The organism is Salinivibrio sp. IB574 (genome assembly GCF_001996205.1).
GTDB classification, from domain to species: Bacteria; Pseudomonadota; Gammaproteobacteria; order Enterobacterales; family Vibrionaceae; genus Salinivibrio; species Salinivibrio proteolyticus.
Window position 1 is genome coordinate 60879 of record NZ_MUFN01000003.1, and the last position, 83757, is coordinate 144635.

At 50.8% G+C, this 83757-nt stretch carries 86 protein-coding genes, 1 tRNA gene and 2 pseudogenes (1 of these 89 cut by a window edge); 75 read left to right on the forward strand and 14 right to left on the reverse strand.

The annotated features are described in order from the left end of the window. The 3 genes from guaA to tadA all read left to right on the forward strand — a co-directional run. Window positions 1-333, forward strand: partial view of a glutamine-hydrolyzing GMP synthase gene (gene guaA, locus BZJ17_RS02310; protein ID WP_077639636.1) — the 3' end only. Its footprint begins 1245 nt before the window's first position; 333 of the gene's 1578 nt are visible here — the last part of the coding sequence; the start codon falls outside the window, past its left edge; its stop codon occupies window positions 331-333. A 271-nt stretch (window positions 334-604) separates the two neighbouring features. Next, complete coding sequence (locus BZJ17_RS02315) at window positions 605-2167, forward strand: AbgT family transporter (RefSeq protein WP_077478915.1); 1563 nt, start codon at window positions 605-607, stop codon at window positions 2165-2167. Window positions 2168-2265: 98 nt separating this feature from the next. Next, window positions 2266-2784 carry a tRNA adenosine(34) deaminase TadA gene (gene tadA, locus BZJ17_RS02320; RefSeq protein ID WP_077455538.1) on the forward strand — a complete coding sequence of 173 codons (519 nt, stop codon included), beginning with the start codon at window positions 2266-2268 and terminating at the stop codon, window positions 2782-2784. Here tadA and BZJ17_RS17270 read toward each other — a convergent pair. Further along, complete coding sequence (locus BZJ17_RS17270; RefSeq protein WP_167314748.1) at window positions 2781-2942, reverse strand: hypothetical protein; 162 nt, start codon at window positions 2940-2942, stop codon at window positions 2781-2783. The genes tadA and BZJ17_RS17270 overlap by 4 nt on opposite strands. A 7-nt stretch (window positions 2943-2949) precedes the next feature. Further along, window positions 2950-4431 (reverse strand): membrane-bound lytic murein transglycosylase MltF, encoded by a 1482-nt coding sequence (mltF, locus tag BZJ17_RS02325; RefSeq protein WP_277868773.1) that lies wholly within the window; start codon window positions 4429-4431, stop codon window positions 2950-2952. A gap of 351 nt (window positions 4432-4782) precedes the next feature. Here mltF and purL point away from each other — a divergent pair, with 351 nt between their 5' ends. Next, window positions 4783-8673, forward strand: coding sequence for a phosphoribosylformylglycinamidine synthase (gene purL, locus BZJ17_RS02330; protein ID WP_077639637.1), 3891 nt, complete (start codon window positions 4783-4785; stop codon window positions 8671-8673). A gap of 148 nt (window positions 8674-8821) precedes the next feature. After that, window positions 8822-9160 (forward strand): nitrogen regulatory protein P-II, encoded by a 339-nt coding sequence (gene glnB / locus BZJ17_RS02335; protein ID WP_069590688.1) that lies wholly within the window; start codon window positions 8822-8824, stop codon window positions 9158-9160. 83 nt (window positions 9161-9243) lie between these two features. Here glnB and BZJ17_RS02340 read toward each other — a convergent pair. Further along, window positions 9244-9652, reverse strand: a pseudogene (locus tag BZJ17_RS02340) (YitT family protein). Window positions 9653-10170: 518 nt separating this feature from the next. On the opposite strand from BZJ17_RS02340, the gene glyA reads away from it, so the two are divergent. The 9 genes from glyA to BZJ17_RS02385 all read left to right on the forward strand — a co-directional run bounded on the left by glyA (window position 10171) and on the right by BZJ17_RS02385 (window position 17551). After that, window positions 10171-11421 (forward strand): serine hydroxymethyltransferase, encoded by a 1251-nt coding sequence (glyA, locus tag BZJ17_RS02345; RefSeq protein WP_077639638.1) that lies wholly within the window; start codon window positions 10171-10173, stop codon window positions 11419-11421. 183 nt (window positions 11422-11604) lie between these two features. Continuing rightward, the gene (gene nrdR / locus BZJ17_RS02350; protein WP_069589271.1) at window positions 11605-12054 is read left to right on the forward strand and encodes a transcriptional regulator NrdR; all 450 of its coding nucleotides are present in this window, start codon (window positions 11605-11607) and stop codon (window positions 12052-12054) included. Next, window positions 12051-13184, forward strand: coding sequence for a bifunctional diaminohydroxyphosphoribosylaminopyrimidine deaminase/5-amino-6-(5-phosphoribosylamino)uracil reductase RibD (gene ribD / locus BZJ17_RS02355; protein ID WP_077639639.1), 1134 nt, complete (start codon window positions 12051-12053; stop codon window positions 13182-13184). The genes nrdR and ribD overlap by 4 nt, the downstream gene beginning before the upstream one ends. A 2-nt stretch (window positions 13185-13186) precedes the next feature. Next, window positions 13187-13849 (forward strand): riboflavin synthase, encoded by a 663-nt coding sequence (locus tag BZJ17_RS02360; protein WP_077639640.1) that lies wholly within the window; start codon window positions 13187-13189, stop codon window positions 13847-13849. A 10-nt stretch (window positions 13850-13859) separates the two neighbouring features. After that, complete coding sequence (ribBA, locus tag BZJ17_RS02365) at window positions 13860-14969, forward strand: bifunctional 3,4-dihydroxy-2-butanone-4-phosphate synthase/GTP cyclohydrolase II (RefSeq protein ID WP_069589276.1); 1110 nt, start codon at window positions 13860-13862, stop codon at window positions 14967-14969. A 123-nt stretch (window positions 14970-15092) separates the two neighbouring features. Continuing rightward, window positions 15093-15563, forward strand: coding sequence for a 6,7-dimethyl-8-ribityllumazine synthase (ribE, locus tag BZJ17_RS02370; RefSeq protein ID WP_069589277.1), 471 nt, complete (start codon window positions 15093-15095; stop codon window positions 15561-15563). A gap of 12 nt (window positions 15564-15575) precedes the next feature. Next, on the forward strand, window positions 15576-16025 hold the full coding sequence (nusB, locus tag BZJ17_RS02375) for a transcription antitermination factor NusB (RefSeq protein WP_069589278.1): 450 nt from the start codon (window positions 15576-15578) through the stop codon (window positions 16023-16025). Window positions 16026-16092: 67 nt separating this feature from the next. Next, complete coding sequence (thiL, locus tag BZJ17_RS02380; RefSeq protein ID WP_077639641.1) at window positions 16093-17082, forward strand: thiamine-phosphate kinase; 990 nt, start codon at window positions 16093-16095, stop codon at window positions 17080-17082. Continuing rightward, on the forward strand, window positions 17069-17551 hold the full coding sequence (locus tag BZJ17_RS02385) for a phosphatidylglycerophosphatase A (RefSeq protein ID WP_069589281.1): 483 nt from the start codon (window positions 17069-17071) through the stop codon (window positions 17549-17551). Before thiL ends, BZJ17_RS02385 begins: the two co-directional genes overlap by 14 nt. 74 nt (window positions 17552-17625) lie before the next feature. Here BZJ17_RS02385 and BZJ17_RS02390 read toward each other — a convergent pair whose 3' ends face one another. The 3 genes from BZJ17_RS02390 to BZJ17_RS02400 all read right to left on the reverse strand — a co-directional run bounded on the left by BZJ17_RS02390 (window position 17626) and on the right by BZJ17_RS02400 (window position 19498). Further along, window positions 17626-18069: a DoxX family protein gene (locus tag BZJ17_RS02390; protein ID WP_077639642.1), complete on the reverse strand. Its 444-nt coding sequence runs from the start codon at window positions 18067-18069 to the stop codon at window positions 17626-17628. 167 nt (window positions 18070-18236) lie between these two features. Next, a tRNA-Arg gene (locus BZJ17_RS02395) sits at window positions 18237-18312 on the reverse strand. Between the two features lie 52 nt (window positions 18313-18364). After that, the gene (locus tag BZJ17_RS02400) at window positions 18365-19498 is read right to left on the reverse strand and encodes a flagella assembly protein FlgT (protein WP_069589284.1); all 1134 of its coding nucleotides are present in this window, start codon (window positions 19496-19498) and stop codon (window positions 18365-18367) included. A 212-nt stretch (window positions 19499-19710) separates the two neighbouring features. On the opposite strand from BZJ17_RS02400, the gene BZJ17_RS02405 reads away from it, so the two are divergent. Together BZJ17_RS02405 and BZJ17_RS02410 are read left to right on the forward strand one after the other, a co-directional pair. Next, window positions 19711-20346: a FlgO family outer membrane protein gene (locus BZJ17_RS02405; protein WP_069589286.1), complete on the forward strand. Its 636-nt coding sequence runs from the start codon at window positions 19711-19713 to the stop codon at window positions 20344-20346. A gap of 17 nt (window positions 20347-20363) precedes the next feature. After that, on the forward strand, window positions 20364-20798 hold the full coding sequence (locus tag BZJ17_RS02410) for an LPP20 family lipoprotein (RefSeq protein WP_102136080.1): 435 nt from the start codon (window positions 20364-20366) through the stop codon (window positions 20796-20798). Window positions 20799-21010: 212 nt separating this feature from the next. Here the strand turns inward: BZJ17_RS02410 and flgN are convergent, their stop codons facing one another. From flgN to flgA, 3 genes are all read right to left on the reverse strand, one after another. Then, complete coding sequence (flgN, locus tag BZJ17_RS02415; protein WP_077455530.1) at window positions 21011-21445, reverse strand: flagellar export chaperone FlgN; 435 nt, start codon at window positions 21443-21445, stop codon at window positions 21011-21013. Window positions 21446-21461: 16 nt separating this feature from the next. Continuing rightward, window positions 21462-21785 carry a flagellar biosynthesis anti-sigma factor FlgM gene (gene flgM, locus BZJ17_RS02420; RefSeq protein WP_069589288.1) on the reverse strand — a complete coding sequence of 108 codons (324 nt, stop codon included), beginning with the start codon at window positions 21783-21785 and terminating at the stop codon, window positions 21462-21464. 89 nt (window positions 21786-21874) lie between these two features. Continuing rightward, window positions 21875-22567, reverse strand: coding sequence for a flagellar basal body P-ring formation chaperone FlgA (flgA, locus tag BZJ17_RS02425; protein WP_077639643.1), 693 nt, complete (start codon window positions 22565-22567; stop codon window positions 21875-21877). A gap of 124 nt (window positions 22568-22691) precedes the next feature. On the opposite strand from flgA, the gene BZJ17_RS02430 reads away from it, so the two are divergent. Both BZJ17_RS02430 and BZJ17_RS02435 read left to right on the forward strand, forming a co-directional pair. Next, window positions 22692-23615, forward strand: a complete 924-nt coding sequence (locus tag BZJ17_RS02430; RefSeq protein ID WP_077639644.1) for a chemotaxis protein CheV — start codon at window positions 22692-22694, stop codon at window positions 23613-23615. Window positions 23616-23641: 26 nt separating this feature from the next. Continuing rightward, on the forward strand, window positions 23642-24469 hold the full coding sequence (locus tag BZJ17_RS02435) for a protein-glutamate O-methyltransferase (protein WP_069589292.1): 828 nt from the start codon (window positions 23642-23644) through the stop codon (window positions 24467-24469). On the opposite strand, the gene BZJ17_RS02440 is transcribed toward BZJ17_RS02435, so the two are convergent. Next, on the reverse strand, window positions 24462-24668 hold the full coding sequence (locus BZJ17_RS02440) for a hypothetical protein (RefSeq protein ID WP_077639645.1): 207 nt from the start codon (window positions 24666-24668) through the stop codon (window positions 24462-24464). The genes BZJ17_RS02435 and BZJ17_RS02440 overlap by 8 nt on opposite strands. Here BZJ17_RS02440 and flgB point away from each other — a divergent pair. The 11 genes from flgB to flgL all read left to right on the forward strand — a co-directional run bounded on the left by flgB (window position 24667) and on the right by flgL (window position 35457). After that, window positions 24667-25062: a flagellar basal body rod protein FlgB gene (gene flgB, locus BZJ17_RS02445; RefSeq protein WP_077455526.1), complete on the forward strand. Its 396-nt coding sequence runs from the start codon at window positions 24667-24669 to the stop codon at window positions 25060-25062. The genes BZJ17_RS02440 and flgB overlap by 2 nt on opposite strands. 3 nt (window positions 25063-25065) lie before the next feature. Then, window positions 25066-25482 carry a flagellar basal body rod protein FlgC gene (flgC, locus tag BZJ17_RS02450; RefSeq protein ID WP_069589296.1) on the forward strand — a complete coding sequence of 139 codons (417 nt, stop codon included), beginning with the start codon at window positions 25066-25068 and terminating at the stop codon, window positions 25480-25482. 14 nt (window positions 25483-25496) lie between these two features. Beyond that, window positions 25497-26240: a flagellar hook assembly protein FlgD gene (locus BZJ17_RS02455; RefSeq protein WP_069589298.1), complete on the forward strand. Its 744-nt coding sequence runs from the start codon at window positions 25497-25499 to the stop codon at window positions 26238-26240. 24 nt (window positions 26241-26264) lie between these two features. Next, window positions 26265-27578 carry a flagellar hook protein FlgE gene (flgE, locus tag BZJ17_RS02460; RefSeq protein WP_077639646.1) on the forward strand — a complete coding sequence of 438 codons (1314 nt, stop codon included), beginning with the start codon at window positions 26265-26267 and terminating at the stop codon, window positions 27576-27578. 170 nt (window positions 27579-27748) lie between these two features. Then, window positions 27749-28498, forward strand: a complete 750-nt coding sequence (flgF, locus tag BZJ17_RS02465) for a flagellar basal-body rod protein FlgF (protein WP_069589300.1) — start codon at window positions 27749-27751, stop codon at window positions 28496-28498. Window positions 28499-28520: 22 nt separating this feature from the next. Further along, on the forward strand, window positions 28521-29309 hold the full coding sequence (flgG, locus tag BZJ17_RS02470) for a flagellar basal-body rod protein FlgG (protein WP_069589302.1): 789 nt from the start codon (window positions 28521-28523) through the stop codon (window positions 29307-29309). 68 nt (window positions 29310-29377) lie between these two features. Beyond that, complete coding sequence (locus BZJ17_RS02475) at window positions 29378-30133, forward strand: flagellar basal body L-ring protein FlgH (RefSeq protein WP_240531947.1); 756 nt, start codon at window positions 29378-29380, stop codon at window positions 30131-30133. 25 nt (window positions 30134-30158) lie between these two features. Next, window positions 30159-31247: a flagellar basal body P-ring protein FlgI gene (locus tag BZJ17_RS02480; RefSeq protein WP_069589303.1), complete on the forward strand. Its 1089-nt coding sequence runs from the start codon at window positions 30159-30161 to the stop codon at window positions 31245-31247. A gap of 9 nt (window positions 31248-31256) precedes the next feature. After that, complete coding sequence (gene flgJ / locus BZJ17_RS02485) at window positions 31257-32210, forward strand: flagellar assembly peptidoglycan hydrolase FlgJ (RefSeq protein WP_077639647.1); 954 nt, start codon at window positions 31257-31259, stop codon at window positions 32208-32210. Between the two features lie 164 nt (window positions 32211-32374). After that, window positions 32375-34252, forward strand: coding sequence for a flagellar hook-associated protein FlgK (flgK, locus tag BZJ17_RS02490; RefSeq protein WP_077639648.1), 1878 nt, complete (start codon window positions 32375-32377; stop codon window positions 34250-34252). 11 nt (window positions 34253-34263) lie between these two features. Then, entirely contained in the window at window positions 34264-35457 is a 1194-nt protein-coding gene (flgL, locus tag BZJ17_RS02495) for a flagellar hook-associated protein FlgL (RefSeq protein ID WP_077639649.1), read from the forward strand. 98 nt (window positions 35458-35555) lie between these two features. Here flgL and BZJ17_RS02500 read toward each other — a convergent pair whose 3' ends face one another. Further along, the gene (locus BZJ17_RS02500; protein WP_077639650.1) at window positions 35556-37658 is read right to left on the reverse strand and encodes a tetratricopeptide repeat protein; all 2103 of its coding nucleotides are present in this window, start codon (window positions 37656-37658) and stop codon (window positions 35556-35558) included. Window positions 37659-38105: 447 nt separating this feature from the next. On the opposite strand from BZJ17_RS02500, the gene BZJ17_RS02505 reads away from it, so the two are divergent. The 36 genes and pseudogenes from BZJ17_RS02505 to BZJ17_RS02680 all read left to right on the forward strand — a co-directional run bounded on the left by BZJ17_RS02505 (window position 38106) and on the right by BZJ17_RS02680 (window position 73280). Further along, window positions 38106-39248, forward strand: a complete 1143-nt coding sequence (locus BZJ17_RS02505; protein WP_077639651.1) for a flagellin — start codon at window positions 38106-38108, stop codon at window positions 39246-39248. A gap of 265 nt (window positions 39249-39513) precedes the next feature. Then, window positions 39514-40638, forward strand: coding sequence for a flagellin (locus BZJ17_RS02510; RefSeq protein WP_077639652.1), 1125 nt, complete (start codon window positions 39514-39516; stop codon window positions 40636-40638). A gap of 63 nt (window positions 40639-40701) precedes the next feature. After that, window positions 40702-41136 (forward strand): flagellar protein FlaG, encoded by a 435-nt coding sequence (locus BZJ17_RS02515; RefSeq protein ID WP_069589313.1) that lies wholly within the window; start codon window positions 40702-40704, stop codon window positions 41134-41136. Window positions 41137-41154: 18 nt separating this feature from the next. Continuing rightward, window positions 41155-42513: a flagellar filament capping protein FliD gene (fliD, locus tag BZJ17_RS02520; protein WP_077639653.1), complete on the forward strand. Its 1359-nt coding sequence runs from the start codon at window positions 41155-41157 to the stop codon at window positions 42511-42513. Between the two features lie 11 nt (window positions 42514-42524). Continuing rightward, window positions 42525-42818 carry a hypothetical protein gene (locus BZJ17_RS02525; RefSeq protein WP_131825260.1) on the forward strand — a complete coding sequence of 98 codons (294 nt, stop codon included), beginning with the start codon at window positions 42525-42527 and terminating at the stop codon, window positions 42816-42818. A 12-nt stretch (window positions 42819-42830) separates the two neighbouring features. Beyond that, on the forward strand, window positions 42831-43235 hold the full coding sequence (gene fliS, locus BZJ17_RS02530) for a flagellar export chaperone FliS (protein ID WP_069589317.1): 405 nt from the start codon (window positions 42831-42833) through the stop codon (window positions 43233-43235). A 166-nt stretch (window positions 43236-43401) separates the two neighbouring features. Beyond that, complete coding sequence (locus BZJ17_RS02535) at window positions 43402-44886, forward strand: sigma-54 dependent transcriptional regulator (RefSeq protein WP_077639654.1); 1485 nt, start codon at window positions 43402-43404, stop codon at window positions 44884-44886. 139 nt (window positions 44887-45025) lie between these two features. Continuing rightward, window positions 45026-46075, forward strand: a complete 1050-nt coding sequence (locus tag BZJ17_RS02540; RefSeq protein ID WP_077455547.1) for an ATP-binding protein — start codon at window positions 45026-45028, stop codon at window positions 46073-46075. Further along, a pseudogene (locus BZJ17_RS02545) lies at window positions 46072-47223 on the forward strand (sigma-54 dependent transcriptional regulator); the annotation flags it as partial. The gene BZJ17_RS02540 and the pseudogene BZJ17_RS02545, both read left to right, overlap by 4 nt. 157 nt (window positions 47224-47380) lie before the next feature. Next, complete coding sequence (gene fliE, locus BZJ17_RS02550; protein WP_069587134.1) at window positions 47381-47692, forward strand: flagellar hook-basal body complex protein FliE; 312 nt, start codon at window positions 47381-47383, stop codon at window positions 47690-47692. Window positions 47693-47707: 15 nt separating this feature from the next. Continuing rightward, a complete protein-coding gene (gene fliF / locus BZJ17_RS02555; RefSeq protein WP_077639655.1) occupies window positions 47708-49486 on the forward strand; it encodes a flagellar basal-body MS-ring/collar protein FliF in 1779 nt (592 codons plus the stop codon). Beyond that, the gene (gene fliG, locus BZJ17_RS02560) at window positions 49476-50531 is read left to right on the forward strand and encodes a flagellar motor switch protein FliG (protein ID WP_069587136.1); all 1056 of its coding nucleotides are present in this window, start codon (window positions 49476-49478) and stop codon (window positions 50529-50531) included. The genes fliF and fliG overlap by 11 nt, the downstream gene beginning before the upstream one ends. Window positions 50532-50556: 25 nt before the next feature. Next, window positions 50557-51546 (forward strand): flagellar assembly protein FliH, encoded by a 990-nt coding sequence (gene fliH / locus BZJ17_RS02565; RefSeq protein WP_077639656.1) that lies wholly within the window; start codon window positions 50557-50559, stop codon window positions 51544-51546. After that, entirely contained in the window at window positions 51543-52862 is a 1320-nt protein-coding gene (gene fliI / locus BZJ17_RS02570; RefSeq protein WP_077639657.1) for a flagellar protein export ATPase FliI, read from the forward strand. The genes fliH and fliI overlap by 4 nt, the downstream gene beginning before the upstream one ends. A 3-nt stretch (window positions 52863-52865) precedes the next feature. Continuing rightward, complete coding sequence (gene fliJ, locus BZJ17_RS02575) at window positions 52866-53315, forward strand: flagellar export protein FliJ (protein ID WP_069587140.1); 450 nt, start codon at window positions 52866-52868, stop codon at window positions 53313-53315. A gap of 94 nt (window positions 53316-53409) precedes the next feature. Next, window positions 53410-55059 (forward strand): flagellar hook-length control protein FliK, encoded by a 1650-nt coding sequence (locus tag BZJ17_RS02580; protein ID WP_077639658.1) that lies wholly within the window; start codon window positions 53410-53412, stop codon window positions 55057-55059. Window positions 55060-55091: 32 nt separating this feature from the next. After that, window positions 55092-55583 (forward strand): flagellar basal body-associated protein FliL, encoded by a 492-nt coding sequence (gene fliL / locus BZJ17_RS02585; protein WP_077639659.1) that lies wholly within the window; start codon window positions 55092-55094, stop codon window positions 55581-55583. 8 nt (window positions 55584-55591) lie between these two features. After that, on the forward strand, window positions 55592-56677 hold the full coding sequence (gene fliM, locus BZJ17_RS02590; RefSeq protein WP_077639660.1) for a flagellar motor switch protein FliM: 1086 nt from the start codon (window positions 55592-55594) through the stop codon (window positions 56675-56677). 16 nt (window positions 56678-56693) lie between these two features. Then, entirely contained in the window at window positions 56694-57092 is a 399-nt protein-coding gene (gene fliN / locus BZJ17_RS02595) for a flagellar motor switch protein FliN (RefSeq protein WP_069587145.1), read from the forward strand. A gap of 8 nt (window positions 57093-57100) precedes the next feature. Then, entirely contained in the window at window positions 57101-57484 is a 384-nt protein-coding gene (fliO, locus tag BZJ17_RS02600; protein WP_077639661.1) for a flagellar biosynthetic protein FliO, read from the forward strand. Beyond that, window positions 57481-58137 (forward strand): flagellar type III secretion system pore protein FliP, encoded by a 657-nt coding sequence (locus tag BZJ17_RS17575; RefSeq protein ID WP_077639662.1) that lies wholly within the window; start codon window positions 57481-57483, stop codon window positions 58135-58137. Before fliO ends, BZJ17_RS17575 begins: the two co-directional genes overlap by 4 nt. 11 nt (window positions 58138-58148) lie before the next feature. Beyond that, on the forward strand, window positions 58149-58418 hold the full coding sequence (gene fliQ / locus BZJ17_RS02610) for a flagellar biosynthesis protein FliQ (RefSeq protein WP_069587148.1): 270 nt from the start codon (window positions 58149-58151) through the stop codon (window positions 58416-58418). Between the two features lie 9 nt (window positions 58419-58427). After that, window positions 58428-59216 carry a flagellar biosynthetic protein FliR gene (fliR, locus tag BZJ17_RS02615; RefSeq protein WP_077639663.1) on the forward strand — a complete coding sequence of 263 codons (789 nt, stop codon included), beginning with the start codon at window positions 58428-58430 and terminating at the stop codon, window positions 59214-59216. Beyond that, window positions 59216-60352, forward strand: a complete 1137-nt coding sequence (gene flhB / locus BZJ17_RS02620) for a flagellar biosynthesis protein FlhB (protein WP_077639664.1) — start codon at window positions 59216-59218, stop codon at window positions 60350-60352. Before fliR ends, flhB begins: the two co-directional genes overlap by 1 nt. Window positions 60353-60517: 165 nt before the next feature. Beyond that, a complete protein-coding gene (gene flhA / locus BZJ17_RS02625) occupies window positions 60518-62623 on the forward strand; it encodes a flagellar biosynthesis protein FlhA (RefSeq protein ID WP_077639665.1) in 2106 nt (701 codons plus the stop codon). Window positions 62624-62649: 26 nt separating this feature from the next. Further along, window positions 62650-64197, forward strand: coding sequence for a flagellar biosynthesis protein FlhF (gene flhF / locus BZJ17_RS02630; protein ID WP_077639666.1), 1548 nt, complete (start codon window positions 62650-62652; stop codon window positions 64195-64197). Then, window positions 64190-65077: a MinD/ParA family protein gene (locus BZJ17_RS02635; RefSeq protein ID WP_069587159.1), complete on the forward strand. Its 888-nt coding sequence runs from the start codon at window positions 64190-64192 to the stop codon at window positions 65075-65077. Before flhF ends, BZJ17_RS02635 begins: the two co-directional genes overlap by 8 nt. Next, on the forward strand, window positions 65070-65795 hold the full coding sequence (locus tag BZJ17_RS02640) for an RNA polymerase sigma factor FliA (protein WP_077479269.1): 726 nt from the start codon (window positions 65070-65072) through the stop codon (window positions 65793-65795). Before BZJ17_RS02635 ends, BZJ17_RS02640 begins: the two co-directional genes overlap by 8 nt. 55 nt (window positions 65796-65850) lie before the next feature. After that, window positions 65851-66219 (forward strand): chemotaxis response regulator CheY, encoded by a 369-nt coding sequence (gene cheY / locus BZJ17_RS02645; RefSeq protein ID WP_069587163.1) that lies wholly within the window; start codon window positions 65851-65853, stop codon window positions 66217-66219. 30 nt (window positions 66220-66249) lie between these two features. Continuing rightward, window positions 66250-66984, forward strand: coding sequence for a protein phosphatase CheZ (locus tag BZJ17_RS02650; protein WP_077639667.1), 735 nt, complete (start codon window positions 66250-66252; stop codon window positions 66982-66984). Window positions 66985-66993: 9 nt separating this feature from the next. After that, the gene (locus BZJ17_RS02655; protein ID WP_077639668.1) at window positions 66994-69195 is read left to right on the forward strand and encodes a chemotaxis protein CheA; all 2202 of its coding nucleotides are present in this window, start codon (window positions 66994-66996) and stop codon (window positions 69193-69195) included. Window positions 69196-69213: 18 nt separating this feature from the next. After that, window positions 69214-70347 carry a chemotaxis response regulator protein-glutamate methylesterase gene (locus tag BZJ17_RS02660; RefSeq protein ID WP_069587169.1) on the forward strand — a complete coding sequence of 378 codons (1134 nt, stop codon included), beginning with the start codon at window positions 69214-69216 and terminating at the stop codon, window positions 70345-70347. Window positions 70348-70357: 10 nt separating this feature from the next. Beyond that, window positions 70358-71140, forward strand: coding sequence for a ParA family protein (locus BZJ17_RS02665; RefSeq protein WP_069587171.1), 783 nt, complete (start codon window positions 70358-70360; stop codon window positions 71138-71140). Then, window positions 71127-72323, forward strand: a complete 1197-nt coding sequence (locus BZJ17_RS02670) for a chemotaxis protein CheW (protein WP_077639669.1) — start codon at window positions 71127-71129, stop codon at window positions 72321-72323. Before BZJ17_RS02665 ends, BZJ17_RS02670 begins: the two co-directional genes overlap by 14 nt. Window positions 72324-72357: 34 nt before the next feature. Then, window positions 72358-72846: a chemotaxis protein CheW gene (locus BZJ17_RS02675; RefSeq protein WP_069587175.1), complete on the forward strand. Its 489-nt coding sequence runs from the start codon at window positions 72358-72360 to the stop codon at window positions 72844-72846. Then, complete coding sequence (locus tag BZJ17_RS02680) at window positions 72846-73280, forward strand: DUF2802 domain-containing protein (protein WP_069587178.1); 435 nt, start codon at window positions 72846-72848, stop codon at window positions 73278-73280. Before BZJ17_RS02675 ends, BZJ17_RS02680 begins: the two co-directional genes overlap by 1 nt. Here BZJ17_RS02680 and BZJ17_RS02685 read toward each other — a convergent pair whose 3' ends face one another. Next, window positions 73281-73577, reverse strand: a complete 297-nt coding sequence (locus BZJ17_RS02685; protein ID WP_069587179.1) for an EscU/YscU/HrcU family type III secretion system export apparatus switch protein — start codon at window positions 73575-73577, stop codon at window positions 73281-73283. It lies immediately after the preceding gene. 2 nt (window positions 73578-73579) lie between these two features. Continuing rightward, a complete protein-coding gene (locus BZJ17_RS02690; RefSeq protein ID WP_077639670.1) occupies window positions 73580-74380 on the reverse strand; it encodes a flagellar hook-length control protein FliK in 801 nt (266 codons plus the stop codon). Window positions 74381-74501: 121 nt separating this feature from the next. On the opposite strand from BZJ17_RS02690, the gene ccmA reads away from it, so the two are divergent. The 10 genes from ccmA to BZJ17_RS02740 all read left to right on the forward strand — a co-directional run bounded on the left by ccmA (window position 74502) and on the right by BZJ17_RS02740 (window position 82291). Further along, window positions 74502-75122: a cytochrome c biogenesis heme-transporting ATPase CcmA gene (ccmA, locus tag BZJ17_RS02695; RefSeq protein WP_077455493.1), complete on the forward strand. Its 621-nt coding sequence runs from the start codon at window positions 74502-74504 to the stop codon at window positions 75120-75122. Further along, window positions 75119-75787, forward strand: a complete 669-nt coding sequence (ccmB, locus tag BZJ17_RS02700; protein ID WP_077639671.1) for a heme exporter protein CcmB — start codon at window positions 75119-75121, stop codon at window positions 75785-75787. Before ccmA ends, ccmB begins: the two co-directional genes overlap by 4 nt. A gap of 28 nt (window positions 75788-75815) precedes the next feature. After that, complete coding sequence (locus BZJ17_RS02705; RefSeq protein WP_069587184.1) at window positions 75816-76553, forward strand: heme ABC transporter permease; 738 nt, start codon at window positions 75816-75818, stop codon at window positions 76551-76553. After that, entirely contained in the window at window positions 76553-76759 is a 207-nt protein-coding gene (ccmD, locus tag BZJ17_RS02710) for a heme exporter protein CcmD (RefSeq protein ID WP_069587186.1), read from the forward strand. Before BZJ17_RS02705 ends, ccmD begins: the two co-directional genes overlap by 1 nt. Beyond that, a complete protein-coding gene (gene ccmE, locus BZJ17_RS02715) occupies window positions 76756-77241 on the forward strand; it encodes a cytochrome c maturation protein CcmE (RefSeq protein ID WP_077639672.1) in 486 nt (161 codons plus the stop codon). Before ccmD ends, ccmE begins: the two co-directional genes overlap by 4 nt. Then, entirely contained in the window at window positions 77238-79208 is a 1971-nt protein-coding gene (locus BZJ17_RS02720; protein WP_077639673.1) for a heme lyase CcmF/NrfE family subunit, read from the forward strand. Before ccmE ends, BZJ17_RS02720 begins: the two co-directional genes overlap by 4 nt. Beyond that, complete coding sequence (locus BZJ17_RS02725) at window positions 79205-79756, forward strand: DsbE family thiol:disulfide interchange protein (RefSeq protein ID WP_077639674.1); 552 nt, start codon at window positions 79205-79207, stop codon at window positions 79754-79756. The genes BZJ17_RS02720 and BZJ17_RS02725 overlap by 4 nt, the downstream gene beginning before the upstream one ends. Then, a complete protein-coding gene (locus tag BZJ17_RS02730) occupies window positions 79753-80253 on the forward strand; it encodes a cytochrome c-type biogenesis protein (protein WP_069587192.1) in 501 nt (166 codons plus the stop codon). Before BZJ17_RS02725 ends, BZJ17_RS02730 begins: the two co-directional genes overlap by 4 nt. Next, complete coding sequence (ccmI, locus tag BZJ17_RS02735) at window positions 80250-81461, forward strand: c-type cytochrome biogenesis protein CcmI (RefSeq protein ID WP_077639675.1); 1212 nt, start codon at window positions 80250-80252, stop codon at window positions 81459-81461. The genes BZJ17_RS02730 and ccmI overlap by 4 nt, the downstream gene beginning before the upstream one ends. 71 nt (window positions 81462-81532) lie before the next feature. Beyond that, entirely contained in the window at window positions 81533-82291 is a 759-nt protein-coding gene (locus BZJ17_RS02740) for an MlaA family lipoprotein (RefSeq protein WP_077479254.1), read from the forward strand. 83 nt (window positions 82292-82374) lie between these two features. Here the strand turns inward: BZJ17_RS02740 and BZJ17_RS02745 are convergent, their stop codons facing one another. Beyond that, window positions 82375-83658 carry an outer membrane protein transport protein gene (locus BZJ17_RS02745; protein WP_077639676.1) on the reverse strand — a complete coding sequence of 428 codons (1284 nt, stop codon included), beginning with the start codon at window positions 83656-83658 and terminating at the stop codon, window positions 82375-82377. Window positions 83659-83757: the final 99 nt, after the last annotated feature.

Sequence of the window (83757 nt, forward strand, 5' to 3'; positions counted from 1 at the left end):
ATCCAAAAAGAATACTGTGACCTTTTACGTCGCGCGGATGCAATCTTTATCGAAGAACTGCGCAACGCCGATCTGTACGATAAAGTCTCACAAGCCTTTGCGGTTTTCTTACCGGTACGTTCCGTTGGCGTGATGGGCGATGGCCGTAAATACGATTGGATCATTGCCTTGCGTGCTGTCGAAACCATCGACTTTATGACCGCGCACTGGGCACACCTGCCATACGATTTCCTTGGCAAAGTGTCGAACCGCATTATCAACGAAGTCGACGGCATCTCCCGCGTGGTTTACGACGTCTCCGGCAAACCGCCAGCGACGATTGAGTGGGAATAATCGTTTGAGAAAGTAAAACGTCAGATTAACGACATAAAGCCCATGCCTAGCGTGGGCTTTTTTGTTTCTAAATGTTTCAGGGTTATCCCTTCACTGCGGTTTTTTGTCCTGAAAAGCAAATATATCTGACGGTTAACATTTTGCTAACAGGTTGATGTGTAGCTAACTATGCTGATTTTTGCTTTACTGGGGCCGATATTTCATTAATTTGTCATTAAAGGCAGCGTCAGGGCATGTGCTGTGGCGACATTGAAACAATATGGAGTGAGCTGTGAGCAGTCAACTTAGTCAGTCAGCGGATGCTGACGGCCCGCGAGGGTTAGACCGGTTTTTAAATATGATTGAGCGGGCAGGAAACCGTATTCCTGATCCGGCACTGTTGTTTTTCTGGGGCTTGATTACCGTTTGGGTACTGTCGGCCATTTTATCGCAAGTTGAGTTCGATGCCGTTCACCCGCTGACGGGGAATGCGGTGCAAGTGAACAACTTACTGACCGGCGATGCGCTCGCACACTTTCTAGCCAACATGGTTAGCACTTTTACTGGTTTTGCGCCGCTGGGCATTGTATTGGTTGCGATGTTAGGGGTGGGGGTGGCTGATCAGTCAGGCTTTATCACCACCGGCCTCAAGAAAATGTTGAGTGTGACACCGAAGCAAGCGCTTACACCAATGCTGATTTTGGTAGCGATTGTATCCCACACTGCCGCAGATGCAGGCTATGTGCTGGTGATCCCACTAGGCGGGATTATCTTCCATGCGGCGGGACGCCACCCATTGGCGGGGATTGCCGCCGCGTTTGCCGGTGTCTCGGGTGGGTTTTCAGCGAACTTTATTCCGTCTGGCATTGATCCTTTACTCGCTGGATTTACCGAATCAGCCGCTCACGTATTGGATGATACCTATCAGGTGAATCCACTCGCAAACCTCTACTTTACCGGCCTGTCATCGATTTTGATTGTGGCATTAGGCTGGTTTGTGACCGAGAAAATCATTGAACCGCGCCTTAGCCGCACGCCGATTGATGAGGATGCTGAAGACGCTCCTGACCTTGGTTCATTCACGGCGATTGAAGGTAAAGCGTTTAACCGCGCAGGCTTGGCCATGTTGGTGGGAATTGCTGCGCTTGTTGCTGCTGCTTGGCCGGAAACATCGCCACTTCGCTCTCCGTCAGGGGAACTGACCGCATTTGATGCGCCGATTATGCAATCAATCGTACCGCTGATTTTCGTGCTCTTTATTATTCCGGGCATTGTCTACGGCAAAACCGCAGGTACCTTTAAAACCAGCCAAGACGTAATCAAATCCATGTCGGATACCATGGCGACTATGGGGGCGTACATGGTGATGGCGTTCTTCTGTGCGCAATTTTTGGCTGCATTTACCCAATCCAACATTGGTACTTTGTTAGCACTCAACGGCGCTGAGTTGCTGCAATCGATGAAATTGCCGGGTGAAATGACGATTGTGGGTATGATCTTGCTCACCGCCATGGTCAACTTACTGATCGGGTCGGCATCGGCAAAATGGGGACTGATTGGTCCGATTCTCGTACCAATGCTCATGGTTGTCGGCATTTCGCCTGAGCTATCACAAGCGGCGTATCGTGTGGGTGACTCTGTCTCTAACATTATTTCGCCATTGATGGTGTTCTTCCCGCTAGTGGTGGTGTATTGCCAGCGCTATGTGAAATCGACCGGGATTGGCACTGTGGCTTCGTTAATGATCCCATACTCCATCACTATGCTGGTGGGCTGGACGCTTTTCCTTCTGGCTTATTGGGCGGTTGGGTTGCCGTTGGGCATTCAAGCAAGCTATCAATACTTGGTTCAATAACGCGTTCCTACGTGACGACAGACAAGCCGGCCTTCGAGCCGGCTTATTTGTGTCGTATACTTGGCGCCATCTCAATGGGTGAAGTTACAGGGTTTTGAATGAGCGAGTTGCAAACGCCATCAAACGAGCACGAAAAATACATGCGCCACGCCATGACGCTGGCGGAAAAAGCCGAGCAAGAGGGTGAAGTGCCGGTCGGGGCTGTGGTGGTGTACCAAGGGGAGATTATCGGGACCGGATGGAACCGTTCAATTACCCAACATGATGCCTCTGCGCATGCGGAAATCATGGCACTGCGCCAAGCAGGTCAAGTGCTGGGGAACTATCGCCTGATTGATGCTGACTTGTATGTCACTTTAGAGCCTTGTCCAATGTGTGCTGCGGCTATGGTACATAGCCGTATTCGCAACGTGTATTTTGGCGCCTCCGACCCTAAAACCGGTGCGGCAGGATCGGTGATGAACTTGCTCAGTTACGAGGGCGTGAATCATCACGTGGCATCGCAAGGGGGGGTGCTTGAGGATGCTTGCCGTGAGCAGCTTCAAGCGTTTTTTCGTCGTCGCCGAGCCGAAAAAAAAGCCGCTAAAAAAGCGGCTCGAGAGCAGGGCGAGGGTTAAAACGCATCGTCAAAGGCGGCGAACTCGCGGATGGCAAACGTACGTTGTCGCCAAAGCACTTTCTTGTGCATATTTTGACGCATGCGCTTACGCCGGTTAGCGGCGGAAATCGTGTTTTTACGGAAGTTACTTCTCACGAGCCGTTTTCTCGGAACCATACTGCCCTCATTGCTGTTGCTGGTTAGCGTCGCTTTGTGGTGACGTTTCGTCAGTGTCTGTGACGGTTTCAGACTCTTGCTCAGGCGCTGGCGCAACAATGGTTTGTAGGCCGCCTAAGTCTTCAACCTGCTCATTGTCGAGCGCTTCAATATGCGCTTTTTCATAGCCTAGAATACTTTGATAATAACGGCGGATATTTTCGACGTAGCTTAACGCCTCGTATCCACGCGCATAGCCGTAGCGTGTTTGGGTATAGTATTGGCGCTTGGCAAGCATGGGCAGACGCTTTTTCACATCACTCCACGAGTTAGGGTTGGCCCCTTGTGCCTCCGTGAGGCGGCGTGCATCCATCATGTGGCCAAAACCGATATTGTACGAGGCAAGCGCGAACCAAATACGTTCGTGCGGGTTCACGCTATCCGGTACGCGTTCCAATACCCGTTGCAGATAAAGGGCGCCGCCTTTAATGCTCTGCTCGGGATCAAGTCGGTTGCGTACGCCGACAGATTTTGCGGTCGGTAAGGTCAGCATCATCATGCCGCGCACACCAGTCGGTGAAATAGCGCGCGGGTTCCAATGTGATTCTTGATAAGACAGGGCGGCGAGTAAACGCCAGTCAAATTCATTGGCGTATTTTTTAAATAGCGGCTCCCACTTGGGCAGTTTGCTCTCAATCGCGCGCAAAAAGGCGCGGGTATCGACGTAATCAAACTGATCCACGTGACCAAAGTATTTCTCTTCCAAAATCGTCAGTTCACCGCTTTGAGCAAGGTCACCAAAAAATTCCACCATCAGGGCGTAAACGCTGCTATCGCCTTGCTTTTTCATAAACCAAGCGACTGGTTCGTCTTCGCTCAGTTCCATCGCGACGGTGATATCAGGGTGGGTGCGTTGGATCAGCGCAATGTCGACGGAGTCAGCAATGGTAAAGTCGATGTCACCATTCGCGACTTGTTTTAGGAGTTCGTCGTCATCGGCATCTTGGACGACTTGCCAAGACAGTGCAGGATGGGCTTGTTTCAGTGATTGCAATGTTAAGTCATGACTGGAGCCTTCAACCACTGCCATTACAGCATCATCTCGGTTGAAATCATCGACATCACGCGGTCGCCAGTGGCCATTTTTATACACTACTTGTTGGCTAACAAAATAGTACGCAGGACCGGGGCGAAAGGCGTCAAGGCGTTGCGGTGTGATGGTCAGGCCCGCGGCAATAATGTCGACATCGCCGCGCTCAAGGGCGGGAAAGAGCCCGGAGAGCGTGTAGGTAGGCGTCATTTCCAATTTTACGCCCAGCTTATCGGCAAAGCGCTTGGCTAAATCATAATCTAGGCCGGTTGGGCCATTAGGGCCGATGTAATAAGAAAGCTGATTATTGAGTGTGCCCACTCTTAGCACGCCGCGATCGCGGATTTTTTCGAGAGTCGTACGGTCATCAAAATGCCAATCACAGCCCGCCAAAGGCAGGGTTAGCAGCAAAAGGGCCACGCAGGCAATCCAAGATGGCAGAGTAAATCGACGCTGTCTCAAAGGCTGTTGCTCTTGTTGCGGGCCGGCGTGAAGACACAGGCCGTGATCAATGGACCCTCCATTCTACGTGAATAGGCGTCCGACCGATAGAGGGGAAATTTTTTGCGCAAACGGTTGCGTCAGGTGTGTTGCCCGTGAGGATTTTCCCCTATAATGGCCGCCGCTTGCTTAAAAGGCCAGCAAAAAATGGGCGTAAACCTGCAGAGAGCAAAGGCTGCCAGTGTGAGTTGTGATACCCAAGTTTACATGCCAACGCGTGTTAATTTGGGTATACCCCTTTCACTAACTGCTAACGAGAGACGTACGCACATGGATATTTTGCGTGGTTCCCCCGCACTGTCTGAGTTTCGTGTCAATAAACTGCTGGCTAGCTGTCAAGCGCATCAGTTGCCAGTTACGGCACTGTATGCTGAGTTTATTCACTTCGCTGATTTGCATCACCCCTTGGATAGCGCGAGTCGCGAAAAGCTCGAAAAGTTGCTGACTTACGGGCCCACTTTACCGCCGCATGCGCCTGAAGGGACGCTGTTTCTCGTTACGCCTCGTCCCGGCACCTTGTCGCCGTGGTCATCCAAAGCAACCGATATTGCCCATAACTGTGGCTTGGACGCGGTGAAACGCTTGGAGCGCGGTACGGCGTACTATATTCAGTTATCTGCTCCTTTGACCAGTGAGCAACACGCAACCTTAACCGGATTGTTGCACGATCGGATGATGGAAGCTGTGTTCAGTGAGCTTGAGGCTGCCGCGGTGCTATTCGAGCAAGCGGAACCTGCGCCGATGCATAGCGTAGACATTCTCTCAGGTGGCCGCGCCGCCTTAGTCGAGGCCAACCAAGCCTTAGGGTTGGCACTGGCAGAAGATGAAATTGACTATCTGGTCGAGAACTTCACCCAGCTGGGGCGTAATCCTAACGACATCGAACTGATGATGTTTGCGCAAGCCAACTCAGAGCATTGCCGACACAAAATTTTCAACGCCGACTGGACCATTGATGGTGAAAAACAGCCTAAATCGCTGTTTAAAATGATCAAAAACACCTATGAGCAAACCCCAGATAACGTGCTGTCGGCGTATAAAGACAACGCAGCCGTGATGACGGGCTCAAGCGTTGGGCGCTTTTTCCCCAGCCCTGATAGCCACACTTATCAATATCACCATGAGCCGGCTCATATTTTGATGAAGGTGGAAACCCACAACCATCCTACCGCGATTTCACCGTGGCCAGGCGCGGCAACAGGCTCTGGCGGTGAGATTCGTGATGAGGGGGCAACCGGTGTCGGAGGCAAACCCAAAGCAGGATTGGTCGGTTTTTCCGTCTCTAACCTCAAAATTCCGGGCTTTATTCAGCCGTGGGAGCGCGATTATGGTAAGCCTGAGCGCATTGCCACTGCGCTCGATATTATGCTGGAAGGCCCGCTAGGCGGCGCGGCGTTTAACAACGAATTTGGCCGACCTAACTTGCTGGGTTATTTCCGCACCTATGAGCAATTGGTGACCTCACATGCCGGTGAGGAAGTACGTGGCTATCACAAACCCATCATGATCGCCGGTGGGATGGGTAACATCCGTGACGGCCATGTGCAAAAAGGCGAGATTGACGTGGGCGCCAAACTGATTGTGTTAGGTGGTCCGGCGATGAACATCGGCCTTGGCGGCGGTGCAGCATCGTCGATGGCATCAGGCCAGTCGGCGGAAGACTTAGACTTTGCCTCGGTACAGCGTGAGAATCCAGAAATGGAGCGTCGCTGCCAAGAGGTGATTGATCGTTGCTGGCAGCTTGGCGACGATAATCCTATTGCCTTTATCCACGATGTGGGCGCAGGTGGCCTGTCCAATGCGATGCCAGAGCTGGTCGATGATGGCGGCCGCGGTGGACGCTTTAATTTGCGTGACATTCCTAATGATGAGCCGGGAATGAGTCCGCTCGCTATCTGGTGTAACGAGTCACAAGAGCGTTATGTCTTGGCGGTTAAACCGGAAAATATGGCGCTTTTTGAAGCCTTGTGCGAGCGTGAACGGGCGCCGTACGCGGTGATTGGTGAGGCCACCGATGCGCGTCATCTGTCGCTTGAAGACAGCCACTTCGACAATACTCCTATCGACATGCCGATGGATATCTTGCTGGGTAAAGCGCCCAAAATGCACCGAGATGTGACGCGTCAGCAAGTGACAGGTACAGTGCTTAACACCCAAGGCATTGAGCTAGCGGAAGCCTGTGAGCGTGTTTTACGCTTGCCGGCGGTGGCGGAGAAAACCTTCTTGATCACCATCGGTGACCGTTCGGTGACCGGACTGGTTGCGCGTGACCAAATGGTCGGCCCTTGGCAGGTACCCGTCGCTAACTGTGCGGTCACGGCGGCCAGCTATGACAGTTATCACGGCGAGGCGATGGCGATGGGTGAGCGTACCCCAGCTGCCTTGCTCGACTTTGCTGCTTCTGCCCGTATGGCGGTCGGCGAAGCACTTACCAATATTGCCTGTGCCGATATTGGTAGCCTGACTAACATTAAACTGTCTGCGAACTGGATGTCCGCGGCAGGTCATCCGGGCGAAGACGCCGGCTTGTACGAAGCGGTTAAAGCCGTGGGCGAGGAGCTGTGTCCTGAGCTGTCACTGACCATTCCGGTGGGTAAAGACTCGATGTCGATGAAAACCCAGTGGCAGCAAGACGGTGAAAACAAAACCGTCACCGCGCCGATGTCGCTGATTATCACCGCCTTTGGCCGCGTGGAAGATGTGCGTCGTACCGTGACCCCACAACTGCGTACCGATAAAGGTGATAGCCACTTGATTGCGATTGACCTCGGTGAGGGCGCGCAGCGTCTGGGCGCAACCGCGTTGGCTCAGGTTTACCACCAATTGGGCGATAAGCCTGCCGATGTCACCAGCAGCGCCCGCCTAAAAGGCTTTTTCAATGCGATGCAAACCTTGGTAGCAGAGCAAAAGCTACTGGCGTATCACGACCGAGCCGATGGCGGACTGTTCGTCACCTTGGCGGAAATGGCGTTTGCCGGTCACACCGGTATTGACGTGGATATCGCCCGTTTAGGCGACGATGCCTTGTCGGTGCTGTTTAACGAAGAACTGGGCGCGGTGATCCAAGTGGCAGCGCAAGATCTCGAGCGTGTTAATGCGGTGTTGGATGAACATCAATTAACCGCATGCAGCCACCTGATTGGCGGCTTAAGCGATAGCGATGAGATTATCTTGCGTCACAGTGAGGCGCCTATCTATCAAGCCAGTCGCCAGCACCTGCGTCAGATTTGGGCTGAAACCACGTATCAGATGCAAGCGCGTCGCGATAATCCGGACTGTGCCCGCCAAGAGTTTGACGCCAAGCAGGCGGCCGATCCTGGGTTGCACGCCAGCCTGAGCTTTGACGTGCATGAAGATATTGCTGCGCCATATATCGCTACCGGTCAACAACCGACGATGGCTATTTTGCGTGAGCAAGGCGTGAACTCGCATGTGGAAATGGCCGCCGCCTTCGATCGCGCTGGCTTTAACGCTGTGGACGTTCATATGAGTGATATTCTCTCAGGACGCGTCAGTTTGGACGGTTTCCAAGGGCTGGTGGCCTGTGGCGGTTTCTCTTACGGTGACGTGTTAGGCGCTGGTGAAGGTTGGGCGAAATCAATTCTGTTTAACAGCCGCGCGCGCGATCAATTCAGTGACTTCTTTACGCGTGAAGATACCTTGGCACTTGGCGTGTGTAATGGCTGCCAAATGCTATCGAACCTGCATGAACTGATCCCAGGCGCCGCACACTGGCCACGATTTGTTCGTAATGAGTCGGAGCGCTTTGAAGCGCGCTTTAGCCTGGTGGAAGTGCAATCAAGCCCATCCGCCTTCTTTGCTGGGATGGCGGGTTCACGGATGCCCATTGCGGTATCGCATGGTGAAGGACGCGTTGAGGTGCGTGATGCAGAGCATCTAGCGGCTATTGAGGCGTCAGGCACGGTGGCGTTGCGTTACACCGATAATCACGGCCAGCCAACACAAGCCTATCCTGCCAACCCGAATGGCTCACCCAATGGCATTACCGCGCTGACCACTGAGTCGGGTCGCGTCACCATTATGATGCCGCACCCTGAGCGGGTATTCCGTACGGTTGCTAACTCTTGGCACCCTGATGATTGGGGCGAAGACAGTGCGTGGATGCGCATGTTCCGCAACGCGCGGGTCACACTGGGATAAGCCTTATACCAATCAAAGCCGCCAATCTATGGCGGCTTTTTAGTGATAAGCGTGAATCGATGGATGATTTTTTATCCGGCTGCGATACAATTTCAGCTAAACAACTGATCCATCAGGACCGGCTGCGGCCAACGAGAAGGATAACGGAATGAAAAAAATTGAAGCCATCATCAAGCCATTTAAACTCGATGACGTACGCGAAGCACTTGCCGACGTGGGCATCACGGGGATGACTGTCTCAGAAGTAAAAGGTTTTGGTCGTCAGAAAGGTCATACTGAGCTTTACCGTGGCGCTGAATACATGGTCGACTTTCTGCCTAAGGTCAAGTTGGAAGTCGTGGTCGCGAATGATGTCGCAGAACAGTGTGTTGAAACCATCATTGATACCGCACAAACCGGTAAAATTGGTGATGGTAAAATCTTTGTCTTCGATGTTGAACGCGTGGTGCGTATCCGTACCGGTGAAGAAGACGAAGAAGCGATTTAATATCGCGAGTTGGACTAATACGGTAAGCAACAAAAAGCCAAGCGTGATGCTTGGCTTTGTTGTTTGTGTGGCGTGGTGATTGACTACGCGCTAGGGTTGGCCGGATGCGCTTGATAACGACCCGGCTTATGATTCATCGCCAAAACTAAGTTGAGCACAATCGCGCCAACCACCGACCACATCAAGAGATTGAGGTCGATGAGGAAGAAAGACAATGCCAAGATGGTACAGTCGATGCCCATCTGTAGTTTTCCTGCCGAGATCCCAAACTTGTCCTGACAATAAAGCACCAGTACGTTAAAACCAGTTACACAGAAAGTACAGGGTGCCGAAGGAAAGGTCAGTAAATTGGCTGACTAACAAAGCAAGGCCAGTCGTCCCGCCGGTTAACAGTCCGGCCTGTTGCAAGAAAAACACCCCTTGTGCGACGAGAAACGCCCCAGAGGCAATGGCGATCACATCTTCTTTTAAGCTGTGTTGATATCGGCTCACACGGCTTCTCCCTACATAAACAGCAACAAAAAGTCCGCCAAAACCCAACTGGGGCGGCGGTTAAATAAGGTTAATGGGAATTGCGGGCGCGGATTTTATCGCCAAATGAAAGTAATAAAAAGTCAGCCAAGTAAATCACTGGCTGATAGGATGTCAGCAATTTGATACTCGCGTGTAAATTGTTTACAGCGCACAATCTGCGTTTCTGTATGGCGGACTAATCTGGCACAACCGACGTATAAAAAAAACGGCCGATTGACACTACCTGTTACAGTGGTTTTTTTGTAGAATGACGAACGCAGTAATGGCGGTAGCGTAAACGTTTGCGTCGGGCTTTTAAAATGCCGACTTTTCCGCCTGTTTGCCTTGGTTTAGTCACTTTAAATGTGTAAGGCGACTAACCCAAGGTGTGGCGCACTATGCCATATCAAAACCATTCGAGCTATCGGGCCAACTTGGGTACGGATAGCATTCGCTTTAAGGGTAATAGCCCGCCACCATTGAGTCAGGAGAGACAAATGCTAAAGCGTGACATGAAGATTGCGGATTACGATCCGGCACTGTTCGCAGCCATTGAAGAAGAAACGGCTCGTCAGGAAGAACACATTGAGCTGATTGCGTCAGAAAACTATACCAGCCCACGCGTCATGGAAGCGCAAGGCTCTCAACTGACCAACAAATATGCCGAAGGCTACCCCGGCAAGCGTTATTACGGCGGCTGTGAGCATGTCGATAAAGTGGAAGCTCTTGCGATTGAGCGTGCGTGTGAATTGTTTGGTTGTGAATATGCTAACGTGCAACCTCACTCTGGCTCACAAGCTAACAGTGCTGTGTATATGGCGCTGCTAAACCCAGGCGATAAGGTTTTGGGCATGAGCTTGGCGCATGGTGGCCACTTAACGCACGGCTCTCCTGTCAACTTTTCAGGCAAACACTATGAAGTGGTTGCGTACGGCATTGATGAAGCGGGTAAGATTGATTACGAGCAAATGGAACAGCTCGCGCTGGAACATAAGCCGAAAATGATCATTGGTGGTTTCTCTGCCTATTCGCAAGTGGTGGATTGGAAGCGTATGCGTGAAATCGCCGACAAAGTGGGCGCTTGGTTCATGGTGGACATGGCACACGTTGCTGGTTTGATTGCAGCAGGCGTGTATCCAGATCCATTACCGCATGCACACGTGGTCACCACCACCACCCACAAAACCCTTGCAGGGCCGCGCGGCGGTTTGATCCTGTCTAATGCGGGTGAAGACCTCTACAAAAAGCTCAACTCTGCAGTGTTCCCAGGTGGCCAAGGTGGCCCACTGATGCACGTGATTGCGGGTAAAGCTGTCGCGTTTAAAGAGGCGATGGAACCTGAGTTTAAAGCCTATCAAGCGCGCGTGATTGATAACGCCCGTGCAATGGTGAAGGGGTTCCAAGCACGCGGTTATAACATCGTGTCAGGGTCAACCGACAACCACTTGTTCTTGGTTGATTTGATTGACAAAGAGATCACTGGTAAAGAAGCGGATGCTGCGCTCGGTGCCGCGAATATCACAGTGAACAAAAACAGTGTGCCGAACGATCCACGTAGCCCGTTTGTCACCTCAGGCATTCGTGTGGGGACACCAGCGATTACACGCCGTGGCTTTACCGAGCAAGACGCTGAACAGCTCGCGCATTGGATGTGTGATGTGTTAGACAACATCAACAATGAGCAAGTGATTGCTGAAACTAAAGAAAAAGTTCAAGCCATTTGCCGCCGCCTACCGGTTTATGCGTAACCGGTGAGCGTTGTAAGTGAAACAGCAAAGGCGCCTTCAGGCGCCTTTTTTGTGCGTGGTTAGCCACCGATTCTTAGCGAAATCAGCTTTGCGCACAGAATCGTTACAAACTCGCCGTTTGCAGGCTTTTTCATAATCGCAAATCGGTTACACTAACGGGATGATATTGAGGAGGCTAGCCCCATGCACTGTCCATTCTGTGGTGCAACCGACACCAAAGTGATCGATTCTCGACTCGTCGCCGATGGCCATCAAGTTCGTCGTCGTCGCCAGTGTTTGGCGTGCGCAGAACGTTATACCACGTTCGAAACGGCAGAGCTGGTGATGCCACGCATCATCAAAACCAATGGTAATCGTGAGCCTTTTGACGAAGAAAAGCTGCGCGGTGGCATTCAGCGCGCACTGGAAAAACGGCCTGTCAGTGCGGACGATATTGAAAAAGCGATCAACAGCATTAAATCACGCCTTCGCGCGACCGGTGAGCGAGAGATTAGCTCAGCCTCGGTTGGTAACTTAGTGATGGAAGCACTCAAAGAGCTCGATAAAGTGGCGTATATCCGTTTTGCCTCTGTCTATCACAGCTTTGAAGATATTCGTGAGTTCGGTGAAGAAATTGCACGGTTGCAAAAATGAGTAACAACCAACGCGATAACACCATGATGGCGCGCGCACTCGCGCTTGCCGCTCAAGGGCGCTTTACCACGACCCCGAATCCGAATGTGGGCTGTGTGATTGCGCATGGTGACGACATTGTTGGTGAAGGGTTTCATCTTGCTCCCGGCGGGCCACATGCCGAGGTACACGCTTTAAAGGCGGCGGGGGAACGTGCACAAGGGGCGACAGCTTATGTCACCTTAGAGCCTTGCTCTCACTATGGTCGCACGCCACCGTGTTGCGATGCCTTAATTGCCGCTAACGTCAGTCGCGTAGTGTGTGCCATGCAAGATCCCAATCCTCAAGTGGCAGGGAGAGGCATCGCGCGCTTACAAGAAGCAGGTATTGAGGTGGTCGTCGGTGTGATGGCAGAGCAGGCCAAGGCGCTAAACCCCGGTTTTATTAAGCGAATGCTCACCCAAATGCCGTATGTACAGCTTAAGCTGGCAGGAAGCCTCGATGGCCGGACCGCCTTAGCCAATGGCCAAAGTAAATGGATCACCGGTGAGTCTGCACGCGCCGATGTGCAAGCGTTTCGTGCTCAAGCTAGTGCCATTTTATCGACCAGCGCCACGGTATTGGCCGATAACCCCAGCCTCAATGTACGCCAAAGCCAACTTCCTCGAGCCACACTTGATGCTTATCCGCAATCGACTGTGCGCCAACCGACACGTGTTGTGCTAGATAGAGACAATAAAACTTCACCGGATGCAACCGTCTATCAGCTTGACGGTGATGTGATCCGTATTGTTGATTCACCGAGTAATCATGCGTGGCCGGATAACGTGCAAGAATGGGTGATGCCCGATGCGTCACTCACCGCTATCCTTCGCGCATTGGCGGAACATGACATTGACAAAGTGTGGGTCGAAGCGGGCGCAAGGCTAGCGGGTCAGCTTCTCACTGAATCGTTAGTCGATGAACTGATTGTTTACCAAGCCCCCGTCTTGTTAGGAGGCGATAGTCGCCCCTTGGTTGCTTTAGATGGGATGCAACGGATGGACGATGCACCGCGCTTTCACTTTAATCACGTGACGAGGATCGGTGACGATGTTCGCTTAACCGCCATGCTCTCTGAGCATGCCGTGATCACGCAAGAGTACGAATAACGATGTTTACTGGAATTATCGAAGCGGTAGGCCGAGTAGAACGCTTGACTCGCCGCGGGCAAGACATGACTTTGACTATCGACAGTGGTGAGCTTGATCTCTGTGATGTCAAACTGGGTGACAGTATCGCCACCAATGGGGTGTGCTTGACCGTGGTAGCATTGAGCGCAACGGGCTACAGCGCAGATGTGTCATCTGAAACCCTTGCGCGTTCATCACTAGGGCACTTGTCGGTCGGAGACAAGGTCAATCTTGAAAAGGCGATGCTACCCACCACGCGATTTGGCGGCCACATGGTGGCGGGCCATGTTGATGGCCTTGGTGAAGTGACATCAGTGAACCAAACCGGCCGCGCGTGGGAATACTGGATTAGATTACCGTCTGAGCTCGCCAAATATGTGGCATTGAAAGGCTCGATCACGGTAGATGGGATTAGCCTGACGGTGAACGATGTCAATGGCAGTGCATTTAAGCTCACCATCGTGCCGCATACCGCTGAACAAACCACGATTCAAACGTTTGCCCCTGGTCGCAAAGTGAACATCGAAGTTGATGTGATCGCCCGTTACCTTGAGCGATTAATGCTCGGTGACAAGGCGGCTGAACCCACACAACCAACGGGAGTCAGCCTTGATACGCTGGCCCGTTCCGGCTTTTTGAAATAAGGAATCCAAGATGGCAATAAGTAGTGCCCAAGAAATCATTGACGATATCCGCCAAGGTAAAATGGTGGTATTGATGGATGACGAAGATCGCGAAAATGAAGGCGATTTGATCATTGCGGCCGAAGCGATCACGCCAGAAGCTATCAATTTCATGGCCACCCATGGTCGGGGCTTGATTTGCTTAACGCTGACCCAACAGCGCTGTCAGCAGCTTGGATTACCTTTGATGGTGTCTGACAATAACGCGCAATTTTCCACTGCTTTCACGGTGTCGATTGAAGCGGCGGAAGGGGTGACCACCGGCATTTCTGCCGCCGATCGTGCACGTACCGTACAAGCTGCGGTCGCGCCTAATGCGAAAGCTGCCGATTTAGTTCAGCCGGGCCATGTGTTCCCCTTAATGGCACAAGAGGGTGGTGTTCTGACCCGTGCTGGCCACACCGAGGCAGGCTGTGATCTGGCCCGCTTAGGAGGCTTTAGTCCTGCGTCCGTGATTGTCGAAATCCTCAACGAAGATGGCACCATGGCGCGCCGTCCTGATTTGGAAGTGTTTTGTGAAAAGCACGGTATCAAGCTGGGCACCATTGCAGATTTGATTGAATACCGAAACCTTAACGAAACCACCATTGAGCGTGTCGCCTCTTGTAAGTTGCCCACCGAATTTGGTGAGTTTGATTTGGTCACCTACCGTGACACCATTGATAACCAAATCCACTATGCGATGTGTAAAGGCGAAGTGACCGCTGATCCGACCTTGGTTCGCGTGCACTTGCAAGATACCTTTACCGATGTGCTTCAATCTGACCGAACGGCTGAACGCAGCTGGAGCCTAACCCGTGCGATGCAACGGATCAGTCATGACGGTGGTGTGTTGGTGATTTTGGGGAAAGAAGAAACCAGCGATGCCATTATCAATAAGGTGAAAGCATTTGAAGCGCAAGATAAAGGCGAGCAGCCAGCTAGCGCCAAATGGCAAGGCACGTCACGCCGTGTTGGCATTGGCTCGCAAATCTTGGCAGACCTTGGCGTTAAGCAAATGCGTTTGCTTTCGTCATCAACGAAACGCTATCACGCACTATCAGGCTTTGGGTTGAACGTGGTGGAATACGTCACCGAATAACCTAACAAGCAAGGCTGCGCGAGGTGCGACAGGGTTGGCGGGCACGGAACATGGTGCCATTCGCTAAAAATGTGGTAGAATCGCGCGGTTTCTCATTCCGGAAAGCAAGTCACAGGAAGGCTCATGAACGTAATCGAAGGTGCATTTGCCGCGCCCAACGCGCAGGTTGCTATTGTTATCTCTCGCTTTAATAGCTTTATCAACGAGAGTTTACTATCAGGTGCGATCGACGCACTGAAGCGCCAAGGCCAAGTCAGCGAAGATAATATTACCGTGGTCCGCTGTCCCGGTGCCTACGAGTTGCCTTTGGTGACCCAGAAACTAGCCAAAAGCGGTCGCTACGATGCGATTGTAGCGCTAGGTTCGGTGATCCGCGGTGGCACGCCCCACTTTGACTATGTGGCCGGAGAATGTAATAAAGGGTTAGCACAGGTTGCACTGGAGTTTGAAACCCCAGTCGCCTTTGGCGTGCTGACTGTTGACACCATTGAGCAAGCCATCGAACGCGCAGGTACCAAGGCTGGTAATAAAGGGGCAGAGGCTGCACTGAGCGCGCTTGAAATGGTCAATGTCCTGTCCCAGATTGAATCCTAAACGGGGGTTAGAGTGAAACCAGCCGCACGACGTAATGCACGCCAATTTGCATTGCAAGCCATCTATTCATGGCAACTGGCGCAAGGCAATATCGCAGATATTGAGGCACAATTCCTTGCAGCCGAAAAGTATGAAGAAGACGACCACAAAGACGCAGAGCCACTTCTGCGTGAGCCTGAAACCGATGTGGAATATTTCCGCAATCTGTTTAGCGGCGTGGTACTGAGTCATCAAGAGCTAGACAGCAAAATGCGTCCTTACTTGTCTCGTCCATTGCAAGACTTGGACGATATGGAGCACGCACTGCTGCGTTTGGCGATGTACGAATTGGTGAAACGTGAAGATGTGCCGTATAAAGTCGTGATTAATGAAGCGGTGGAACTGGCGAAGCGTTTTGGCGCCGAAGACAGCCACAAGTTTGTGAATGGTGTGCTTGATAAAGCGGCCCCACGACTTCGTTAATTACCTCCCTTTCAAGGCCAGCCCCGCTGGCCTTTTTATTTTTAGATGCAATACCACGAAAGCCATTATGACGCGCAACGAATTTGATCTGATTCGCGATTATTTCGCTCGTCAGCCAGTGAGCCGCCGCGATGTGGCGCTAGGCATTGGTGACGACTGTGCCATTACCCAAGTCCCCGAGGGCTGTCAGCTCGCCATCACCACAGATACCATGGTAGAAGGTACCCACTTTCTTGCTACAGCCAGTGCTTCCGATATCGCGCATAAAGCGTTTGCATCGAATTTAAGCGATTTAGCAGCCATGGGAGCGATGCCTGCTTGGTGCTCGTTGGCGCTAACGTTACCTGAACCAGACGAAGCGTGGGTGGCGGGATTTTGCCAAGGTTTCTCTGCGCTTGCTGAATATTTTCAAGTTCAGCTGATTGGCGGTGATACCACGCGTGGACCCAAAAGTATTACCATGACTTTGCATGGCCATGTCCCTCATGGACAGGCATTAACGCGCGATGGTGCGAAGCCTGGGGATTGGTTATATGTCACCGGTACGTTGGGGGACAGTCAAGCAGGACTGAACTATGTCCTTGGTAAGCCGGTGACTGATGAGGCACGGGCGGCCACATTGATTAATCGGCATTATCGCGCGCAGCCTCGCGTAACAGCAGGCCAAGCTTTACGCGGTATCGCTTCGGCGGCGATTGATATTTCTGATGGGCTGGTGGCTGATATTCAGCATATTCTCAAAGCCAGTGGTGTGGGGGCATCCATTGATGTGACCCAACTGCCGCTGTCGGAGGCGTTACTGGCGGATGTGGACAGCCGTGAAACCGCGCAAAAGCTTGCCTTAACCAGTGGCGAAGAATATGAATTGTGCTTTACCGTACCGGAAATGTATCGCGGGACGTTAGAGACAACACTGAAACACACTGGGGTCACCGCCTCTTGTATTGGTCAAATTAATGGCAGTCAGTCTTTACAATTGATGGCCGATGGTAATCCCTTAGACTGGACGCTATCAGGATGGGATCACTTTAAGGAGTTGGACAGTGACAGATCCTAAGCAGCGTTTATCGCTTAAAAATCCGTTGCATTTGCTGGCCGTTGGGCTGGGGAGCGGGCTCTCTCCGGTGGTGCCGGGGACGGTTGGTACCTTGTTTGCGGTGCCTTTTTATTGGCTACTTGCTACCTACACAGCGCCAGTTGGTTTATGGATAGCCATTCTTGTCGGTAGCCTTGCAGGGATTGTGATTTGCGGTCGTACCTCTGCGGATATGAAAGTGCATGATCACGGCGCGATTGTGTGGGATGAATTTGTTGGCTTTTGGATCACCATGGCATTGGTGCCAAGCACCGACTGGCAGATTATCTTGGCGGGCTTCGTGATGTTTCGACTCTTCGATATGATTAAGCCTTGGCCTATCAGTTGGTTGGACAAGCATGTTCATGGTGGGCTGGGGATCATGCTCGATGATATCCTTGCCGGCGTGATGGCCATGTTGAGCCTTTGGGCGTGGGTGACTTACGTTTAATCAACCAACCTTTGGCCACGAAAAATGCCGCGTTGAACACGCGGCATTTTTGTATCTTGGGTCAGTCGCAGAGGTTAGCGCATTGTCTGGTTGAGCTTTTTATCGACAGAGAGATTGCCAGCCCCACTGAACAGCAATGAGACGGCGGCAGCGAGTAATGCCAATCCAAACTCATACCCGTTGTTGCTTAGAAATAGGCCGTTATCCCAGTGCACGGTAACAATCGCGACCAGCATGGTGATTGCAGTGACAGCCGCAGCAGGGCGCGTCAATAGACCAATCAACAGCAGCATACCGCCAAAAAACTCCGCACTACCTGCCATCAACGCCATTAGTACACCAGGCTCAAGGCCAATCGATGCCATCCATTGGCCCGTTCCTTCAAGGCCATAGCCGCCAAACCAACCAAACAGTTTTTGCGCGCCATGAGCGCTCAAAATCACTCCGACAGGAAGGCGCAAAGCTAAGGGGGCAAAGCTTGATTGAGTGGAAAGCAGAGTGTGTAAATGTTGACGCATAATGGGCCTCTTCGAAAAAATTGATAGATATTGGCGTTACTCGCCGGATTGAGAGCAATGATAAAGACGAGGCGTCCGAATAATAAGTAGTAGGGCTTGATGGATATGTTCGGATATTTTGAACAAACACCAAGTAGAAACCAAAGAAGGAGGGGATAAACGTTTACTGGCGCTCCCACAGGGACTCGAACCCCGATCGGTCGCTTAGGAGGCGACTGCTCTATCCTGTTGAGCTATGGGAGCGCGGGCAACTATTATACGTAAAAACAGGCGCGATTTAAGCGCCTGTTTCAATTTAGTTTATCCCTTTGGTGACAATATCACCGATCTGAATGCTGCCTATCAAGCTGTCGGGTTGGATAACCGCTTCGGCACTGCTTTCATAAACACGCGCAACGGTTAATGTCATTCCGCTTTTACGGCGCTGAGTGCGCACAATTCCTAAATCATCAGTGAAAGAAGCGAGATGCCACAGTTGTAACTGATCACCCTGTTTCACCCCATTGATTCGGCCGACGTTGATTTGTGCGATATTGTCTTTTAGCGCCACAATCTTAGGCTTGCTGGCGCGGCAGGATAAGGCCGACTCTAAATCCAGCAAGATGTTACGACTCATGCGTCGTGCCATTTGCCCGTAAGGCGATTGCCAAAAACGCGCTGTTTGGGTATCCACTTGGCTATGGCGCTCAAAAGGCCATTTGGCAACATCACGATAGCGGCGCTGGAAAATGACTTCACCGCTTTCAGCGTCCATCGCTTGTACATTGACTGCCAATTGCCGATTGTCTTGCGAGCGGCCGAAGCTGCCACTGTCTGTGGTCGCAGAGAGATCGGTAATGGCTCCAGTCACGACAAATTGTGCATCTTTATCTTCCGCCAGCATCGCGACAGCTTGCGGGGCGTTCGGCGAAACATCGACATTCGCAATACCACGGCCAACAAAACTTTGTCCGTGTTGAGTGACTTCTCGACTAAGCAGCACAGAAAAATCATCACCAAATTGGTAAATTCCTCCTAAGGCCGCTTGCTGAGGCGACACAATCGGAAAGCGTGTCATCACCATTCCTTTCTTATACTGTGTCTTGTGGCAAGCATTTGCCGATGGATAGATATCCACCCGCACATTGACCACATAATTGCCACCTTGAGTGCCTTCTTCCAGAATTAAGATCTCGCGGACTTCACTACCATTGAACTGGTAACCGGGCTTAACGGAGGTAAGAAATCGTTTGATTTGCTGCAAACTGCCTACATCGGCGCCGGAGAACTGCATGGCATCGAACGTGGCGGCTTCTAACGCGCGGACGCGTGCCGCTTGCTCGCTTTCAAGGATGGGCGAGCTGGCAGACACTTCATACCAAGCTGCCTGTGTGAGCGGCGTGATAAACAGAGAAAAAAGCAGGCCGAATCGCGCCAAACGGGTTTTCATAGTCAAGTTCTCACTTAGTAGGTATGGAAATTGCTTCGTTAACATAACAGGTAGGGTGGCAACCCTAACAAGAGCATGACGCATGAGAGATTGATGCAAGTTGTGTTCCGGAACACAAGGGTGACAATTCAAGGTAAAGGTTTGTGGTCCTTGTCCGATACTCTAAGAAGACACTTGTCTCACATCGATGACTGATCGCGGAGCATGATACGATGAAAAAGTGGATAGTGGCGGTATTAGCGCTGTTGACAGCAGGCTGTGCATATACGCCTATTTACAACGGGAAAGAGCCCTACTCGGGGAGTGAGTTCTTCCTCAAGCAGCGTCCTCGCCACACGCTGGACTATTTTTTAAATAGCATGGCCGACGAATTGCTGGCGACAAACGCTTACTTAACCGCACGTACCCCGTTGGCGGTCACGTCGTTTGTAGACTTGCAAGACATGTCTGAAACGAACTGGTTAGGCAATACAGTGACCGAAGGGCTGATCTATCAGATGCAAAGCCGTGGCTTTACCGTCATAGACTTCAAATCGACCGGCGCTATTCGTGTCACCGAAGAAGGGGACTTTGCCATCAGCCGTGATTGGAAAGAGTTAAACCCCGAGCAGCAAATTGATTATATATTGACAGGCACCATGCTACGACAAGGTGGAGGTGTACTGGTCAATGCGCGTATTATTGGCATGGAGTCGCGTGTTGTGGTCGCTTCTGCGCAAGGGTTTTTACCCGCAGACCGTATTGGTCGAGATATTGACACGCTTTATAAAGTGCGCATGCGTGATGGCGTCATTATTCGTGATGATCAAAACCGCATCAAGCGTGAAACAGTCGTTCTTAAGCCTTAACCAAGACAGGATGATTCATGAGCATAAAACATGGACTTTGCCTTTTAGCCCTGATGGCTTTAACCGCGTGTCAGCCTCTGACCAAGATGAAAGAGGAGAATGTTATTTCTGCGGTTGGTATGGCTTCAATCAGTGCTCAACAAGGGGCCACGCAAGAAGAGCGTGAAACACGTGCAATGCGAGCGTCAAAAGTCGAGGCATATAAAGAGCTCAGTGAGCAGGTGTATGGGCTTCGAGTCAGTGGTCGTACGCGTGTGGAGGATCAAAGTCTTGGCCGTGATAGCACACAAGGCGCTGTCGATGGGATTATCCGCGGTGCCGAAGTGGTGGCAAGCTATAAAGTTGGTGACAGCTACGTGACCGAATTGGAGCTTGATTTAGACTTGATGCAAAAAATGAAGCGTTATGGCGAGTCGCAAAACATCCCCCGTAACGAAAATATTATCTTTTAATCCACCGTTTCTACGCGCAATCAGCGAGCCAGATGGCTCGCTTTTTTATTAACTGTTATTGGCCAGCTAAGCTACGTTGTTTTGCAGATCGAGTTGTACCATTGGGAGGGGGCACGCGCAGTGGGCATACGCGCTACGACCAATTTAAAGCGGTTAAGTAAGGAGACGTCAGTGCGCAGTGTCAGGTGGCTCGGCGTATACTAAAGCGCGAGCTACGCTTTTACATTTGTGCCAAGGGTTTTCCGGCCTGACGCATTGCCGTCATGGTCATAAGTCAGCTCTGACTTGCCGCCGCTTTCTTGGAACAAATTACGTAACCGGTGGATGCTTAAACTTGCGCGTTGTAGCGCCATCCCATTGGTCTCGTTTTGTTGCTTACAGGCTTGAATGTGCTGTTGGATGGTGTTGACGTATTCAACGCATTGCGGATCGCCTTGAAGCTTTTCTCGCTCAGGGTGCTGCGCGAGTTGGCTATCAGCACGCTGTATTTCATTCACCAAGATTTGCTTTTGTTTGGCGGTGGCTTCGATGTCTTCCGACACCCGGCTGGCAATGGTTTTGGCTTCTTGCTCGAGCAGCGTTTTTAGCGACTGAACTCGCTCTAGCTGCTGCTCGAGAAGGACGGACAGGGGCGCATTTTGACTCATAAACTATCCCGCCAGATTAACTGTCGTTCAAATCGTTCTCAAAGCGCATCATATTGGCAGCGAGTTTGTCAGCATCGACTTTATACGAGCCATTGGCAATGGCTTGTTTAATTTCAGCGACTTTCGCACTGTCAAAATACGGCTCAGAGGCCATTTGCTGATTCATTTTTCCGATCTCTCGGCTTTGATGGCTCAGCGACACTGCATCATCTTGACTGGTCGTGCGTTGCTGTTCACGCACGGCGCTCCCTTGCGCCTCTTGTGTCTTATTCTGGTTCCCGCTATTGCGGGTTGTGGTCAGCGGTTGCTGGTTACCACGTAGTTGATCAATACTCGCCATAAACGTCGCCTTACTGTCAGTCGCTTTTGAGTCCGTTGCTCAGCGTATCGGCATTCCTTTTGCTAACTTTAGCATTCGGGCGTAAAAAATTAGAAATTTACCGTCACTTCGCCCACCGCCGAGATTGTAGCATCGACAATCCGATTGGATTTATCGTTCTTGACTTTTATTTGCTCTCCTAGAGCACCGTCACTTAATGCCGTACCTTTTGCAACAATATTGAGTCCGTTTCCACGTGCAGTGATAACAACGTCATCATTTCGACACACGGCACACACATCGTTACTGCTGATGGGCTGACCAATCCCGACCGTTCTCTTTACTTTCGAGCCTATTAGGCGCGCTGGACTGGTGTAGGTTTGGCCACGTTGAAACCGACTGTCAACCATTTGAATGGTCATATCACTCGCTGCAAGAGGCATGCCACGATCTAACGGACGCTTGGCAACGACCAGTGGGATCATTAAGCGAATTTGGACTGGGATATACACCTGCCAGTCATCTTGAGGACACGAGACCATGACCGTTACCGAGGTATTCATACGTTGTCGCCCTGGCACTTCGGTATCCAATGGCAGCGGGCAATCGGTCAGGCGTAATCTCGAGTCAAGGTTGCCGGCTGTGATGTCGAGCTCACCGTTTTTGGGCACCGAAATGATAGACTCGACATGTTGTTCTGCCGCTTCTCTGACCGCATCCATTTGACTTACCGTCGCAGCGGCTATACTTACGCTAAAGCTTGCTAATAAGCTGACGATAAATAAACGTAATATCTGATACATAGATCCAAACCATTGATGACGACCAAAGAAGAAATTTTCCCTTCTTTCTCGAGAGTAGTGCAATAACCCACTACTATTATCATGCTACTCTACATAAAAAACGGGGCAACATGGAGTTTATCTTATGACAGGTGGTGTTCTTGATTCGGTCAACCAGCGCACGCAGCTGGTAGGACAAAACCGGTTAGAGCTGTTGACTTTCCGCCTGATGAGAAACCAACGCTTTGGCATTAACGTCTTTAAAGTAAAGGAAGTTCTTCAGTGCCCTAAGTTAACCGCGATGGCAAATTTACATCCCTTAGTAAAAGGGGTCGCACACATTCGTGGTCAAACAGTCTCTGTCATTGATATGAGCCTAGCAACTGGCGGGCCAGCTATTCCGGATCCCGAAAATCGTTTCGTGATCATTTCTGAATTTAACCGCTCGATGCAGGGCTTTTTAGTTGGCTCGGTCGAGCGTATCGTGAACATGAATTGGGAAAAAATCCTCCCTCCGCCTCAAGGCACGGGCCGTTCTCACTACTTGACCGCTGTCACTGAAATTGACAATGAACTAGTGGAAGTGCTGGATGTTGAAAAAATCTTGAATGAAATTGCACCCGTGAATGAGGAAATCAGTGAGGAGGTGCTCTCTAAGCGTCAAGAACGCGAGGAAAGCGCTCCGAGCCAAGTACTGGTCGCGGATGATTCGAGCGTGGCGCGTCGCCAAGTGAAGCGCGCTGTAGAAAGTGTCGGTTATGATGTTATCTTGGTACAAGATGGCAAAGAGGCACTGGATAAACTGAAAGAAATGGCAGCAGAAGGCAATATATATAGCCAGCTGGCATTGGTGATTTCAGATATTGAGATGCCGGAAATGGACGGTTACACCCTCACCACTGAAATCCGAAAAGATGCGAGCTTAAAAGATCTTCATGTAGTATTGCATTCATCTTTAAGTGGGGTATTTAACGAGGCCATGGTGCAGCGCGTGGGCGCCAACTCGTTTATCGCGAAATTCGACCCTGATGAATTGGGCTCTGCCGTCATCGAAGCGGTTAAGTCGTAACCCAAACAGAGCGATTGAGTTGATTAATGACAAATGTAGCAATCAGTGACCAAGAATATCGAGACTTCTGCAAGCATCTCGAATCGAAATGCGGCATCGTGCTTGGGGATAGCAAACAATACCTAGTACGAAGCCGACTTAGCCCATTGGTCAATAAGTTTGGTTTGGCGTCACTCTCTGAATTGGTGAAATCGGTGATTACGGGCCGAAATCGAGAGCTGGCAGTGGCAGCAATCGATGCGATGACCACCAATGAAACCCTGTGGTTTCGTGACACCTACCCGTTTGAAGTGTTGGCCCATCGTCTACTTCCTGAATTAGGCAAAGCCCGCAAACCGATCAAAATTTGGTCGGCGGCGAGCTCATCCGGGCAAGAACCGTATTCTATTGCCATGACAGTGGCTGAAACGCAGCAACGTAAGCCAGGCATGCTAGGCAGTGTGAGCATTACTGCTACCGATATATCAACATCGATGTTGGAGGCTTGCCGTCAGGGAATTTACGATAATCTTGCCCTAGGACGCGGACTCTCACCTGAGCGTCGTCGTACCTTTTTTGAAGATGTCGGTGATGGCAAGATGCGGGTGAAAGAGAATATTAAGCGCATGGTGACATTCCGCCCGCAGAACCTGATGGAAAGCTATAGCTTATTGGGTAAGTTCGACATTATTTTTTGTCGTAACGTCTTGATTTACTTTTCGCCAGACATGAAGGCTCAGGTCTTAAATCAGATGGCGGGAGCGCTTAACCCGGGCGGACACTTAATTCTTGGGGCGTCTGAGTCGCTGACTGGGCTCACTGATAAATTTGAGATGATCCGGTGTAACCCCGGTATTATTTACAAACTCAAGTAATCCTTTTCAAAAGCGGCATCTTTCTTGCCGCTTTTTCTTTTCTGTTTGCCTCTTCTTTAGTGAGTATTGCCGCCGTCTCATCCAGATAATCCCGCGGCTTGGTTTCTATCTCATTGAAAATATAGCGTTTAGGTTGGAAATCAAAAATTGGCATCAAGATTGCTTTGATGTGATGAGAAGAGTTTTGGAGGTTGCCCATGGCGATTACATTTGACAATGCATTAGGCGTACACCAGCACACTGTCGGCGTACGCGCTACACGGGCAGAGACGCTGTCTAGCAACATTGCTAATGCCAACACGCCAGGCTACAAAGCACAAGATATCGACTTTAAACGTGCTTTGCAGGCGGCAACCTCAGGGGCAAGTATTGGCCTAAGCCGCACTAATGAGCGGCACATTGCTGCCACCACCCACGTGGCGGGCGAGAAGAAGTACCGCGTGCCTACGCAACCTGATACTGGGGATGGCAACACGGTTGATGCTCAGCTCGAAAAGAATTTGTTTATGCAGAATGCATTGGAATACCAAGCCTCACTGGATTTTCTTGGCTCAAAGTTCAAGAACATGAAAAAGGCATTGAAAGGGGAATAACCGATGAGCTTGTTTAATATCTTTAACGTATCTGGTTCGGCGATGAGCGCAGAGTCAGTGCGGTTGAACACCACATCAAGCAACCTAGCCAATGCCAATTCGGTAAGCAGTTCTGCGCAGGAAACCTACCGTGCACGGCATCCGATTTTTGCTGCAGAGCTTAATCGCTTCAAGCAGCAAAGCGGTGAGAGTGTGCCGGTGCATATTAAAGGTATCGTTGAGAGCCAAAAGCCTTTACGTGCCGAATATAACCCTGACCACCCGATGGCGAATGAAGAGGGTTATATTTTTAAACCCAACGTCAACGTGATGGAAGAAATGGCGAATATGATCTCCGCGTCGCGCGCCTACCAAACTAACGTGCAGGTTGCCGATGCGAGTAAACAAATGCTGATGCGTACGCTTCAGATGGGTCAGTAATGTAGGAGGCGATAATGGCCGGAATCGACGGTACAGGTTCGACTAGCGGACTGTCCTACATTGACCAGCTCAAGGCGCAGCAGGAGAAAAAACTGCAAGAGAGCCAGGAGAAAGTCACTGGACAGACTGAGCTCAAGCAGGAAGACTTTCTCTCACTGCTCACCAAGCAGCTGTCACAACAGGATCCGTTCAAGCCTGTCGACAATGACAAAATGATCTCCCAGATGGCGTCATTCGCGACGGTAGAAGGGATCGGCAAGATGAACAATCAATTTGATGCGTTCAATGAGTCGATTACTTCGAACCAAGCACTACAAGCGTCATCTTTGGTTGGCCGAGACGTACTGGTTCCTGGCTCGATGGGCGTCAAGCCTGAGGCGGGCGGTATCGCGGGCATGGTAAAACTGCCTCGCGCGCTCGATAACGTGAGTGTTCGGGTGGAGAACGAACAAGGCCAGCTATTGCGAACCTTCAGCATGGGGCCGAAGCCGCCCGGCGATCACCGGGTTGAGTGGGACGGCAACGATGACAACGGCAATCCGATGCCGGAAGGTCGCTATCGATTGAAAGTCAGCGGCATGGTTGATGGCAAAACTCAAGAGTTTGATTTATCAACCTATGCCAATGTGAACAGTGTCTTGCTGGGGAATGGCGACGGCAACGTGATGTTAAATCTTGCCGGCTTCTCCTCACCGTTCAAGCTCGCTGAAGTGCTAGAAGTCGGTAATGCCGACGTCGGTAATGTGACGAAAGGCTAACCGATTTATTAGGAGTGGAAAGCAATGGGTTTTAATATTGCGTTAAGTGGCCTTGGTGCGGCCCAGAAAGACATGAATACCACCAGTAACAACATTGCGAACGCCAATACCTATGGCTTTAAAGAGTCGCGTGCTGAGTTCGGGGATGTGTATTCAACGTCGATTTTTTCGAACTCGAAAACCACCAATGGTACGGGTGTGCAAACCTCAGTCGTTGCGCAGCAGTTCCATGAGGGCTCGAGTATCTACACCAACAACCCGTTGGATTTACGGATCAGTGGTAATGGGTTCTTTGGCGTCTCGAATGATAAGCTTCAAACCAACGACTATCACCTGACGCGTAACGGCGCCTTCCACCTTGATAAAAACAACGACATTATCAACTCGGAAGGTCAGTACCTAATGGGTTATAAAGTGGACCCTGACACTCAGCAAGTTGGTTCATATGAGCCCCAAGCACTGAATGTGCCTGACCAGTTTGGTCAGCCACGTGCCTCGCAGAATGTTGATATTGGCTTGAACTTACCAGCCGGCGGCGCAGATAAAGATCCGGCGCAGTTTAATTTTGAAGACCCAGAAACCTACAACAAGCAAACGTCTGCCACTGTGTATGATTCATTGGGTCAGCCGTATAAGCTTTCTACTTATTATGTGAAAGGGAATGATCCCGCCAACCCGAATAGTTGGTCGGTGTATTACACCATGACGGACCCCGAAGGGGAAAAACCGGTTAATATTCAAGGCGGTAATGCCACCAACGCCACAGGACACACGGGGCATACGGTCGATTTTAACTCAGATGGCTCCGTTAACAGCATCAACGGTGGCAACCCAATAGTAACCGATCCGCTCGGCCCTGCGGGAGCGGCGCTAGAGATGAACGGTGCAAATGGTGATCAGCAGTTGACGATTAACTTCGACAACCCAACCCAATATGCCGCACCGTTTGAAATGCGTAAGTTTAGCGACGATGGCGCGACGACCGGCTATTTGACCAAGGTCGATATTGATCCCAAAGGCACCATCATGGCCACCTATAGTAACGGTGAAAACATCGCACTAGGGCGTGTCGCCATGGTTCGTGTGGCCAACCAACAAGGCCTCGCGCAAGTGGGCAACACCCAATGGGATGTGACACAAGACTCTGGCGATCCTATTTTTGGTGAAGCGATGCAAGGTGCGTTTGGCCAAGTAAAAAGCGGAACGATCGAGCAATCGAATATCGATATGACTCAAGAGCTGGTGGACTTGATCACTGCACAGCGTAACTTCCAAGCCAACTCACGAGCCTTGGAAGTGAGCAACCAGATGCAACAAAACATCTTGCAAATTCGATAGCCGTACTTTCCTTGCCGTCCACCCCTTGGGCGGCAAGGCTTTTCCATTCTCTCCTTCTGCTTAGCGTCCTCTTGGCACCAAATCTTCATAATCAATTGATAAACATCAAGTTTTAATAATGGCATGCTCTTTGCTTTGTTCTGGTTAGAACGATTGTGGAGGCAACCAATATGGATCGCGCGTTATACCTTGCCATGAGTGGTGCGAAGCAGGACATGCAAGCGATGCAGCTGCGCGCAAATAACTTGGCAAACGTGAGCACAACAGGCTTTCGAGCCGATCTTGAGCAGTCTCGCTCCATGCAAGCGTATGGCGAAGGACTTCCCAGCCGTGTGTTCAACATGACAGAGCGTCCTGGCTATCGTTTTGAGCAGGGCTCAACGATTACCACCGGCCGTAATCTCGATGTTGCCGTACAGGGACAGGGTTGGTTAGCGGTACTCGATAGCCAAGGGCAAGAGGGATATACCCGCGCGGGCCACTTGAAAGTCGACCAGACAGGGCTGCTGCAAAACAGTAACGGCAACCTAATCTTAGGGGAAACCGGCGGTCCGATTTTTATTCCACTCCCGGCAGCAAAAATTGAAGTGGGCAAAGATGGCTCGGTGTCGGTGCTTCCGCAAGGGGCGCCTGCCGATGCGATGGAAGTGGTGGATAGGATTAAATTGGTTCGTCCCGACAATCAAGACTTATTCAAAGACAAAGACGGGGTTTTCAAAGCCAAGCAACCCGGCACTATCTTTCCTGCTGATGCGGGCGTGACGCTACTCACCGGTGCATTAGAAGGCAGCAACGTCAATGCTGTGGGCGAAATGACCGGCTTAATCGACTTGCAGCGTCACTTTGAAATGCAAGTGAAGCTGATGAAAACTGCGGAAAAAATGGACGAGTCGTCTGCATCACTGTTGCAGCTTGGCTAAGTCATCTTAAGAGGAACACACTATGCATCCAGCATTATGGGTCAGTAAAACCGGACTTGATGCGCAACAGACTAACATCTCGACCATCTCGAATAACTTAGCGAACGCATCCACCATTGGCTTTAAAAAGTCGCGTGCCGTGTTTGAAGATTTGTTTTATCAAAACATCAACCAACCGGGTGGCCAGTCTTCGCAAAACACAGAGTTGCCCAGTGGCCTGATGCTAGGCGCGGGTTCTAAAGTGGTTGCCACGCAGCGTGTTCATACCAATGGTAATGTGCAAACCACCAATAACGCGCTTGATATGATGATCCAAGGCGATGGTTTCTTCCAAGTATTGTTGCCGGACGGCAATATCGGTTACCAACGTAATGGTCAGTTCACCCTAAACGATGAAGGCACCATAGTGACATCGGGTTCTGGCTACGTGCTGCAACCTGAAATCACCGTACCGCAAGACGCGGTGCAGATTACGGTGGGTACTGACGGTGAAGTGTCAGCCCGTTTGCGTGGGCAGCAAGAAAACCAAGTGTTGGGTCAGATCACCACGGTCGATTTTATCAACCCAGGTGGGTTGGAGCCGATTGGGCAAAACATTTACTTACCGACAGGGGCCAGTGGCGATCCACAAGAAGGGGTGCCTGGTCTGGATGGCTTCGGTGAAGTGAAGCAGTCGATGCTAGAAACCTCGAACGTGAATGTCACCGAAGAGCTGGTCAACATGATTGAAGCGCAGCGTGTCTACGAGATGAACTCAAAAGTGATTTCGTCTGTTGACCAAATGCTGAGCTATGTGAATCAGCAGTTATAAACAAGGTTAAGGGTTACAAGGGGGCGCTGATGACTTTCCAACGTGTTTTAATGCCAAGCTTGTTGCTTATGGCCTTGTTCGGTCTGAGCGGCTGCTCTTTGCCGGGTCAGCAAGACACAGGTAGTGATCTTGACCAAGCAACCTCAACCACGGATGCGGTCGAGGGCGAGACAGCGCCAGACAGTGAGGGGCTGATTGGCTTACTCCGCCAACGCGAAGATCCCAAAGCAGGTGATCCGGCTTGGTCACCCATTCGTCCTCAGCAACCCCCAGAGCATTACGCGACGGCGACAGGCTCCTTGTTTGATAGTACTCGCCAGCGTGACCTTTATGACGGGTCTAAACCGCGCGGTTTGGGGGATATCGTCACCGTGATGCTCGAAGAGAACACGCAAGCACAAAAAAGTGCGAGCTCTGATTTGGCGAAATCCAATGACCTTAGCATGGATCCGCTCTCGTTGGGGGGGGAAGAGATCACTATCGGCGAGCGGACCCTTTCTTATGAAGTGAGTAACGATAACTCCTTCACAGGCTCTGCTTCAGCCGATCAGAGCAACAGCCTACAGGGATCAATCTCAGTCCAAGTAATTGATGTTCTTGCGAATGGTAACCTCATGGTTCGAGGTGAAAAGTGGCTGACATTAAACTCAGGGGATGAATACATACGCCTCAGCGGTACCATTCGTCCGGCCGACATTAGCCCAGATAACACGATTGCATCGACACGTATTTCTAACGCGCGTATTCAATATTCAGGAACGGGTGATCGCCAAGATACGCAAGAGCAAGGCTGGTTGGCACGATTCTTTAATGTCACTTTATAGCGCAATAACGTGCCGGAGAGTTGACGTGAAAAAGTGGTTGTTATCGATTGTATTGCTGGTGGTGGCGTTTCCGAGCCTCGCGGCACGCATAAAAGATGTGTCGGAAGTGGCAGGCGTGCGCAGCAACACCCTGACAGGCTATGGTCTGGTCGTGGGTTTGCCGGGCACCGGTGAGAGCACGCCGTTTACCGATCAAAGTTTTAAATCTATGCTGGAAAACTTTGGCATCCAGCTGCCACCCGACATCAACCCTCAGGCAGCCAACATTGCGGCGGTGGCTGTTACGGCAGATTTACCCGCTTTTGCGAAGCAGGGTCAAAAACTTGACGTTACGGTTTCCTCGATTGGTTCGGCTGAAAGCCTGCGCGGGGGAACGCTGTTGCAAACCTTCCTGAAAGGTTTGGATGGTAACGTCTATGCCATTGCACAAGGCAACTTGATTGTGGGTGGCTTTAGCGCCACGGGGGCGGATGGCTCACGATTAGTGGGGAATACACCAACGGTTGGCCGTATCACTAATGGCGCGTCTGTTGAGCGCGAAGTGCCCAATCCCTTTGGTCGCGGCGATTTCTTGACCTTCAACTTATTCCAAGCAGATTTCACCACTGCCCAACGTATGGCGGATGCCATTAATCGCTTCTTAGGCCCTTCAATGGCCTCAGCGATGGATGCGACGTCTATACGTGTTCGAGCGCCTCGTGATGTCAGCCAGCGCGTCGCGTTTTTATCGACGGTGGAAAACATTGAATTTGAGCCGGGCGATGCCGCCGCCAAGATCATTGTAAACTCCCGCACGGGGACGATCGTGGTGGGACAAAATGTTCGTTTGCGACCTGCGGCGATCACTCATGGTGGGATGACAGTATCCATTAATGAAGATTTCAATGTGAGTCAGCCTAATCCGCTCGGGGGCGGGGAAGCGATCGTTACGCCGGATACTGATATTGAAGTGCAAGAAGAAGAGGGGCGGATGTTCCACTTTAAGCCGGGCGTGACCTTGGACGACTTGGTACGTGCCGTTAATGGCGTGGGGGCAGCACCGTCAGATCTGATGGCAATACTGCAAGCGCTGAAACAAGCAGGTGCCATTGATGGCCAGTTGATCGTGATATAGGGCAGAACAATGAAATCACCGGTTGATAGCCAGTTTGTGCATGACATTAGCCAGCTCGATTCACTACGGCAAAAAGCCGTAAGTGGTAAAGATGGTGATGAAAAAGCGGCATTGCGGGCGGCGGCAGAACAGTTTGAGTCGTTGTTTACACAAATGCTGTTCAAATCGATGCGAGAAGCGAATGAAGCTTTTGAATCGGATTTGATTGATAACCGCACGTCGAAATTTTACGAGCAAATGGCCGATGAGCAACTTGCCAGTGAACTGAGCCGAGAGGGTTCCCTCGGCCTGGCAGATATGATTGTGCAACAGCTAGGCAGCGCGCAATCGGGTGAGCCCCAAACCAACTTAAAAGAGGCCGCTTTCGCATCCGCGAACGCACTGCCCGTGAATAAAGATCAAAGTCGGCAAGCGGCAGAACAAGCAATGGTTGAACTGGACAGACAATCTATTGCGCCGCCAAGTATTCCAGAGCGTCCTATACGTAAAGAATCGTTTGATTCGCCAGAATCATTTGTGCAAACCCTCACGCCTCACGCACGTCGAGCCGCTCGGGCGCTAGGTACCGATCCTGCGATTATTCTTGCGCAAGCGGCGCTAGAAACGGGATGGGGTAAAAAAGTGATCGCCAATGCGCGCGATAACAGCCATAACTTGTTTAATATTAAGGCCGATAAGCGCTGGCAAGGCGATAAAGTCGCGACGCAGACCTTAGAAGTCTATGATGGCATACCGGTTCAAGAAACCGCGAGTTTCCGTGCCTACCCATCGTATCAAGATAGCTTTGACGACTTCGTCTCTTTCCTCAATAGCAACCCTCGCTATCAGCAGGCACTGTCCCAGTCCGCACAACCAGAGCAATTTATTCGCGAGTTGCATCAGGCCGGTTATGCGACCGATCCGGATTATTCGAACAAGGTGCTCCGCGTGCTCGATCAAGTCCGCGGCATGATGGATCAATAACGGCAGGCAAGGGCTTGCCGTTGTCCTTTCCTTTCTTTGTCTCATGTTGAAGAGTTATATTAACTTACTGATTTTTATAAAATAAAAAGCCTATATTTCTATTGGCTCAATTCTTGCTTTGATTCCTGTATCTCGTTTCTATTGCCGGGTTTTCTGGAGGCACAATGGGCTTTGACCTGCTTTCCCTTGGGTCGCAAGGTGTACTCACCGCACAGCGACAACTTAATACCACAGGTCACAATATTTCCAATGTGAACACTGAGGGTTATAGCCGTCAGTCTGTTGAGCAACAAGTTAACGATCCTCATTATTGGGGAGGGAATAACTACGGTGACGGCGTACACGCCGCTGCAGTGCGCCGTAATTACGATAAGTTTGCCGTTAATGAGCTCAATATTGCTACCTCCAATTTAGAACATGCCGCCGCGCGCAATGATCAGCTTGGGCGCCTTGACGATATGATGGCGCACTCAGCGCGGAAAATTCCTGACAATATGAATGAGTTCTTTGGTGCAGTAAAAGGCCTCACCGATAGCCCGAGTGATATGGGAGCGCGTAAGGTGGTGCTAGAGAAAGCGCGCATGGTGTCTGCTGGATTAAACGACGTATATGGCGTACTTCAGCAGCAGTCGATTGATACCTCCTCGCAAATCGATGCCACGGTCAAGCGTATGAACGATATTGGCCGCGAAATTGTTGATATTCATAAAGCTATTCTGAAAACACCGGGCGAGCCGAACGATCTACTTGACCGTCATGACAAGCTCATTCGTGAGTTAGCTGAATACACCCAAGTCAGTGTTAATGCGCGTGAAGATGGCTTATTTAACGTCATCATCGGCAGTGGTCATATGTTAGTGTCGGGGATGAACAGCAGTGAACTCACTACTTTACCGGGAAAGCCTGATCACCAAGAACGTCAGCTGGCCTTGGTTGAAGGGAAAAGCGTGAAGGCGATTTCTAATCGCGATATTCGCGGTAAGCTCGGCGCGTTATTTGAATATCGCGACCAGACACTGGGTCAGGCGCGCGACGAACTTGGCCGTATGGCGATTGGATTTTCTCAAGCGTTAAACGATTTGCAAGGACAAGGCTTCGATCTAAATGGTGAGATTGGCAAGAATATCCTGACCGACTTTAATGACGACCGTATTGCGGCATCTCGGGTGATCAAAAATGGTGATTCGACCGCCGATCTTAAAGTGTACATCGATGATCTTCAGAAGCTTAAAATTGGTGATTATCAATTAAAATTTGATGGTGCGCAATACACACTCACGTCACCTGATGGTCAGCAATCAACGGTAACGCCAAGCGGAACACCGCCAAGTTTTAATGTAGATGGCATGCGCGTTCAAATCGACGCTAACCTTGCGCCTAACGAACGGGTCTTTTTGCGGCCCGCGCGTGCAGCTGCAGGGCAAATCCATATGGTGATGGATGATCCTGCTGGCATTGCCGCTCAAAGTTATGTCAGCGCCAGCTCAATTAGCCATGGTGAGGGGGATGTGCGCGTACTACAGTCTGGGGCTCAGAAAGAATTCCAAGTTCGCATATCACCCGATGGGAGTCAGTTTGCGGTCACGGATACAGACGGACAAGTACTGCTTGCCCCCCAAGCGTATCCGCCAACTGGGCCGATTAACGTCAATGGCACTTTGATTGAGATTAACGATAAAGCGGCGCCTGACGACATTCTTGCCATTAGTCTGATCCCAGCAGATGGCGACAACAGTAACCTGATCCGAATGCAAGAATTGCAAACGCAAAAGCTGATGGATAACGGACGTTCTACCTTGTTGGATGTGTATGAAGGGTTGAATACCGACCTTGGCGTACAAAAAGCGTCGTATGAACGACTGCAAGATGTCAGCTTGGTGGAGCATGATGCGGCCGAAGGACGCGTTGCTGAAATCGCCGGGGTCAATTTGGACGAAGAAGCCGCGAATATGATGAAGTTTCAACGTGCCTATATGGCGGCGTCGCGCATTATGACAGCGGCAAATGAGACGTTTGATTCACTGCTCAATGCGACACGATAAGGATAGCTATCATGATTAGCCGTATTGCCAGCTTTCACAACTACCAGTCAGTGTCTAACGATATCATGCGCCAGAATATTAAGGTGCAAGATAATCAAGAACAAATGGCGACCGGTAAGCGGGTGATCACTGCAGGTGATGATCCTGTGTCGTCAATTTATATTCAGAATTTCCGCCAGCAAGACGAACAAATTGATCAGTTCATTGACTCGATAACGTTAGCGAGAAACCGCCAAACGCGTGAAGAGATCGCGATTGATGAGTCTGAGCAATTGATGGACAGTGCGAAACGCAAAGTGATGGCGATGATCAACGGGTCGCTATCCGATGACGATCGCACCGCGCACCGTCAAGACTTGCAAGGTATGTTTGATAATTTTATGGACTTGGTGAATACCAAGGATGAATCAGGCAACTTCTTGTTCTCAGGGACCCAAACCAGCACGCAACCTTTTTATCGCGACAGTCAAGGCAATGTCCGTTATGCCGGTGATAGCTATTTTCGTACTGCGCAAGTTGCCCCCGCGGTAGAAGTGCCCACATCGGATCCGGGCGATAAAATGTTTATGGAAATTGATAACCCCTATGGGGATTATCAGCCCGAGTACGATTTGCAAGATGGCTCCTTGTTGCTACTTGCTCGCGCAGAAAACAGCAATAATGCAGACAACGCCGCGTATGCAGTGACCTTTGATGTAAATGCCAGTGGGGATACAACCTATTCATTGACCCAAAACGGGACCGAAGTGAGCACTGGGCTCTACGATCCTCAAAATGGGATTGAGTGGAACACGCTTAAAATGACCTTTGAAGGTGAGATGAAGCCCGGCGATACCATTGCACTCGAGCGTCAAGACACCTTCACCATCTTTGATGCGTTTAAAAATGGTGCCGCGTTGTCGTATGCTGACATCGATGATGCGTCTGCAACCGCAGAGCTGCATCAAGTCACCGATCAGTTTGCAGCGGCCTTCAAACACTTAAACAAGGCCCGTTCTGAGGTCGGGACACGTTTGACTACGCTAGATCGGCAAGAGAGCATGCACAAAGATTTCAAATTGGTGCTAAATCGCTCATTGGGCACTATGGAGGACTTGGACTATACCCAAGCCGCGATAGATATGAATGAAGACATGTTAGCCCTACAGGCATCGCAACAAGCATTTGCTAAAACGAAAGACTTATCGCTGTTCAACTATATCTAATCCGCATCGTCAACGTGCTTTAACGGTGAGACGTTTCTATGAAAAGGGCAGTATTGACTGCCCTTTTGCTGTTAGTGGTATTGAGACAACGTCAGTTATCAGGTCAATAAATCGCGATACATGGCCTGTGCCATGGCGTCCAATAGCGGCTTTTTATCGTTCATTAAGGGTGGATAGCAGAACGCATACTCTTGATGGCCAGACATTGCGACCGCTTGCATAGGATCACTGTCTTTGTGACCGGCAAAAAAGACATAACAAGGTGCCCCTACCGCAACGGCGGTCCGGTGAACAGCGGTACCTGCGGTAAACACGCCGTCAATGGATGCCATAACATTCGCACTCCCGACAAAATCATCCTTGAGATCCAAGCTTGGCAATTGCACAACCTCGACCCCAGTTTGCTTTTTAACTTTGGCCAGCTCTTTTGAGCAGTCGCCATACTGTAGGTTCACAAACTGAACCTTAGGATGAAGGGAGCGCATTTCCGTTAACCATTGCCCCAGTTCATCGGCAATCAAATAATGGATATTCCGTGTTGCCTCCGCCAAGCCACTTCGCCAGCAAACGCCAATAACTGGCCCTTGTGCTTTCAGTTCATCTAGCACCGATTGCCAAGGTGTCTCTTGAGTCGCCGACGCATGAATATAGGTTTGCTGGTAAAGGTGGCGTTCGAAGTGCTGATAACAAATTCCCGCCAGTGAGCCGCCCGCGACCCAGCTATTGATATCGGCCAACACGTGATCAGGAATATGGATATCTTTCCCATCAGTACGTGAAATAGGCACGATCTCTGTGGTGGGAAAGGCAGCTTTGAGCACGGGCTCAAGACGAGGATCACAGCCAACGTAGACCTTTCGGGCACGTTCCACCACCATAGGCACATTATGAAAATAGGCGAGCTCATCCCCGACACCTTGTTCAGGCATAATGAGTACAGCATCGCTTTCGGGACGAGAAAGGTCCCAACGTGGTAACTCACCGTGATATTTCAGTCGACGCCCACATTCAATGCCAGCTTCGTTGGCCTCATAAAATGCGGGCCATGCCATCTGAGTGCGATAGACAAACGCTAAGTTAAAGCGCAGCGCGTGATCATCCGGGCTGTCAGCCAATAGCGATTCGAGACGCTTTTGCGCGCTATCAATGTTGCCTAAATACCAATCTAATTCGCCTAATTGCGCTTGCAAGGTATTCGCATGCTTACCCACGACGTATTGGCAGGCTTTTTCGTGAATATGGTAGCAATGGGTCAGTTTTTCGTGGGTAAATTGGTGATGCTGTTTCAAATGCTCAAATGTGGCACGCGCCAGCGCATAATGTAACTCTCCGCGCTCAGGGTCTTCCCGCAAGCACTGCTTAGCAAGTTTACTGGCTTCTAACCAGTTTCGCTCATTGAGGTAAATAACCAATAATTGTCGGAGAAACGCTGGATCTTGGCTTTGTTTATACACGCTCAGGCAGCGTCGTCTCGCGTGGGCATAGTGGCCTAATCCCGATTCGGCTTTGATCAGAAGCAGTTGCCAAACTGGATGAGCTTGCGCTTTATCACTGCCTCGGAGTAACAACTGATGAGCTTTTCCGAAGGCTTCATCATCCAGCGCATACTGCGCCAGTGCCATCAGTGCCGGCGGGTAATCCGGCTCAAGCGTTAAGATCGTTTGATAGAGCTGTTCGCCTTGCTCCACATGTCCATCAGCCATGAAGTTCGCCGCTAATGTCATGGTTTTCTCAATTTCTTCGGCGAGCCCTTGATTTTTGAGTTGGTGTAACTCGTCACGTAATGCATGGGTACGACGGCTTTCGCCTTTATGGCCGAGTTTGTCAGTCAGTTGGGCACGTAGGTTCAGAATGTCAGGGTTGGTTGGCGCGGCAACAAATAGACGTTCGACGATCTCCATCGCTGCCGTGTTCTTTCCTTGTTGAACCAGCAGCTGCGCTTTATCAAACAGTAATGATAAATCGTCGGGAGTGAGTGCCAGTGCATGGTTGATATGCGCCATCGCCTGCTCGAGATTGCCTTCCTCCGCATCTAATACGGCGAGGACTTGCCGCACTTGTGCCGCATCGGGCGCATGAGACAAAATTTGCTCGAACACGTCGCGGGCGTCCGCTTTATTTCCTTCCTGATAAAGGTTTATGCCGAGTTTAAATGCCTCATCCAACGTCATATTGGTATGGCCATCGTTATCTTGGGTCATAGATTGCGTCGTCCTATTCTAGCTGTGGTGAGCACGGCCGTTGGCGCTGCCTGTCAAGGCAATGGCGCTGTATGGCAAGCCAAGGTTAATGCAAAAAATGTTCCTTTGATCTGTGGGTTAGCGTGCTTGGCAACTTACTTGCAAGGTAACAAGGCAAATAAAGTTGGATAGGCATTGCCGCTCGTTTGCCGCTTTCGCCGCATTTTATGGTTTAGGCGTTGCCTCTTAAGACGATTGGTTGAGTAATAAAAGACTATAAATCATTGATTAAAATGAACTTTATAAAGTTGGCACACATATTGTATTAAATTCATCAAGCGGCCAGTTTTTGAACGGGCTGATCTTGAAACTGATTAACAAGCTGTTCCCGCAGCACCGCAAACAAACAGTGCAACACGTCGCGGGTAGGCTGTTTCGCAAAGCAAGCGAAAGTCAAAGGAGAGCAAAATGGGTGTAACAGTTAACACCAACGTGTCTGCGATGACTGCGCAGCGTTACCTGAATAAAGCGACTGATGAGTTGAATAATTCAATGGAACGTCTGTCGTCAGGTAGCCGAATCAACAGTGCTAAAGACGACGCGGCGGGTTTGCAGATTTCTAACCGTTTGGTTGCTCAGACGCGTGGTCTGGATGTGGCAATGCGAAACGCCAACGATGGTATTTCGATTGCGCAGACCGCTGAAGGCGCCATGCAAGAATCCACTAACATCTTGCAACGTATGCGAGATCTCTCATTGCAGTCAGCGAATGGCGCGAACGGTAAATCCGAGCGTATCGCGATTCAAGAAGAGGTTGCAGCCTTGCAGGATGAGCTAAACCGTATTGCAGAAACTACGGCTTTCGGTGGGCGACGCCTACTCAACGGCTCTTTCGGGGATGCGTCTTTCCAAATCGGTGCCGATGCTGGTGAAGCAATCATCATGGGTTTAACCAGCATTCGCGCGGATGATTTCCGCATGGGTGGGGTTGAATTCGTTGGCACGGAGTCAAAATCGGCTGACTGGCAAGTTGACCCGACCGCATCAACACTACAGCTGCAATTTACCACCAAAGACGGTGAAAATGTCAGCTTAACGATCGGTGCCAAGCCAGGTGATGATGTTGAAGAATTGGCCAGTTACATTAATGGTCAATCCGATGAAATGCTCACTGCGTCTGTCGATGAAGAGGGGCAATTGCAAATCTTTATCGAAGAGCCCAAAGTCGAAGGCACAGTTACCTTCGGAGGCGGACTTGCGACATCGTTAGGACTGGTTGCCGGTAACGGTGACTTGATCACTACCAAAGACATCGACGTCTCGGATGTGGGCGGTGCACAAATGGCCGTTGGTGTGATTGACTCCGCGATGCGTTATATCGACAGTCAGCGTGCTGACCTAGGTGCGAAGCAAAACCGCTTGAGCCACACCATCAGCAACTTGTCGAACATTCAAGAGAATGTGTCTGCGTCCAATAGCCGGATTCGCGATACTGACTTCGCGCGCGAAACCACGGCCATGACGAAAGGACAGATCCTCCAACAAGCGGGGACGTCGATGTTGGCTCAGGCCAAACAGATGCCTCAAGCTGCACTGAACTTGCTTCAGTAACACTGACAAATCAAGCAACTAAAAAGCGGCAAGTGATTGCCGCTTTTTTTATGTCATTTTTTTCGCGAATCACGCTAAAGATATTTCTCCTGTGGACGTTAACTTCCATAGCACCATGAAGCGACGGTGGTTTAGCCATCGTCAGCACGCAAAAAATACTAAAGCTTTTTGACTGTGCGCCGCTAAATGGGTTGTGAAAGATTTTCGAACTGGTTTTCCCTGGTCAGCTGGGCGAAGCCGGACCTAGAACCAAAGGAGAATAGTTATGGCTATTACAGTTAACACTAACGTCCCTGCAATGACTGCTCAGCGTTACTTGAATAATTCAACCGACGCGCTGAACAACTCAATGGAACGTTTGTCATCCGGTTATCGTATCAACAGCGCCAAGGATGACGCAGCGGGTCTACAAATTTCTAACCGCTTGATGTCTCAAAGCAGCGGTCTGGATGTTGCCGTACGTAATGCCAACGACGGTATCTCTATGGCGCAAACTGCCGAAGGGGCGATGGAAGAGTCAAGTAACATCTTGCAGCGTATGCGTGACCTATCCTTGCAGTCCGCTAACGGTGCAAACGGTGATTCTGAGCGTGCAGCTATCCAAGAAGAAGTGGTGGCCTTGCAAGACGAATTAAACCGTATTGCAGAAACCACATCATTCGGTGGTGCGAAACTACTCAACGGCACATTCGGTACGCGTTCATTCCAGGTGGGTGCGGATGCCGGTGAAGCCGTGATGATGGAATTCAAAAACATCCGTGCTGACCATGCTGAAATGGGTGGTGCTAGCTTTACTGCAGCAAACGCAAAATCAGCAGGTTGGACAGCAACAGACGGTGCAACCTTAGCCATTACTATCACGGATGCGGACGGTGCAACGACCTCTATCAACGTGACCGCAAAAGGCGGCGATGACATTGAAGAAATTGCTACCTATATTAATGGTCAGGCAGATGACAAACTGAGTGCTTCAGTGACTGAGGACGGCGAGCTTCAGGTTGTGACAGCATCCGGGTCTGATGCTACCTTTACCGGTGCATTGGCAACGTCATTGGCAATGGGTACCAAGGTTGATGAAACCATCAAAGATGTGGATGTTTCGACTATCGGTGGTGCACAGAAAGCCGTGGGTCTTATCGATAACGCGATGCAGTTTATCGACTCACACCGTGCTGAGCTGGGTGCGAAACAGAACCGTCTAAGCCACACGATTGCGAACTTGGACAACGTGAACGAGAACGTGACCGCCTCTAATAGCCGAATCCGCGATGTGGACTTCGCTAAAGAGACCACTGAGTTCACTAAGTCTCAGATCCTACAGCAATCTGGTACGTCGATTCTGGCACAGGCCAAGCAGGCGCCGTCAGCGGCACTGAGCCTGTTGGGTTAATCACGCTTTATAACCCAGTAGCGGCGGATACTCCGCCGCTACGCTAACAGGAGGTGAATCGTAATGGACATTTCATCCGTTTCAACTTCATCCCTGCCTCATACCGGCTCTTCCGACGGCACAAAGATTGCAAGAGAAGAGAGAGTAGGAAAAACTCGGCCTGATCAGGTTAGCGTGAGTCAAAACCAGCAGGCCGTTCGTCGAGAAACGCGTGAGTCTATGCAGCAGCGACGCGTTGAACAAGCGGAGCGTCTTAACGAAACCCGCGAAATGCAACGTGAGCAGCTGGAGAAGTTGGTCGAACGTCTCGATGAGTTTATGTCCTCTTTTAACAAAGGCCTAGCATTCCGGCTTGATGAGGATACGGGCAGAAGTATCATCACCGTTTATGAAATGAGCAGTGGGGATATCATCCGCCAAATTCCAGAAAAGGAAATGTTAGAGCTGGCCAAGCAATTGTCGCAACATGCGCGAGGGCTGGTGGCAGAAAAGGTATAACGAGGTGAGAGAATCGTCATGGGTGTAAACGCAGCAGGCATGGGTAGCGGTATCGATATCAATGCCATGGTCACTAAGATCGTGGATGCTGAGCGTGCACCCAAACAAGAGCGAATCGTCAAACGCATGAATGATGTCGAAACTGACATCAGTGCGTTTGGCCGCTTAAAAGAATCTCTCGATAAACTCAAAAGTCAGATGTATGACTTTCGTCGCAACGAGTCTTATGCGGCAAGGACTGCCTCAGTCAGTAATTCTGACGCTTTAAGTGCATCAGCGAGTCCTGATGCGATCCCCGGAAAATACCAAATTAATGTTCAGCAGCTAGCGAGCACGCATAAGCTCGTTTCTGCTGGCATGGATTCTGATGCACCACTCGGTACTGGTAAGCTCACCATTACCATGGGCAACCGGACAAGCATCATTGATATCCCACAAGGTAAAAATAGTTTAACCGACGTTGTCCGTGCGATTAATAGCGACCCAACCAACCCCGGTGTGCAAGCGTCACTGATCCAAGATGACAGTGGTGCAAGATTAGTTCTCAACGGCACTAAGACGGGGGCGGGTAATCAGATTGCAGTGAATGTTGATGCTCAAATGGGGAGCGCCCTGCATCAACTGGGGTTTAAAGTCGGTCAAGTTGGCAATGGCTTGACGCAAATGCAAGCTGCGCAAGATGCGCAGATTATGATTGATGGTATTGCTTCTGTCTCGAGTGAAACCAACACCTTTACCAATGCGATTGAAGGGGTGTCACTTGACGTCAGTCAAGCTGGGGCGTCACCCATTACCTTGTCTGTTGAGCATGATCGTGAGTCGGTACGCTCCACGCTGGAAAGCTTTGTTGATAACTACAACGCCTTTTTCCGTGTGGCACAAGCCGTGGGTAAATACGATCCCGAGACACAGCAAGGTGGGCCATTAGTCGGAGAAAGTGTAATCCGTACGGCCACAAGTCGCTTACGGAACTTGTTTTCATCGCCCATTGAACAAGCACCAGAAGGGATGAAGACACTCAGCGAGCTGGGTGTAACGACCACGATGGATGGGCGGTTAGAAATTGATAGCAAGGTGTTAGATAGACAGCTTCGTCAAAATTTTAACGCTTTAGAAGGTTTCTTTGGTGGAAACAAGGGGTTTGCTCGCCAGCTGGAAGAAGTTGTGAATGGCTTTACCGGGGCAGGTGGCGCCATCAGTAACCGCGAGAATACCTTGTCTGATCAGAAGCTGCGCTTACGCGATGAGCAGCAGGAGCTGGATAGACGGATGGAAAACCTTGAGGCGCGGACCATGAAACGCTTCTCTGCCATGGAAGAAGCGACAGCGCAAATGCGCTCACAGCTTCAAGCAATGCAAAACATCATGCCAGCATGATGACGAGTGAAATGACACACTGGCTTCAGCAATTAGAAGCGATTGATGAGGCGATTGCGCATTCACTAGCCGAACGTGATGCTGATCCCGAAAAACTGGCTCAGCAATTGCATGATAGAAAGGCATTACTCGACCAGATTGCAGCGTCTTCGGAGCAGCCTGATGGTCAAGCATGGGCAAAGGCATTATCAAGAACCGAACAGCTGGTTCAAGCACTCGATAATGAAAGAGCTGATGCTGCCAAGACGTTGTTGCAGCAGCGCAAGGGTAAGCAATCTGTGCAGCTGTATAAGAAATTTCAATAGGTGAGGAAGACTATGAGAGGCTCACTACAGGCCTATAAAAAGGTCTCTGTTGACAGTCAATTAAGCGCCGCGTCGCCTCATAAGGTCATACAGATGTTGATGGCCGGTGCGATTGAACGCTTGATTCAGGGCAAGGCCGCCATGGCACAAGGCGACTTATCCGTCAAAGGTGAGCGGTTAGGTAAAGCGTTGGATATCATTATTAATCTCCGCGCTTGTCTATCAATGGATGATGGAGGCGAAATTGCCAACAACCTGGATGCGCTTTATGACTTTATGATTCGCCAAGTCAGTGAGGCCAATTTGGAAAACAAACCGGAACCCATCGACGATGTGATTGAGATTTTACGTGAGATAAAATCGGCGTGGGACCAAATTCCGTCCGAATACCATAATCTGACTCAAGCAACCAGCTAAACAGCCTACCAAAAGACTGACATGGCACTGGAGTCACAGGTTTACTGTGTCTCTGGTTGCCTTATGCGCGTTCTCTATTACAATGTCTTGATTAAAATTGAGTTTGTTACGGCTTTTTGGCACGTGACGACAATAATATATCTATCAGGGCAGACGTATCTCACACATGCAAGATTTAGCAAAAATCCTTGTTATCGATGACGATGACCAGTTTCGTCACGATCTCGGCGTGATACTCGACTTTATTGGCGAGCGTTACGCGCTTCACTCGACAGCAGATGTCAGTGACGCACTTTGGGAACAAAACTGGGGCGCATGTTTTCTTGGCCACGTCCGCTCTTCTGCCTTGCTTGAAAAGGTACTTGAGCAGCTTGCTACCTATCATCATGTTCCTGTTATCGCGATACGTCGCCACGACCGTGAGCTTTCAGGACTGCCAAACTACGTCGGTGAACTGGGTCTCCCCCTTAACTACCCGCAATTATTTGACGCGCTTCACCACTGTCGAGAGTTTGCAGGAAAACAGGCATTTAGCATTCCGCAGCTTAGCGGTGATAATACCGCCTTTCACAACATGGTCGGTAAGAGTGATGCGATGGGGCAAGTCCGTCGTTTGGTAGACCAAGTGGCTGTCACCGAAGCGAATGTATTGATTCTGGGTGAGTCGGGTACCGGTAAAGAAGTGGTCGCTCGACACATTCATCATGCTTCCTCACGAGCATCCGGTCCTTTTGTGCCGGTCAACTGTGGTGCTATCCCAGCAGAGCTTTTAGAAAGCGAGCTATTTGGTCACGAAAAAGGCGCGTTTACGGGGGCGATTTCCGCGCGTAAAGGACGCTTTGAGTTGGCCGAGGGCGGAACCTTATTCCTTGACGAAATTGGCGATATGCCCATGCCGATGCAAGTTAAGCTGCTAAGAGTGTTGCAAGAGCGCACCTTTGAGCGAGTCGGGGGAAATAAGAGTATTCGCGCGGACGTCAGAGTGGTTGCGGCCACACACCGCCAGCTTGAGCAAATGATTGAAGAGGGCGATTTTCGCGAAGATCTTTACTATCGCTTAAACGTGTTTCCGATCGAAATGCCGCCGCTTCGAGAGCGTCTTGACGACATCCCAATGCTGATACACGAACTGATGTCGCGTCTCGATAGTGAAGGAAGCAGCCGTGTGCACCTCTCACCACGCGCGATCAACTCGCTCATGGAGCATGAGTGGCCTGGTAACGTGCGTGAGCTCGCCAACCTCATTGAACGTCTTGCGATTTTGTATCCGGGACAGCTTGTTGACGTCAACCACCTTCCTGCTAAATATCGTTATAGTGATATTCCAGAATTTCAGCCGGAAGCGTATTCGGTGGAAGAAACCGCTGTGGCTGAACGTGATGCCTTAACGGCGATGTTTAGTGAGCCCGACGATGATCCTATGATGGATGAGATGCCAGGCTTTCACGATAGTCCTGGTGCGGTCGTGCTACCGCCGGAAGGCGTTAACCTAAAAGAAATGCTGGCGGATTACGAAGTTGATCTGATTCGACAAGCTTTGGAGGCGCAATCAGGCGTGGTCGCTCGCGCGGCAGACATGCTGAGTATGCGAAGGACGACGCTAGTCGAAAAGATGCGTAAATACGGGCTAAATAAAGAAGAATTGATTTAAACAGACCGTGTGTCAAAAAAGCGGAGTCAAAAAAATGACTTCGCTTTTTTGTTTCTAATTGCATGATATAAATAGCTATTTTTATGGCATAATCCCTGCTTAATTGGATAAAACCTTTATCAAATCGTGTATTGCCGAGATGGAAAGCCAATCGTCGCCACTGGGATCAGTGGACCAACAAGTTACGCGTTATAAACAAGTATTGGATGTCATGCCTGCTGGTGTGATCTTACTTGATTCAAACGGCCGAGTGGCAGAAGCCAATCCAGAGGCTCGTCGCTTGTTGGGTGAACCACTCACGCAAGAACGTTGGTTTGACGTGATCCAACGCGCCTTCTCTCCGCGTGATGATGATGGGCATGAAGTATCACTAAAAGATGGCCGCCGAGTAAAGCTTGCCATATCGGCATCAGATTCTGGTCAACTAATCTTGATTACCGATATGACAGAGACGCGCTTGCTGCAATCACGGGTCAGTGATCTGCAGCGGCTTTCATCCTTAGGGAAAATGGTGGCTTCCTTGGCACATCAGGTGCGAACACCGTTATCCAGCGCCATGTTATATGCGGCGAATTTAGGTGCGCCCAACCTGAATGAAGCCACCCGACAGCGTTTCCAGTTGAAATTGCTAGATAGGCTGCACGATCTCGAAAAGCAAGTGAATGACATGCTGTTATTCGCTAAAGGGGGCGATAACAAAGTGGTTGACCGATTTACGGTTGAGCAGCTTTTTAATGAGTTTGAGCCTATGGTGGACGCGGTCGTTCAAGGAAAGAATGTTGATTTTGCCATCAATAGTGATGACGAAAGCGTGACCTTGCTGGGAAATGTGAATGCATTAGCGAGCGCACTGAGTAACTTAGTGGTAAATGCTATTCAGGTTGCGGGAAAGGCGTGCCAAGTCGTGGTCGATGCGCGCACGCATGAAAGCAATCTCTTGTTGTCGGTTGCCGATAATGGCCCAGGTATCGCACCTGAGCTTCAGGCGAAAGTGTTAGAGCCCTTTTTTACCACCCGTCAGCAAGGGACGGGCTTAGGGCTTGCCGTTGTTCAAATGGTTTGCCATGCCCACAAAGGCACCTTGACGCTGCAGTCAGAGCCGGGTCAAGGCGCTTGTTTTACATTGTGCTTGCCGTTGGCAGACACCCCTGCTGCAAAAAGCAGTGATAGCGTAGGAGAAACACAATGAGCCAAACAACTGTCCTGATCGTCGAAGATGACGAAGGTTTGCGTGAGGCCCTCGTCGATACGCTTGCCCTTGCCGGATATCACTGGATCGAGGCCGATAGTGCCGAGCAAGCCTTGCTAACCTTGAAATCAGAGGCGGTCGATATTGTCGTTTCCGATGTCCAAATGGCCGGAATGGACGGGCTCGCTTTGCTGCGAACCATCAAAAATAACACCCCGAATTTACCGGTGTTATTGATGACAGCCTACGCCAACATTGAAGATGCTGTGGCCGCGATGAAAGAAGGGGCGATTGACTATATGGCCAAGCCGTTCGCGCCTGAAGTGCTACTCAACATGGTCAGCCGTTATGCTCCGGTTAAAGCGGACAGCTCGGACGCCATTGTCGCGGACCCTAAAAGTGTCGCATTGATGGCGTTGGCTGACAAAGTGGCCGCGACCGATGCCAATGTGATGATCTTAGGGCCGTCAGGCTCGGGTAAAGAAGTGATGGCGCGATATATCCACGATCATTCTGTGCGCGTGGCGGCGCCTTTTGTCGCGATTAACTGCGCGGCCATTCCAGAAAACATGCTGGAAGCGACACTGTTTGGTTACGAGAAAGGTGCATTTACTGGCGCCGTACAAGCTTGCCCAGGGAAATTTGAGCAAGCTCAAGGTGGCACCATTTTGCTGGATGAAATTAGCGAAATGGACTTGGGTCTCCAAGCTAAGTTATTGCGGGTACTTCAAGAGCGTGAAGTTGAACGCTTAGGGGGCCGTAAAAGCATTCAACTGGATGTTCGTGTATTGGCCACTAGTAACCGCGATCTCAAAGAATATGTGGCCGAAGGGCATTTCCGAGAAGATCTGTATTATCGATTAAACGTCTTTCCGATTACCTGGCCTGCGCTCACAGACAGGCCCGGTGATATTATCCCACTGGCGAGTCATTTGTTGTCACGCCACTGTCAAAAACAAGGCATGCCGTGCCCTACATTAAGTCAAGACGCAGAGCAGAAGCTCCTTCACTATCCATGGCCCGGCAACGTCCGTGAGCTCGACAACGTGATGCAGCGCGCTCTGATTCTGGCGAGCAATGCCTGCATTCAAGCGAGTGATATTTTGCTAGAGGGCCATGATTGGCATGATGCCGCGAACATTGCGTTATAAATTAGCCAAAATGCGTGATGCTGGGATTGAAATTCCAAGCTAACACCCTAGGATGTGAGGCCTTTGCCAACGTGGCCTCAAAGTTGCAAGTTAGCTGTCATGGCGGAGAAAATCTGACCAAGTTGACAAAAAATTGACACAGAAAGGATCGACGATGAAAGCCAATGCCCTGACCCAAGAGATGCAAGCCATGGCGGTGGCCGCGAAAAACGTGTCGCAACCTGCGACGGGCCAACAAGTGAGCCAAGAATTTGGCGATATGCTGGCTAGCGCGATCAACCATGTTAACGGATTACAAAAAACATCGGGTGAACTTGCCACGCGCTTTGATGAAGGCGACCGCAGTGTCAGTTTGTCGGATGTGATGATCGCACGTAATAAGTCGAGTGTGGCATTCGATGCAACGGTTCAAACCCGCAACAAGCTGGTTGAAGCGTACAAAGAACTGATGAATATGCCAGTGTAATGTAGGAATTAACCAGTGGCTGAAGAGAATCAAAACACCGATCTGGCAGTCTCCGAAGGGGCGGCAGCATTGCCCTCCACGGAGCTTGGGCCAGAGATGGATCAAGACGTACAAGACCCGGATGCGTTAGAGCAGTCTGCCAAGTCTGACTCGCTATTCGGCGACTTGGACATGGTACGTCAGATGATCCTCGTGTTAGCGGTCGCTATCTGCGTCGCGTTGATTATGATGCTGTTTTTCTGGGTTCAAGAACCCGAAATGCGTCCACTGGGCTCGTATGAAACCGAGGAGCTAATCCCGGTACTTGATCACCTCGATCAAGAAAAGATTAATTATCAGTTAGATGGTAATACGATTCGCGTTCCTGCGGATGACTACTCATCGATTCGTTTGGGGCTGACTCGGGCAGGATTAAACACCGCGACCGCTGAAGGCGATGATATTCTTCTGAATGACATGGGGTTTGGCGTCTCGCAACAGCTTGAGCGTGAACGCTTAAAATTGAGCCGCGAACGTCAACTTGCCGCCGCGATTGAAGAAGTTCGTCATGTCCGCAAAGCGCGAGTGCTGCTGGCGATGCCAAAGCAAAGCGTATTTGTGCGGCATAATCAAGAAGCCTCAGCGACCGTATTTCTTACGCTTGGCGGCGCGAACACACTCGGACAAGAAGAGGTAGACTCGATTGTCGATATGGTTGCCTCTGCCGTTCCATCCCTGAAACCGACCCGTGTAACGGTAACCGATCAGCATGGACGTTTGTTGAATTCGGGAAGTGAAGATCCTGCCACGGCGGCACGCCGCAAAGAATATGAGCTTGAGCGTAAGCAAGAGCGCCAGTTACGCGACAAAATCGATTCTATTCTCATCCCTGTATTGGGTTTGGGTAACTACACCTCGCAAGTCGATGTGTCGATGGACTTTAGTTCGCTAGAAGAAACCCAAAAGCAATTTAATCCCAATACGCCCGCCACGCGCAGTGAATACACCCGTGAAGACTACAATAGTAGTGATATGGTCGCAGGGATACCGGGAGCGTTAAGTAACCAGCCACCGGCGGATGCATCGATTCCTGAAGACGTTCAAGATTTGAAAAATGGTGGCGCAGGAGACACGGGCTCGGTCAGTCGTGAAGCCACGCGAAACTTTGAATTGGACACCACCATCCGTCACCGTCGTGCACAGTCTGGCATTATTGACCGCCAAACCGTCTCGGTCGCGGTCAACTTTAAGCAAAGTGTGGATCCGGAAACCGGTGATGTGGTGAAAACGCCACTGACCGATGATGAAATCGCAAAAATTCGTCGTTTGTTGATGGGCGGTGTCGGTTTCAGTGAAGCGCGTGGGGACGTGATTGAAGTCATCGCGGTGCCCTTTGTTGAGCCTGAACAAGATATGGCGATGGATGTGCCAATTTGGGAGCATCCAAACTTCAACGACTGGGTGCGCTGGATGGCGGCGGCATTGGTAATTATCGTGGTTATCTTGGTGCTTATCCGCCCAGCCATGAAAAAGCTGTTGTACCCAGCGCTCGACGAAGATGGCAATACCGTGGGGCCCAATGGCGAGATCTTGGGACCCGATGGCTTACCCATCTCTCCTGACGGTGATGACATTGGCCTGATTGGCTCGGAGCTTGATGGCTCAAGTAACTTTGCGATGTCTTCATCGGATGTGTCCTTGCCAAACTTACACAAAGATGAAGACTTGTTGAAAGCGGTGCGGGCATTGGTGGCGAACGAGCCAGACCTTGCCGCACAAGCTGTGAAGAACTGGGTAATGCAAGATGGCAAATGAAGTCGCGACAACCGGCGGTGAAGAGCAACCGGGTACCAGCTTTGATGTCAACTCGTTGAGTGGCATTGAAAAGGCAGCAATTTTGTTGTTGAGCCTGAGTGAGCAAGATGCGGCGAGTATTATTCGCCACCTTGAGCCAAAGCAGGTGCAACGCGTCGGTGCGGCCATGACCTCAATGACTGACCTTAACTCTGATAAAGTGGCCGCTGTTCACCGCGCCTTTCTCGAGGAAATCCAAAAATACACCTCAATCGGGATGGGCAGTGAAGACTTTGTCCGTAATGCACTGGTGGCTGCGTTGGGTGAAGACAAAGCCAACAACTTGGTCGATCAGATTTTGCTTGGCAGTGGCTCGAAAGGCTTGGATTCACTCAAGTGGATGGATCCGCGTCAAGTGGCGAGCATCATTATCAACGAGCACCCGCAGATACAGACCATTGTACTTTCGTATCTCGACCCCGAGCATTCCGCAGAGATCCTCTCACAGTTTGTTGAACGTGACCGGTTAGATCTGATGATGCGGATTGCCAACCTCGAAGAAGTTCAGCCTGCTGCATTGCACGAGTTGAATGAAATCATGGAGAAACAGTTCGCTGGCCAAGCGGGGGCGCAAGCTGCCAAAATTGGTGGCTTGAAGGCAGCAGCTGAGATCATGAACTATATGGACAACAGTATTGAAGGCGTGTTGATGGACTCGATTCGCGATCAAGACGAAGAGATGGCCTCGCAAATCCAAGATCTGATGTTCGTATTCGACAACCTTATCGATGTCGACGATCGCGGTATTCAAACCATGCTGCGTGACGTGCCGCAAGAAGTCTTGCAAAAAGCGCTTAAAGGTGCGGAAGATAATCTACGTGAGAAAATCTACCGCAACATGTCTAAGCGTGCGGCAGAAATGCTGCAAGACGATATCGAAGCCATGGGACCGATCCGTGTCTCAGATGTAGAAGGGGCTCAGAAAGAGATCCTGTCTATCGCGCGCCGTCTCGCGGATGCGGGTGAAATCATGCTTACGGGTGGTGGCGGCGACGAGTTCGTTTAGGCCATTCACGTATCAGAGGTAAATCATGAGCCTAGATAAGCGTCGTGGCTATATTCGTGCTGACGAAGCACAGACAGAAACCATTGATCGATGGGAACTGCCTCCTTACGGCGATAAGCAGTCTTTACCCAAAGAAACCGCACTCAACTATGACCCGAGTTGGGAGCCGGAGCCCGAACCGGAACCCGAAGAGTCGGAGCTGGCGCCTGAACCTTTAACCGCGGACGCGCTCGAAGCGATTCGCCAGCAAGGCTACGACGAGGGCCATGAAGAGGGCAAGCAGATTGGCCATCGTGAGGGGTTAGAAGCGGGCCTTGAAGAGGGACGCGAGAAAGGCCACGAAGAAGGTAAAAAAGCAGGCTTTGACGAAGGCGTCGCCGCTGGGCAAGCGCTAATAGAGGAGCGCTGCCAGCATCTAGATAGAATTTTAAATCAGCTTACGCACCCGCTCGAAAAGGTCAACGAAGATGTCGAGCAGCAGTTGCTATTGATGGTGCAAGCGTTGACCAAATCTCTGATTGGCGTCGAAGTGCAGACCAATCCGCACGTGATCTTACAAACCTTACGCGCCGCTATCGAGGCACTACCGATTGCTGATCACCCCGTTACTGTATCCCTACACCCAGATGATCACGCGGTAGTCAGTGAGGCGTACGGGCCTGATACCCTTGCCGCGCGTGATTGGACATTACAATCCGAGCCAGCACTGTCTCGTGGCGATGTGCACGTAAAAGCGAAAGACTCGGTGGTGGATTATCGTCTTGCCGAGCGTGTCGACACCTTGTTGCGAGAGTTTCATGGTAAAAACCAAACGCGCCCGTCGGACGCTGCGCACCAACAAACGGATCCTGTGACAGAATCTGAGCAAACCATGCGTGATCACACGCAACAGGAGGCGGACGCACCGCAAGAGCATGCGTCGTCAGAGCTAGACTCTCAAGCTAGCTCACAGGATGAGCAAGCACCTTCGGCTGAGCAAAACGAATCCGTGGTTCAGGACAAAGGTGAGTCATGAGTGCATTGGCAGAGCGACTCAAGCACTGGCAAGTTGATAATCTCGCCCCCAAACCCGTCGCATCGGGGAAATTGGTCCGTATGGTGGGATTGACACTCGAAGCCATTGGCTGTCGCGCGCCGATTGGCTCTGTCTGCTCGGTCGACACCCTTAATGGCACCATTGAGGCCGAAGTGGTTGGTTTTGCCGGTGAGCTACTTTATCTGATGCCCAATGAGCAAGTGTCTGGTGTGCTTCCCGGTGCACGTGTGACGCCGCTGGCAGAGCGAGGCCATTTGGCGGTGGGGATGGAATTACTCGGCCGAGTGATCGACGGCATGGGCAACCCTTTGGATGGAAAGGGCGATATCTATACCGATAAGCGTGCTAGCTTAGAAGGGACGCCAATCAACCCCTTGGCGCGCCAGCCGATTCGTGAACCCTTGGATGTTGGTATTAAGGCGATTAATGGCCTTTTAACCGTCGGGAAAGGACAACGTATTGGCTTGTTTGCAGGCTCGGGGGTGGGTAAGTCCGTGACGCTTGGCATGATGACACGCGGCACGACCGCACAAGTGGTTGTGGTGGGGCTCATTGGTGAGCGTGGTCGTGAAGTTAAAGAGTTTATTGACGATATTCTCGGTGAGGAAGGACGCGCACGCGCCGTGGTGGTTGCAGCCCCTGCCGATGCGTCACCACTGATGCGTCTAAAAGGGTGCCAAACTGCGTTGACCATTGCCGAATACTTTCGCGATCTAGGGCTCGATGTGCTCTTGCTGATGGATTCTCTGACCCGCTTTGCCCAAGCGCAGCGTGAAATCGCTTTATCGGTTGGCGAGCCACCGGCTACCAAAGGGTATCCGCCGTCGGTTTTTGCGCGTTTGCCTTCGTTAGTTGAACGTGCCGGTAATGGCGCGGTTGGGCAAGGTTCGATTACGGCGTTTTTCACTGTACTCACTGAAGGCGATGACTTACAAGATCCGATTGCAGATGCAGCCCGCGCCATTCTTGACGGGCATATCGTGTTATCGCGCGAGTTGGCTGACAGTGGGCATTATCCTGCGATTGATGTTGAGCGTTCGGTCAGCCGTGTGATGCCAAACATCACCAGTGAAGAGCAAATTCTGATGTCTAAAGCGGTGCGGCAAGTGTTATCCGTTTGCCGAAAAAATCAAGACTTGGTCTCGATTGGCGCGTACAAGCCAGGCTCAGATGCAGCGGTTGACCAAGCATTTAGTATTAAGCCGCGATTGGATGGGTATTTGCAGCAAGGTATGAAAGAAGTGGTTCCCTATGATATGTGCGTCAACATGTTACGCTCAACCTTGCAGGGGTAATCGATGGCTGATCATGCACTGACACTGCTGTTGGATAAAGCCCAAGAGGATGAAAAGCAGGCGCAGCTAGCCGTTGTCGCGGCGCAGCAATCTTTAGATAATTATTATCGCCAGCTTGAGCAAATCGAGCAGTACCGCTTGGAGTATTGTCGGCAAATGAGCGATCGCGGCCAGCAAGGTTTATCGGCCAGTGCATTTGGCCACTTAAACAAATTCATTGTCCAGCTGGATGAAACCCTAGCAAAACAGCGAGATGCTGAACATCAGTTTAAAGAGCATCTCGATAACTGCCAACAAACCTGGCATCAAGCGCGGCAGTATCGGCAATCGATAGAGTGGCTAATTGAAAAGCGTGAACGTGAGCAAGCGGAGCGAGAACGCTATCAAGAGCAGCGCCAAATGGATGAAATGGCAGCGATTATTGCTCGCCGTCGTCCTTCCCCCTTCTCTTAATCTCATAATGGCGCGATAATTGCTTTGTCATTACCACAACGAGCGAGTATTCGCCTCGCGAACAGGTAGTTTACACGGTAATGATGAGAGACCTATGACGCAGTCTAACCTGACGCTTTCTAATCTATCTGCCAACATCGCGCCAACGCCAAGCGAGGGCCAGTCTTTAGCTGGACAAGCTAAGGCGTCGCCAGAAGCGGGTTTTTTAGCGACATTACGCCAAACGCTTCAGCAAGATGGCGCGGAGGGCGAGTTGCCCATTGAGCTGATGGCGGATGGCAAAACCTTACTGGTTGATGGCCAAATGATCGATGCCGAGGCAATGCTGGCCGATGGCATGTTTAGTGAAGCAGAAATGGCCCAAATTGCCGATATGACTGCGATGGAGGAAGGGGAAGCGCTGCTTGCACGCCTAAATCAAGCTGCCGCGACGCTGAATGGCAAAGATTTGCCTATCAAAGCAGGTAGAGCATCACTGGCCAACACCGCTAATGCTGACAAAATCACCAAGGCTGACAACATGACAGACGCCGACAAAGAGGCGTTAAACGGCAAAGTTTTAAACAACAAAGCGTTAGTATCATTGCAGGAACAGATGCACGAGGACTCCCAAGCACAAAAGGTCTCGCGAGAAGCATTATTAGAGACGTTGTCACGGCAGCTTCCTGATGATGTCGATCCAGAACAGGCACTGGCGCAATTGTCGCCCGATCAGTTGGCAGCACTGGTAGCGCAAGTGAGAGCTAATCAACAAGCGCGTAGCGGGATCAGCCTCAGCAGTGACGAACAAGAGATGGTATCTGCACAGCCAGACAAAGCGATGAAGCTCGCGTCTGCGTCGATCCCTTGGGCTGAAGCCAAGGCCGGCGCGGATGAAACTGAAAAAAAGGGTAAAGAGTCGGTTGTTGCTAAAGACGTCGCCGCAGCGTTGTCTGCGCGTTCGGCAGACAATCTGGACAAGCAGCGTCAAGCTAATCAAGCGACTTATCAGCTGCATACCGGTGATGGGGAGAGTAACAGTAAATCCTCTTCACCATTGACCGCCCAATTAGGGCAGGCTGGCGCGAATGCGCTAGCCAGTCAGCAGGCGCAAGCGGCAGGTTTGAGTAAAGCTACGCTAAAAGCCATGACTGAGAAAGCGGCAAACGCGGATAAAGCGGCGGGAGTGGATGGTAGTGGAGCGGCTCGCTCCGATACGCTGATGCAGCAGCTAGCGAATAGTTTAGGGACGGCATCGGCGCAAGCACATACCGCGCGTCAAGACATGCAAGCGGCACAAAATGCTCAAGCCCCCTTACCCATGGGACAAACACCAGCAGACGCGGGCGCGGCACTCAGCGAACGCGTGAATGTAATGCTGTCGAAAAATTTGAAACAGGTTGATATTCGCCTTGATCCACCTGAATTAGGCCGGATGCAAATTAAGCTAGGTATCAACAATGACCAAGCGACTGTGCACATTACCGTCGCGAACCATCAAGCACGCGATCTCGTTGAACAAGCGATGCCGCGTTTGCGTGAAATGTTACAGCAGCAAGGGCTACAATTAGCCCAAGGATCGGTCCAACAGCAAGACAGTGGTGCCCAACAAATGGCATCGGGTCAGCAGCAACATAGCGGCGCAGGCCAATCGAGTGGGGCCGCATCCGGGATGTCGGGACTCGATGACGGTGTTGACGAGGTGTTAACCAGCCAAACCATACAGGTTTCACACAGCGATAGAGCGGTTGACTATTACGCTTGATGTGGGTGTAAAGATAAGGAGCACGAATAACGATGGCCGATGATAACAATCCAGAAGCGCCTGAAGGTGGAAAGAAAAAGCTGATCATCATTATCGCTGCAGCTGTGTTACTGCTGTTAGTGGTCGGTGGTGCAGCGTTTTTCTTCTTATCTGGGGGAGATGACAGCCAAGACGATATTGTGCTTGAAGAGCAAGCGATGTCACTGCCAGCGATTTATGTCACCTTACCGCGCCCGTTTGTGTTCAATGTGACGGGCGACGAGCAGCAACGTCTCGTTCAAGTAAAGGCTCAGCTGCTGGTACGGGGCAATGAAATGGAAGCGCTTGCCAAAGAAAATTTACCCTTGGTGGAGCACGCGCTGCTGAATACCTTTGGGGCAGCAACCGCTGAGCAATTGCGTACACCGCAAGGCCAACTCGAAGTGAGGCGGCAAGCGGCCGAAAATGTGCGTGCGGCCTTGATTAAAGTAACCGGTGAACCTGTGGTAGAACGGGTCCTGTTTACTGGTTTTGTGATGCAATAGGTGATGACGTGACCGACCTACTCAGCCAAGACGAAATTGATGCGCTCCTTCACGGTGTTGATGACGTCGAAGATGATGATAACGAGCCCGAAGCCGGCGAAGGCGGTGCGGTTCAGTTTGATTTCTCTTCGCAAGACCGCATTGTGCGCGGTCGCATGCCGACGCTTGAACTTATCAACGAGCGCTTTGCGCGTCACATGCGCATTAGTTTGTTTAACATGCTGCGTAAAACCGCCGAGGTGTCGATCAACGGCGTGCAGATGATGAAATTTGGCGAGTACCAAAACACGCTCTATGTCCCGACGAGCTTAAACATGGTGCGTTTCCGGCCATTAAAAGGGACCGGGCTTATCACCATGGAAGCACGATTAGTCTTCATCTTGGTGGAAAACTTCTTTGGTGGCGACGGACGTTTTCATGCTCGGATTGAAGGGCGTGAATTTACTCCGACCGAGCGACGCGTGATCCAAATGCTGCTCAAGCTCGTGTTTGAAGATTATAAAGATGCGTGGGCGCCGGTAATGGAAGTGGCCTTTGAATACCTCGATTCAGAGGTAAACCCGGCGATGGCCAACATTGTTAGCCCTACAGAAGTGATTGTGGTGAGCTCGTTCCATATCGAGCTCGACGGCGGCGGTGGTGATTGCCACATGGTTATGCCGTACTCCATGCTAGAGCCGATTCGCGAGTTGCTAGATGCGGGTGTCCAAAGTGACAAAATGGACACGGATGTACGCTGGAGTAAAGCATTACGCGATGAAATCTTGGACGTTAATGTCGAGCTCAGTGCCAAGCTGTTAGATACCACGCTGTCATTACGCGATTTGATGGAGTTGCAAAAAGGGGACGTGATCCCTGTCGATATGCCAGACGCGTGTACTGTCTTTATAGAAGATTTACCGACCTATCGTGCCAAAATGGGTCAATCTAACGATAAACTAGCACTCAAAATCGTTGAAAAATTGAAACGGCCAGATATGGCTCAATCAGATATTTCACTGCTTCACGACAAGCCGGAATTGCTTGACGACTTAGAAGAAGATTTACCGATTGATGGTAAAGGTGGCAGTGATACCAGTAATCAAAACCAGTAAACAGGGGTGAGACGTCATGGATCAAAATGATGTAGATGATGATTGGGCTGCCGCCCTGGCCGAACAGTCAGAAGTGGAAGGCTCTGATGAAGTGCAAGCGGCACCATTAGAAGAGCTGACGGACGACAGTGAACAGAAAATTGGCCCAGAAGAGCAACGCAAGCTGGATGCCATTCTCGATATCCCTGTGACCATATCGATGGAAGTCGGGCGCACACAAATAAACATTCGTAATTTGCTGCAATTAAACCAAGGCTCTGTGGTCGAGCTAGATCGATTGGCAGGGGAATCGCTTGATGTGCTGGTGAATGGCACCTTAATTGCGCATGGCGAAGTGGTTGTGGTGAACGATAAGTTTGGTATTCGGTTGACGGATGTGATCAGCCAGACTGAGCGAATTAAGAAGTTACGATAAGGAAAATCATGCGTCGGCTTTTGGGAGGCTTGTTGTTTGCGCCGCTGCCTGTATGGGCCGCGGCGCCTGATATTAGTATCGCGACCATGTTGGTATCACTGACATTGGTGCTTGCGCTTATTTTTGCGCTGGCGTGGTTGTTGAGACGATTAAAGCTGCCTGGATTGGCTGGGCAAGCCAATGGCATTCGTATCATCAGCCAACTGGCCGTTGGGCAAAAAGAGCGTATTTTAGTGGTCGATATCAATGGCGAGCAGCTTGTGATCGGCGTGACAGCCACCAATATTCGGTTGCTAAAAGCGCTGGATTCGCCCATGCCGACGTCGTCAAATGCGCCAGCACCGAATACGGGGTTTGCTGAGCAACTCGGCCAACTGTTGAATCGAAAATGACTATCAAAACGTTACTTGCGGCTTGGCTTTTTGTGTGGGTATCACTGTTTTCACCTGCCACGTTTGCCCAACAAGAAGCAACGCCAGCACAAGAAACCATTACCACCGAATCGATTGATGAGGCCGGTGAGGCGGTGCGACTGCAGACAAGTCGCAACACCGGAGGCGGGATCCCTGCTGTGACGATGCGCGTCAATCCTGATGGCAGTGAAGACTACTCGGTGACATTGCAGATCCTTGCTCTGATGACCGCGCTGGGGTTTTTGCCCGCCATCGTGATTTTGATGACCTCATTCACCCGAATTGTGGTGGTGATGGCGATTTTGCGGCAGGCAATGGGACTTCAGCAAACACCGTCAAACCAAGTCATCATTGGGATTGCCATGTTCTTGACGCTGTTTATCGAGCAAGTCCCGATGACGGTACTCATCCCTGCGTTTGTGACTTCAGAGCTGAAAACGGCTTTCCAAATTGGCTTTATGCTATTTTTGCCGTTTTTGGTGATTGATTTGGTGGTGGCATCTGTCTTGATGGCAATGGGTATGATGATGCTCTCGCCGATGATCGTCTCCTTGCCATTTAAGCTAATGCTGTTTGTCTTGGTTGATGGGTGGAACCTCATTCTTTCTACCTTAGCGGGTAGTTTTGGCTAAAGGAGGCAATGATGGCCCCGGAAGCGTTTGTTGAATTATTTCAAGATGCCTTGTATTTGGTGCTACTGCTGGTGTCAGCGATTGTGGTACCCGGATTGTTGGTTGGCTTGATTGTGGCGATTTTCCAAGCGGCAACCTCAATCAACGAGCAAACACTGAGCTTTTTACCGCGTTTGATCGCCACTTTTGTGGCCCTGATGTTTTTCGGCCATTGGATGACGCGTATGTTGATGGAGTACTTCTACCGCTTGGTGGAAGAGATCCCGACCCTGCTTTACTAGGGCGACGGCATGGAATATCCCGCCTCTGTTATTTTGTCGTGGATGGCCAATTACTTTTGGCCGTTCACTCGCATCTCCTCGATGATGATGGCGATGACGTTCTTCGGCGCGCGCTTTGTGCCAGTGCGCATTCGCTTATATCTGTCGCTGGCGATTACCTTTGCGGTGATGCCAGCACTCCCAGCGGTGCCAGAAGAGATTGAATTGGTGTCCTTTGCGGGGTTTGTGGTGTTGGCACAGCAAATCGTGATTGGCGTTGCCATGGGGATGGTCACACAATTTATTACCCAAACCTTTGTGGTGTTGGGACAAATCCTCGGTATGCAATCCAGTTTAGGTTTCGCCTCTATGGTGGACCCCGCCAATGGTCAAAATACCCCCTTGCTAGGGCAATTCTATTTATTCTTGGCAGTCATGCTCTTTCTTGCTACCGATGGGCATTTGCAGATGCTTAATTTGGTGGTCATGAGTTTTAAAACGCTCCCCATTGGCGAGATGATTGGTGCCGCTGATTATCGCAGTCTCGCGGATTGGTTTGGTACCATGTTTCAGGTCGCTTTGAGCATGTCATTGGCGGGTATTATTGCGCTCTTGATTGTCAACTTGTCGTTCGGGGTCATGACGCGCGCCGCTCCCCAACTGAATATTTTCTCTCTTGGCTTTGCATTTGCATTGTTGATGGGGTTGCTGATCAGTTGGTATTTACTGTTCGGTATTTTGACGCATTACGATAACCACTGGCAGACTGGGCTTAACCAAATCTGCTCTTTGATTCGCATTAACTGTGAGCCTAACTGATGGCAGAGAGTGACGGCCAAGAAAGAACAGAAGACGCCACACCCCGAAGGCGGGAGCAGGCGCGGGAGAAAGGCCAAGTACCGCGCTCAAGAGAGCTGGCATCCGTCGCTGTCCTTGTGCTGGGAGCAGTGAGTTTGATGTGGTTTGGACAATCGCTCGGGGAAGCGTTGATGGCGCTAATGACGCGGCTATTCACGTTGTCGCGCGCAGAAGTCTTTGATACCTCTGAGTTAATGCTGGTCGTGGTCGGCGAGCTATTACACCTTATCCTCCCGCTTGGACTGGTGCTGTTACTGCTGTTTTTTTCCGGCCTCGCGGGGTCGGCAGGCCTTGGTGGGATCAGCTTCTCGTGGGAAGCGGCACGCCCTAAGTTATCCAAAATGAGCCCCATCGCTGGGGTGAAGCGTATGTTTGGCACCCAAGGCTTGGTTGAGTTATTAAAATCGATTCTTAAAGTCTTGCTGGTTGGGGGCGTGGCAAGTTATTTGGTGTATATCAATCTCCAAGACTTCTTCGAACTGACGATTGAAACCTTCCCGCAAAACCTCTATCACGCGATGGATATTCTGCTTAACTTCGTGTTGTTGGTATGTTGCTCACTATTGATTGTGGTCGCCATTGATGTGCCGTTTCAGATATGGCAGCACAATGAGCAGCTAAAAATGACCAAACAAGAAGTGAAAGACGAGTACAAAGAAACCGAAGGTCGCCCAGAAGTCAAAGGTCGAATTCGCATGTTGCAGCGTGAAATGGCGCAACGACGAATGATGGCAGAAGTGCCGCAAGCCGATGTTGTCGTGACTAACCCCGAGCACTACTCGGTTGCACTTCGGTATAACAGTGACATGGATAGCGCACCAGTGGTGGTGGCAAAAGGCTCTGACTTTACGGCATTGAAAATTCGTGAGATTGCCGCTGAGCATGATGTAGCGATTGTCCCTGCACCGCCGTTAGCGCGAGCACTGTACTTTAGCACAGAGCTTGAGCAACAAATTCCAGATGGTTTGTTTACGGCGGTTGCACAGGTGCTGGCGTATGTTTTCCAGCTCAAGCAATACAAAAAAGGGCGAGGCCGTCGGCCGACGCGTCCAGAAGACGCTTACTTGCCGATTCCGCCAGATTTGCGCCACGACTAGCACTCCTTTGTCCTTTGGGTTGCGTGTTTTTGTTTGAGAAGTGACAAAATGCTGACACTTTCGGGTTGTTTGTTGGCGCAAATATTGCTTTCTCCCCTTCCTCTTATGTTTGACGAGCGCGTCGCTTTCTCCGCCGTTCACCTATCATGGATTTGAGCTTGTAACATGCTAAAAGCCAAGTGGCAGCTGCCATTCTCAGACAAAGTTCCTTACCACCGCTTGCGTGCGATGCCCGCGGTTGGGGCACCCATTCTAGTACTAGCCACCCTCGCGATGGTGGTATTGCCCGTTCCGCCCATGCTGTTGGACTTGATGTTCTCGTTCAACATTGCCTTGTCGCTGGTGGTTTTGCTCGTCACGATTTATACCCGTCGTCCGCTTGATTTTGCCGCGTTTCCCACGGTGTTGTTGATAGCGACCTTACTACGCTTGGCGTTGAACGTTGCGTCGACTCGGGTGGTGTTGCTCTATGGCCATGAAGGGCCGGATGCCGCGGGTCAGGTGATCGGCGCGTTTGGTTCGGTGGTGATCGGGGGTAACTATGCCGTTGGTCTGGTGGTGTTCCTTATCTTGATGATCATCAACTTTATGGTGGTGACAAAGGGTGCCGGACGGATTTCGGAAGTGAGTGCTCGCTTTACCTTGGATGCCTTGCCCGGTAAGCAAATGGCCATTGATGCCGACTTAAATGCTGGGCTTATCGATCAAGAACAAGCGCGGACGCGTCGTCAAGAAGTGACCAAAGAAGCGGACTTCTACGGCTCTATGGACGGTGCGTCTAAATTCGTTAAAGGGGATGCGATCGCCGGTATCCTGATCCTGTTGATTAACATCGTCGGTGGCCTGTCTATCGGGATGGGACAGCACGACCTCCCGTTCTCTGATGCGATTGAAGTTTATACCTTGCTGACCATTGGTGACGGCTTGGTGGCACAAATCCCGTCACTCTTGCTGTCAATTGGTGCCGCCATTATGGTGACGCGTCAAAATACTGATGAAGACATGGGGCAGCAAGTTGTCTTCCAACTGTTTGATAACCCACGCGCGCTGATGATTGCTACTGGTATTCTTACCGTGATGGGTATTGTGCCGGGCATGCCTCACATCCCATTCCTGCTGTTAGCGATTATTTGTGGTGGCTTGGCCTATTGGAAATACCAGCAGTATCACAAAGCACAACAAAAAGCAGATGAGCCTGAGCAGCCAGAGACGGCGCCTATCACACCGAAAGAGTTGTCATGGGATGATGTGCAACCTGTGGATGTGATTGGTCTCGAAGTGGGTTATCGCCTAATTCCCATGGTGGATAGAGATCAAGGTGGTGAACTGCTTGACCGGGTCAAAGGCGTGCGTAAAAAACTCTCTCAAGACTTTGGGTTCCTCATTCCGCCGGTGCATATTCGCGATAATCTGGAGTTACCGCCGCATAACTACCGGATAACCCTGATGGGCGTCGCGGTGGGCGAAGCGGAAGTCCGTCCAGAGCATGAACTTGCTATTAATCCAGGACAAGTGTTTGGTCCGATTGAAGGCGAGCCGACGCAAGATCCCGCATTTGGACTCGAAGCGGTTTGGATTGAGCCAAGCCAACGCGAGCACGCTCAGGCGTTAGGGTATACGGTGGTTGACTCAGCCACCGTATTGGCGACCCATCTGAGTCAAATGCTGACCAATAACGCCGAGCGTTTATTGGGTCACGAAGAGGCTCAAAATCTTGTCGATATGCTGGGTAAACAAGTACCGCGTTTGGTGGAAGGACTGATCCCTGACCAAATCCCACTGAGTGTATTGGTGAAGGTATTGCAAAACTTGCTCAGTGAGGCGATTCCTATTCGAGATATTCGCACTATCGTTCAGACCATGGCCGAGTACGCTGGAAAGAGTCAAGATCCCGACATTCTCACCGCAGCGGTTCGGATTGCGCTGCGTCGACTGATCGTGCAGGAAATCAATGGTATTGCGCCAGAACTGCCAGTCATTACGTTAGTGCCTGAGCTGGAACAGATGTTGCATAAAACCATGCAGGCCTCCGGTGGTGAGTCGACAGGCATTGAGCCTGGGTTAGCAGAACGCCTGCAATCATCATTAGCCGAGGCAACGCAGCAACAAGAGCTGCAAGGCGAGCCCGCCGTGTTGCTAACGTCTGGCGTGCTTCGAGCGACCTTAGCGAAATTTGTGAAGAATACCATTCCGACGCTACGTGTCTTGTCATATCAAGAAGTGCCGGATGAGAAACAAATTCGTATCGTCAATGCGGTCGGTAATAATTAATACCGTTTTTTGAGTAGGGCAGAGCTTTGAAAATCAAACGTTTTTTTGCTAAAGACATGCGTACTGCACTTGGCCAAGTCAAAGAAGAGCTCGGTGCGGATGCGGTGATCATGTCTAACAAAAAAGTGACTGGTGGTGTGGAAATTGTTGCTGCCGTCGATGCCGATACAGATCCTGTTCCTGCCAAGCCGCAGCCACAGGCTCATGCACAAGAGCAGGCGGCGCAGGCATACTCAAATGCACACCGCCAGCTCGCTGACGACAAGGTCCAATTGCGCCAACGCCAACAAGCGGCGCCGCGCAATCAGCGACCGCCCCATTTTTCGGCCATGCTCGATGAATATCGAGATAGATCAGGCCCAGCAGACCGTGCGCCTCAAAACGAAGCCGACTCCCTGTCTGCGTTGTTGCAACGACAACAAAAACAGTCATCTCGCCCCGACCCTCAACGTCATTCGAATTCGAGAGAACCTGAGCGGCCTGCCGCATTGGGGCGAGGTTATGAACCTCGTCGCGAGTTGAAGAGCAATGGTCGTGGCAGTTGGCAAGATGCAGGACGCCAGCATCAACAGCCGGGTAGCAAGCCTAAACTGGATCCTTCACGGTTCGAAGCGCGTCCATCGCAATCGTCCAATGAAGAGATTGAAGCGATGCGCCAAGAAATGGCCTCCATTCGTAGCTTGCTTGAGCATCAGCTGTCAGGCTTGATGTGGCAAGAGGTTGAACGTAGAGAACCGCTGCGGGCTATGCTGATTAAACGCTTGGAGCGCATGGGATTATCGTCTGACTTATCGGATCAGCTCGCGTGTTATATCCCAGAAGACACGCCTCCCACTGAAGCGTGGCAAGCGCTGCTTGATTTGGTCGCTGACCAAATTATCACCGTGGATGAAAACATGCTTGAAACAGGCGGCGTGATTGCGCTTTTGGGCCCCACCGGAGTAGGAAAAACTACCACGATCGCCAAACTTGCGGCCCGTGCCGCCATGGACTTTGGCCCTGAAGAAATCGCGTTAGTCACCACAGATACGTTTCGTATCGGGGCGCATGAACAACTTGCGACCTATGGGCGTATTCTTGGCTGTCCGGTCAAGGTGGCTAAAGATGCCGATGAACTGGCCGACATCCTTTATCAACTGCGTCATAGACGTTTGATATTGCTTGATACTGCCGGAATGGGTCAGCGCGATCTGCGCCTTTCAGAGCAGCTCGATACATTAATGCAAAACAGCGGTTCGCATATCCGCAGCTTGCTGGTTTTGCCTGCGACGTCCCAACGTCGCGTATTACAAGAAACCATTGAACATTTTCGTCGTATTCCTTTGTCCGGCTGTGTGCTGACAAAGCTGGACGAATCTCTAAGCCTCGGTGAGCTGTTGTGTGTCACCATCGAAAATGCCCTGCCTGTTGCTTACTTAGCTGACGGGCAACGTGTGCCGGAAGATATCCGCCAAGCGACAGGACACTTCCTCGTGTCAAAAGCCAGCGAAATGCTGGAATCAGGCGCGGATCAGCACAATCACTTCTGGAGCAGTGATGTCCCAGAGTCGAATGGGGCGGACTTTTATGATTGAGACAACCATGCAAGATCAAGCAAGCGGCCTTCGCCGTCTAACCAACCCCTCACGGACTAAAGTCATCACAGTGACTGGCGGTAAAGGTGGTGTGGGGAAAACAAATGTCACCCTAGGAATGGCTGCCTCTATGGCACGCCAAGGCAAAAAAGTCATGGTGCTTGATGCAGACCTTGGCTTGGCGAATGTCGATGTGTTGCTCGGATTGCGAGCCGGTAAGAACTTGTCTCACGTCCTTCAAGGTGTTTGTGATTTGAAAGACATCATCATTGAAGGGCCGCACGGTATGAAAATCGTGCCAGCATCGTCTGGAATGCAAGGCATGACCGAGCTAACTCCCGCGCAACATGCTGGTTTGATTCGCGCTTTTGGTACACTCGAAGAAGAGGTTGATGTACTCTTAGTAGATACCGCTGCGGGGATCTCTGATATGGTACTGAGCTTTTCGCGTGCAGCGCAGGATGTGGTGGTCGTGGTGTGCGATGAGCCCACGTCAATCACTGATGCCTATGCTCTGATCAAGATTTTAAGCCGTGAACATGGCGTGAATCGATTTAAAATCGTAGCAAATATGGTCAGAAGCTACCGTGAAGGGCGAGATTTGTTCACAAAATTAACGCGAGTCACTGAAAGGTTTCTAAATGCTAATCTAGAATTAGTGGCATGTGTTCCTGTGGATGAAAGAGTGAGGCAAGCAGTGAGAAAACAGAAAGTTGTTATCGACGCATTTCCTCGCTCGCCAGCGTCGCTGGCTTTAAACGCTCTGGCGAATAAAGCGCTGACGTGGCCGGTACCGCGTAACCCTGGTGGTCATCTGGAGTTTTTTGTTGAGCGTTTGCTGATCAAAAATGATGACGCAGGAGAGTTAATTCGTGAATAAAGCGCTCACCTATAGTCGCACGGGTGATAATGGCCAAGGGGTACTCGAACGATACTCAAGCTTGGTCAAACGGATAGCGCACCACTTAATGGGGCGCTTGCCGCCGAGTGTACAAGTCGAAGATTTAATTCAAGCAGGCATGATAGGTTTGCTTGAAGCGCAGCAAAATTATGATCCGAGTAAGGGCGCAAGTTTTGAAACCTATGCCGGTATTCGGATTCGCGGTGCTATGCTGGATGATATGCGCCGTGGTGACTGGGTGCCACGCTCGGTCCACAAAGCAAGCAGGACAATCAGTGATGCGATAGCCTCACTGGAAAAGGAATTAGGCCGTGATCCCACGGATGTAGAAGTGGCACAACGGCTTGATATGAGCCTAGATCAGTATCATCAGGCACTGAATGACGTCAACTGTGGCCGATTAATCGGCATGGACGACTTAGGTGTCTCCGAAGATGCATTTACAACCGACAGTCATCGCAACGACAATCTTCCCTTTCAGGATGTTGCGGAGGATAATTTCAAGGCGGCATTGGCCGCTGCGATAAAAAGTCTTCCCGAAAGAGAAGCACTGGTGCTATCTCTTTATTATGATGAGGAATTAAACCTCAAAGAGATAGGGGCAGTGATTGGGGTGAGTGAATCCCGGGTCTGTCAGATTCAGAGTCAGGCCACGCAACGATTGAGAGCCAAGCTTTCCGCTTGGCATAGTGAGTAAGTAACAGTTTCGACAATAAAACGAGACCTCACCGGAGGCAACCTTGGATAAAAACATGAAAATTCTCGTTGTTGATGATTTTTCAACAATGCGCCGTATCGTAAAGAATCTTCTTCGTGACTTAGGTTTCAACAATACCGTTGAAGCGGATGACGGCTTAACAGCGCTGCCAATCCTCAAAAAGGGCGGTATTGATTTTGTCGTGACCGATTGGAATATGCCTGGGATGCAGGGGATCGATTTGCTCAAAGAGATCCGAAAGGATGACTCGCTGAAGCATCTCCCTGTACTGATGATCACTGCCGAAGCGAAGCGTGAGCAGATTGTTGAAGCTGCGCAAGCAGGCGTGAATGGTTATATCGTAAAACCTTTTACTGCTGCCACACTAAAAGAGAAGCTCGATAAAATTTTCGAGCGCATGTAATTAGCAAGCGCACAGTAAAAGGTAATCGTTATGATCAATCTGGACCAAGCGAAACAATTGGTCGCGTATCTTGAGAGTGGAGAGCAAGATAACGCTAATGCGCTTCTCGCTGATATCGCGAAAGAGGCGCGAGACCCGCTGTTTAATGAAGTGGGCAAACTCACCCGCCAATTACACGACTCTATCTCCAACTTTCGCTTGGATCCCAGAATTGGCGATTTAGCGAATGTAGATATTCCCGATGCTCGCGATCGCCTCACTTATGTGATGGAGAAAACCGAGCTTGCAGCTAATCGCACTATGGATGCGGTTGAGCGCACCATGCCCATTGCCAGTGAGTTGCAAGAAAACCTGCAAGCGGTAAGGCCAAATTGGAACAGTTTGATGCGTGGTGAGATCGCGTTGGATGAGTTTAAAAGCCTTTGCCACAACATTGACGAATTGTTGACTCAGGTAGAAGGCGGAGCAACTGAGCTTCACGGTCATTTGACGGATATTCTGATGGCCCAAGACTTTCAAGATCTCACCGGCCAAGTGATTCGGCGTGTTATCGAACTTGTGCAAGAAGTCGAACAACAACTCGTCGAAATTCTGACTGCATTCGGCATGGAAAATGACGAGACGGCGGGAGAAGCGCCGTCTCAACAAGAAGATACCGTTGACAAGTCAGCGCCGGAAGGACCGATTATTCATCCTGAAGAGCGTGATGATGTGGTCCACAGCCAGGATGATGTCGATGACTTATTATCGAGTTTGGGTTTTTAGAGGTGCGCTATGAGCTTTGAAATGGATGAAGAAATCCTTCAGGACTTTTTGATTGAAGCGGGAGAAATCCTCGAGCAGCTGTCTGAACAGCTGGTCGATTTGGAGCGTGCCCCTGATGATTCAGACTTGCTGAATGCCATCTTCCGTGGCTTCCATACCGTAAAAGGTGGGGCGGGCTTTTTGGGCCTTAATGCGCTGGTTGACACGTGTCACGGTGCGGAAAATGTCTTTGATACGCTGCGTAACCATGGTCGTGAGTTGACCTCAGACGTGATGGATACCATTTTGCAAGCGTTGGATACCATCAACGACCAGTTTTCAGCGGTTCAAAGTAGTGAAGAGCCGACGGCGGCATCGCCTGAGTTGCTAGAGGCGCTGCACCGCTATGCGAAACCTGCCAGTGCAGATGAGCAAGCGGCTGAGCCAGAACCGGAGCCAGAACCCGAACCAACGCCTGAGCCAGAACCAGAGCCGACCCCAGAACCGGAAGCCTCAGCGTCGAGTGATGACGCGATCAGTGGTGATTCGGTCGATGAGATCACCCAAGACGAATTTGATCGCTTACTCGATCAACTGCATGGCGAAGGGAAAGCGCCGACAGCAGGCGGCGGCGATAGCTCAGACAAGCCGGATGTGGTTGCAGACACTGAGGCCGACAGTGGTGATATCACCGATGACGAATTCGAGAAACTGCTAGACGATTTACACGGTGCTGGGAAAGGCCCCGCAGCAAATAGCAACGACACACCGGAGCAGACCGCTTCTGAAAAAGCGCCTGCAAGCGGTGGTGATGAATTCATCGATGACGATGAGTTCGAAAAGCTGCTCGATGATTTACACGGGAAAGGCAAAGGACCTGCCGCGGGTGATACGCCGCCAGCAGCGGCAAAAGCAGAAGCGCCTAAAGCTGAACCAAAGCCCGAGCCTAAGCCTGAACCCAAAAAAGCGGAATCCGCTAAACCCAGTGCGCCTGCTAAGGCGGGAGCTGGCAGTAAAGCCCCGGCTGCACCAGAAAAAGCACCTGAGAAAAAGCCGCCAGCAGCTCCACAGCAGGAGCAGACAGTTCGCGTTAATACCTCAACACTTGATGCCATCATGAATATGGTGGGCGAATTGGTTCTGGTGCGTAACCGCTTGGTGAGTTTAGGGCAAAGTAGCAATGATGAAAGCATGTCTAAAGCGGTCACTAACCTTGATGTGGTAACCGCCGATCTTCAAGGCGCGGTAATGAAGACGCGCATGCAGCCAATCAAAAAAGTATTTGGTCGTTTTCCACGCGTGGTACGTGATTTGGCGCGCAGCTTGAAGAAAGAAATCGTCCTTGAGATGAAAGGCGAAGAAACCGACTTGGATAAAAACCTTGTTGAGGCACTGGCCGACCCCATGGTCCACTTGGTGCGTAACTCGGTTGACCATGGCATTGAAATGCCTGACGTGCGTGAAAAGGCGGGTAAGCCACGAGTGGGTACCATTACCCTTAAAGCGTCTCAAGAAGGTGACCATATCCTGCTGACTATCGAAGACGATGGTGGCGGTATGGATGCGGAGAAACTGAAAGGCATCGCTGTCGATCGTGGTGTCCTAGATGCGGATGCTGCAGCACGACTGACTAACAGTGAAGCGTATAACTTAATCTTTGCGCCCGGTTTTTCGACTAAAACCGAGATCTCTGACATCTCAGGGCGTGGCGTCGGCATGGATGTGGTGAAAACGGGGATTACTAAGCTTAATGGTTCGATTAATATCGACTCTGAGCTTGGACGTGGCACCATTATTGAGATTAAAGTGCCACTGACGCTGGCTATTCTACCTACCTTAATGGTTGGTATTGGCGACAACCCGTTTGCTTTCCCTCTGTCTAACGTGAGTGAGATCATTAGCTTAGATATGTCACGCACCAATACGGTTGATGGACAACTAACACTCATTGTGCGGGACAAAGCGATTCCACTGTTCTTCTTACAAGACTGGTTGTGCAAAGGTCAGTCAGATATCGATAAAACCAAGGGACATGTGGTGATTGTGCAAATTGCCCATCAACGCATTGCGTTTGTGGTGGACACCTTGTTCGGCCAAGAAGAAGTGGTCATTAAGCCGCTAGATGAACTTCTACAAGGGACTCCCGGTATGGCTGGGGCAACCATCACCAGTGATGGACATATTGCTCTTATCCTCGATGTGCCCAACCTGCTTAAACATTACGCGGGTTAATTTGAGAAAAGGAAGCGCATGGCAGTGAAAGTTCTGGTGGTGGATGACTCAAGTTTCTTCCGCCGCCGAGTCAGCGAGATTATCAACGGCGATCCTAGGCTGGAAGTGATTGATACCGCAGTGAATGGCAAAGAAGCGGTAGAGAAGGTTGCTCAGCTCAAACCTGACGTCGTGACCATGGATATTGAGATGCCTGTTCTGGATGGGATCTCAGCGGTACGTCAGATCATGGCACAGACGCCGACGCCGATCTTAATGTTTTCGTCTCTGACTCATGAAGGCGCAAAAGCGACGCTTGATGCGCTCGAAGCCGGGGCCTTGGACTTCTTACCCAAGAAATTTGAGGATATCGCACGTAATCGTGATGAAGCGACGAGCTTACTTCAACAGCGCGTCCTCGAAATTGCGCGCAAGCGCTCTTTCTTGCGTCGTCCTAGCAAACCAGCACCGAGTGCGACAACAGGACAAACTGCCTCGCCAGCGGGCGGCGCACGTGCGCCTGTCCGTCCTGCGGCTCCAAACGCAGCCCCTGCGGCAAAATCAAAGGCGCCTGCGCGATTTACTGCAAGTGGTAAACGCTATCAGCTCGTTGCGATCGGAACATCGACTGGTGGGCCCGTCGCACTGCAAAAAGTATTGACCAAGCTCCCTGCCAACTTCCCACTACCGATCGTGCTTATCCAACATATGCCGGCAACATTTACGGCAGCGTTTGCACAGCGTTTGAATGGGTTGAGTCAGATTACAGTTACCGAAGCCAAAGACGGTGATGCATTAAAGCCGGGCCATGCTTACTTGGCGCCGGGTGGCATGCAGATGATGATAGATGGCCGGCCGGGCGCAGCGCGCTTGAAAATTTTAGATGGTGGTGAGCGCATGAACTATAAGCCCTGTGTCGATGTCACCTTTGGCTCGGCGGCCAAAGTCTATGGTGACAAGGTCCTTTCGATGGTGTTGACAGGCATGGGGGCAGATGGCCGAGAAGGCGCACGAATGCTGAAGAGCGCAGGCTCCACCATATGGGCACAAGACGAAGAAAGCTGTGTCGTTTACGGTATGCCTCAAGCGGTGGCTAAAGCGGGTATTTCATCGGAGGATTTACCGCTCGATCGTATCGCAGAGCGTATTCTGGTTGAGCTGAATTTAAAATAAGGAGTGGGGCTTGATAGTCTGGAGTATCGCCAACCAAAAAGGCGGTGTCGGTAAGACAACCACCACAGTGACACTGGCCGGTTTAATTAGCGAACGTAAAAAGCGCGTTCTGCTGGTGGACACGGACCCGCACGCCTCCTTGTCGACCTATCTAAATTTTGACTCTGAGCAGTTGCCTGCGAGCTTATTCGATCTTTTTCAGCTGCAAACCGTGAATAAAGAAACGGTGAAGCCACTGATTGTGCGCACTCAGTTCGACAACATGGATTTGATTCCTGCGCATATGTCCCTTGCGACACTAGACCGAGTGATGGGTAATCGCGGCGGGATGGGGTTGGTGCTTAAAAAGGCGCTCGATTCACTGGCTGATGAGTACGATTATGTCCTCATTGATTGCCCGCCTATACTGGGGGTGATGATGGTGAATGCATTGGCAGCGAGTCACCGTGTGTTGATCCCAGTACAAACAGAGTTTTTGGCAATGAAAGGGTTAGAGCGTATGATGCGCACCCTGCAGATCATGCAGAAGTCGCGAACCTCTAATTTTAACTTAACGATCATACCGACCATGTATGACAAGCGAACTCGCGCATCGTTAGAAACATTGCAAGAGCTTAAAGTGCGTTATAGCGATCAGGTTTGGGCATCGGCGGTGCCCATCGACACCAAATTCCGCGATGCGAGCCTAAAACATATGCCCGCGTCGTTTTATGCAAAAAATTGCCGTGGCGTTTTTGCCTACAAGACACTGTTAACGTATTTGGAGCGACTGGAGCAGGATGAACAAGCATAATGCCCTATCCAGTGGTCAGGCGCTCGATGACTATTTTGAAGCCTTACTGGATGACTTAGACGAGACCCGTGCACCTCAGCAAGAGGCCGTTGCTGAAGATAGCGTGCGTCAGTCAGACAGTGAACCAAGTTGGCAGAAAACGGCGACGCCACTTGACCCAGATTATCAGCTTGAGCCTCAGCCTAAGCTTGCCCCTGATGAGACCGACGTTGAGCCGGTGGCATTTGCTGAGCCAGAACGCGATCTCGCCGAGGTTGAGCGCTTGCTTGCGCAACTGAAAGTGGATGAAGAAGCCGAACTGGCGCAAGCCGAAGCGGAGGTTGAGCCTCAAGTAGAAACGGCGACTGAAACAGACACTCCTGATGTGGATACAGTGGTTGAGCCTGACCTTGAGGTTACCACTGAGACAGACATTGAGAGCGACACAGAGGTGACAACCGAGACGTTGCTGGATGAGCCTATCGTGGACACCGAGGTGACCGAAGAGGTTGCGGTTGAAACCGAGCAGGCACAGGCAATCGATCTTGATGCTGAAATGATGGTTGAGCCCCAGACCGATCTGGAGGCGGATATTGCCACTGATGCCGAGCTTGACACTGCAGTGGATCTTGACACCGAGGTAGATCTTGAAACCGAGGTAGAAGTCGAGCAAACAGTCGATGTCGAGTCAGCAGTGGAGCCAGAGACCCAAGCCGGAGAGGACCTGCCGCCAACCCAATGGGAAAATGTGGAAACCGCCTCTGAGTTTCAGGTGTTATTTTTTGAGAGTATGGGCGTGACCTATGCGGTGCCGCTTGCTGAGTTAGGCGGGATCCACCAATTGGGAGATTGCAATCACTTGATTGGTCGTCCTGACTGGTATCTGGGTTTGCAGACAGAAAAACACCAACAGCTTGATGTGGTCGATACCGCCCGTTGGGTGATGCCAGAAAAACTGGCAGATAATAGCCACAGAGATGACTATAATTACATAGTATTACTGGGTGATAGTAAGTGGGGACTGGCCTGTAATCGCTTATTGGGTACTCAGGCATTAAGTGGTAAAGCAATTCGCTGGCGCAAGCAAGCCGGAAAGCGGCCTTGGTTGGCGGGTATGGTCAAAGAAAAAATGTGTGCCCTGATCCATGTTCAAGCATTTATTGCTATGTTAAATCAGGGGATTGACGCCAAAGCGATGGCGTAATGATAAATTGCACAGCGCGTAAAGAGGAAAATCAATGTCTCAGGTAGCTGAAGTTCAAAAAGAAGGCGTCAATGACGAGGTATTGCAGTGGGTCACTTTTCAGCTCGAAGAAGAGACCTACGGCATCAACGTCATGCAGGTGCGAGAAGTGTTGCGCTACACCGAAATTGCTCCTGTTCCTGGCGCACCTGACTATGTGTTAGGGATTATCAATCTGCGTGGTAACGTGGTAACCGTCATCGACACTCGCTCTCGATTTGGTTTGATGCCAGGCGAAGTCACCGACAATACCCGTGTAATCGTGATTGAAGCGGAAACACAAGTGATCGGTATCATGGTCGACAGTGTGGCTGAGGTGGTGTACCTGAAAACCTCAGAAATTGACACCACACCAAGTGTCGGTACAGAAGAAAGCGCCAAATTTATCCAAGGCGTAAGCAACCGCAATGGCGACTTGCTAATCCTCGTTGATCTCAACAAACTGTTGACCGACGAAGAATGGAATGAAATGGCAATGCTGTAATGGTTGCGCTGTTATTGACTTGGTTACCTGTCGCAGTGACGGTGGTTTTTGCCATCGTCGCTTTGTGGCGTTTGCGGATTGAGCGACGCGCCAGAGAGCGACTTGAAAACAAGTTGCAGGCCATGGAAACGGTGTTGAAAAGTGCGCGTCAGCGCCACGACAGCCTTGCTAAACAGTTCAACGAGCTGCGTGCGGGCAGTATGGGCATGGGACAAAAACTGGCAGACATTGCTACAAATGTTGACGAGTTACTGGAAAAGCAGGTGGAACTTGAAATGCAAGATCCAGGCAGTCGCCTTTACAGTCGTGCTAGCAAGATGGTTGATCTCGGCGCCGATCTCGATGAGCTGATGCATGAGTGTGATTTGCCCAAAGCCGAGGCTGAGTTGCTACTCAGTCTACGCAAACGCCAAGCGGCCAATCAACAACGGTAGTTAGACTTTAGTGTTGATGGGCTTAGGTCCCTGCCACCCGGGTGGGGTTTTTCCTTCTAATACCCAAGCATAAGCGATCAATTCTGCAACCACACGGTACAAACTGGGTGGAATCGCTTCGCCAACCTCTAGGCGTTCTAGCCATTTAAGCAAATTCTCATCTTTGTGGATCAAACAGCCTTGGTCGGACAGTGCCTCAATGAGGGCATCTGCCAATTCATTGACTGCCTTTGCTTTGACGCTGGGCGCTTGATAGCCGTCATACCCTAGCGCAATGGCTCGTTTTGTTTTTTTCATGATCACACCTTTATCGATAAGCCTGCACGACGTGTATCTTGCTCGGGCGGCTGGCTGTCATGGTGAGGGTTGATGGCGATGTCGAGCGGGATGTGTTGTGAAGCCAAGCGCTCTTCTAGCCAAGGCAATGTTGCTTGTATTCGTCGTTTTAGCGCGTCCGTCGGCGCCGTTAGCAGTAAGCTTCCTCCTTTTCCCTCAAGGTTTACGTCTGCGCGGACATACTGCTTGCCCACAGGTAGATATAAACGTATCTGCCACTGTTGCTTCTCTGGCTTCGCCTTTTTTTCTGACTGACGCCGTTTAACATGTACCCGTACCGGAGGTTTCTCTGGTTCGGCAAATGGGAACACCCATTGCCACTCGCCACTCCGTGCAGACTCTGAGACGCGCTGTTCGGCCATCAGACGTAATACGCCGATTAAGGGACCCGCGTCTTCGTTACGATTTAGCCATTGGCGCAATAGGGTTGTTAATGGTTTGTCAGCAGGGCGATGCGTCAGCCATTGCATCAGTGTCTCAGGATCGAGAGGCTGGTGGCTTTTGCTACCGGGGAGTGTCCACAGCGCCAGTAACGACTGCATCATGGCTTGAGTGGCAGGGGGCTGATTCTTTATCGCATTCAATACCGCAGGGAAGAGATGAAGTTGTGCCAATGTATCAGATAGCGGTGTCGAGCTGCCCGGCGTTAACAGGGTAAATTGGGCATTGGCAAGCAAAGACGCGTCAATTTTTTGGGCAAGTGCTGGTATCGACATTGGCGGTTTTAACACCAATTGTTGAGGGTTCGTTGTTCCGATCTTCATGGTTTCTCACAATTATTTACGCGAGTCACACTTTGCAACCCTGTGGTAACTAACAGTCATTTTGACCAATGTGGTACTATGCGTCCAATTTTGTAACACAAAGCAGGATGCAACATTTGTCATGTTGGAAGTGAAACAGCTTTGCTGTGTTCGTGATGACCGAGTGTTGTTTGATGCGCTGACATTCTCTCTTTCTCCCGGCGACCTTGTACAAATTGAAGGCCCAAATGGGGCGGGTAAAACCACCTTGTTGCGGATTATCGCGGGGCTGGGACTCGCAGATAGTGGAGAAGTCTGTTGGCAGCAACAGGCGATTACCCAGCAAAGAGATGAATTTTATCGTCACTTACTGTTCTTGGGGCACACCACAGGGGTTAAGCGCGAACTCACCGCGTTCGAAAACCTCTCGTACTACATGAAAATGCATGGCCGAGACGATCAAGCGGCTATTTGGCAAGCGCTGGCCAAAGTCGGTTTAGCGGGACGAGAAGATATTCCTGCTGCACAGTTGTCTGCGGGACAAAATCGCCGTATTGCGCTTGCACGTCTTTGGCTGAGCAGCCACCGTAAACTGTGGGTACTCGATGAGCCGCTAACCGCGATCGATAAGCAAGGGGTACAGGTGCTCGAGTCGGTATTTGAACGTCATGTCGAGCAAGGCGGGATGGTGCTTTTCACCACTCACCAAGATATGTTTGTCGGCCACCCGTTACTGCAACGTATCCGTCTGGGGGCCCTATGATCAATGCGATGTGGCTGATTATCCGCCGAGAATTGAAAGTGGCCTTCCGACAACCATCGGATAGCTTAAATCCGCTGTGGTTTTTTATCATAGTGATCACCCTTTTCCCACTTGGCGTGGGGCCAGATGCAAATTTGTTACAGGAGATTGCGCCGGGAGTGATTTGGGTTGCGGCGCTGCTGTCAGCCTTGCTATCTCTAGAGCGTCTTTTTCGTGATGACTATCTGGATGGCTCGCTTGAGCAAATGATGCTGATGCCGGTGCCGTTGCCTCTGGTGGTGATGGCAAAGGTAATCGCACACTGGCTACTGACGGGGCTACCGCTGTTGGTAGTCAGTCCGCTATTGGCGTTATTGCTGTCTTTGGATTGGAACAGTTACCAAGCTGTCGTGATGACTCTGTTGTTAGGAACCCCAACCCTGAGTTTTGTTGGGGCGATAGGTGTAGCGTTAACGGTTGGATTACGTAAAGGCGGCGTACTGTTGAGCCTACTGATCCTACCTTTGTACATTCCAGTACTGATTTTCGCGACATCGGCCATCGATATGGCAAGTTTTGGCGCCAACATTAGTGGGCAGTTGGCTATTCTCGGTGCTTTGCTCGCGGGATCCGTGACCCTAGCACCCTTTGCTATCGCCGCAGCATTGCGTGTGAGCGTGAATTAATAATTAATCAGGAAGTAGAGCAATTGTCATGTGGAAGTGGCTTCACCCTTACGCAAAACCGGAAAATAGTTATCGTTTATGTGGGAAACTCATCCCATGGTTTGCGGTGCTCGCCGGGCTGAGCTTAGTCATTGGTTGTATTTGGGGCTTGGCGTTCGCGCCTGCTGATTACCAACAAGGCGATAGTTTTCGCATCATTTATATTCACGTGCCCGCGGCCATTTGGTCAATGGGCGCCTATCTGTCGATGGCCATTGCAGCCTTTATTGGGAGAGTCTGGCAACTCAAAATGGCAGACTGGGCGGTGGGCGCGATTGCTCCTGTTGGTGCTGTCTTTACCTTTATCGCCTTGATCACTGGCGCGATTTGGGGCAAGCCCATGTGGGGAGCGTGGTGGGTATGGGATGCGAGGCTCACCTCAGAATTGATCCTGCTCTTCCTCTACATCGGTGTCATGGCGCTGTATAACGCGTTCGATGATGCGCGAATGGCGGCCCAAGCGGCGGGAATATTGGCGATGGTGGGGGTGATTAACCTGCCGATCATTCATTTCTCTGTCGAGTGGTGGAACACCTTGCATCAGGGCGCCACGATTACCAAATTTGCCCGCCCGTCAATTGATCCAGACATGCTCTGGCCATTACTGGTTTGCTTGGTTGGGTTTGCTAGCTTTTTTGCCACGTTGACCTTAATGGGGCTGCGTAATCAGATCGTGTTGCGTGAGTCGCACCGCCCTTGGGTGCGAGCCTTGGTGGAGGACAAATAATGCATTTTGATAGCATGAGTGCTTTTTTGGCGATGGGAGGTTATGCCGGTTACGTGTGGAGTGCGTTTGGCATCACCGCATTGGCATTAATTGCACTGGTTATTGGTTACCATCGTACCCATAAGAAACGGCTTGAAGCCGTCAAAAAACAAATGGCGCGAGAAAAACGCATTAAAGATGCCCAAGCACTGGAGAACACCTTATGACCCCTCGTCGTAGAAAAAGGCTTTGGATCACGCTTGCCTTATTGGTGGGTGTATCAACCACAATGGGGTTAGTGCTTTATGCACTGAACCAAAATATGGACTTGTTCTATACGCCAACCGAAATTGTTCAAGGTAAGCCGGATGGCAGTAAACCTCAGGTTGGGCAACGACTTCGCATTGGCGGCATGGTCGTAGAAGGATCGGTCAAACGCGATCAAGAGTCGCTGCAAATTCAATTTGATGTCGCTGATGTTGGCCCTGCTGTTACCGTTACGTACGAGGGTATCTTGCCGGATTTGTTCCGCGAAGGGCAGGGGATTGTCGCGCAAGGTGTGCTGGTTGATTCGCGTACGGTAAAAGCCAGTGAAGTGCTGGCGAAGCATGATGAAGAATACATGCCACCAGAGATTGCTGAAGCGATGCAAAAAAGCCATCAACCGCTCGAATACACTGACCAACAAAAGCAAGGTAGTCAATTATGATTGTTGAGCTGGGGCATTTTGCGCTGATCCTCGCCTTGGGATTAGCGCTGTTATTGAGTTTTTATCCCCTTTATGGGGCCAGCCAAGGCCATGAAGGTATGATGAAAATGGCACGGCCTTTATCGGTCGCCATGTTCGCCATGTTGCTCTTTTCATTCATCGCATTAAGTTGGGCGTTTTATACCAATGATTTCACCGTTGCCTATGTGGCAAGCAACTCCAACAGTGCATTACCCTGGTACTATCGGCTGACTGCTGTTTGGGGCGCCCATGAAGGCTCTTTGTTACTTTGGGTGTTAATTCAAGCCTTGTGGACCGTCGCGGTAGCGGTGTTTAGTCGCGGGATGCCACTGTCTTCCATTGCGCGTGTACTCGCAGTGATGGGGATGATCTCGGTCGGCTTTTTGCTGTTTATTATTTTGACCTCAAACCCTTTCGATCGCACCTTGCCTTACTTTCCTGTTGATGGGCGCGATTTGAATCCGCTTCTGCAAGATCCCGGCTTAATTGTTCATCCCCCAATCCTCTACATGGGCTATGTAGGCTTTTCGGTGGCATTTGCCTTTGCGATTGGGTCTTTAATTGCTGGCCGGTTAGATACGGCCTGGGCGCGCTGGTCGCGCCCTTGGACAACGGCGGCCTGGTTGTTCTTAACCCTGGGGATTGCGTTGGGCTCTTGGTGGGCTTACTACGAACTTGGCTGGGGCGGCTGGTGGTTCTGGGATCCGGTAGAGAACGCGTCGTTTATGCCTTGGCTTGCGGGAACGGCATTAATGCATTCCCTAGCGGTGACGGAAAAGCGCGGCACCTTTAAAGCGTGGACCGTTTTACTCGCCATCGCAGCGTTCTCATTGAGCTTACTGGGCACCTTCTTGGTGCGCTCTGGCGTGCTTGTATCTGTTCACTCGTTCGCGTCAGACCCTGCGCGCGGGCTATTCATTTTAGGCTTTTTGGTTGTCGTTATTGGCGGGTCTCTGCTGCTTTATGCCTTACGGGCATCGGAAGTGCGGGTACGAACGAAAGTGTCACTCATTTCACGTGAAAATGCGCTACTCGTCAATAACACCCTGTTGATGACTGGGTTAGTGGTTGTCTTGATTGGTACCTTACTACCCCTGGTACACAAGCAACTCGGATTAGGGTCGGTCTCGATTGGTGAGCCCTTCTTCAATTTTCTATTCGCATGGTTGATGTTGCCTTTTGCCTTCTTCCTTGGCATTGGGCCTCTGATCCGCTGGAAGCGAGACAAGCTGAGTACCATCGCTAAACCGATGTGGATAAGCGGTCTTATTTCGGTTGTATTTGGGGTGGCGACCATTGCCCTCCTCGCAGACAGCTTCAAAGCGATGGCGGCAATGGGCATCACTATGGCCGCGTGGATCACCCTTCTTCACGGCTATGAGCTTTATATTCGTGCGACCCACCGACATGCCTTTATGGTTGGGATCCGTAAGCTCGGCCGTAGTCACTGGGCGATGGTCCTCGGCCATATTGGTCTTGCCATCACCATCATTGGGGTCGCAATGGTCGAAAATTACGATATCGAACGTGATGTGAAGATGGCGCCGGGGAGCAGTGTCACGTTAGAAGGTTATACCTTTAACTTCACCGATTTGTCTCACAAAGACGGCCCTAACTACGATGGCTTTGTCGCGTCGTTCGATGTCTATCGCGGCGAGCGTTTTATTAATCACCTTGAAGCGGAGAAGCGTTTTTATCGTGTTCAGCGTTCAATGATGACCGAAGCCACCATCGATCGCGGCTTAACGCGCGATCTTTACATTGCCATGGGGGAAGAACTTCCTGATGGCTCTTGGGCGATGCGTCTTTACTACAAGCCCTTTGTGCGTTGGATTTGGTTTGGCGCCATTGTCATGGCGGTGGGTGGCGCTTTGGCGATCAGTGATAAACGCTATCGCTTCCGTCGCCAGACCAAATCGACTCACGTGAAGGAGGCGCGGGCATGAGAAAAGGGTTGCTGTTTTTACCGCTGGTGATCTTTGCCGCCTTGGCGTTCTTTTTTGTTTCGCAATTGGAAAAGAATGCCCAAGGGGACGATCCCACCAAACTGGAGTCGGTGTTGGTCGGACAGCCTGTGCCTAAGTTTCGTCTTGAAGATCTGAAAACGCCAGACAAAGCCTACGATCAGGCCATTTTTAACGGCGAGCCTTTATTGCTGAATGTTTGGGCAACCTGGTGCCCGACTTGTTACGCTGAGCACCAATTCTTGAACAAATTGGCGGCGCAAGGTGTGAAGATCATCGGCCTTAATTACAAAGATGATCGTGCGAAGGCAATAAAATGGTTAGATAACCTCGGTAATCCCTATCAGATCAGCTTGTATGATGGCGATGGGATGTTAGGGCTTGATCTGGGAGTGTACGGTGCGCCTGAAACCTTCCTCATTGATTCCAATGGCATCATCCAATATCGTCATGTCGGTGACGTGAATGCCTCCAATTGGGCGCAGACCTTAGGTCCGATGTATCAGTCACTCAAGAAGGAGGTGCAATGAAACGATTCGCCTTACTGTGCGTGCTATGGATGAGTGCGGCATTTGCATTGGCCAATGCTATTGATGTCTATGAATTTGATTCGCCAGAGCAAGAAGCACGTTTCAGAGCCCTGACCCATGAGTTGCGTTGTCCTAAGTGTCAAAATAACAGTATCGCTGACTCCAATGCAGAGCTAGCGCAAGATCTGCGTCAAAAGGTACATCAAATGCTTCAGCAAGGGCGCAGTGATGAAGAGATCTTAAGCTTTATGGTGGCACGGTACGGTAACTTCGTGAGGTACAACCCACCGCTGACGGCATCCACCTTGATCTTATGGTTGGCACCCGCACTGGTATTGGTGTCGGGTATCGGTGTGGTGATTGTGCGCAGCCGTCGCCATAAACAGACCGAAAAGACCTCGCTGAGTGAGGATGAACAGCAACGCTTGCAGGATTTGTTAGCCTCGTCAGATGATTCAGAACAGGCAGATAATAATCATAACAAGGAGCCCAAATGATGGAGTTTTGGAGTGCCACCTTGGTGCTGTTTATTCTTGGTGCAGTGATGTTTCTGTGGCCGCTATGGCAAAAAAAAGACCATGATCATCAAGCAAGCCGAGATGCTCTGAACAAAGCCTTTTATTTTGATCGCGTGAACGAAATTAAGGCGGAAAGTGCGGAAGGCTTGATTGAGAACGAGCAAGATCTCACCCAAGATTTACAGCAATCGTTACTGGACGATATTCCGGAAAAGGAAAAAGCACGACAAGCGCGCCATTTGCGTTTATCACCCATGCAGTGGATTCCTGGATTGATTGTGTTGGCGGTGGTGAGTTTTGGCTTATATGGCGTCAAAGGCAGTGCTAACCAAGTGGCTGATTGGCAAGCCACTGCGGAAAACTTACCAGCGCTGTCTAAGAAGCTTTTAAATAATGATCAGCCCATGTCACAGCAGGAGATGCAAGATCTGACCTTAGCGCTTCGTACCCGTTTACAGTATGAGCCAGATGACAGTACCGGTTGGTTGCTATTAGGCCGTATTGGCCTTGCTAATCGCGACAGAGAGACAGCCAAAGGGGCGATGGAAAAAGCCTACGCGTTATCACCCTCTCGTCCCGAAATTCAGATAGGGTTGGCGCAAGCCTTATTGTTTGCCGGATCGGAAGTCGACAGTGGCCGTGCAGAAACCTTGCTGAGATCGGTAGTGAGTGACGACCCGTTTAACTTGCAAGCCATGTCGTTACTGGCCTATCAAGCGTTTGAGCAAAGCCGATTTAATGATGCGATTGCGACGTGGAAAGCGATGAAAACCTTGATTGGTCCTGATGACCCACGTAACGAAACACTGGATCAATCGATCGCGCGCGCTCAGTTGGCTCTTAACGCCGCGCAAGGAGCGGCGGTAGAGGTGAAGGTGAGCCTTGGCGAGGATGTCACCCTCCCTGATAATGGGGTACTTATCGTGTCTGCCCATGAGTCGGCGCAAGCGGCTATGCCGTTGGCGGCAAAGCGCTTACCGCTTTCTAAGTTTCCGGTAACCGTTCGCTTGTCTGATACCGACAGCTTGAATCCCAATCGTGCGCTATCCTCTCCAGAGATGTTAGTGATAAAAGCGCGCATTGACGCGGATGGCAATGTTGCTACTAAAAACGGTGATTGGGTAGGAAGCAGTCAGCCGGTTAAAATCGGTCAAGCAGCAAGCGTGACAATCGACAAACAGCAATAATCACGACAAAATAGACTTCTTTGCGTAAAAGGCTGGGCTTGCCCAGCCTTACTATTAGGGAAATGAATTTGATGTGGAAACGTCTTTGTTTGATAGCGGTCGTGCTCGGTTTGCTATCTGGGTGTGCTTCGAGGCCCGAAGGTGCTGAGCCCCATCCTGAAGACCCGTTAGAAGGGTTTAACCGTGCGATGTGGACTGTCAACTATGACTACTTAGATCCTTACGTTGCACGGCCTGTATCTATCGCCTACGTCGATTATGTTCCCAGTCCAATGCGGACCGGTATTTCGAACTTTTTAGGCAACCTTGAAGAGCCTGCGAGCTTTTTAAACAGCTTATTGATGTTGGAAGGGGAGAAAGCTGTCACTCACTTCAACCGTTTCTGGATCAATACCTTGTTTGGGCTCGGTGGCATTATTGATATTGCCTCGGATGCGGATATTCAGAAATACGATCAGCGCGAATTTGGTGACGCGATGGGGCATTATGATGTTGGCCACGGCGCCTATTTGATGCTACCAGGGTATGGGCCAACGTCTGTGCGAGAAGGCGCAGGGGAGTTTGTCGACGGTTTGTATCCGCCACTTGCCTTGCTGACTTTGCCGCAATCGGTACTCAAGTGGATGTTTGATGGCATGGAGTCACGTGCTGCACTCGTCTCACAGGAATCGCAGTTGGATAACTCGCCAGACCCTTACGCTTTCGCGCGAGAAGCCTATTTGCAAAACCGTTTGTATCGCGCGAAAGGCGATGAGGCGCTCAAAGAACAACCTGCGCTCAACGATGAGTTCTTGGATGACTTTATCGATGACATTGACGCCGCGCCGTAAATCCGCATGAGCCGCTTGCGCAAAAAGGGATAAAAAACACCACGGCCAAAACCGTGGTGTTTGTGTTTCGTCAAATCAAAATATTAGAAACGGTAGCTTGCTTGCACACCTAGCAGCCACACGTTACCTGTGGTTTCACCTTCAAAATTGCCGCCAAACACAGATCCTGATTGATCGGACGCAATTCCATCACGAGGCTCCGTCACGGGAGCATCTTTGGCAAAAACATAAGTAAAGGCTGCATCTAAGGTCAGTTGTGACGTCACGTCATAGCCAGCACCCACACTCACCCAAGTCCGGTCGGTTTCAGGGATGGTCAGAGTACGGTTTTTATCGCTCACTGCCGAGGTATCGTAGGCAATGCCTGAACGTAGCGTTAGTTTTTGATCCCACTGGTAGGTAGTCCCCACGGCAAAGCGATAGTTGTCTTCCCAGTTCTCTACTTTCACCATCTTTGGATCGCTAGACAGCGAGGGGATATTGGCCTCGAGCTTGTCAAAGCTGCTCCAGTCGGTCCAGTTAAGGCTGGTATGCACCGCCCACTTTTCCGACAATTGATGCAGGGAAGATAATTCTGCAGTCGCTGGCAGAGTCAGATCCATGCTGCCAGAAAAATGACGGTTTGGATTGGCTGAGTCATAGCTCAATCCTTCAGCATGGCCTTCAAGTGTTAGCTCGACTTCAGAACGATAGTTAAAACCGATGCGGTTATTGTCGTTGATGTCATAAGCAACACCGAGTTGCCATCCCCATGCGCGGTCATCCCCTTCCATATATTTGAGGGTCGTCCCTTTCGGGTAAGGGCCGTATTGCGCGCTGCTTTTCGCTCCAATACTGCCTTCACCCAACACATAGCGAAGGCCGGCGCCGACGCGCAATTGCTCGGTGGCTTTCCACGCAAGGTTTGGGTTGATTTCAAACGTAGTGACGGCCGCTTCATTACCAAACTGGGTACCGGTAAAGTCATTGCCCAGATCGGTTTCCATGCCAAAGTTGGTGGCGAGAGCTAGGCCGGCGGTAAAGCGGTCATTGATCGGATGCGAAAAGTAAAAGTTAGGAATAACCGCATCATGAGCGACGTCACTGGCAGATGTCTTACCGTAAGTCGCATTATCACCTTCAATATCGACATTTGGGTTGACGTAAATGCCGCCGGCAGAAACTTGGGTGTCTGCTAGATAGCTCAACAAGGCTGGGTTACGAAACTGGGCGCTGGCGTTATCGGCCATTGCGGCTTCACCAGCAAATGCGCGGCCTAGGCCCGTTGCGGAGGTTTCGGCTAATTGAAAACCTGCACTGTACGCGGAGGTTGAAAGAGAGCCCAATGCCGCAGCGACGGCGAGATAAACGATCTTATTATTTTTCATCGGCTTACTTGTTCGCTATAAAAAGGGACGCTCAGCCTAAACTCTCTTGAGGTTAAATCAATTTTCCTATCGTATATGGTGAGTAAAACAGAATAAAAA

Bases quoted from the DNA above. Each gene is read 5' to 3' on its own strand.
- tadA (WP_077455538.1), top strand. From the start codon at position 2,266: ATGAGCGAGTTGCAAACGCCATCAAACGAGCACGAAAAATACATGCGC.
- BZJ17_RS17270 (WP_167314748.1), bottom strand. From the start codon at position 2,942: ATGGTTCCGAGAAAACGGCTCGTGAGAAGTAACTTCCGTAAAAACACG.
- purL (WP_077639637.1), top strand. From the start codon at position 4,783: ATGGATATTTTGCGTGGTTCCCCCGCACTGTCTGAGTTTCGTGTCAAT.
- glnB (WP_069590688.1), top strand. From the start codon at position 8,822: ATGAAAAAAATTGAAGCCATCATCAAGCCATTTAAACTCGATGACGTA.
- glyA (WP_077639638.1), top strand. From the start codon at position 10,171: ATGCTAAAGCGTGACATGAAGATTGCGGATTACGATCCGGCACTGTTC.
- nrdR (WP_069589271.1), top strand. From the start codon at position 11,605: ATGCACTGTCCATTCTGTGGTGCAACCGACACCAAAGTGATCGATTCT.
- ribD (WP_077639639.1), top strand. From the start codon at position 12,051: ATGAGTAACAACCAACGCGATAACACCATGATGGCGCGCGCACTCGCG.
- BZJ17_RS02360 (WP_077639640.1), top strand. From the start codon at position 13,187: ATGTTTACTGGAATTATCGAAGCGGTAGGCCGAGTAGAACGCTTGACT.
- ribBA (WP_069589276.1), top strand. From the start codon at position 13,860: ATGGCAATAAGTAGTGCCCAAGAAATCATTGACGATATCCGCCAAGGT.
- ribE (WP_069589277.1), top strand. From the start codon at position 15,093: ATGAACGTAATCGAAGGTGCATTTGCCGCGCCCAACGCGCAGGTTGCT.
- thiL (WP_077639641.1), top strand. From the start codon at position 16,093: ATGACGCGCAACGAATTTGATCTGATTCGCGATTATTTCGCTCGTCAG.
- BZJ17_RS02390 (WP_077639642.1), bottom strand. From the start codon at position 18,069: ATGCGTCAACATTTACACACTCTGCTTTCCACTCAATCAAGCTTTGCC.
- BZJ17_RS02400 (WP_069589284.1), bottom strand. From the start codon at position 19,498: ATGAAAACCCGTTTGGCGCGATTCGGCCTGCTTTTTTCTCTGTTTATC.
- BZJ17_RS02405 (WP_069589286.1), top strand. From the start codon at position 19,711: ATGAAAAAGTGGATAGTGGCGGTATTAGCGCTGTTGACAGCAGGCTGT.
- BZJ17_RS02410 (WP_102136080.1), top strand. From the start codon at position 20,364: ATGAGCATAAAACATGGACTTTGCCTTTTAGCCCTGATGGCTTTAACC.
- flgN (WP_077455530.1), bottom strand. From the start codon at position 21,445: ATGAGTCAAAATGCGCCCCTGTCCGTCCTTCTCGAGCAGCAGCTAGAG.
- flgM (WP_069589288.1), bottom strand. From the start codon at position 21,785: ATGGCGAGTATTGATCAACTACGTGGTAACCAGCAACCGCTGACCACA.
- flgA (WP_077639643.1), bottom strand. From the start codon at position 22,567: ATGTATCAGATATTACGTTTATTTATCGTCAGCTTATTAGCAAGCTTT.
- BZJ17_RS02430 (WP_077639644.1), top strand. From the start codon at position 22,692: ATGACAGGTGGTGTTCTTGATTCGGTCAACCAGCGCACGCAGCTGGTA.
- BZJ17_RS02435 (WP_069589292.1), top strand. From the start codon at position 23,642: ATGACAAATGTAGCAATCAGTGACCAAGAATATCGAGACTTCTGCAAG.
- flgB (WP_077455526.1), top strand. From the start codon at position 24,667: ATGGCGATTACATTTGACAATGCATTAGGCGTACACCAGCACACTGTC.
- BZJ17_RS02440 (WP_077639645.1), bottom strand. From the start codon at position 24,668: ATGGGCAACCTCCAAAACTCTTCTCATCACATCAAAGCAATCTTGATG.
- flgC (WP_069589296.1), top strand. From the start codon at position 25,066: ATGAGCTTGTTTAATATCTTTAACGTATCTGGTTCGGCGATGAGCGCA.
- BZJ17_RS02455 (WP_069589298.1), top strand. From the start codon at position 25,497: ATGGCCGGAATCGACGGTACAGGTTCGACTAGCGGACTGTCCTACATT.
- flgE (WP_077639646.1), top strand. From the start codon at position 26,265: ATGGGTTTTAATATTGCGTTAAGTGGCCTTGGTGCGGCCCAGAAAGAC.
- flgF (WP_069589300.1), top strand. From the start codon at position 27,749: ATGGATCGCGCGTTATACCTTGCCATGAGTGGTGCGAAGCAGGACATG.
- flgG (WP_069589302.1), top strand. From the start codon at position 28,521: ATGCATCCAGCATTATGGGTCAGTAAAACCGGACTTGATGCGCAACAG.
- BZJ17_RS02475 (WP_240531947.1), top strand. From the start codon at position 29,378: ATGGCCTTGTTCGGTCTGAGCGGCTGCTCTTTGCCGGGTCAGCAAGAC.
- flgJ (WP_077639647.1), top strand. From the start codon at position 31,257: ATGAAATCACCGGTTGATAGCCAGTTTGTGCATGACATTAGCCAGCTC.
- flgK (WP_077639648.1), top strand. From the start codon at position 32,375: ATGGGCTTTGACCTGCTTTCCCTTGGGTCGCAAGGTGTACTCACCGCA.
- flgL (WP_077639649.1), top strand. From the start codon at position 34,264: ATGATTAGCCGTATTGCCAGCTTTCACAACTACCAGTCAGTGTCTAAC.
- BZJ17_RS02500 (WP_077639650.1), bottom strand. From the start codon at position 37,658: ATGACCCAAGATAACGATGGCCATACCAATATGACGTTGGATGAGGCA.
- BZJ17_RS02505 (WP_077639651.1), top strand. From the start codon at position 38,106: ATGGGTGTAACAGTTAACACCAACGTGTCTGCGATGACTGCGCAGCGT.
- BZJ17_RS02510 (WP_077639652.1), top strand. From the start codon at position 39,514: ATGGCTATTACAGTTAACACTAACGTCCCTGCAATGACTGCTCAGCGT.
- BZJ17_RS02515 (WP_069589313.1), top strand. From the start codon at position 40,702: ATGGACATTTCATCCGTTTCAACTTCATCCCTGCCTCATACCGGCTCT.
- fliD (WP_077639653.1), top strand. From the start codon at position 41,155: ATGGGTGTAAACGCAGCAGGCATGGGTAGCGGTATCGATATCAATGCC.
- BZJ17_RS02525 (WP_131825260.1), top strand. From the start codon at position 42,525: ATGACACACTGGCTTCAGCAATTAGAAGCGATTGATGAGGCGATTGCG.
- fliS (WP_069589317.1), top strand. From the start codon at position 42,831: ATGAGAGGCTCACTACAGGCCTATAAAAAGGTCTCTGTTGACAGTCAA.
- BZJ17_RS02535 (WP_077639654.1), top strand. From the start codon at position 43,402: ATGCAAGATTTAGCAAAAATCCTTGTTATCGATGACGATGACCAGTTT.
- BZJ17_RS02540 (WP_077455547.1), top strand. From the start codon at position 45,026: ATGGAAAGCCAATCGTCGCCACTGGGATCAGTGGACCAACAAGTTACG.
- fliE (WP_069587134.1), top strand. From the start codon at position 47,381: ATGAAAGCCAATGCCCTGACCCAAGAGATGCAAGCCATGGCGGTGGCC.
- fliG (WP_069587136.1), top strand. From the start codon at position 49,476: ATGGCAAATGAAGTCGCGACAACCGGCGGTGAAGAGCAACCGGGTACC.
- fliH (WP_077639656.1), top strand. From the start codon at position 50,557: ATGAGCCTAGATAAGCGTCGTGGCTATATTCGTGCTGACGAAGCACAG.
- fliI (WP_077639657.1), top strand. From the start codon at position 51,543: ATGAGTGCATTGGCAGAGCGACTCAAGCACTGGCAAGTTGATAATCTC.
- fliJ (WP_069587140.1), top strand. From the start codon at position 52,866: ATGGCTGATCATGCACTGACACTGCTGTTGGATAAAGCCCAAGAGGAT.
- BZJ17_RS02580 (WP_077639658.1), top strand. From the start codon at position 53,410: ATGACGCAGTCTAACCTGACGCTTTCTAATCTATCTGCCAACATCGCG.
- fliL (WP_077639659.1), top strand. From the start codon at position 55,092: ATGGCCGATGATAACAATCCAGAAGCGCCTGAAGGTGGAAAGAAAAAG.
- fliN (WP_069587145.1), top strand. From the start codon at position 56,694: ATGGATCAAAATGATGTAGATGATGATTGGGCTGCCGCCCTGGCCGAA.
- fliO (WP_077639661.1), top strand. From the start codon at position 57,101: ATGCGTCGGCTTTTGGGAGGCTTGTTGTTTGCGCCGCTGCCTGTATGG.
- BZJ17_RS17575 (WP_077639662.1), top strand. From the start codon at position 57,481: ATGACTATCAAAACGTTACTTGCGGCTTGGCTTTTTGTGTGGGTATCA.
- fliQ (WP_069587148.1), top strand. From the start codon at position 58,149: ATGGCCCCGGAAGCGTTTGTTGAATTATTTCAAGATGCCTTGTATTTG.
- fliR (WP_077639663.1), top strand. From the start codon at position 58,428: ATGGAATATCCCGCCTCTGTTATTTTGTCGTGGATGGCCAATTACTTT.
- flhB (WP_077639664.1), top strand. From the start codon at position 59,216: ATGGCAGAGAGTGACGGCCAAGAAAGAACAGAAGACGCCACACCCCGA.
- flhA (WP_077639665.1), top strand. From the start codon at position 60,518: ATGCTAAAAGCCAAGTGGCAGCTGCCATTCTCAGACAAAGTTCCTTAC.
- BZJ17_RS02635 (WP_069587159.1), top strand. From the start codon at position 64,190: ATGATTGAGACAACCATGCAAGATCAAGCAAGCGGCCTTCGCCGTCTA.
- cheY (WP_069587163.1), top strand. From the start codon at position 65,851: ATGAAAATTCTCGTTGTTGATGATTTTTCAACAATGCGCCGTATCGTA.
- BZJ17_RS02650 (WP_077639667.1), top strand. From the start codon at position 66,250: ATGATCAATCTGGACCAAGCGAAACAATTGGTCGCGTATCTTGAGAGT.
- BZJ17_RS02655 (WP_077639668.1), top strand. From the start codon at position 66,994: ATGAGCTTTGAAATGGATGAAGAAATCCTTCAGGACTTTTTGATTGAA.
- BZJ17_RS02660 (WP_069587169.1), top strand. From the start codon at position 69,214: ATGGCAGTGAAAGTTCTGGTGGTGGATGACTCAAGTTTCTTCCGCCGC.
- BZJ17_RS02670 (WP_077639669.1), top strand. From the start codon at position 71,127: ATGAACAAGCATAATGCCCTATCCAGTGGTCAGGCGCTCGATGACTAT.
- BZJ17_RS02675 (WP_069587175.1), top strand. From the start codon at position 72,358: ATGTCTCAGGTAGCTGAAGTTCAAAAAGAAGGCGTCAATGACGAGGTA.
- BZJ17_RS02680 (WP_069587178.1), top strand. From the start codon at position 72,846: ATGGTTGCGCTGTTATTGACTTGGTTACCTGTCGCAGTGACGGTGGTT.
- BZJ17_RS02685 (WP_069587179.1), bottom strand. From the start codon at position 73,577: ATGAAAAAAACAAAACGAGCCATTGCGCTAGGGTATGACGGCTATCAA.
- BZJ17_RS02690 (WP_077639670.1), bottom strand. From the start codon at position 74,380: ATGAAGATCGGAACAACGAACCCTCAACAATTGGTGTTAAAACCGCCA.
- ccmA (WP_077455493.1), top strand. From the start codon at position 74,502: ATGTTGGAAGTGAAACAGCTTTGCTGTGTTCGTGATGACCGAGTGTTG.
- ccmB (WP_077639671.1), top strand. From the start codon at position 75,119: ATGATCAATGCGATGTGGCTGATTATCCGCCGAGAATTGAAAGTGGCC.
- BZJ17_RS02705 (WP_069587184.1), top strand. From the start codon at position 75,816: ATGTGGAAGTGGCTTCACCCTTACGCAAAACCGGAAAATAGTTATCGT.
- ccmD (WP_069587186.1), top strand. From the start codon at position 76,553: ATGCATTTTGATAGCATGAGTGCTTTTTTGGCGATGGGAGGTTATGCC.
- ccmE (WP_077639672.1), top strand. From the start codon at position 76,756: ATGACCCCTCGTCGTAGAAAAAGGCTTTGGATCACGCTTGCCTTATTG.
- BZJ17_RS02720 (WP_077639673.1), top strand. From the start codon at position 77,238: ATGATTGTTGAGCTGGGGCATTTTGCGCTGATCCTCGCCTTGGGATTA.
- BZJ17_RS02725 (WP_077639674.1), top strand. From the start codon at position 79,205: ATGAGAAAAGGGTTGCTGTTTTTACCGCTGGTGATCTTTGCCGCCTTG.
- BZJ17_RS02730 (WP_069587192.1), top strand. From the start codon at position 79,753: ATGAAACGATTCGCCTTACTGTGCGTGCTATGGATGAGTGCGGCATTT.
- ccmI (WP_077639675.1), top strand. From the start codon at position 80,250: ATGATGGAGTTTTGGAGTGCCACCTTGGTGCTGTTTATTCTTGGTGCA.
- BZJ17_RS02740 (WP_077479254.1), top strand. From the start codon at position 81,533: ATGTGGAAACGTCTTTGTTTGATAGCGGTCGTGCTCGGTTTGCTATCT.
- BZJ17_RS02745 (WP_077639676.1), bottom strand. From the start codon at position 83,658: ATGAAAAATAATAAGATCGTTTATCTCGCCGTCGCTGCGGCATTGGGC.